Genomic DNA, 115,343 nt, shown 5'->3' on the forward strand with positions numbered 1-115,343 from the left:
AAACGAATAAATCGGGTAGAACGTGATAACCTCATGTAGGACAAGCGCCTGCAGTAGGCGAGGCTATTAATTAAAACTCATTCTCTTATGAAGGAGTTCCTTTTTTTATTAATTGTTTTCGGTCACTTGATTGAGGAGGTTCTTCTAGCCAGTTGTTTTTTAACATAATATCTAATCCGTCTTTTGCATAAGCAGCAACTTCAACAGATAGTTTTTGGTAAAGGCCGATTAAGTCATATCTCATACTCGCTGTTGAAGCAGTTGAATAGGTTGTAGTTCCAAGTGAAAAATTGTTCCTATCTCACTTTCCACGTTTTCAGTTACCATTAAGCTTTTTTCAACGAGGAATTTAATATCCTTGTCCTGAACTGTTGACTGGAAATGTTTCATGATCTGGATAGTCATGCTATTTTGTATGTATTGTGTCCAAAGCATTCCGATTTCTGAAGCTGTTAAGATGGGTTTGTCCATACCCTAGGTCACCTCTTTTGGAAAATAAATAATCTACTCATAACCTTTCCAACAAAAAGAAGAATTATGAGAGTGTAAAAATATAATTGACGTATAGAACAAATTGTTTTATTCTTGAGAAAATAATTAAATACGAATCCTTAAAGGGGAGTAGCTTTTACAGCAAAGTCGTCATCACAGAGTTATTACTCTCGGCTTTGCTGGCAACGGAAGTTGTTAGCAAGACCTTTACTTGTAGTTGGTAAAGGTCCTTTCATGTCAAAAAACCTTTACTTCATACAGTAAAGGTTTTTTTGTTATATATCTTTGCGTCATAAAAGGAGGAGAAAGCAGTTATGGAAAAGTGGGAGCATACGGTAAAGTCATTAAGTGAAGTTGCGGTACATTCAAATGTGAATAACCAACTGGTGTCTGTTAAAGGGATCCCTAATAATTATGACTGTATCGGTATCGGGACCGATGCTGCTGTATTTAGATCAAAAGTAGTTCCTACTTATGCCTTTAAAGTATTCAGTGATGATAAGCTATTGAAATTAGAGGCTGAAAGAACTGTTTATGAAAGGTTAGGTAAATCACCTTTCTTTCCAATGTATCACGGAAGTGGCGCCAATTTTCTAGTGCTTAGCTTCATAAAAGGGGTGACATTTTATGAATGTCTAGCAAATGGAATTGAAATCCCGAAACTAGCAATCAATGATATCGAAAAAGCAAGAATGTATGCATTGGATTGTGGATTAAACCCTCGAGATATTCATTTGAAAAATATGATACTTACAGAAGGCAGAGCAAAATTAATTGATGTATCTGAATATTTACATCCTGGAAGTGACCATAGGTGGGAGCTTATAAAAAAAGGCTATCACAAATATTATGAAGTCATTGCTGGAAAGAAAATTCCGCATTCCATTTTAGAAATGGCTAAAAGGACATATAATCAGTCTGATCCAGCTCACTTTAACACGGATAAATTAATAAAAACGCTGTCGAAATGGCTACAAATGGGAGCATAGTGCTGTAACCTTTTAAAGAATAGTTTCGTTTTTATAAAAACGAGATTTTTGAGAGGAGAAAGGTGAGATGGTGAAACAGGTATATCATTACGCAGTTGCCTTTATTACGTTAATTATGGTGATAAGTGGAGGGGTGTTTGCCTTCATGTCTGTGGCTGATTATATATCTCCAAATATATATATAGAAACATTTGAAGACTACAAAAGCATGAGGGAGCATAAAAATGAAACAGATCACGAGGCCTCCATAAGTGAAAGTGACCTGATAGCTCAGTACGATGCAATGCTGAAACAGAAGATAGAATATCAAAAACAATCAGCTCTTAATGGTTTAATTAAAAGTTTAGGCTGGATTTTCATTCCTCTTCCAATTTTTGTCTTTTTCCAGCGGAAAATTAACAGAGAAAAGAATATCACTAAGTAACGAAAGAAATGCAGGAGCAACCATTCATCCGCTCCTGCAACTACAATTTAGACCTCTTGATCCCAAGTAATTGTTTGGGAATATCCCCCTCTCGATCCATAGCTATTTGCCTTACTTGATCCCCTTCAATAATGTTAATGATTATATCCTTTTCGTTGCCAACAAAATATATTTTTTTATCCTGTTCGTTAACTAATTCAAATACTTGTAGGCAATGAGTAGGGTTTGATTTCGTAGGGGCTTTACGATGACACAGTCCGCTGTTTACAGTATGGCGAAACCCGTTCTGAGTAAGATGATGCAATATTTCATTAATAAAAGGGTCAAAGACAATGAAGTTATGTTCGTCTGCAGGGTGGTTAAAAAAATTAATATTCAATTCAGTGTGTATGTGAACCTTTTGATCACAAAAGGTAATGGGAGTAAAGTGAGGCAAAGTAAAAGAAAATGGAATTACTTTTTCTTCGTTAGGCTTGATAAGGAGGGGATCAATAATTTTCACTTCATGAATGGGTTCGGTCATTTCGTGAATTTCTGTCATGTCATCATCGTTTCTTTGAAACTCAGTATCGACATGAATATTTACCTCTGAAATACTTTGTATTACCTTTCCTCCAAATATATGAACCTCTCCCGTTACTTCCTTGCCACGTTCAATTTCCCTATGAAATAACACCGTATTCACTTTTGCAGAACCTATTCCTATTGACGATAGCAGTTTCTTTAGCATGTAAATCACTCCCTATTTCACTATCAATCAGTTTTTGCTAATTTGAAGTATTGGCTCTATAACATATGCAGAAAGTGATGGAAGTTCTTGTGCTCAAGATGATTAAAGTTCGTATGTACTTTACACTTTTATAAGTGCTCTGTATAAAATCGTAGGAACTGCGCATTAGACGCTTCTTTCCATCATACTTATCAAGACAAGCATGAATAGGAAGGAGTACGAAAGTGTCCTATATACATGAAAATGGTTGGTTTTTATTTGTAGTGTCTGAGGGGATTACATGGGTTTTAGTTTTTCTGTTTTTGCTTAGCAGATATTGGCTACGTTTTGATCGATTAAGTCAGATGTGGTTAGTGTTTATAGTGGGAATTAATATTTTTCAAATTCTGCTTGGAGGAATTGATTTTTACTTTACGGGAGAGATTTCTTTTTTTCAAATTGTTATTGTCCTTTTTATTACATATGCTTGTACGTTAGGGAGTTCAGATTTTGCTCGGTTAGATCAATTTATAAAGCGGAAATTTGATCGAGGGCGAAATACAGATCATCGAACTTCTGAAGGACATGCAGATGTTAAGAAACATATAACCTATCGCTGTTCGCTGTTTTTCTATCATACAATTGCATTTTGTCTCATTCATATTATTTGGTATATGTCAGATCGTTCTTATTTTAATCATTTTCAAGAATATGTGTATTTCATTACAAATAGTTGGTTTGGTGTTGTTGATTACAACTTGTTAACAAGTCCAGCTTATTTCTTACTATCTTATTTATGGAGCATGATCTATGTCTTTGAAGCAGTTGTTATCCTCACGTATGCTATAGTAACAATTTTAGGAAAAGGGCAAAAACCAGTTTCATAGCTTCATTGACAGTAATAGAACTTTTCCCATATAATGAGTTAAGAATGATTTTTCGACAATTATTAAGGTAGCTTTGATCAATGTTCACGAGAAGAACAAGGGTATGAGAAATCTATAGTAATTTGCTTAGAATTGTTTGTTAGAAACGTAATATATATATATTTGGTTGCTAAAGTAAACACAATGTGAGTACTGAAGAGACCAACGATGATAATTTATCACCGTTGGTCTCTTTTATTTTGTTTTCAAACAATTCTAATAATGAGGATTCTTGCTAGGGAGGATATGAGATGAATAGATGGTTCGTCGTATTAGGAGCAATTATTATTCAAATTAATTTAGGAGCTGTGTACGCGTGGAGCTTATTTAACCAACCATTAATGAATAAGTTTGGTTGGGCAAGGGAAGATGTTGTTGTGACATTCTCCATAACAATTGCAACGTTTGCGTTAGCAACGATCTTTGCTGGAAGGTTACAAGATAAAATTGGTCCAAGATGGGTTGCGACGATTGGTGGGGTATTACTTGGGCTTGGGTTAATCCTAGCTAGTCAAGCAACAACTTTATTCCAATTATATTTCTTTTATGGCGTAATTGGTGGAATTGGAATTGGAATGACTTATGTATGTCCCTTATCAGCCTGTGTGAAGTGGTTTCCTGATAAGAGAGGTTTAATTAGTGGGGTCGCCGTAGCTGGCTTTGGATTAGGTGGATTAATTTTTAAACCTATTATTGAATGGCTAATTGAGGGGATGGGTGTTTCGTCAACATTCTTGTATCTAGGTTTTATTTATTTGATTTTAGTTGTTGCAGGTGCGCAGTTACTTAAAAATCCACCTGTTGAAGAGTTTACGAGAACTTCTTCTAAAGCAATACCAGAATTAAGTAACAATTTTTCACCGAAACAAATGCTAGGGACATATCAATTTTACTTATTATGGTTTATGTTCTTGTTTGGAAGTATGTCCGGGTTAATGGTCATAAGTTTTGCTGTTGATATTGGCGTTGATATTGTTAACTTGGATATCGAAAAAGCTGCAAATGCTGTTATGGTGATTGCGTTATTTAACGCAGCCGGACGAATTGTATTAGGAAGAGTATCAGATACACTTGGCCGTATGAATACGTTAATGATCATTTATGGTGTAACGGCCCTCATTATGTTCTATATGAGTACAGAAATGATGAACTATACAACCTTTTTACTTTCAGTTTCATTAATTGGTTTTTGCTTTGGGGGCTTTTTGGCACTGTTTCCTTCGGTTACAGCTGATTATTATGGGACAAGAAATATGGGAAGTAATTATGGGCTTATGTATCAAGCGTACGGAATTTCTGCTTTTGCAGGACCGATTATTGTAAAAACAATTCCGTTGACACAAGCATTTTTACTTTCAGCCTTGTTTTGTGCGTTAGCTCTTGTTATGGCAAAGTTAGTATCTGTTCCGAAAAAGAAAGTTGTAAGTGAAATCGTTAAGCAAGCATCTTAATTTAGAAAGAGGCAAGGGCGTTTCGCCCTTGCCTCTTATTATTCTTAATATACGTATGAAGAACCTACAATAACTAATAAAATGAACAATACAACGATTAATGTGAAGCTGCTTCCTGTAACGTGACTCATAAGTGAATTCCTCCTTTTGAGTTGGTACACTCCTACCTTATGTAGTGAAGATCAAAATGGGTGGGCGGATATCATGCATTTGAATAGAATAGGCTATAACCTCGTAATGCGATTGAAATGAGACCATGTTTGAGGTTCATGGAAGGATTTTGTAAAATTAAATATATGTAGAAAAACAGAGAAAAGGTGTAGTAGATGAAAACATTTATTGTAGTTGGAGCGGGAATTTTAGGTGCTGCGACCGCTTATCATCTTGTGAAGGCGGGAGCTAATGTAACAATTGTTGATAGACATGACAAAGGCAAAGGAACAGATGCTGCTGCTGGAATTGTTTGTCCATGGTTATCTCAGCGTCGCAATCAAGCATGGTACCAGTTAGCAAAAGGTGGGGCAAAATATTATCCGGAGCTAATTAAACAATTAGAAGAAGATGGTGAAACAGAGACAGGTTATGCAAAAGTTGGTGCAATCAGCCTTCATACAGATGAACATAAATTAGATAAGATGGAAGAAAGGGTTAGAAAACGTCGTGAAGATGCACCTGAAATTGGTGAGATTACACGCTTGACTCCTACTGAAACGAAATCACTCTTTCCACCTCTATCAGGTGAATATGGATCTGTTCATGTGAGTGGTGCAGCTCGTGTAAACGGGAAAGCACTATGTGATGCATTAATTCATGCTGCCAAAAAACGAGGAGCTACATATATAAAGGGTGATGCAAAGCTAACACGAAATGGAACTCAAGTGACAGGTGTTCAGGTTGAGGACAAGATACATTTGGCCGACCAAGTTATTATCACAACGGGTGCTTGGGTAAAAGAACTATGTAAGCCGTTAGGGATAGACTTCTTAATCAAACCCCAGAAAGCACAAATTGTTCATTTAGAATTACCTGAAACAAATACGGATTCGTGGCCCGTTGTCATGCCACCAACGAATCAGTACTTATTAGCTTTTGAAGGCAGTCGAGTGGTTGTGGGAGCGACGCATGAAGATGACGTCGGTTATGATACACGTGTGACGGTTGCCGGAATGCATGAAATTTTTGAAAAGGCACTGATGGTTGCACCAGGGTTAGCAAATAGTACGGTACTTGAAACAAAGGTAGGTTTCAGACCGGTAGCACCAGGGTTCCTTCCTGTCATTGGACCAATCCCAAATTTCCAAGGGATTTTGGTTGCGAACGGATTAGGAGCTTCTGGGTTAACAGTTGGTCCGTATGTTGGTGCCGAGCTTGCGAAGGCAGCACTTGGTAAAGAAACAAGCATTGATTTTGAGTTGTATGATGTTGCTGGAGCAATCAAAATATAAAAAGGTTGTTATATCGTATTAGAGAACCGAGACAAACTCGGTTCTTTTATTCGTATTGATTCAAGCGAATATGGTACTCACTAAAAAAATCACGAAAACATGTGCGTAAATAAACAAATAGGAACAGAGAATTATCTAGTGATCTCGCAAAAGTTGTAAAAGTGTTCTTTATAAATGAAAAAGCAGTGGATTGACTATACAGATACTTGCAAAGGGTCTAAGATAGGCATTGTAACAAAAACAAGTAATTCGCAGGAGGTTTTTCAAAATGAAAAAAAAGGTATTCCTTACAGCAGCTTCAGCGATCTTAACAGTAGGTATTCTAGCAGCTTGTGGTGATGCAGAGGTTGATGAACCTACATTAGGAGAAGAAACAGAATTTGAAACAGAAACAGATATGGATGGCTTTGATGATGCGCCAGCCGATGAAGGTGTAGAGGAGCTTCCAGAGGTTGATGAAGAAACTGAGGAGTTTGATACAGAGTTTGAAACTGAAGACAGTGAAGCAGAAGATTTTGATACAGAAGTAGAAATGGAATTTGATGAATCTGATGAAAGTGATTTTTAGAAACTAGGTATTTAGGTACCTTTGTTATAGATTGATTTATGCTGCCCCATCATTTTAAGTCTTTCATGACTGAGATTGATGGGGTTTTATATTTTTGTAGTACGATTATAGTATGACCTCAGCATCTTGATGGCTTTTTCATTGTCTCACTATAATTAAGAGGAAAATAAGAGATTAATGGAGGAACTATGAACAAATTCGCATATATGTTAGTTGGAGCAATATTTACAGTTATCATTTCAATCGGTTATTTAACATTTGCAGATACAACAGATTCTAGTCAATCTGAACAAATCACTCAAGAAGCACTAACCGTAAACAAGACTTTAGTAAGTGAGACCGAAGAAGTAGAAGTAATTGAAGAGTTTAAGGAGGTTGAAGAAATTCAACCGTCAATTGCTGAGGAAAGTCCTATTTTGTTATCAACAGGTCGTAAAGAAGTAACTGAGATAACAACGGTTGATACTGAGAAAACAGATGAAAACAGCCAAACAGAGGAGAACACTCAAGCAGCAAAAGGTCTTGCGAAAGCAGAAGGCCTCGCTAAAGCGAAGGGCAATAGTCAAGCGATGAACAATAATCAAAGAGCTGTGTCCTTTTTAGAGCAACTCAAAAAATTAGAAATAGAACTAGAAGATGAACAATTTGAAATAGAGATTAAACAAGAACGTAAGAAGAATCGCGTGAAATCAGAAGTTGAAATTGAATGGAAAAATGAAAAAATAAAGTTGAAAAATAAGCAAGCTGATGATTTTATTGAGGAACTTTTTGCATTAACAGAAGTATATTCTGCCGAAGATCTACCTACCCTTGCTAACAAAATTCTTGCACAATACGAAGTGGAATGGGATTCAGCCGAAGTTAAGATAAAAGTTGAAAAAGCAGACGGAAAAAAATATGAATATGAAAACAAATAAGAGACCGCTGAAAAATGTAACGGTTTTTTATCTTTTTTCAGTGGTCTTTAAACAATGAGCTTAAGCCTGCTATGAGTGGGTTTCTCATAGCAGGCGCGCAACGTGTGGAGCCATTGCCGCTTCCTTGAATATGCTAAAAGAGGCTGTAAGAAAAGGTCCGTTCAATGACCTTTTCTTACAGTTTTTGTGCTTTTACATTAATCAATCTTGGTTACGTACGATCATTACATCGCATTTTGCACGTCTAGCAATACTTTCAGAGACGCTCCCTATAAGGAATCTTTCTACCGCATTTACTCCAGTTGCTCCAGCAATGATTAGATCAACATGATATTTCTCGGCTACTTCTTTTGGTATCCGGACTTTTGGTGAGCCATAGCCAAGGTCTGTTGTCACCTCTTCTATTCCAGCTTCTAGTGCAATGGTTTTATATCCTTCAAGGAGGTCAACACCGTAACCCTCTGCATGCTCTGCATAGGTGCGGTCATAGTGTTCAATCGTGCCTGTTGTGCGATTATCAATTACATAAGAGATTACAAGTTTTGCTCCATCTTTTTTCGATAAATCAATGGCTTTCTCTAAAGCTAGTTTTGCTTCCTTCGACCCATCCACAGCAACAAGAATTGTCTTATAGTTTCCCGCCATCACGAATCACGCTCCTTATTATGATGCTAATAATGTTTTCTTCTTAATTAAAGCATAATAGAAATTCATCCTTTCTAAAGTGATGTTCATCACATTTACAGAATATTTCATGAGAATGTTGATGATTTTTTTCACTCAATTTTACGATATAATTGGGGGAATATTGGGTGTGAAACATTTCTGCTTAAATTTTGTAATCACAGTTGAAAAGGAATGCGAAACTTAAAAGAATGAGAGGGGATGTAACAATGTTTGATCCGACTATATTTGAAAATTTAAAAGTTGGGCTAGAAAATTACGTGTATGATCTTGATACGATTGATCGCGTTGTACAAGTAATAAATCGTAAAGACCAATTAGACATGTCAATTATGTCTAGAACATTCGCTCTTGAGTTTCATTTAGCTAATCAGCAGAAGACAACTGCTGAAATTGAGCTGCAAGCTTCTTTAAAAGATTTAGCTGATGAGATTTTGGAAATTCCTGGTGAAAGCCCGGGATGTAATTTGCTTATTCACTTTACTATAGAAATTGAAGATATTAAAACTCAATGTGAGCAAATTCAAGATATCCTGTTATCAATTTGGGATCCAGTTTTATCACCAGAACAAACGGTTAGCTTTGTTTACGGAAAAGATAAGAAGAAGTACCTGAATTCTACTAAGCTGATGTTCGACCATAAGATTAATGAGGAACATATGGCGGATGTTCCTGAATTTGTAGATCATGTGGTAGAGACCCTACGTGAGCTGAATAACGTATAATAAATCAGTTTCCTTTATGAAAGCTCCCCCTACTCTTCATCTGTATGAGAATAACTCATGTAGAGAAAGCTAGGAAGCAGGAGGAACTATGAATGGAATTTCATTATATAACTACGAACCGAGTAACCTTACATACAGCTGTAGCAGGACCAAGTGATGGTCCTCTCGTGATTCTTTTACATGGGTTTCCCGAGTTTTGGTATGGTTGGAAAAAACAAATAACCCCTTTAGTAAAAGCTGGGTACCGTATCGTCATTCCTGACCAACGAGGCTATAATTTAAGTGATAAACCACAAGAGATTAGTCAATATACACTTGATTTATTGCGTGATGATATTATTGGACTCATTAAGCATTTTAAAAGGGAAAAAGCCAGTGTAATTGGACATGATTGGGGAGGGGCAGTAGCTTGGCATATAGCTTCAACTAGGCCTAGTTATGTTGATACTCTTATCCCAATTAACATGCCTCACCCCGCTGTTTTTGGAAAAATGATCTTTCGATGTCCTACGCAGTTAGTGAGAAGTTTATATATATTGTTTTTTCAACTTCCTTTGATTCCTGAAGAAGCGTTATGTGTAAATGAATATAAATTGATGAAAAATATTCTTCTTTGTTCGTGCCAGGCCAATACATTTAAGAAAGAGGAAATTCGAAAGTATCAAGCTTCTTGGTCCCAAACAGGTGCACTTAGGGCAATGCTGCATTGGTACAGAGCAATTAGACTTGGGAGTTTGAAAATGGTTCCTAACTCAAAAGTGGTAATACCGGTGAGGATGATTTGGGGTAAAAATGACCCTTTTCTCTCATTAGATTTAGCTAAGGAAAGCATGAACATGTGTATGGATGGGCGACTGACTTTAATAGATGATGCAACTCACTGGGTCCAGCATGAACAGCATGAGCTTGTTAATTTATTTCTTCTTAAATATTTGAAAGGCTAAAAAAAAGGGTTGTAAGTTTCCCTTTTTTTGAAATTAACTATTGAAAGCGTTGTCATTTTTGTGTAATATACTTATAGAAGCTGCATTGTACGCAAATAATGGTTTCAACCTGTATACTTAATTAGGGAGTTTTAATCGAAATAGGAATGTCAAGCCTTCAATGTGTAGAGGACGACTGAACTATTTCTGCAAACACCCACTTCGAGAAGTGGTGGTTTGAAACTCGGTTAGTAGCGGCAATTGCGGCCCACCCATACTCACACAAAAAACCAGTTCCAAATGAGGAACTGGTTTTTTCGTTTAATCATAGTTACAATAAACTGTAATATTTTGTTTACTAATAGGTGTTAGCGCTAATGATAATTCAGAAAATATAAAGGAGAGAGCACATGTCAAATCATAAAATTTTGTTTCTAGATATTGATGGGACAATTTTAAAACCAGATGATTCAATTGAACAATCGACAAAAGAAGCAGTGAGTCAGGTACAGCAAAAAGGGTTAGAAGTATTTCTTGCGACCGGACGACCATTACATGAGATTAAAGAAATTGGTGAAGAATTAAACATCGACTCTTTTATTGGCTATAATGGTGCTTATGCTGTACATAAGGGTTCTGACATTTTGTTAGAGAAAATGGATTCGAACACAATTCAATTTTTTTTAGAAATAGCAAAAGAAAAAGGACACGAGGCAATTATGTATACGAATGAGAAAAATGTTCTTACTTCCTGTGATTCTCCCGTTTTAGATGAATTTATTCGTCATTTTCATTTGAGACATAATGTTCTCTATGCTCAGGAATTCTTGAATAATATTTTAGGGGTGACGCTAATTAATTTAGGTGAAAACGAGTCTTCTTTGTATGAAAAAGTGGGTAACGTCCATTTAGCTCCTGTAAATGTTGGAGAATTCAAAGAGCACGCTTATGATGTCATTCGTGATCAAGTGAATAAAGGTTTTGCTGTAAAGAAGGTGCTGGAAGTTCTTGATATTAAAAAAGACGAAGCGATTGCCTTTGGTGATGGAATGAACGACAAAGAAATGCTCTCATCTGTTGGAGACGGGTTTGCGATGGGAAACGCCCATCAAGAGTTATTTTCGTATGCTAAACATAAAACAACGGAAGTGACCAATTCAGGTGTCTTTAATGGATTGAAAAAATTAGGATTGATTAAATAAATAATGTTAATGCATTTGTTTTCAATGAGACAGATGCATTTTTTTGTACAGTTTTATACAAAGTAAGTTAAATAAGCAATTGACATGAAACCAATTAGTTGCGTAATATGAATATGAAACCAATTAGTTTCGTATTTGATATTTGGGGGAATGAAAATGAAATTGACCACACCAGAAATTCGTAAAAATACAGTTTTTCAAGCAAAGATAGACAAAGTCTGGCAGGCAGTTGCTACTGCAGAAGGAATTGAATCATGGTTTATGCCGAATGATTTTAAACAAGAACTAGGCTCTGAATTTACCATTCAGTCCCCTTTTGGACCGACCGCTTGTAAAGTAACCGAGCTAGACCCACCAAACCGCTTAGTCTTTACATGGGGAGAAGATGGCTGGGTTATCACGTTTGAATTAACAGATTTAGGAGATAAGACTGAATTTACCCTGATTCATTCAGGATGGGGAGAACCTCAAGAAATCGTTCCAGGTCCAGGTCCGGATCAATCGAATTCCGAAATTAGAAATCGAATGAATAATGGTTGGGATTCAATTGTTTACGATGATCTAAGAAAAGTAGTGGAGGAATAATGTCTGCTGCTTCAAAGTACGATATCTTTCAAGCTATTGCTGATCCTACGCGTCGTAAAATGTTACGATTACTAGCAGATGATGAAATGCCTGTAACCGTAATTAGCAACCATTTTCCAATGAGTAGAACGGCTGTATCCAAGCACTTACGAATTCTCTCGGAATCAAACCTTGTAAGTGTCGAGAAGGTAGGGAGAGAAAAGAGATATAAATTACAAGCTGAAGCTCTTCTTGAATTAAAACAATGGCTTTCGTTTTATGAACAATTTTGGGATAATAAAATGACCAAGCTTAAATATATTGTTGAACATGATGAATCTGAAACGGTTCAAATTCAGGATGTAAATAAAAAGAGTTAGACCCTAGGTGACTGCTGATAGCGGAGATTATCCTCCAACTCAGCAGTCTCATTTTTTATATAAGCTTCATAAAATATTTTTGACTGTACCTGATAATAGACAACTATTTATCGAAATATTTAAAAATTGACTGGTAACATGTATAATAGCAAAAAAAGGATTTTAGAGTTTAGAAATGAAAAACAAGTTTGACTTAAAAATGCAGGGAGAGTTATTTATGGATAATACAGTAAAGGTTAAAGGTGTGACAATCGGAGAAGGCATGCCGAAAATTTGTGTACCAATGGTAGGAAAAACTTTATCGGATTTACTTGAAGAAGCAATTTATTTAAACACCTTAGATGCGGATGTTATTGAGTGGAGAGTTGATTTCTTTGAAGACGTTTTAGAACTTGTTAAAGTAAAAGAAGCACTTAACAAGATACATGCTCTCTTACATAACAAACCTCTTGTTTTCACGTTTCGAAGTGCTAAAGAAGGTGGAGAAAGGGAAGTCAGTTCAGAATTTTACGTATCGCTAAACATAGAAGCGGTAAAAACAGGATTAGTTGATATGATTGATGTTGAGTTATTTAGTAATGAAAATGATGTAAAGACTCTTGTTGAAAAAGCACATCAACATGGAGTATATGTGATCATATCGAATCATGACTTTGATCAAACACCGCCAAAAGAAGAAATCGTATCTCGCTTGCGAAAAGCTCAAGAGCTAAGTGGAGACATACCTAAAATCGCTGTTATGCCTAGGAATACAGCAGACGTACTAACGTTACTTGATGCAACAAATACGATGAAAGAGCAATATGCGACGCGACCAATTATTACGATGTCGATGGCAGGGGAGGGGGTTATTAGTCGTTTAGCTGGGGAGGTATTTGGTTCGGCTCTTACATTTGGGGCTGCTAAGAAAGCCTCAGCACCTGGACAAGTTGCTGTGGATGAATTGCGTCAAGTTTTGAACCTTTTACATAAGAGTCTTTAAGTCATTTAACATAGCCAAGAATCCAAGCATATATACGATTTAGGATTCTTGGCTGTAACCTTTTTACTGGCCACCTTGTGGACGTACATCTTTCTCTTCTTGTCCAATTCCTTCTATTCCAATTTCCTCTTGTACATTCAATTGAATTTTCTTATTGGCAAGTTCTTCATTTTTAAAGCTTAGATCTGGTTGAATGTTATTGTTTTGACTTGCTTGCTTGTTCCAGTCACCCATAATACTCACCTCCAAAACGTGTTATATAGTATGTGACTAAAAAAGTCGTTTTATCAATTTCTTATATTTTGTAATAGAAAGATGAAAGGTGAAAAGATTGTTGAAGAGCAATAAAAGAAGGTCAGTTGTCTATACTGGTTTAAGCTATGATAAAGGAACGATGACAATTATTAATGCGCGAAATAAAGAAGCAGGAAGAGGGGAGCTCTTATGGAAAGAATCATTGTATTAAAAGCTTTAGTAGGGTCAGAAAACTATAACCTTTCAACTCCAGAGTCGGACAAGGATTATAAGTTCTTCGTCATACCAACTTTTGATGATTTGTACCACAGTAAGCTACCTACTTCAAGTAAAGTAGGAGAAGGGGTAGACGAAGAATTCCACGATATTAGGAAGGTCTTAAGTCTTTGGTGGAAGTCAAACGTTAATTTTATGGAGGTCCTTTTTTCCGTTGATTATACGATTAACGATATAGATTGGATCAATAAGAAAATAACTTGTCTATTATTAATGAGAGATGAGATTGCAAAAATGAACTTACCTTATTTATATAAAGCGTGCAGTGGGATGTACATTAGTAAGTCAAAGTCCATCGAAACGGGGAATAGCAATACGAAACATCTTGTAAAACAGTTTGGTTATGATACTAAGTCGGCGATGCATGCATATAGAATTCTTGATTTCATTGAGAGATTCGCTAAGTATAATTTTACTAATTTTAAGGGTGCGATTCAGTACGATGATGCTGGGAGAAAATTTATGCTTTCCATTAAGAATGGTGACTATACATTAGAACAATTTAAAGAATTAGTAAATGACAAGCTCGTCTCTTTTAAGCAGTTGGAGGATGTATACATGACCCAACCTATACTAGAAGAAGTGAAAAGTGAAGTTGAAAATATAATCTATCAACTTGTATTAGACAGTACCCTAAATGAACTGCGCATGAAAACAAAATTTCATTTACCTTAATATTTTTTCTCAAATGCCGTTTGACTGTATAGGTTGATAAAGTCAAAAAGGAGGTGTCCAAAATCTTTTAATCTTTGGACACCTCCGAAGCAATGTGCGGAGTAGCTACATCTTTTAAAAGCCTTGAGAGGAATGGTTTACACACTCACAGCGAGTAGCGAACGGAGCCATTGCTACCTCTGTTCAGGGCTTTTGAAACACCCCCTTTTCTTATACTTTGGATATTACCGACTAGTCAGTTTGTGGAGCGAATAGTAAAAAAGTTTATTATGAAACGGCATGTTCACGTTGTTGCGCTTCCTTCTCACTCTTCTTAATATCCATACGAAGCAAGATTGAAATGACAAAAGCAAAAAGTATTAAAGTAGCAAAAACATAGAAGACAGGAATATAACTGTCTGTTCTTTCCCTAATTTGAGTGACGAGAACGGGACCAAAGACCCCACCTAATGACCAAGTTGTTAATAAATAACCGTGAATGGAACCTAGTTGCTTTGTACCGAAAAGGTCCCCAATGAAGGCTGGAAGGTTTGAGAATCCCCCACCATAACAACTAACAACTAACAATATCATGATTGTAAATAAGATTGCATTTGTTGTAAAAGGAAGTGTAAAAAAGGCAACGATCTGGATTGAGAAGAAAATAATAAACACAGTTGGACGACCAATATAATCAGAAGCAGCAGCCCAGCCGAGTCTTCCTCCGCCATTAAAAATCCCCATTATCCCAACCATTGTTGCTGCCGCTGCTGCACTTAACCCAACAACTTCTTGCGCCATCGGGGAGGCGACCGAAATCATCATAATCCCAGCTGTTGTATTAATAAGCATCATCGACCAGAGCATCCAAAACCGTTTTGTTTTCACCGCTTCTTTAGATGTTAATTGTGCTAAATCCTTTTTGATAATTTTCTTTCCAGAAGCCATGTTCCTCTTCATTGACTCTGGCATCCAGCCTTCCGGAGGAGGAGCGATATATAAGGCACCAAGGACCATAAAAGTAAAATAACAAACACCTAAGAGATAAAAAGTTGATGTGATCCCAATTGAATTAATTAAGCTCGCTGCAACAGGTGCTGTAATTAGAGCCCCTGTTCCAAATCCAAGAACAGCCATGCCGGTTGCTAAACCTCTTCGATCTGGGAACCATTTAATTAATGTAGAAACCGGAGAAATGTACCCTATCCCAAGTCCTAATCCACTAAAGAGGCCATAGGTAAGCAAAAAAAGCGGAAGGGATTCAAGAGCAATAGCTACTCCAGAACCAGCTTGCCCAATCCCAAATAAAACAGCAGCAACAATTGCTGATTTTCTTGGACCGCTTCGTTCAACAAATTTCCCGAAAAATGCGGCAGACGTCCCTGCAAGTGCCATCATAATGGTAAAAGCGATAGCAACCTGTGATCCAGCCCAGCCAAGTTGTGAACTAATTGGGTTCTGGTAAACGCTATAAGCGTACGCGGCCCCAATTGAGAGGTGGATGGCAATAGCTGATAAGGCAATTAGCCATCTGTTTTTCGTTGTCTTCATATTAATTCCTCCTCCTACCCACTTTTGTAAACACTTACATATATAGTATAGTCCATTGTAGGAAAAAATCAAATAAATTGGAAAATTAATAAGATTTTGGAAGTGTTTTTTATTTTTTGTTCAGGTAGATTAACGATTATCTCTCTATAGCTATTTAGCGTTAAGTTCTATATTATTGTTAGTGAATTGTTGTATTAGTTGAAGATGACGGGGGAAGAAATATGTATCATGCAAAGACCTGGAAAGAAAAGGTCACTTTATTTTTTGCGATCCTATGGCCAATTATGGTTACGCAAATAAGTTTTTATGCTATGAACCTTGTAGATACGATGATGTCAGGGCGGGTAGGAACAAATGACTTAGCGGGTGTCGCAATAGGTTCCAGCTTATGGTTGCCGATCTTTACAGGTATTAATGGAATACTACTAGCCGTAACTCCAATTGTTGCACAATATATGGGCAGTGGGAGACGTGAAAAGATTTCGGAATCGGTTATACAGGCGCTTTACTTATCAGTTTTTCTAGCCATTCTAGTTGTTATTGGTGGAATTTTCTTACTTGATCCGGTATTAATGCTAATGAACTTAGATTTTGCTGTCTATCACATTTCGTTCCATTATTTAGTTGGGTTATCAATAGGAATTATTCCATTGTTCGCAGCAAATGTTCTTCGTAATTTCTTTGATGCACAAGGATTTACACGCATAACGATGATCATTACCATTTTGGCAGTACCATTTAATGTTCTGTTAAATTACGGATTTATTTTTGGGAAATTTGGCTTGCCGGCATTAGGTGGTATTGGAGCTGGATACGCAACAGCGATTACGTACTGGATTATTTTCTTTTTCAGTATTTGGATGACATTTAAGGTAGAAGTAGTTAGACATTATCGGCTTTTTATTAAGTGGGTTATTCCGTCTTGGAAAGCTTGGAAAGAGCAGCTAGCAATCGGAATTCCGATTGGCCTTTCTATCTTTTTTGAGTCGAGTATTTTTGCTGTCGTAACTTTAATGATTGGGATGATGTTTACGACTGTCACGGTTGCCGCACACCAAATCGCACTTAGTTTTACTTCTCTTATCTTTATGATTCCTTTAAGCATCTCTATGGCTTTAACCATTGTTGTTGGTTTTTCTGTTGGAGGGAAGAAATATCAATCAGCCAAACAATATAGCCATCTTGGCGTATGGGGTGGAATTGGGATTTTAGCAGTAGGTGCCATTTTTCTCTATTTTTTCAGAGAGCAAATTGCCTATTTGTATACACAAGATCCTCAAGTCGTTCAACTTGCAGGACAGTTTTTTATTATCGCGATTGTTTATCAGATTTCTGATGCTGCCCAATCGGGCTTACAAGGAGTACTGCGTGGGTACAAAGATGTGAAAATTCCTTTTATTACAGCATTTATTTCGTATTGGTTGATTGGAATTCCATCAGGATATGCTCTCGCATCCTATACGTACCTAGGACCATTTGGATTTTGGATTGGAATTACATTAGGTTTAACGTGTGCTGCAATTGGATTTTTCGTACGCCTGCGTATAGTTCTAAGAAGAATTTCCAATGAACCTGTTGAAGTGAATTAGTTCCTCTAGGAGAAGTCGAGTAGGAAAACGGGTTTGTAAAAGAGGAAGAAAAAATAAAAATTCTACATTTTTGAGACGGAAATCATACTGGTTTTCGTCTCTTCTTATTTGCTTTTTAGTAACTGAGGAAAGGTCGTTCATAAGGATGTTCTCCAGCATCAAATCACTTAATTCAAAAAATAGGCACTTATCGACACGGGTCAACATAGACTAAGCATAACAGGGTTAAAAAGGAGTGGGGAAAGTTGAGTTATTCAAATGAGCGGACAGAGCCTAAGGTTTTTTTGCAAAGACCAACGGGGAAAATCAACCAGCAAGTTTTTTACTCTAATAAAGTGATGGAGAGTATTAGGTCACAATTTAGCGAGCTAGAATATATTCTAGGAACCCATGGTCAAGTACATGAAAGCATATTTAAACAATTGAATGAACAAGAAGCAGAAAATAAACAAGTACACGAAAGTTTGTCTATTCAATTGGATGAACAAGAGACGATGAACAAACAAGTACATGAAAACATATCAAAACAATTGAATGAACAAGAGACAATGAACTTAGAATTACAGTCAATGCACGAAAATTTACAAAGAGAGGTAGAAGAGAAAGGGGAGGTTCAAAATCGTCTACAGCAAAGAATGGATGAAAATGAAGTTGAAAGAAAGAATCTAGAAAAGAAATTAGTCGAGCTTGTTGAGGAAAAAAACAATTTATTAGGCCAGTTACACACCCTAGAACAATCAAAAAGTGATTTGCGTGCGGAAGTCGATGATCATAACAATCGCTTACGTAAGCAAGAGGTTCATTATGAGACAATGCAAGAAGAGCAAGCTAATCAAATGCAAAATCACGATGAATTGGTTCTACAAGTGAATCTGCAAAAGCTAGATCATGAAGAGCTAATGAAAAAAGTTAAAGACAATGAACAAGAACAAAAGCAAATTCAAGATAGACTTTACGAGTTAGTTGAACAAATGAATCTACTATCATTACAACAATATGAACAAGAAAGTATGCATTTAGATTTGTTCACGCAGTTAATTCAGCTGAAGTCGATTCATTCAGAGACCTCACAATATATGAAGGAATCCATAGAAAAATTAAGTACAGAAATCAAAAAGCTAGAGAAAAGAAAAACCTATACTACAGAAGAGTAGGAACTAAAAGGAAGAGGCGTATTCATACGTACACCTCTTCCTCTTTTTTTAGTATAGTGTTACTCCAAATTAGCATGTCTTCCATACATCGTATTAGAAGTTAAGCTTTTTTTCTCCATAAATCTCAAAATGATAGCATCATATAATAATAGAAGACTTTGTTCAAATAAGGAACCCATCGGTTGGATCGTCTCATTGCCAGCCTTTTCACCGGATTTTGCTTGAGCAGGAATTTGTATTGTTATATCAGCCAAGCTACCAATAGTTGAATTAGGAGAAATCGTTACGGCAGCAATTGTTGCTCCGAGACTTTTAGCTTTCTCTGTCATAGAGACAAGACTTTTCGTTTCCCCAGAGCCAGAGCCGACAATAAATAGATCTCCTTCTTCAAGATTAGGAGTTACTGTTTCACCAACGACATAAGGATCCAGTCCAATATGCATCATTCTCATAGCAAAGGATTTGGCCATAAAACCAGATCTCCCTGCACCAGCAACAAAGATTTTGTTTGCTTCGAGAATACCGTCAACTAGCATCTCCACTTTCACCTCATTGATGAGGTTCGCTGTACGTTGTAATTCCTTAATAATTTCTAAAGTATAATCAGTTGTCTGCATAAGGGTCACCTATGCTGTCACTTCTTCTTTAATTAGCTTTTGCATCTGAGATGCAGCAGCTTTTTTGTCCTCTTTTCCAGTTATCCCACCGCCAACTATGATTAGGTCTGGTTGTGCTTTGATTACTTCAGGCAATGAATCTAGTTTTATTCCCCCAGCGATGGCTGTTTTCGCATTCTTTACTACGCTTTTAATTGTTCGTAAATCCTCGAAAGAATTTTGGCCAACGGCTTGTAGGTCATATCCTGTGTGAACGCAAATATAATCAACACCCAATTCATCTAACTCAATGGCACGGGCTCTTTTATCTTTTACTGCAATCATATCAACAAGAATTTGTTTGCCTTGTTTTTTTGCTTCTTCAACAGCACCTTTAATAGATTCGTCCTCAGCTGCAGCGAGGATGGTAATAATGTCTGCTCCTGCTTCTGATGCTTTCATGACCTCATAGCCGGCTGCATCCATAATTTTCAAGTCTGCTAAGACGGTTAGTTGAGGAAACGCTTCTTTCACTTCTTTGACTGCTTTTAGCCCTTCATTGATTACAACCGGTGTTCCGATTTCTATTACATCGACAAAATCTTGCACCTCAGCTACCAGCTCAATCGCTTCAGGAATATTTACTAAATCTAATGCTAATTGTAATTTCATATTCATCGCTCCTCACTCATTTTTTTTCTACAGCTTCATTCTAATTTCAAATATTTAAAAAAAGAAGTACGCACTTTTTTTTCATATAGTAACAAAAAGGATACTATGGGCGAGGATGGAAAGGATTAGATAAAAGAAAAAACCATGTACGAGGCAGGTCTCGTACATGGTTTTTAGTCAATTGAACTAGTTTGAGGTTCAAAGTCATTTACATTTTCTTGGAGAAATTGTTTGTAATCTTTTCCCCATGCATACATTGTTTCAAGGATTGGCATAAGTGTTTTTCCTTGTTCCGTTAATGAATATTCTACTTTGGGAGGGACTACTGGATATACTTCACGGTGGATGATAAAGTCTGACTCTAATTCACGTAACTGGTTTACTAATATTCGTTGGGTAATTCCAGGCATGAGTGATTTTAGTTCGCTAAATCGTTTTGTTCCTTCTTTTCCAAGGTACCATAGAATAAGCATTTTCCATTTTCCACCTATGACAGCAAGGGTTAATTCCTTTTCACAATTAAATTCCTTTTTACAAACATGACCCATCGATTCCCCTCCATTCTATTTATTGACACACTATCGTAATGGAGACTAGGTAAACAAAAGTGTCTACATATAGTTAGTGACATTATAAACGTTCTCGTAAGCTATATACAAAACATTTAACTTTTTACTTAAGGAAAGAATAACAAGTAGGAATATATCTCTTTTTGATTTGGAGTGAATTTCCTGTTGAGGGGAATAGTATTCATAACTACATTGGATGGAGGAAATAAAATGAAACTAAGGATACTGACTGCTGTTTGTGCAATTGCCATGATCATTTTTATTGGATTAGGGTTAGGGAGAGTGGAAGCTTCTCCAACCATTATTGATTTTGAATTAGAAATTGAGATGAAAGACGGACAAGAATATGAGATAGAGTATGAAATGAAAAAGAATCAAATTGAAGCTAAGTATGCCGTTCCTAGAAGCGTAACGGTGTATGGACAAGAAGCTTTACCAAAAATTGAATTATTTCTAAAGCAAATTAGTTTAGTACCGGAAGTGGATAAAGAGGAACTTATGAATCAAATCTTTACCGCTTTTAAAATCGATAAAAAAGATATTGAAGAAATTGAAGTTGATGTGAAATTTGATGGTGGGAAAAGATTGAAGTTTGAACAAACATTTTCCTAAGCAAAAAATTCTTGTTGTAAATTTGGAACCTATTATCCAATTGACTTGGAGTTTAGGTTCTTTTTGATTTTAGTAGAGTTCTTCAGTCTAGAGACTGAAGATTTTTAAGGGAAAGTAATATCAGTTTAATTGAGCATATAAAAATTAAGATGTGGAAAGGGTGATTTGCATGGAAAAGAGAAAACTTGCTATTGAAGCGACCGGTTTAGTGAAACGTTTTGGGCAGCATCGTGCTGTAGATGGAGTTGATTTAGCGGTTCCTGCTGGGACGGTGTATGGCTTCTTAGGTCCAAATGGTGCAGGCAAAACAACGACCATACGTATGCTGGCAACTTTACTTAAACCTGACGAAGGTTGTGCTAAAATACTTGGTCATGACCTAGTTGATGCAGCAGAAGCTGTCCGCATGAGAGTAAGTTTAACCGGTCAATTTGCTTCCATTGACGAAGATTTATCGGGAATGGAAAATTTAGTTTTTATTGCTCGGTTATTAGGGTTTTCAAGAAGCGCGGCCAAAGAGAGGGCAACGGAGCTTCTTGATGCATTTGGACTTTTGGATGCCTCTGGACGCCAGGTGAAAAAATATTCTGGTGGAATGAGAAGGAGGATTGATATTGCTGCAAGTATCGTCGTAACTCCAGACCTTTTATTTTTGGATGAACCGACAACAGGCTTAGATCCTAGAAGCAGAAACCAAGTATGGGATATCGTGCGAGCCCTTGTTAGCTCTGGTACGACTGTCCTGTTAACGACACAATATCTTGAAGAAGCAGACCAGTTGGCGGATCGGATTGCTGTCATTGACCAAGGGAAAATCATTGCAGAAGGAACAAGTGGAGAGCTGAAATCATCCGTAGGAACAGGTGGAGAGCTGAAATCATCCGTAGGAACAGGTGCATTGCACGTTCGCTTATTAGAAGAAGAAAAACGAGAAAAGGCAGAAAAAATAGTAGCAAACATTCTCGAGACAAATATTCATTTGGAGTCTGATCAGCTTTCTCTTACAGCAAGAGTAACAAATACAGACTTGGTGGTTGATGCACTAAATGAATTAAGAAAAGCTGGGATTAAAGTTAGTGATTTTTCATTAGGTCAACCGAGTCTAGATGAAGTCTTTCTTACTTTGACAGGACGTCCTACCGAGGACGAGAAAATTAGTAAGGAGGTACAGTCATGCAGAAAAGCGTGAAGATGATAAGAAATTGCGCGTAGCATTAAGGAGCCGGACTCGTCCGAAAAAACCAAGTGGCGTCACCAATACATTTACCTTTGCTTGGCGCGCTCTATTAAAGTTGAAATATGTGCCCGAACAACTTTTGGATGTTACTGTTTTTCCGATTATGTTTCTCTTAATGTTCACGTACCTATTTGGTGGAGCGATTGCTGGCTCCACAGGAGACTACCTTCAGTTTCTCTTGCCTGGTATATTAGCAATGACTGTTGTTACCATTACGATGTATACAGGAATGGAGCTGAACAATGACATCACAAAAGGTATCTTTGATCGTTTTCGTTCTTTGCCAATTTGGCGCCCGGCCGTCTTAGTTGGGGCACTTCTTATGGATGCAGTTCGATACACCATTGCCTCAACGATTATGATCGTACTTGGATTAATTATGGGATTTCGACCAGAAGGTGGCGCTGTAGGTGTGCTATTAGCTGTGGCATTATTAGTTGTTTTCTCATTTAGTTTGTCGTGGATATGGACTACTCTCGGTCTAATCCTTCGTACGGAGAAATCGCTAATGGGTGTGAGCATGATGGTACTCTTTCCTTTGACATTTGTCAGCAATGTATTTGTTGATCCTAGTACATTACCAAGATGGCTTGAAGCATTTGTTGATGTTAATCCAATCTCCCTTTTGGTAACAGCTGTACGTGGGTTGATGCATGGAACCGTTACTTTTGAACAAGTTGGATGGGTGCTTTTAGCATCTATTTTACTAACTGCTATTTTCGCTCCATTAACGATGTACCTTTATCGAAACAAGAGCTGATAAGTTATCCGAACTTCTTCGCTTGCTTGTAAGTAAGAGCGCCAACATAGAGCTTTTTTAAAATACGACAATAATCAGTCGTAATGTCAAAGGAGTCAGGTGTCATAATCTCGTTATAATACGAGAAAACCCTTGAATCAAAAGTTTGAAACCAATCTTTATGATTCGCAAATGTGTGAGGTGTGTCTTGCCAAGCATCTGTTAAATATGGACTGTATATAGTTTGTGTAAATCCACAAGGGGACGTTCTTTTCGTCCACTTCTTTTTTTGCGCAGTAAAAGTAGTTGACCAATAATCAGAACGTGAACCGGTATGTGGCGTTTCGGTAGCAAACCAATTAATGTTCTCATGAAGAGGGGTAAGCCCAAAAAGCATAGCATAAAGCTGTTTGCCGACCAGAATTCGCTCTGAAACAGATGCAAAGTTGGCGACAGAAATACCGGCCAATCTTGTCTTTTTATTAGAGTATTTATATGGAAAGAGTACCTGAGTGAACTGAAATAATTCTTGTGCTTGAAACAGAAGTGTATTTAAGACGTTGTTCTGAAAGTATTGGTTTTGAATCACTCTCATCTCAATGTAATGTTGTTCGTTTATGATTAGTGAGACGGTAAGGAATTTGGAATCTTTCTTCTTATAAAAGTACTTCCACACAGGGATCATAAACCTAGATACATGAAAATAAGGCAACAAGTGAAAGAGGTTTTTGTTTTGTTTTTTGCTCTCTTCATACAGTAAAAGCTGTGGGTACGCATCATAAAAAATCAGGGCATTAGCTGACTCTAAAAATTGAAAAAAGTGTTTCTTTCTATCGTTGCTAATAGCCTCAGTTAATTCCCCTTTAAGATCTGTCATATTCCAGCCACCGTTTCTAGAAACGAGGTGAGCTAAAAGAGCCCATTGAACTTCAGGATGTTGAATATAGAAGTCTAAGTAAGCTTTTGTTCGCGTGATGTTGTTTCGATTATGGGTGATCATTTTTTGCTTAAGTTGTCGAATGAGAGTTTGTTCAGTTGGTGGGAGTGAGGAAACAGACTTATTGACGTTAACAGACTGTTCTTTTAATGCTTTCTTGAGGGTTCTTATGGCTGAAGGGTTGTTAGTTAACGTTTCCCAGTTACGTGTAATTCTTGACTCGGATTTATACTTATCAAGAGTATTAATCGCGTATTGTCCAATGGCAGTTGGAAATTGAATGATTTTTGATAGAATATTCACGATCACAACCTCCTCTTTGCTATTGTATGTGTAAGAAGGTCTATTCGTTTGGAAAATAGTTAAATACCTAAAAATATACAAAAATAGTAAGTTTGAACAATGGAATAAAAAGTCATAATCGTGTACTCTGTATAAGTACTTGTTACGACAACTAACTTGTACGAGAATTGAATAATACTATATTTGTAGTTTAGAGATGAGGGAACAAAAATGGGAGTACCGAGTTATAAGAGATCAACGATTGTTGCATTGTTACTTGCAGGATCTTTTATTGCAATTTTGAATCAAACTCTCATGATCACGGCGATCCCGCCTATCATGAAGGAAATGAATGTTACGGCCAATAGTGCCCAGTGGCTTACGACTGTATTTATGCTTGTGAATGGAATTATGATTCCGGTAAGTGCCTTTTTACTAGAACGATTCACAACGAGGCAACTCTTTATTTCAGCGATGAGTATCTTTGCGTTTGGAACATTGATTGCTGGAATTGCTCCTAACTTTGAAGTGTTATTAGTTGGAAGAATGATTCAATCAGCAGGAGCAGGAGTGATGCTTCCTTTAATGACGACAGTATTCTTAATGATTTTTCCAATCAATAAACGCGGAGCAGCAATGGGATTGATTGGTCTTGTTATTTCTTTTGCACCAGCAATAGGGCCGGCTTTATCTGGATGGGTTACATCCAATTATTCGTGGAGACTATTGTTTTTTATCATTTTGCCAATTGCTATAATTGATATTATTATTGCGGTATTTGTCTTAAAAAATGTGACAGAAGTGACAAAGCCAAAAATCGATGTTATTTCGATTATGTTCTCTTCATTTGGGTTTGGAGGGCTACTCTATGGTTTTACGGCTGCAGGCAACTATGGCTGGTCAGACCCGATTACAATTATTTCGTTAGCAGTTGGTGGATTAGCACTAATCCTTTTTATAACAAGGCAGCTGCGATTAAAGCATCCAATGCTCGAGTTTCGGGTGTTCACGTTTTCCATTTTCCCTTATGCGGTTATTATCGGTATGGTCGCTTTCATGGGCTTAATTGGAGTAGAAACTTTAGTTCCATTATATATGCAAAATATGAGAGAGTTCACAGCATTTGAAGCAGGCCTTGCTCTTTTACCAGGAGCGTTAGTAAGTGGGATCATGTCACCGATTATTGGACGTATTTTTGATAAAATAGGGGCACGTTTTCTTGTGATGGTTGGATTAGCGATTATGACAGCAGCTTCCTTCGCTTTTATTAATTTAGGTCCAGAGACTTCATTTGCCTTTCTTACGATTATGTATGCAGTACGGATGTTAGGGCTTGTAATGGTTTTGATGCCGATCCAAACAGCCGCATTAAACCAGCTACCGAAACGATTAATTCCACACGGAGCAGCAATGGACAATACGATGAGAATGATTGCAGCGTCAGTTGGTACCGCTATACTTGTAACAGTTATGACAACGACATCGATGAATGCTGAAGCTCGACCTGACATCGCATATCCTGATATCCATGGGGCAAATGTGGCCTTTATAGTCGTTGCTGTTCTTTCTTTACTAGCCTTATTTGCTTCGTTCTTTGTTAAATACTCAAACAATGATGATGAGATAAAAGAAAAAGAGGATCAATTTGAGAAAGTAAGTGTTAACTAAAAAATATAAAACTCAAGAATAGACTTGTATTAATACATCGTTGAAAATCCTCACTGGACCCGAAGCTACTGAAGAAGGAAAGACCAAACCTTTCAGTAGCGTTTTCGAATACTAGTGGGGATTTGGTCGTTTTATTAAGAATGGGGGACTGCATATTGAAAGTTGGATTAATACGTCATTTTAAAGTAGAACGAGGATATCCAAATAAGTGGGTAACGTCGAAAGACTTAATCAAATGGATAAGTGAATATGATCAGTCAGAAGTCATCGAAAACGAAATTGATTTAGGTGATGTTAAATGGCAGCGATGTTATTGTAGTGATTTAAGCCGAGCCGTCAAAACAGCAAAGAAAGTGTATAAGGATGACATTGTATATTTAAAGGAACTACGTGAAGTGAAACTTTCACCTGTTATACGCTGGAATGTTCGTCTGCCATTACTAGTACATCTCATTTTCATTAGAGGAGCTTGGCTATTAGAACATAAATCACAGATCGATCGAAAAAGGGATGTTATCAAGCGAATAAACGTTATATTAGATAAAATTCTTCAAACGGAAGAAAATGTACTTATTGTAGGTCACGGTGGGATTATGCTATTTATGAGTAGAGAGTTGAAAAAACGGGAATTTAAGGGACCTACATTAAAGAGACCAGCTAATGGAAAACTTTATATTTATGAAAAGTGAACTTTTTTAAAGTGTGTAAGAAGCAGTGATAGTCAGGGTTATCACTTATATATGGGTATAATTTGGATTGTTACAAAATAAAAAATTTCTTATTGCGAGGCGTTAAAAATGGCAAAAGTAATCTTATTTGATTTAGATGGAACATTACTTCCAATGGATACACAACAATTCATTACTAACTACATAAAAGAATTAGCGCCACGTGTTGGACATATTATTGACCCAAATGAATTTGTAAAAGCTTTATTGGCTGGCACAGATGCAATGATTAAAAACTTAGAACCAGTAAAAACGAATGAGCAAGTATTTGAAGAAACATTTTTATCACTAACTTCGTTAAGTCGTGAAGACATTTGGCCGACATTAGATCAATTTTATGAAAATGTCTTCCCGACATTTTCTCATATGACAAGTCCGTCAATAAAGGCAAAAGCAGTTGTGGAGGAAGCACTGAAACAAGGTTTTCGTGTAGCGATTGCTACGAATCCAGTTTTTCCAAAATCAGCTATCTACCATCGTTTAAACTGGGCAGGAATTGATGATCAGCCGTTCGAGTTAGTTACAGTGTATGAAGAAATTTCATTTACTAAACCAAATATTGAGTATTACCAAGATATATGCGCCCGTTTACATGTAGAGCCTTCGGAGTGCATTATGGTAGGAAATGATGTTCAAGAAGATATGGTTACTAGTACGTTAGGGATGAAAACTTTCTTAGTTGAAGGGAATGTTATCGATCGTGGGAAACCACGCTATCAAATTGATGACAGAGGGACATTAGGAGAGTTGTACGAAAAGATATCGAAGAGGCAAGGAATTTTTAAATAAATCGATTTTTAAAGGTATAAATATATGAAAGCTAACAAACACGCCAAGAACAAGGCGTGTTTGTTAGCTTTCGTGTTCTTATAGTTAGAAACTATATAGAATCGTTTTGCGTTGATCTTTATTGAGATAGTAAGGCAATAGGAGCAGTCTTTTCCCATATGGTGGCCGAAAGTTTTTTCAGCGATTTCTCCTATATGTGTTGTGGTAGATCAAGTCTATTCATATTACTTACCTATTGTATCAAAATTAGGTATGGTATGGATGAAAGTTAATTTAATGCTATCTTTGCATGATATTTCAATTATAGGATAATGCTAAAAATGCATTTATATAGAAATAACACTGTATCATGAAAATCAATTACTTTATTGAAATTCATTCTTTTAAGGGAGTAGCTTCAATAATGAGACAGATAAAGACAAGCTTAAAAAAAATAAAAGGAAAAACTTCTAAAGTACCTAAACAAACTTATGGTGAAGAACAAGACCTTTCTTTAAAGCTGATATCTACATATATTGGTGAAAATAAAAAACAAGTAGAAGAAATTTTTTTAAACAGTTCCGATATTAAAGTCCATGACTATCGATTTGGACCTGATTTAACAAATACCGCATTTACAGTTTACTGCAGTACACTTATTCAAGATGAAAAGCTTAATTATTTAAAAACTCTATTACAAGATTTAGTCATGCATGAAGTTGGTCCTGCAAATGATATAACTGTTGAAAACATAAAAGATTTTATCTTTCAAAAAGGTGTATCGGCTCAAACAGTTGAAACAATTGAAGACTATGAACAAGTAGCCAAAAAAATTTTAGCAGGAAATGTTATTATTTTTTTTGATAAATGGAATAAGGCTCTCGTCTTTGACGCTCTTTCTGTAGAAAGTAGAGCGGTATCAGAACCGACAAGTGAGGGAGTCGTTCAAGGCCCTCATGAAGGAACCGTTGAAAACCTTAAGAAAAATATTGGGCTAATCCGCTCACGGCTTCAATCAAGAAAGCTAAAAGTAATTACATTTCATGTGGGGAAAGAAACCAATACTGAAATTGCGTATAGTTATTTGGAAGGTTCAGTCGACCCGGAAGTGTTAAAAGAATTTGAAAATAGAATTGGGAAAATAAAAGAGAAGGATGTATTAGAAACATCATACATTGAAGAGCTTATTGAGGATTCTACGTTCTCACCCTTTCCTCAATTTCGCTATACTGAGAGGCCAGATGTTACTGTTGCTGCTCTATTAGACGGGAAAATTGTTGTGATGGTACATGGAACAAGTTCTGTTTTAATATGTCCGGCTTTATACCTGGAGTTATTCCAATCTGTTGAGGACTATTATCAACGAACCATTATTACTACAATGATCCGATTAATGCGATTTTTGGCTGTTATCATTGCACTAACGTTACCAAGTATTTACATTGCTTTATCTACGTTTCATCCTGAAATGATTCCTACTGTATTGTTGTTAGCAGTTATAAACACGCGGGAAGGGATTCCGTTTCCTGCTTTGCTTGAAGCTTTTATTATGGTTTTCTTTTTTGAGTTAATGCGTGAAGCGGGGGTCAGAATGCCAAAACCAATCGGACAAGCCGTTAGTATTGTCGGAGCTCTTATCATTGGGGAAGCTGCTATTCAAGCTGGAATAGCCTCTCCGATCATGGTCGTCGTTGTTGCATTAACGGGGATTTCATCATTTGCGATTCCTCAATACAATCTAGGCATTGCTTATCGTATTCTTCAGTACCCTCTTATGATATTAGCGGCTACATTAGGAGGGTTTGGTGTCATGATTGGACTACTGCTGATTCTTTTGCATCTTTGTTCTCTCCGACCTTTGGGAGTACCTTATTTAGCCCCATTCGCTCCATTGAGACCAAAACGATTAGGTGATGCGTTCATTCGTGTTCCGTTAAAAAAACTTTTAAAATCACCTCGGAATCAACATATGCATCGACTTCCTTAAAATTAAACGTTCACAGCGGAAAGGGGAAAGTTTTTTTGAAAAAGCTTGTTATCATTATTTTATCAGTCTTTCTGTTGGTTTTATCAGGTTGTTGGGATCAACGTGAATTGATAGAGCGAGCTTTTGCACTAGGAGCTGCGATCGATCAGCATGAAGATCAGCTCGAGTTAACCGTTCAATTTTACCGACCAAAACCCGAAGAGGGAGGTGGGGGTGATGGCGGTGATCCGGTCAGTTTTGGTATATATGCGCAAACCATTTCTGAAGGAGCACGCAACCTTGTGAATCATATCGGTAGAAGAGCAAACTGGAGTCACATGCAAGTGATTGTTATCGGAGAAGAGACTGCAAGAACAAGACCGCTTAGTGAACTGCTTGGATTTTTTTATCGTGAACAAGAACCACGTTCCACAACCCATATTTTAATTGGGCAAGGAAAAGGGAGCGATTATTTAAATTTTGACCCATTATTTGAAGATTCGTCAGGGAGACAACTTCGAGAAGTTCAAAGATTCGCAAGAGAGGTAACAGGACATACTAGAGAGACAACTATACATGATCTAAGCTTACAATTAAAAAGTGAGCTCGGTATCGCCATTGTACCCTATGTAACAAAAAGTGAAAAACAAGTAACAACCGCCCCTATTATCGGGGTCGCAATTGTTAAAGACGATAGAATGGTCAGTGAACTTTCAGGAAAAGAGACACAAAGCCTGTTAATCCTCCGTGAACAATTTGATAGAGCAAATTGGAAACTGCCATGTAAAGAGGGAGACAATGGAGATAGATTCGATAATATTGAGGTGTTCTTAACAAGTTCAAACATATCTCCTAGGGTAAATGGCAATCAAGTGACTGTGGATGCGGCATTTCAATTTGAGGTTACTTTTAAAGAGTTAATGTGTGAGACAGTACTCGAAACGGGCGAGGATGCTAATGAGTTTGCTCAATATATAGAGGAGCAACTAGAAATGAATTTAATGAATACTATTGAGAAACTCCAGAAGGAAAAAATTGATGCAAGTGAATTAGGGAATAAAATTTACAGAGATAACCCAGAACTATGGAAGTCTGTAAAGGATAATTGGGATGAACTGTTTGCTGCAGCTCAATTTAATTTTAGTATTTCTGTTGATATTGATGGTTCAGGAACAGTAGAGTATACGCCATTTCCTTAAAGAGGATGAATAGTTTGGGGGAGGCATGGAATGTGTTTGAAAGAATTATTATTGTATTGATTTTGTACACGGTGTTGCTTTCTTTTGACTATTTAAGATTGAAAGAAAGTGAAAAGAAGGTAACATATATTTATTCATTCTTGATTGTAATATCCTTATTTTTAAGTACAAATTACATATTAGACGCGAACTGGCCAAATTTGAAAGATCTTATCCATGCTGTTCTTTTGAAACCAGCTGAACAGATTGTTGAGTATATGACAATTGAGTGAAAGGAGGATGACAATGAAAGATAAAGAGACTATCAGTGATGGACAAATGGCTTTTATTTTTTTAAGTTTCTTGCTGGGATCTGCTATTGTGAACATTCCATCGCCGTTAATTGCTAGTTCTGGTAATGCCGCATGGCTATCTTTATTGATCGCCTTTGGAATAGGTCTTCTCCTTTTATGTTGTATTCTTTTTTTAAATCGTCAATACGCGGGGAAAATACTTATGGATTACTCTCAAAAGATTTTTGGGAAATGGGGCATGGTTCTTTTTATGATTCCTTTTGTTCTTATGCTCATTTTAATGCTTTCAAACATCTTACTTGATGTCGGTTTTTTTTTACATAATACAATGATGAGATCGACACCGGTGGAAATATTTCATCTATTTATGATTATTGTAGCTGCCACAACAGTATATGAAGGAATCGAAGTGATAGGTAGAATGTTTACAATGCTTATCCTTTTTGTATTAGCGGTATTTTTTATTTTTGTACTGTTAATCATTCCATTGCTTCATCCTGAATACCTACTGCCATTGCTTCCGGATGGGTGGAAACCCGTATTTCACGGGACTTATTTAGCCTTGGGCTTTCCCTATGCAGAAGTGATTCTTTTTGCATTTCTGCTCCCGTTTGCCAAAAATAAAAATGATGGAAAGTTAGAAAAAAAGATGTTTATAGCAATGTTCTTTAATGGGTTTTTATTGTTGGTTGCTATTCTTGTATCAATTATGGTATTAGGGCCTTCTGGTGTAGATATAAAATATGCTTTGTTTTATATAGCTACCTTAATTGATATTCAAGATGTTTTAACAAGAATTGAAGCAGTCGTTGCTATGAGTTGGATTATCGGTTCATATATGAAAGCAACAATAGTGTTATTTGTCATTAATTTCATCATTTCGCAACTGTTTAATCTTAAAGATGACAGGATCTTAATTTTCCCAGTTGCACTTCTGACTTTTCTTTTCTCTGTCACTTTATATAATCATGAATTGGAGTTTGTAGAGACCGTAGGGACGGTATGGCCTTTATTAATAACGATTGTTGGTGTATTCCCAATTCTTATAATAACTCTTGTAACTTTTTTGAAACAGAAAATGAAGAAAGAAAATCAATTGGGTTCATAAATGAACTTTTACATTTAATACGCTAATCATGTGTAGGGAGCTTAACTTAAAAACAAGTAAGAGAGACAAGCCAACTATCATATCAAAATGTAATGTTTATGTAACGAATTCTCATTCTTAATCTATAGAAACACAAGAAGCTACTGAAAAGGAGTTTGTTCTTTTCAGTAGCTTCTTAAATATTTACCTATATACCAATTATTGGGATTCTGATTTATCGAGTCCGTTTCTTTTAAAAAGAGCTACAAATGTGACAAATAGGAAAGGGAGAACGACAATTGTAATCATAAATAACGGCCACGTTACAAATACAGCATCCACAAATTCTGTTTCGTGATCAAAGATCGTCAGCGAAAGTAACAAAATGAGAAAGGAAATAGGAAAGATGATTATCTGTTTATCCTGTAATTTCAAAACATTGGATAAAAATTCTTTAAGAATAAACAGCATAATGCTTGTTTTCATATAAGAGCCGACGATTAAGACGAGGCCGATTCCGGATTCGATTCGTTCAATAGCATCTCTAATATTAACCAATCGAGAAAGGTTAAAAATAGAATATTGGACTTTTCCAGCAATTGGACCATATGCCATTGTGACAAGAACAATAGGAATTATCATCAAAAGCCCATGTACGATTAGAGTGAAAAACATGATTTTTTTAAAAGGCTTTCTGTCTCCTTTGTTTAGGAAGGGAAGCAACAAAGAAAAAAGAATAAGCTCCGAATAGGGAAAGCTAAAAGCACGGTAGCTTCCAAGAAGAATGGGCATTATCCCATCAGGCATGACCGGAAGAAGGTGCTCGACTCGATATTCACGAAAAACTAATGCTAACACACCCAATGATAAAACAACCATGATGATTAAAAGCCACACGAACATTCTCGCCATTGGTTCAATTCCACTTCTTGCCGTCATAGCAGCCACTAGCAAAATAAGAGTATGGAACACATAGGTAGGTGTTTCTCTCATTAAGGCATTTGCAAAAAAACCTCCAATATCAATGATAATAAAAGCAATAATTAAAATAAGCAAAATGATGAGTGGTATGGCAATACATAAGGTAATCCACTTTCCTAAGACTTTTTCACTATAATCGATAAAGGAATGTCCAGGGGCCTGTTGATCGATGTAGAAAACACAGGCTAGTAGCACCATGCCAAGAGCATTCGCTATTAAAAGTGATAGCCACGCCCCATTTGCAGCAGCTTCAACCATAGGGGTTGGGATATTAATAATTGCAGAACCGGTCATATAAGCGAGAAATAGACTTGCTAGCTGCCAAGAACTTATCGTCTCTATTTGTCTCATCCCATCCCCCTAATGGTCACAAGAAACATAATAAAATCGACTTCTAGTGATTTTACAATTTGTTGACCTGGTTCATGAAAGATGAAATCTACAAACGTATAAAGGGTTGGCCAAGGTAGATCAAACACGTAAATAACACTATGATACAAGACAGGTACCATTGCTATTCCATAAACGGTGCGAATCTGCTTGTTTCTAATTAATTCAGCCCCATCATAGAAAAGTACGCTCATGTATAAAATAACGAGTAAGATGATTTTCTCAAGCATAATTATTCCTCCGTTAGGTCATCGCCAGTTGTCATACCTGTGCTAATAATGTTGACTTCAACATCAATTTCGAAATTGATTTCAGAAAAGATTTGCTCCCAATTATCTTCATGCTGTTTCCATTGTTTCGGGTCTTTTCTATAAAGGATATTTCCAATTCCGATTACATCGAGTTTTTCATCCTGTAGGTATTTAATAAAAGCTCCTAATTGTGTTTTTATTGAGTTTTCAATATGCACTTGAAGCTCCTGTCTCTCTTCATCAGTTGCCATCGTCCAGCATTGTAACTCACCGAGATGTCCCTGTACCTTTGTTGAAAAATGAATGGTAGGTGGGGTCTTAGAAAAATTGGAAGAAACCTTTGTTTTTAGTCGGGTAACTTCAAGAGAATCCTTTCTATTTTTCTGCTTATATTCTTCACCTTCACAAGGATATTCGATCGTTCCACTGAGATATTCATCTGTTAATATAAGCAGATTATGAACATCAGCCGTTGAGAGACGATCGATCATCTTTCCATTAGGAAGAATAGCCAAACCAGTATTTACGACACTTTCTGGAGTTTGATCACTTCGTTCGATATAGGGAACCGTTGCTATTTTCACCGGGTAATTTAGTTGCAAAGCTAAATCAAGCATTCTCGTTTCTCTTGCTTTCGCTGAAAAGGCGGTGCCACTTTCTTGTATCATTCGTATTTGTTGTGCTGTTGTTCTCTCAATAAAAGGTTTAATCCCCCAATATTCACTAGCCCTTCCTTGTGTAATAACGACATACGTTTTGAAGCGAGGTTCATGGTCACGATAGAAAAAATCAAGAACATCTGATATGTCATGTTCTCTAGCAAACTCTTCTCCGATAAGGATAACCCGCATATGGCTCCATTGAGCTTTTCGACCAACATGAAGAGGAATATCTCGGATTGCTTCAAAGACGCTGTCGTCTGTCGTTTTAACTGAGAAGTACTCGCCCTCAGTAGTGACACCACCACCTTGAGCTCCGATCGTTGGTGTAGGTGAATACATATGTGTTGTTAATTCAATCTCTCCTTCTTTCGTTTGATCAATACTTAGCCCCATCACGTAGGCTAGATCAGTCAATTCCATACTGTTCCAACACCCTGATAAAAAAATGAGAAAACTTACTGCGATGACTATTTTTATACGAAAAAATTTACTAGTTGTAACATTCATAGTTAATCAAGCTTTCTTTTCGGATTTTGGTTTGAGGATTCCATCCATTTCTGTGGTTTCCGCATGAAAACATCTATAAGTTGCTTCGGCTTGAGTGGAGCTAATGGACTTAAATATGGTTGCCCTAATGATCGTAAATTTGTTAAATGTAAAAAGATGATCAGCAAAAAAATCATGATGCCAAACCCACCTAAAGTTGCAGCGAAGATCATCATTGGCAGTTGGAGAATCCGAATGGCAATCGCAATGTCATATTGTGGAATTGCAAAAGAAGCAATACCGGTAAGTGCTACTACTATGACCATCAACGGAGAGGTAATATGGGCTGATATGGCAGCATCACCAATAATCAACGCTCCAACGATGCTAATCGCTGATCCAATTGGCTGTGGCAAGCGAATACCAGCTTCTCGAAGCAGCTCGAAAAAAAACACCATGATAACGGCTTCTAAAAAGGCAGGTAATGGCAGACCTTCACGAGTATCAATAATTGACATTAAGAGATTGGTTGGAATTAATTCACTATGAAACGTAGTCAAGGCAATATATAAGCTAGGTAATGTAAACGCAATATAAAAAGATATGATTCTTATCAAACGTACGAGAGATGAAAATATCGAGCGTTGATAATAATCTTCACTTGCTTGAAAGAACTCAGTAAAAAGGCCCGGACAAATTAAGATTGATCCTGTTCCTTGAACGAGAACGACAATTTTCCCTTGTAATATGGCTGCAATAGCAACATCTGGCCGTTCTGTATAACGATATTGTGGAAAAGGAGAAGCTTTAGAGTCTTCGATCAGCTGTTCAATGTACCCCGTTTCTAAAATTTCCGATTCCTTGACATAATTTATTCGCCTTTTGAACTCACTTAGTGTTTCTTGATCTACTTTTCCCTCAAGATAGCCAAATGCAATCTCGGTTTGCGTTTCTCCTCCTGTTTTCAATTTCTCAATTTTAAAGCGAGGATTTTGTAAGCGAACGCGTAATAACCCAATATTTATATCTAACTGTTCAATTGTACTTTCGCGAGGTCCTTTAACGACCGATTCAGTCGCTGGTTCAGTTACTTGTCGTTTATTAACACTTAAATCATTATAGGCTAATGCTTTTTCCCATTGGTCAAAAAAGATTACAATGTGTCCGCTCATAATTTTTGTCACAGCATTATCAAAATTTTCAACTAGAAGCGCATTTTGGTCAGAAACACCGTGATGTTCAAAAAAATTTATGACATCTTCAACAGTCATGTCAGTTGCTGGACCTACTTCGTGTGTGACTAAATCTTGCATGGACGCTTTCATATAATTTGTTTGTTTATTTTGAACAAGTGATTCAAGATAAACAGAGAAAGCGCGATATTTAAGCTCTGGACCATACTGCCATGAATAAATACGTAAATCATGACAATTGGAAAGAGTTGCTTCGATTTTTTTTTGGTTTTCCGATAAGCTTTGAGAAATGTTAATAGATTTCTTCATAAATTACCCTCTAATTCAATATTTAGTAGTAGTATTTTTTAGAAAAAGGATTTTATTCATATGAGATGTTTTTAACCGTTGAATAAATAACAAAAAACGTCGTTTATCATACGATAACGACGTTTTGTCTAAAAAAAAGAAAAGACTTTTTCATGAGCTCCATTGTTTCCCCGCTAATATTAGCCGGTTATTCCTCCTCTTTTCCTACAATATAATCAGCAGTACGCATGGCCACGGCTATAGTCGTTAACGTTGGATTCGCTCCTCCCATAAACGGCTGAACGCTGTTGTCAGCAACAAACAAGCCAGACACGCCATGGACTTGACCGAATTCATTCGTAACCGATGTAGCTGGATCATTCCCCATCCGGCAAGTGCCCGCAGCATGATAATCAAACCCTGGAGGATGAAGACATGGGAGAGTGATGTTATTCAATTGTATACTATCCATGACTTGAATCATGTCATCTACCATTTGTTGAATAATAACCAAGTCTTGTTCGCTATAAGAGAAATGAACATTTAGTTTTGGAACCCCGTACGAATCTAAGTCAGTTGGATCAAGAACGACTCGATTATCCGGCCTTGGCTCAACAATGCCAAAACCCCAAAGGCCGATTTCTAGTTCTTCCATTAATGGCTTCGTTTGATAGGAATAAAATTCATAAGGAAACGGTCCCTGAACAGATAGTTGATATGGCCGAATGTCCGTACTTGGAAGCTGAATGTTTGTAATACCCAACACTTCTTCAAATTCCTCTCGTGAGATATAACCTCTAGCATTAGTAAAGGAATGACTAATTAAATATCTCCCAATTGCTTCTCCAGGTATGTCAGAATGAAGCAAGAGGCGAGGGGATTCAAACGTACTCCCAGATACGATCACGTTTTTCCCGTGTAGTGTATAACATTTTTTATCAGGGGTCATCACGTTAACTCCTGTTGCTTTGCCGCTTTCATGTAGAATCTTAACAACATTCGCATTGACGGCAAAATCAACTCCATTCCAGTTTAAGGCCCAAGCGATAAACTCAAGAGAACTAAATAAGACATTGGAACGAATTTGTCCATAATAGCTAGCGTCTAAATCAAACGCACGAGGTAAAGTTTTCGCATCATGGTAGCCGCTATCTCTTAATCTTTGTAAAAGCGTTTGGTGAAGATTAGAGTCCTTTACAAACGCCGTAGTCACCTTCATTACTTCTTCAGCAATGTTGTAATATTCAATTAGGTCATCATAGCTGATCGGCCATTCGTTAAAATCACTTGGATGAAAACGGGGGCTCACGGCTCCCCAAAGAAGCGTTTGACCTCCAAGGCCATAAAGTTGCTTGGCTCCAGGGAATTCAGGCCATTGCTCTCCACTTCGAATATTAAATGCCGGGTTTTGTAGAAATTTTCTAGCGGCGCTAGCTGTCGGTAAATTAGCAACATGTGTTGGGATAAGTAAACCACCTTTTTCCAAGACAGCAATTCGTTTCCCTTGTTCGCGCCATTGTTCACACAATCTCCAAAGAGCGGCGCCTCCTCCTGCACCAGTTCCAACAATGATTGCATCATACTCGATCTTTTCCATTTCTTCTAAAGGGGTGAGAGGGAACCACTGATCTAAATACTCTACAACTGGGGCAGGAGGGCAGTCTTCATATGTTGGAACGATTTCGTCATTGTCATCCGTTATTTGACGGCTTCTTTTTAGAGTAACTGGTTTAGGAGAAGTTGGTACTTTTATTTTCTGCCCGGCAATGTTTTCATCTGGATGTGCAATATGTGGGTTATGAACCCTAAGTTGATTCAAATCGATGTTATGATTATGAGCCAATTTCCGCAGTGTTGTTCCCATTTTTGCGGTGAATATCTTCAATGGTATCACCTCGATTTCTCATCTTTTGTATAAGTATATGTGCCTGCAACTAGAACTTGATAATTATTCCTAATTATTTCTACTATAATTGTTCTTAGTTCACTTATTACGTAATAATGGTGTATTGTCCCAATACCAATTATTACTTCTAAATTTTATAAACAATCTTTGATTTTTTTGAGGGCGAGTTCATATAGTTAGATATGGTGTGCAAGTGGGGGGAAGTGAGCCGAACATGTAACTGATAATTGAGGAGGACGATATGATCAAAATAACTATTGGATCAAAAACGTTCGAAATGAAAGAGGTCAATGTGACGATTTGGAATGAATTTATTCATGAACAGACCACCCCAGAGGTAGCAGAAATTTACCCTGAAGGAATGCATCGGACGATTGCTCAAGGCTTGGAGCCATACGGATTCAACATTCGAACAGCTACACTTGAGCAACCTGAGCATGGTTTGACGAAAAAAGTATTGGATCAAACGGATGTACTCATCTGGTGGGGGCACGTAGCTCACGAAGAAGTAGCTGATGAAATTGTCGAGCGTGTGTATCAAAGAGTACTTAATGGTATGGGGTTGATCGTGTTACATTCAGGACATTTTTCTAAAATATTTATTAAGTTAATGGGCACAACCTGTAACCTAAAATGGAGAATAGCAGATGAAACGTCAAGGTTATGGGTCGTTGATCCAGCTCATCCGATAGCAGAGGGTATTGGGGAATACATTGAGCTTGAAGAAGAAGAAATGTACGGAGAATTTTTTGATATTCCCTCTCCTGAACAACTAATATTTATTAGCTGGTTCGAGGGGGGAGAGGTGTTTCGAAGCGGCTGTGCCTATCATCGCAGGCAAGGAAAAGTCTTTTACTTTCAGCCCGGAGATGAAAGATACCCAACTTATCACAATAAAGAGATTATAAGAGTAATTGCGAATGCAGTGAAGTGGGCTGCATCACCGCATGGACCAACACCAACTTTTGGGCATGCAGAGCCTCTTGAAGATATAGATTAAAATTTAAATAGGATGACAAAAGCCCTTACTTTGTCATCCTATTTTCATTCTTTTGTAGAATCTTTAGGTACAATCATCTATTCTAATACAAATTTTTTATACATTCTCATTTTTTATAATATAATCAGCAGTTCGCATAGCTACGGCTACGGTCGTTAGTGTAGGATTTGCCCCTCCCATAAAAGGTAAGATACTGTTATCAGCGACAAACAGATTTGTTATGCCGTGCACTTGACCAAACTCATTTGTCACAGATGTAGCTGGATCATCCCCCATCCGGCAAGTGCCAGCAGCATGAAAATCGATCCCTGGAGGAAGCAGACATGGATTCGTTTCGATATTTAATTGCATACTATCAATAACTTTAAACATATCACCCGACAGCTGTTGAATAATGGCTAGATCTTGTTCGCTATAAGAAAAATGAACATTCAGTTTTGGAACCCCATACCAATCCAAGTTAGCCGCATCTAGGACGACACGGTTATCACGGTTAGGCTCAACAATTCCGAATCCCAAAAGGTTAATTTCCAGTTCTTTCATCAAGGGCTTCGTTTCATAGGCATAAAATTCATAAGGATGAGGTCCTGTAACTGCTATTTGGTATGGCCGCTTATCAGTACTTGGAAGTAGAATATTCGCGAGCCCTAATACCTCTTCAAATTCCTCACGTAAGACAAGAGTAGAAGAAGAAATAAAAGAATGGCTAATTAAATATCTACCGATCGCATCTCCGGGAATGCCAGAATGAAGCAATAGGCGAGGCGTTTCAAACGTACTAGCAGAAACCACCACGATTTTACCGTGAATTGTATATGATTTTCGGTTCGGGGTCATCACCTGTACTCCAGTTACTTTGTTATGTTCATGTAAAAGCTTCACCACATTTGCTTTAACAGCAAAATCAACCCCATTCCAGTTAAGTGCCCAAGCCATAAATTCGAGGGAACTAAAAAAGACATTTGAATGTATTTGTCCATAATAGCTAGCGTTTAAGTCAAACGTTCGAGGAATGTTTGTTGCATCATGATAACCGCTCTCCCTCAATCTTTTTAAGAGAGTTTCTTGAAGGTTAGAACCATTCGTGTATGCTGTAGTGACCTTCATGACTTGTTCAGCAATGTTGTAGTATTCAATGAGATCATCAAGTGTTAGCGGCCATCCTTTAAAATCACTACTATGAAAACGGGGGCTCATGCCTCCCCAAAGCAACGTTTGGCCTCCTAAACCGAAAAGTTGTTTGGCTCCTGGAAATTCAGGCCATTCCTTTTCTCGTCTAATGTTGAATGCGGGGTTTCGCAGAAATTTTCCTGCAGTTTTAGCGGTTGGTAAATTAGCTACGTGAGTCGGTACGAGTAAATCACCTTTCTCTAAAACCGCAATTCGTTTCCCTTGATTTCGCCACTGTTCACTTAATCTCCAAAGTGTAGCTCCTCCCCCTGCTCCGCTTCCAACGATAATAACATCGTAGTTTGTTTGTTCCATCTCTTCTAAAGAAGTTAGAGGGAACCAGTGATCTGAAAAATCTATTTCTGGACTAGGAGGGCAATCTTCATAAGGTGGAACAATTTCTTCATTGTCATTTGTCATTTGACGGTTTTTCTTGAACGTTATATGTTTCGGAGGTGAGGGGATTTTTACTTTTTGACCGGAAATATCTTTATCTGGATGAGGGAGATGTGGATTATGGACGATAAGTTTGTTCAAATCAATGTTATGATAACGGGCCAGGTTTCGTAATCTTTCTCCCTTTTTAGCGATTATAATCTTCAGTGCGACCACCCTCATTCGTTGAATATTTATGTAAGTATATGGTGATAACATGGTTAATTTGACAATTATTTCATCTCGTATGGCGTGGTCTAAGGAGAGAATATCTAAACACACATTCTTTGAAAAGACAGTTCATTTATTTAACACCCTTCTATCTTAATTGACATATAGTATGGTGATAGGAAAGGAAGGTTATATCATGCTGAATAATCCTTTCAATGGCTTAAACGGAAGAGAACGGGAACTATTGATTATGGCTTTAATATTGAAGAAAAAGTTAAGCTTCCATAATGTGGTTTTAGAGCATGACGGGACATACTATGTTGGTTTAAGGGGAAGAATTAATATTCAAGAAAATCCAAATAAAAATGTAAACGATCTAGCTGCTTTTATAGATAGTCATCCTGATTTAACGTTATCTGAAGTTATGGAAGTAATAAAGCGGAAAACAAGGGAGTGAGTTTATGGATTTTACAGCTACAGAGGAGAATTTCACTTTAGCTATATTGGCTATCCTATTTTTTATTTTATTATTTGGAGAGACAGCTAATAACAATGCTGAACCTGAACCTGAAGATAACGATGTTGTGATCCCGCCAATATCATTTTAGCACCCCGATAACTTTATTCAAACCTATATGGCTAAAGGTGGAATAAAAAGGAGGTAAACCATAATTGCGCTGGAAGCAACGGTTGGTTAGAGAGGATATAATACCTATGTAGTTAAAATCTTTCCACACTACGGAGTAAGTGTAGGAAGGATTTTTTTTCATTTTATGTATTACAAACTTCTAACTCGGTTAGGCGGCGTTGCTCTTATGGAAGGACAGTATTGTGGGTCGTTGATCCTGCCCATCCAATAACAAAAGGCATAAATAAATACGTTGAATTTGAAGAAGTAATGTACGGAGAATTCTTTTGATGTTCCTGTACCTGTTCGGTTTATTATTAGTAGGTGGTTCCAAGGTGGTAAAGTTAATACGTTTTTTCTAACACTCGTATCATATTAAAAAGCATATCATTTACGGGTGTTGGAATATGATGTTCTTTACCTAATCTACAAACGGTACCTGATAAATATTCTACCTCCGTTTTTCGGCCGGCCTCTACATCTTGCAGCATGGACGTCTTTCCTTCAGGTGATAACCCTTCTTTTAAGATATTATCAAACTTAAGAAAGTCACTTTCGGTTAAGTTGATCCCTTTCGCTTTAGCTAATTCCATCACTTCTATCATCGCTGACTTCATAAAAGCATGAGCTTCAGGTATTTCTTGAAAGACTTTGTACGGGGCCTTCAATACGGCCGAAGTTTGATTGATTCCTACATTTATCATAAACTTCCACCACATTGTATGAAGCATATCTTCTGGAATCTCATAAGGAATACTTGCTCGATCGAACAATTGCTTCACTTTTTTTACATTTGAAGACAAAGTCAGGTTATTGTTTTCACCAAAACATATTCTGCCAATATTTGAAAAGGTAACCGACGTTCCTTCACGTATGGCATCAATCGCTACACACATAGCTGGAAGAACCGGGTTATTTGGATAGATACTTTCTAATATTTCTTCGCTCGTAATACCATTCAAAAGTGACATGATGATGGTGTCTGGTCCAATATGATGTCGTAAATCCTTTATCGCTTGATCAAGTCCTTCATATTTGACAGCAATTAATACAAGGTCAGCTGGTTCTACGACCACTTCTGGTTGTATGTATTGAAAGTCATAGCGCATTCCATTAATTGAAATCCCTTCGGCTTGATATCGCTTTATTCGTTCCTTACTTGCAATGACTTTTATATCTTCAGGTGCCATATCATGCAATTTACTAGCATAGGCGGCACCAATTCCTCCAAGTCCAATTAGCGATATATTCGTAATCATTTGAGCTCCTCCTATTAACAAGTACAAGTATCTAAAGATTTACATTTAGCTTTTTTATTTCTACTATACACCGACATATATTCTGAATCTATAAGAAATAAGCCTTCTTAAATTAAATATTAGAATAATTAGAATAATTAGTGTTTGTTACATATAAAAGAACGGTGGTCTTGTATAGTAACTAAAGCTACTTTATGATGGGTACAAATAAATAATAAAAAACCTATCATCTTTTAGAAGGGAGAGGCTAATAATGGCAAAATATACGATTGTAGACAAAGATACTTGCATTGCATGTGGAGCGTGCGGTGCTGCAGCGCCTGATATTTATGACTATGACGATGAAGGAATTGCTTTTGTTTTATTAGATAATAATCAAGGAACAACCTATGTCCAAGAGGATTTAATGGAAGGTATGGAAGATGCTCATGATGGTTGTCCAACAGAATCTATTAAAATAGCAGATGAACCATTTGATGGTGATCCTATGAAATATGATTAATAGAAAAGCAACTTGTTGAAAACGCTTTATATCAGATGAGAAACCTTTAGGGGGAGTGAAACATATGAGAGAGCAATTATCATGGAAAGTAGGAGGGCAACAAGGAGAGGGGATTGAAAGTACTGGTGAAATTTTTGCAACAGCCCTAAATCGCCTTGGGTACTATTTGTATGGATACCGTCATTTCTCTTCGCGAATCAAAGGTGGTCATACAAATAATAAGATTCGAGTTAGTACAAAACCACTTAATTCAATTTCAGATGATTTAAACATTCTCGTCGCTTTTGATCAAGAAACAATTGATGTAAATTTTCATGAATTGAAGGAAGAGGGTTTGATTTTAGCTGATGCTAAGTTCAATCCAACTATACCTGATGGATGCAAGGCAAACTTGTGTGTTGTACCATTTACAGATATAGCCTCCGAGTTAGGAACTTCTTTAATGAAAAACATGGTTGCAGTAGGGGCAACGAGTACGATTTTAAATCTTTCTCCTGAAACGTTCAGAGTTGTTGTAGAGGATATCTTTATGAAGAAAGGAGAAAAAATCGTAGAGAATAATATGAAAGCAATTTATGCAGGAGCCGATTATTTGAAAAATGATCCTAATATTGAAAACTCTGTTCTTACTTTAGCTCAAGCAGATGGAAAACAGAGAATGTTCATGATTGGAAATGATGCAATTGGCATGGGAGCTGTAGCAGCAGGAAGTCGGTTCATGGCTGCCTACCCGATTACACCAGCATCGGAAATTATGGAGTATATGATCGAAAAACTTCCTGAACTCGGCGGAGCAGTCATTCAAACTGAGGATGAAATTGCGGCATGCACGATGGCAATTGGGGCAAATTATGCAGGTGTCCGTTCATTCACAGCCTCTGCAGGTCCTGGGTTGTCATTAATGGCAGAAGCCATTGGTTTATCAGGTATGACCGAAACTCCTCTTGTTGTCATAGATACACAGCGCGGAGGACCTAGCACGGGATTGCCTACAAAACAAGAGCAATCTGATCTTATGGCTATGATTTATAGCACTCATGGAGACATCCCTAAAATTGTTATGGCACCAAGTACAGTAGAGGAGGCATTTTATGACACCGTTGAAGCGTTTAACTTAGCGGAAGAATATCAATGTCCTGTCATTATAGTGACTGATTTAGCTCTTTCACTTGGAAAGCAAACAGTTGAACCACTAGATTTTTCAAAAGTTGAAATTCGACGTGGAATGTTAGATATAAATGCTCAATTACCAGAACGGGTGGATGGAGCTTATTATAAACGTTATGAACTAACGGATAGTGGTGTATCGAGTCGCGTGATCCCAGGAATGAAAAATGGAATTCATCATGTAACCGGGGTGGAACATGATGAAACAGGTAAACCATCTGAAATTCCCGTAAATAGAAAGAAGCAAATGGATAAACGACTGAGAAAGCTTTCTGGTTTATGTAATCGCTTTAACGACCCCGTTCATGTTCATGCAGATCATGAGGAAGCTGATTTATTAATTGTTGGGGTGAATTCGACTCGAGGGACAATTGAAGAAGCGATGCCTAGACTTGAAGCGGACGGAATTAAAGTCAATCACGCTCAAATCCGCCTGCTGCATCCATTTCCAGTTGATTCATTAAAGTCGCTTATGGCTAAGGCAAAAAAAGTCGTAGTTGTGGAGAATAATGCGACAGCACAGTTAGCAAATATTATAAAAATGAATGTTGGTGGTAGTAACATCGAAAGTGTTCTTAAGTATGATGGAAACCCATTTTTGCCAACGGAAATTCATGAATTATGTTCTACACTTATTCAAAAAAGTAAGGAGTTGGCATAAAATGGCTACATTTAAAGACTTTCGTAATAAAGTGAAGCCGAACTGGTGCCCAGGATGTGGAGATTTTTCTGTTCAAGCTGCGATACAGCGTGCTGCTGCAAATGTTGGAGTTGAACCAGATAATCTTGCTGTTGTATCAGGTATAGGCTGTTCTGGTCGTATTTCAGGTTATATTAATTCCTATGGTTTGCATGGAATTCATGGGCGTGCGCTGCCAATCGCTCAAGGAGTAAAGATGGCAAATAAAGATTTGACTGTAATCGCATCTGGTGGAGATGGTGATGGATTTGCAATCGGAATAGGACATACGGTTCATGCAATCAGGCGAAACATTGATATTACCTATATCGTCATGGATAACCAAATTTATGGGTTAACAAAAGGGCAAACGTCACCACGAAGTGATGTGGGTTTTAAAACAAAAAGTACTCCAACGGGATCTGTAGAATCTTCATTAAATGTGATGGAAATGGCATTAACAGCTGGTGCAACATTTGTAGCACAAAGTTTCTCAAGTGACTTGAAGGAATTAACAGCGTTAATTGAGAAAGGGATTGAACATAAAGGATTCTCACTTATTAATGTATTTAGTCCTTGTGTCACGTTTAATAAAGTTAATACGTACGATTGGTTTAAGACGAATATTACAAAATTAGCAGATGTTCCAGACTATAATGAAGAAAATCGGATGCAGGCAATGCAAACATTAATGGAACATAACGGTCTTGTTACAGGTTTAATCTATCAAAACAAACAACAACCTTCGTATCAAGAAATGCTTACTAGTTATTCGGAAAAACCACTTGCACATGAAAACTTGCAGTTAGATGAAGAACAGTTTAATAAGATGATGGTGGAGTTTATGTAATTCCTAAACTAGTAACCCCTAAGTCAATCAGCTTAGGGGTTATTAATATTTAACAAATTACGACAAACGATAGTACATAGAGGAATTAATTAGCAGAACAAAGAAGTATTGAGAGAATTATTTGATATTATGAAATAGTTCTTTTATTTCAAAAAAAAAATAAATTCGTTGCTCATAACAGAACAGACTAGTTGTTCTGTTTTTGAAAGGGCTTTACAATGAAACTAACAACAAGTAAATAACAAATATTTTATTAAGTAATTAAAAATATATAGTAGATTTATTTTAATAAAGGAGGGAATTTATAAAGTTATTTATGTAAGCGGTTAAAATGGGGAGTTGCTTAATTGTATCTTAAAAAACTAATTTGGGGGTAGATTTTTATGAAAAGGTTTACAAAGAGATTCTCTTTTTTTAGTTTAATGATCGCATTCTTGCTATTAATTTCAGCATGTGGTTCTAGTGATAGTTCAACTGACTCAACCAATGATGCTGATAGTTCAGATTCAGAAACTAGTCAGTCCGGTGAATCGATTACATTTAGTATGGGACATATGAACTCTACTGAGCATGTTCAAGATTCAATGGCAATGAGACCATTTGGTGAAGAAGTAGCAGCAGCAACAGACGGACGTATTAATTTTCAAATCTACCCTGGTGGAGCATTAGGAACACCAGCTGAAACATATGACAATATCGTAACCGGTATTATGGATTCCGGTTGGGGGTTACAAGGATACAATGCAGGTAAATTTGAAGTACACTCAGTTATGTTATTACCGTTCTTAGCAAATGGAGATGGAGCAAAGTTAAGTGTCATTGCTCAAAAACTATATGATCAATTTCCTGAAATTCAAGCAGAATATGATGATGTAAAATTAATGTGGGTTCATGCAGCAGACCCTTACGCAATTGTTACTTCTGGTAAACAAGTAACTAGTTTAGAAGATTTACGTGGTCTTAGATTAAGAACTCCATCAGTTGAGGGAGGTAAGATGATCGAATCATGGGGGGCAACTCCAGTATCTATGCCTGCTCCAGAAATTTATGATTCTATGCAGCGTGGGGTTATTGATGGAGGGATTTTACCGGTAGCAGCTTTAGCAGATTTCAATTTATTTGATGTTGTTGATTATGTAACAATTGGTAACTTTAGTACTGGTTTATTCTACACAGCGATGAATAAGAATAGTTGGGACCGTATACCTTCTGATGACCAAACGATTATTGAAGAGTTAATGGGTGAACCGATGGCTCGTACTGCAGGAGAAGCGTTTGATGCTCAAGAAGAAAAAGCAAGAGCTAAGGCAGAGGAAGAAGGTATTGAATTCTTAGAGTTAGACGATGCAGAACTTGATAGATTCAAAGAAGCTGCGCAAGTAGTAACAGATGAGTGGCTTGCAAACATGGAATCTAAAGGAATTGACGGTCAAGCGATTTTAGATGAAGCTTTACGTTTAATGGAAGAAAATTAATAGCAAGCTATTCCTACTGAGGTGATTTTATGAGCTCGAACGCAAAGGAAGTTCAAAAGGAAATGTTGGGATCTGAGTATCCCAACAAATCCTCTTTGCAAGAACAAACGACGAAATTTGAGAAATTTGTTCATTCTCTTAATAATGCTACACATCGAGTGTCGATGCTCGTCCTCTTTCTAATGATGTTTCTTACTACGGGAGATGTTATTGGACGGTATTTTTTTTACAAACCAATAACAGGTACGTATGAATTAACTGGTTTGGCAATGGTCATTGTTATTTTCTTAAGTTTGGGAAGGACTCAATTAAAGAAAGAGCACATTTCTATTGATTTCTTAACTAGCAAATTACCTGTGAAAATTCGTGAATCAATTAATGTTGTTACGTCTGTTATTATGCTTGCTTTACTAGGTACAACATCATGGCAGTTATTTGCCTATGCTCAAAGATTTGGAGCACAGACAAGTGGAGATTTAGGGATTCCAATGAAGTTCTTTGCTATATTAGCTGCTATTGGGGTTTTGTTTTACGCTCTAACAATTGTACTCAATATCTGGCAATCTATTCGTAAGGTGGTGCAAAAGAATGAGTCCTGAAATGATTGGTATGTTAGGTATAGCTTTATTATTAGTTCTTATTCTTTTGAATGTATCCGTAGGACTTTCATTATTTCTAGTAGGGTTTCTAGGGGTGTCTTTGCTAACGGATTGGAGCGTTGGGTTGGCACAGTTGGGTACGGCTGCATTTGGAACGGCAAACGCTTATAGCTTAAGTGTAATTCCCTTATTCATTTTGATGGGGATGTTTATGTCAAATACGGGTTTGGGTCAAGATCTTTTCAAAGCTGTTGATAAATGGTTAGGTCATACTAGAGGCGGTTTGGCCATTGCAACTATTGGAGCAAGTTCCATTTTCGCCGCTATTTCGGGTTCAACAAATGCAACAACGGCAACGATGGCAAGAATTGCGATACCTGAAATGAATAAATATAAGTATTTACCGTCGATGTCAACGGCAGCTGTTGCTGCTGGTGGAACATTAGGAATATTAATTCCTCCTAGTGTTATTTTGATCTTGTATGGGGCTCTTACTCAAGTTCCAATAGGTCCTTTATTAATTGGTGGGATTGTTCCCGGTCTATTATTAGCAATAATCTTTATGATTACAATTAATATTCAAGTGCGCTTAAAGCCAGAGTTAGCTCCGAGATCTTTAGAATCATCATCTTTCAATGAAAAATTGCGTTCGCTTTCAACGGTATGGCCGTTTTTAATTATTTTTATGGTCAGTATTGGTGGGATCTATTTTGGGGTGTTTACTCCAACGGAAGCAGGTGGAATTGGGGCGATTGGAGCGTTTTTAGTCACCCTATTCACAAAAAAATTAACATGGGATAAGTTAAAATCTTCTTTAGATGATACAATCCGCTTATCTGTGATGATTTTCTTAATTTTAATTGGTGCAAGTATCTTTGGGCGCTTTTTAGCTCTTAGTCAGATTCCAATGAAATTAACATCGATGGTAGGCTCAGCTGATGTATCACCTTATGTAATCTTACTGTTAATATTACTAGTTTATTTAATCTTGGGTATGTTCATGGAAGGGATTGCAATTATGGTTTTAACACTTCCAATTGTTTATCCAATGGTTACGCAACTTGGTTTTGATGGACTTTGGTTTGGAATTATTATGGTAATGGTTCTTAACATTGGTGTACTAACTCCACCACTTGGACTAAGTGTGTATATTATTAGTGGTGTTGTAAAAAATGTACCAATCACAAAAATTTTCCGAGGCGTAACACCAATGGTTCTTGTCATGGTTGCATTTACTATTTTATTAATCATTTTCCCGGAAATTGTAACTTTCTTACCAGATATATCTAGGTCCTGACGACTCAAAAAACCTTCTTATTATATAGTGAGTATGGCAAAGGGAAAACGACCTTTCTCAGTACTCTCTATAGTAGGGAGGTTTTTTGAAATTGAAATATTGTTCGGTAGGTGTTTAAATAAAAATAATAATGAACAGAGAAACTGGAGATTAAAAATGAGAGAACTTAATTTAGAGCCAATTCAATCAGTAGAGCGTGCTATTCATATATTAAATTGTTTCAGTTACGAAAAGTCTGAACTAACAATAGAAGAAATTATGAGCAAAACAAAGCTAGCGAAAACAACGACATATCGACTACTTTGGACGTTAGAGCGCAACTATCTAGTTCAATACAATCAAATGACGAACCGCTATCGACTTGGCACGGGTTTGCTTGAATATAGTGGTGTTGTACTTGAAAACTTAGATATTCGGAGAGAAGCAGACCCATATTTAGTAAAGCTTCATGAAGACACAGGTCATTCAGTGATCCTTGCCCAACCTCAATCTGATACCATTCAATATCTAGTTAGGTATGATAGTGAAGATGGTCTGCAGCCTAACAACTTTGTAGGAAGAAGGCGTGTCCTTCATAATGGAGCGTTTGGAATTGTTTTGTTAGCGCATATGGAGACGAGTTTTGTTGAACAGCTTCTTGAAGAGTATCCACTTGAATCAAGGACGCCAAAGACTTTGACAGATAAAAAAGAATTTATTGAGCGACTTGGGGAAATTAGAGCAAAAGGGTATTTCGTTGACGTTGATGAAACGTTTATAGGTTACACGGCTATTTCAGCACCTATTTTTAACGATAGAAATCAAGTAATTGCAGCTGTTGGCATTTCTGGCCCTAGCTATAAAATGGAAGGCGAGAGGAGAGAGGAATTAATATTCACCATTAAGAGTGTAGCATCTGCTATTTCTCTTAAAATGGGGAAAATAAAATCATAAAATCTAATATAATGTGAAATAGATTGAACAATGGTTTGATCATTCAAAGCCCCTCGGCTAGTCCAAGGGGTTTTTGTTATGCAACATTAATTAATAGAAAATTCATTTTATATTGACATACTTCTATTTCTTGGGTATATTTGACCTATAAATTCATTATAGGAATCATCAGTTCACAATGTGGATTGTAAGCACTTAATTATATTACCTTTTACAAGGAGGAAGTTTCAATGATTAAAAGAGAGCTAGATGAAAAACTTATTCAGCAGTTAAAGGAGAAAATGGACGAAGGCTTGTTACCACAGTGGGTTATTACTGATCCTGATATTTATGAACTTGAAAAAGAGAAAGTCTTTAGTAAGACATGGCAATTTTTAGCTCATGAAACAGAATTAAAGGAACCAGGAAACTATGTAACAAGATGGATGGTCAATGATCCAATCTTACTTGTAAAAGATAGCAAAGGTGAAATTAAGGCTTATTTAAATTCCTGTACTCATCGTGGTACACAATTATGTACAGCAGACCGCGGTAAAAAGAAAACATTTTCTTGTCCGTATCATGGTTGGAGCTACAATCTAGATGGAAAATTAATTGGGATTGTTGCTGGGAATAAAGTATATGGCGAAGAAATGTGTAAAGATAAATGGGGGCTTCGGAAAGTTCCTAGGCTTGAAAGTTATCAAGGAATGATTTTTGGCTGTCTTGATCCAGAAGCTGAATCGTTAGAAGATTATTTGGGAGAAATGAAGTGGTATTTTGATATGATGCTAGGTCGAAGTGATGGGGGAATGGAAGTAATTGGCCTCCCACAACGCTGGGTAGCAAAAGCAAACTGGAAATCAACAGCGGAAAATTTTGCTGCGGACCCTTATCACGTTCAAACAACTCACAGATCGACGGTTGAGATGGGGATAAGCCCAGAGGATCCACTTTACGCTGGTTATGGACACCAAGTCGTGATGAAAAATGCACATGGCATAAATGTTATTACTTCAAAAACAGGTCGCTCTAGAACTGAATTCCAAGGCATGCCAAAAGAAATGTGGCCAATGTTCCAACGTAATTTATCACCTGAACAAGCAGACATTTTAGAAAGAGTGACTGTCTTTGTTGGTGGTGTGTATCCCAACCTTTCATTTGTGAGTCCGGTACATGGAACAGAAGGACATTTGCATAATTACTTGAATTTCCGCGTTTGGAGACCGCTTGGACCTGATAAAGTCGAAGTTTGGTGCTGGTTCATGATTGATAAGGCTGCTCCTGAAGAATATAAAGCGGATGCATACAGAGGCTATCTTGGTTCGTTTGGTCCAACTGGAACGTTGGAACAAGATGATACGGAAACATGGGCAAGAATTGTAGAAGTAAGTGGTGCGTCCATGATGCGTGATAAAGAGCTAAATTATAATAATTTAAGTAATTATTTAATGGGATTTAGTCACGTAAAGCAAGATGAGTCATTCCCTGGACCAGGTGTAGCGTATCCGACAACATATTGTGATGCATTAGCAAGAAGGATGCATGAGCATTGGCTGGAGTTACTTACTGTAGAGACTTCTGTAAAGGAGGAAACGAAATGAGTAATGAAGTAAAAGCTCACGTATCACTAGAAGTAAAAGATCAAATTACGAATCTTCTTTATCAAGAAGCTTATTTTCTGGACAACCGCATGTATAAAGAATGGTTGGAACTATTAACAGATGACATTAAATATAAAATGCCTTTACGTGAAACGGTAGAAGGGGTAAATATTGATAATATCTCTGTCGATTCAGCTTTTTACGAAGAAACAAAAGCCTCCCTACGAACAAGGGTAAATAGACTTTATACGAAATCAGCTTGGGTTGAAAATCCAGCTACAAGGCAACGCCACTTTATCACAAATGTTGTTGTAGAAGCAGGGGATCATGAAGATGAGTATAAAGTGCGTAGCTATTTTCTATATAAACGAAGCCGTGGCTCAACTACAGACCTTGAAGAAATGTTTGGTCAAAGAAACGATGTAGTTAGAAACGTAGATGGTGAGTGGAAAGTGTGTTCACGTACGATTATTCCAGATCAAGCAGTCATTACAACAATGAATATGAGTATGTTCTTGTAATTTGAAATAACTAGCATTTGTTGCATCTATAAGAACGCCACTCTTTTATAAAAGCTAGAATATTACTATAATAAATGTAAGCGTTTGCTGTTAAGTGGTAACATAAACAAATTGGTAAGGGAGTGGCTTAGATGCAAAACTATGAACAATTAAACAAAAGTTTCATTAATGGTGAGTGGGTAGATGGAGGCAGTGAACGTTCGTATGATATTACAAATCCTTACGATGGCTCCTTAATCACTTCTATTAAATTAGCTACATCTAAGCAAGTAGAAGAAGCATTTGAAATTGCCAAAGTTGCTCAAAAACAATGGGCGAAAAGCACAGTAGATGAGCGGAGAGAAGTCTTACATAAGGCTGCAGACTACTTGAAGGCCAACCGCGATGAGATTGTGAATGTCATAGGTCGTGAAACAGGTGGAAGTGTGTTAAAAGCGAACGTCGAGTTGCATTTAACGCTTGAATTTTTAGAAGAAGCGATTAAATATGCCGACGAGGTGAACCAAGTACGAGAAGTACCTGGACATGTGGAAGGAAAATTAAATCATATTCACCGTGTACCACTAGGGGTGATTGCGTCGATCTCGCCATTTAACTTCCCTATGAATTTATCAATGAGAACGATCGCTCCTGCGATTGCGCTAGGTAATAGCGTGGTGCATAAGCCAGATATCCAAGTAGGGTTAAGCGGTGGTGCGATTTTAGCGAAAGCATATGAAGAAGCAGGCCTTCCTAAAGGTGTCTTAAATGTGATTCAAACAGATGTTGAAGAAATTGGTGATGACATGTTGACGAACCCCAATTATCAATTGGTGAGCTTCACGGGTTCAACAGCGGTAGGTCGCCATATTGGCGAAATTGCCGGTAGAAACTTAAAGCGGGTTGCGCTTGAACTTGGTGGAAACAGTCCAATGATCGTCTTATCTGATGCCGATGTCGATCGAGCGGTGGAAGCAGCGATTTTTGGGAAGTTCATTCACCAAGGTCAAATATGTATGATCATCAACCGAATCATCGTGCATCAAGATAAGCATGATGAATTCGTTCAAAAGTTTGTTGAAAAAGCTGCGGCACTCCCGTACGGAGATACGAGTGATCCGAAAACAGTCATTGGACCTCTAGTAAATGATAGACAAATGGAGAAGGCACTGAACTTCATTGAGGAAGCAAAACGCGAGGGCGCAACGGTTGCCTTAGAAGGGGAGCGTATTGGCAATGTGCTAACGCCGTTTGTCTTTACGAATGTTGATAATTCCAGTCAACTAGCGCAAAGTGAATTATTCGCGCCAATTGCGACAATTATTAAAGCTGAGTCCGATGAGCAGGCGATTGAATTTGCGAATGATACCGAGCATGGATTAAGCTCTGCGATCTTCACAAGTGATTTGGAGCGTGGAGAAGAGCTTGCATTGCAAGTCGAAGCAGGGATGACACATATTAACGACCAAACGGTAAATGATGCGCCGCATATTCCATTTGGAGGAAACAAAGCGAGTGGATTAGGCCGTTTTGGAAATCCGTGGGTTGTGGATGAATTCACGACGATGAAGTGGGTGTCGGTGCAGACGAAGTATCGTCAGTTTGCGTTTTAATTATAATCATTACCCAGAGTGCTTGTAGGGTGTCCTAAAAGCACTCTCTTTCTGTCCTAACTAGTAGGTAGATCATCTTCGGTAAATAGTTCAATGAAGCGTCTAGCTGCTTTTGAAAGGTATCTATCCTTTTGCCAAATGATAGATGTGGTTGTTTCAGCAGAACTATCTTCTATTTCAAACACTTTAAGGTTTTCTTTCGTAAAATTAAACAATACCGACCTAGGTAACAATACCCCACCTATCCCTGCTTTAACCATAGATAAAAGAATGGTAGCATCAGGAGATTCACAAACATAATTAGGTTCTAATCCACGCCTTTGAAATTCTTCTAAGACAACTTCGTATACGCCAACTCCATTAACTCTATGTAAAGCAATTAAAGGAAGATGAGAAACCTCTTTCATTGTAATTTGGGGCAGTGAGGGTAATTGATCCCAGTTTGCTGGTGCAATAAAAACAAATGGGTCAACATCAAGTTCAATTGTATTAAAGTTTTCTGTGTTTATTGGTGAGCGAACGATTGCAGCTTCAATACTTCTTTCATGAATGTAATCAGTTAACCGATAAGGATCACCAGATAGAATTTTTAATTTAACATTAGGATAACTTTCATTAAAATGTTGAATTCGATCAGGCAGGTAGTGAATACAGGACATGACACAACCTATAGACAATGTACCACTTAATCCTTCTCCTGTTTCTTTTACTGCAGTGATCGTTTCATCAAAATTTGCAAGTAGCTTAAGCCCTTTTTGATAGAGAAGGTGCCCAGCTTCTGTTAATTCAAGCTTTCGTCCATTTCTTTCCAGTAACTTCGCTCCGATCTCTATCTCCATGTTTTTTAGTTGCTGGCTTAAAGGTGGTTGTGCCATGTTTAATTTTTTGGCTGCAAGTGTAATTTGTCCCTCTTGTACAACAGTAATGAAGTATCGAAGTTGACGAATATCCATAAAATAATCCCCTTTCATATTAAAAAAGTATGTAAAATAGACTTTTTTAATATTATTCATATACTATATCATGTGCTACACTATAAAAAAAGCAACTATTGCAAATAAATTGAATATTACATTTATTTATTTCGGAATTTGAAAACGTTTTATTTATTTGTGGATTTACAAGTGGTATAAAAATTGGTTGTTAATTGTTGGGGGGAATAATTAGTGAAGTTACAAGATGCCAAAAGCAATGTTTCTGTTGAGAAAAGGGTGTACACGACTGCAGACCAAATGTTAGAAGCTTTTCAAGAGTTAGGTGTTTCATATATATTTGCTAATTTAGGGAGCGACCATCCGGCTCTTCTTGAGAGCTTTGCAAGGTTTCAAAAAGAAGGCAGGGGGATGCCGGAAGTTATTATCTGTCAACATGAAATGGTAGCACTAAGTGCAGCTCATGGGTATGCACAAATAACTGGCAAGCCACAAGTTGTCATTGTTCATGTTGATTGTGGTACCCAAAATCTTGGAGGGGCTGTACATAACGCTGCGAAAGGAAGAATTCCTGTATTAATCTTTGCAGGCACTTCACCTTCTACCCAAGATGGTGAAATGCTAGGAAGTCGTAATGAGTTCATCCATTGGATTCAAGATGTGTATGATCAGCCTGGAATAGTAAGAGAGTATGCAAAATATACAAATGAAATTCGAACAGGAAAAAATGTAAAACAATTGCTTCATAGAGCAATGCAAGTGGCACAAAGTGATCCAAAAGGACCAGCGTATTTAATAGCCGCACGTGAAGTATTGGAAGAAAAAGTAGAAGAAGTATCACTTGACCTGACAAAATGGGGACCATTATCACCATCTGCAATTCCACCACAAAAAATTGAAGAGATAGTAGATGCATTAATAAAAGCGGAAAATCCTTTAATTGTAACGTCTTACTTAGGCCGTAATCATGAAAGTGTAGAAGAGCTAATTACCTTGTCAGAAAGGCTAGCAATTCCAGTTTTAGAATCAGTTCCGAGTTATTTTAATTTTCCTTCAGATCATCCATTGCATGTGGGGTATAGATGGAACGAACCGGTTCAGCATGAACAGTTAGCTAAAGCAGATTTAGTTCTTGTACTAGACAGTGATGTTCCGTGGATTCCTCTACACAATAAGCCTGCAGAAGATTGCAAGATTTATTTTGTAGATACTGATCCTTTAAAAGAAAAAACACCACTTTGGTACATTCCATCTGAGAGTTTCTATAAAGCTGACACATATGTTGTTTTACAGCAGCTAAATGCCTTTTTGAATCAGGTAGAATTAAACAAAGATAAAATTGCAAAGCGTTTTAAAAACATATCTAAATTTCACCATGAGCAGCAATTGGAATTGTCTTTACTTGAAGAGCCAAGTCAGGAAGGGAGAATTACTCCTGAATTATTAACATCATGCATTAGAGAAGTCATTGAAGACGATACGATTGTCATGAGTGAAACGATAACAAATTTTTCAACTGTGAATAACCATTTACCTAGGTCGAAACCAGGTACGTATTTTACAATGGGTGGTGGTTCTCTCGGTTGGAATGGAGGAGCAGCTGTTGGTGCTAAGTTAGCTTCACCAGATAAAGTGGTTGTTAGTTTATGTGGGGACGGGTGTTTCGTCTTTAGTAATCCAACACCAGTTCACTGGATGTCTAGAAAGTACGATGCTCCATTCTTAACGGTTATCTATAATAATGAGCAATGGAATGCTCCGAAATTCTCTGCTTTAGGGGTTCATCCAGAAGGATTGGCAAAACAAACAGATGAGTTCTATACGAAATTTGGACCATCTTCTGATTTAGCGAATGTTGCAGAAGCGGCTGGCGGAGCTTATGCGCAAACTGTAGAAGATCCAAAGGAGCTGAAGGAAGCTTTACGGAAAGCTTATAAAGTGGTTAAAGATGGTAGATCAGCTGTTGTAGATGTTCGTATTACAGGTAAATAAAATGTTGCAGTAAAAAGGTGGAGGATACTCCACCAATTAAAATATTGTATTTATTTTTCTAAAGGGGTGTAACCATGAAAAAACAACAAAAGTGGAAGCGTTTTCTATGGTCTGGGGTTATGAGTACAATGCTTGTTGGATTAGCAGCTTGTGGAGGAGCAGAGTCAACAGGAAGCGAGGAAGCAAGTGGGGAATCAGACAGTCCTGCTCCATCAGGTGAGGTAGTAAACTTAACCATTTCTACTTTTATGCCAGGACCTCACCCTCAGCATACAGAGTTAATCGAACCATTTATTGCAGAAATGGAAGAGGCAACGGATGGTAGAGTGACAGGAACATTGTATCCAGCTAATGCTTTAGGCGAGGCAAATGCGCAGTATGATTTAGTTGTTAATGGGGTAGCGGACATGTCGATGTCCCTGCATGGATATACCCCGGGGAGATTTCCTCTCACTGGTGTAACGGAGTTGCCTTTTATGGGGGAAGATGCTACTGATGCGACCAGAATCTTCTGGGGACTTCATGAGACGTTCCCTGATATCGCAGAGGAGCATGAAGGAACAAAGATAGGGTGGTTATTTAAAAATGATCCAGCACAACTTTTAACAGTAAATAAACCAATTCACTCTCCTGAAGACTTACAAGGTCTGAGAATACGAACTCCTTCTCCATCTGCTAATGGAATCTTAGAATCATATGGGGCAATCCCAGTTTCTATGCCAATGGGGGATGTGTATGAAGCGATGCAAAGAGGAGTTGTTGATGGTGCACTCGCTCCTGCTTCGGTTATTACTAACTTCCAACTTGCTGATGTAACGAACTATATTACAAAAGGCAATTTCTATACAAGTAGTATCTTTGTTGTCATTAATCCAGCTACTTGGTCAAAGATTTCAGAGGAAGATCAAACTGTAATAGAAGAAATTATTGGTGAAAACATGGCGAACAAAGCAGCAGAGCTTTATAACGTAGATGCTGATGGTGGATGGGAATCTGCGAGTCAAGCTGGGATTGAAATTTATGAAATTCCTGAAGGAGAACTCTCTAGTTGGCAAACTCCATTAGAACACCTATATGAAAAATGGGTGAATGAAATGGATGCAGAGGGATTGCCAGGATCAGAAATCTATGAGGAAGCCGTTCGCCTACGCGATCTAGGAGAATAGCCATATGTTTATGAGATTCTTGGCGAATTTTGAGAAGTTTGTAGGTTTCTTGAATAACATCTCAGCTAAAGTTTCGGCAATCCTCTTATTTTTAATGATGGTTTTAACATTTAGTGATGTAACAGGACGCTTTCTATGGCGTCCTGTTACAGGCACATATGAGTTAACCTATTTGTGGTTAGCATTAATTGTTTTTCTAAGTTTAGGATATACCCAACAGAAAAAAGGACATATTGCAGTTGGGGTTCTAATTGATAAATTGTCAGTACGAGCGCAGGCCGTTTTTGATGTGATTACCTATTTAATTATGATGATTCTACTTGGATTAATGGCTAGGCAAACAGTCTTGTACGCTAACCAAGTTTCAAATAATGTTACAGGTGACTTGAACCTGCCTGTTAGTATGTTTGTTCTTGTTTGTGCTATCGGGATTTTGTTTTATACGCTAACTGTGCTCGTTGATTTCTTTAAAGCGATACGAAAGGTGGTGCATCCAAATGAGTCCTGAAGTAGTAGGAATTATAGGGATTTTCGCTTTATTTGTTCTAATCTTGCTTCGTGTTCAAGTTGGGATTGCTCTCCTATTAGTTGGCTTTACAGGATATATGTATTTATCGGGTACAAATGTTGCCTTGGCGCAGCTAGGAATGAGTGCCTTTGGAACAGCAAGTAAATATAGCTTAAGTGTTATGCCAATGTTTATTTTAATGGGGATGTTTCTTTCTTATAGTGGATTAGCAAAAGACTTGTTTAAAGCTGTTGATCACTGGGTTGGACACGTTCGCGGAGGTATTGGAATGGCAACGATTGGTGCATCTGCGATCTTTTCTTCCATTTCGGGATCGGTCAATGCTACGACAGCAACGTTAGCAAAGGTTGCTTTACCAGAAATGAAAGATTACAAATATCATCCAGGTTTATCTTCTTCTTGTGTGGCTGCAGGTGGGACTCTTGGCGTGTTGATTCCTCCAAGTGTCATTTTAATTCTGTACGGGGTATTAACCATGGAACCTGTAGGGGCGTTGTTAATTGCTGGTCTTGTTCCAGGTATCTTACTAGCATTCCTCTTTATGTTAACTGTATATATTCAAGTGAGAAGAAAGCCATCACTTGCGCCTAATCAACAAAGTCCGTCATCGTTTCAAGATCGAATGAAATCACTAAGCAAAATTTGGCCATTTGGTTTAATCTTCTTACTCAGTATTGGTGGGATTTATTTTGGTTTTTTCACACCGACTGAAGCAGGGGGAGTAGGGGCTCTAGGTGCATTGTTGTTTTCTGTTTTAACGAAACGATTAGGATGGAAAGGGTTTTTCGCTTCATTAGAGGAGACGATCCGCTTAACATCGATGATTTTTATTATTTTAATTGGAGCGACTTTATTTGGTCAGTTTTTAGCAATGAGTCGAGTTCCTACTGCGGTCACATCGATGGTGATCGGTTTAGATGTATCACCATTTGTCATTGTGGCTATCATTCTAATTATCTATTTCTTATTAGGCTTGTTTTTGGAAGGAATAGCAATCCTAGTACTAACACTTCCAATTGTTTATCCACTTATTATTCAACTTGGATTTGATGGTATTTGGTTTGGGATTATTATGGTTATGGTGTTTAACATGGGGGTTATCACTCCACCTCTTGGAATAAGCGTTTATGTAATAAATGGGGTTGCAAAAGATATCCCGATACAAACCATATTTAGAGGGGTTACACCAATGCTACTAACTATGATTCTATTCACAATTTTACTAGTTATTTTCCCTGAAATTGTTATGACCTTGCCTAATTTCATGCGAGGCGGAGGTTAATCCATCTAGGGTATAATTTACAACCAAAAATATTAGCAAAGAGGAGTGTTATGAATGCAAAACTATGAACAATTAAACAAAAGTTTCATTAATGGTGAGTGGGTAGATGGAGGCAGTGAACGTTCGTATGATATTACAAATCCTTACGATGGCTCCTTAATCACTTCTATTAAATTAGCTACATCTAAGCAAGTAGAAGAAGCATTTGAAATTGCCAAAGCTGCTCAAAAACAATGGGCGAAAAGCACAGTAGATGAGCGGAGAGAAGTCTTACATAAGGCTGCAGACTACTTGAAGGCCAACCGCGATGAGATTGTGAATGTCATAGGTCGTGAAACAGGTGGAAGTGTGTTAAAAGCGAACGTCGAGTTGCATTTAACGCTTGAATTTTTAGAAGAAGCGATTAAATATGCCGACGAGGTGAACCAAGTACGAGAAGTACCTGGACATGTGGAAGGAAAATTAAATCATATTCACCGTGTACCACTAGGGGTGATTGCGTCGATCTCGCCATTTAACTTCCCTATGAATCTATCAATGAGAACGATCGCTCCTGCAATTGCGCTAGGAAATAGCGTGGTGCATAAGCCAGATATCCAAGTGGGGTTAAGTGGTGGTGCGATTTTAGCGAAAGCATTTGAAGAAGCTGGACTTCCTAAAGGTGTGCTAAATGTGATTCAAACGGATGTTGAGGAAATTGGCGATGACATGCTTACGAATCCAAATTACCAATTAGTGAGTTTCACGGGATCCACAGCAGTAGGTCGTCATATTGGCGAAATTGCCGGTAGAAACTTAAAGCGTGTCGCGCTTGAACTTGGTGGAAACAGTCCAATGATCGTCTTATCCGATGCCGATGTCGATCGTGCGGTGGAAGCAGCGATTTTTGGGAAGTTCATTCACCAAGGTCAAATTTGTATGATCATTAACCGGATTATCGTTCATCAAGATAAACATGATGAATTCGTACAAAAATTTGTTGAGAAAGCCTCGGCACTCCCATACGGAGATACAAGTGATCCGAAAACGGTTATTGGACCTCTAGTAAATGATAGACAAATGGAGAAGGCGCTAAACTTCATTGAGGAAGCAAAACGCGAGGGCGCTACTGTTGCCTTAGAAGGGGAACGTATTGGCAATGTGCTAACGCCGTTTGTCTTTACGAATGTTGATAATTCAAGTCAACTAGCGCAAAGTGAATTATTCGCCCCAATTGCGACGATTATTAAAGCGGAGTCAGATGAGCAAGCGATTGAATTTGCGAATGATACCGAGCATGGATTAAGCTCTGCGATCTTCACAAGTGATTTGGAGCGCGGGGAAGAGCTTGCATTGCAAGTCGAAGCAGGGATGACACATATTAACGACCAAACGGTAAATGATGCGCCGCATATTCCATTTGGAGGAAACAAAGCAAGTGGATTAGGCCGTTTTGGAAATCCGTGGGTTGTGGATGAGTTTACGACGACGAAGTGGGTGTCGGTTCAGACGAAGTATCGTCAGTTTGCGTTTTAATAAATGGTAAAGGGTCTGTTCTTCCCGGTTGGGATAAAACAGACCCTTTCTTTTATGCTCTTAATTTCTCAGGCTCTGATTGGAAAAGGAATTGATCGCGCCCTGCATGGACCCCAGAGATTCCCATCGCAAATATCATCACAAAAAATAACAAAAATGCTGGGGACCATGAATGGAAGAGGTCAAAGAAAAGCCCCATCAGAAGAGGTCCTAATGCAGCAAGTAAATAACCTGCTGATTGTGCCATGCCAGATAGGTTTGCTGCATCATATGCGTTTTGCGAGCGTAAGCCAAATAAACTTAATGAAAGACTAATACCAGCTCCTTGTGCAACCCCTAAACACATCATATAAACAGACATCAAACCTAAAGAACCGCCAAGGTAGATTCCGAGAAAGCCAACCGTATATAGGAGTGCGATACCTAAAACAATCCCTTTTTGATTCGACAGACGCCCTGCTAGAATAGGCACGAGTAAAGTTGCAGGAAGACCGACGATTTGGGTTAAAGTTAATAACCAACCGGCAGTTGGAATATCGATGCCACGACTTACGAGAATTTCAGGAATCCAAGCGATAATACAGTAAAAAATACAAGATTGAAATCCCATAAAAAACGTTACTTGCCATGCAAGTTTAGAAGACCAAATGGAACTGTTTGGAGACTGTGAAACTTGAGTCGGACTCTTTTGTTTTCGAAGCTGGGGACTCCAAGCAAGAACGGCGACTCCTGCTAAGATAGCCCAAACAGCTAAGGATTTCTCCCAGCCTAGGTTAAACCCCTGAGCAAGAGGAATACTCACACCAGAAGCGAACGCTGCCATTAAAGCCATAGACGTCGTATAAATTCCAGTCATAAGACCCATTTTTTCAGGGAACCTACCTTTAACGATCCCTGGAATTAACACGTTACAGATCGCAATCCCTAATCCAAGCATAGCTGTTCCAAAAAATAACGCAAACACCATCCCTGTTGAACGGAAGAGAATTCCCATCGTGAGGATTAATAGAGCAATAAAAACCGTTGTTTCGTTTCCCCACTTTCGGCCAATTTTAGGTGCAAGTATGGAAAAGACACCGAAGGCAAGTAAAGGTAGTGTTGTAAGCAACCCTATCACACTGTTTGAGAGATTAGTATCTATTCGGATTGTACTGATTAAAGGTCCAACAGCTGTTATAGAAGATCGTAAATTAAATGCTACAAGCATTAAGCCAATAAGAAATACTAGGCCTTGAAAGGTAAAAATCGAACGTTTACTCATGTACACCTCTTTCTGAGTAGGAAGCTCTCAAGTTTTGAAATACTTACTAGAATTTTTAAAATTATAGTACTAGGCAAACCTTATAACCTAGAACGTTGTAGTTAAGAATTTACTTCAAAACTTCATTGGAACTCTCCGTAATCTTTATTGCTGCTAATTTAACTAATTTAATCATAGAATCAATTTTTAACTTGTTTATTCTTGTAGTTGGACCAGCAATGCTAACAGATGCTACAACGTGTCCTTTATGATAGATTGGTGCTGCAATGGACGTAACTCCTATGTGCATTTCCTCTTTACTAATCGCAAATCCTTGCTGATGAATCTTAGATAGAGCTTGTAAAAATACTCTTGATGAAGTAATTGTTTGAGGTGTGTATTCCGGCAAGCCTGCTTGGATAACTTCTTGAATTTTATTTTCTGGCTGGTAAGCTAGAATTACCTGTCCAGAGCTTGTGCAGTGTATTGGATTTTGTCTGCCTGCATGAGATAGAAGATGAACAGGATGAGAACTATCAACTTTATAAAGGTAAACAACTTTTGTCCCTTTTAAAATCGATATGTGCGTTGTTTCTCCTGTTTTCTTTGTTAAATCTTCTAATATAGGTATGGAGACTTGGCATAATTTATATTTGCTTAAAAAGGTATTGCCCATTGATAAAATAGATGACGCGGGACGATATGTTTTGGTATTAGGTTCTTTCACAATAAGATTTGAGTGGATGAGCGTTACTGTGAGTCGGTGAGCTGTACTATGGGCAATCTGTAATTTCTCTGCAATCTCACTTAAAGTTAATTCTGGTTCTTCAATTGTAAACAAGTTTAATAGTCTGAGGGCATTTCGCATGGAAGAAAAAGATTCATTGTTAATGGCTGGATATCTCATTTTGGTCTCCTTTCAAAAGTACAGATTCTTTAACCAACGAACCCAAGTTTCTCTGAAATTTCCTGACCTGCTTTGATAACCTCTTCTACATATTGAGGAAAGGAATCTTCTCTCATACGCGAAGTAGGCCCAACGATGCTTACTGCTGCAATGACTTCCCCTGTATAGTCTCTGACAGGTGCTGCAATGCTTACAACTCCATCATGTAATTCATTCACACAAATCGAATAACCTTGCTGACGGATCACTTGTAAATCATTCAACAATAAATCTTGATCGACAACACTAGTAGGTCCGCATTTAGGAAGGCCACCATTTATAACATTTTTCACAACAGTATCAGACTGAAAAGCTAATAACAGTTTTCCTGAACTAGTACACGTTGCTGGATTGTTTTTCCCAATATACGATAACAATTGAACAGGGTGCTGACATTCTACTTTATGTAGGTACGTAATGTTGGATTCTTCTAGGATTGCAACATGTGCCGTTTCTTCTACTTTAGTTACTAGTGCTTGTAAAGGAGATTTTGCTTCACGATAAATTTCTAAATGAGTTGTAATAACGCCACTTAAGCATAGGACAGAAATACCTAGCTGATACTTAGATCCTGTTTTTTCCAAGAAACCTTCCACTACTAACTCTTTTACAAGTCGACTGACTGTACTTTTGTTTAAGCCGAGAACATTTGCTATCTCTGTGACTCCCCAGGTAGACTTTTTATTTGTGAATAAATGTAGAATGGCAAGCCCGTTTGATACTGATTTTAGAACTCCTTGCATTTCCATACAGTAAATCCTCCTAAAAAAGTTAAATGTTTCGCATAAAAGAAATAGAGTCTTTTATTCTGAACATTTCCATATTATTATTTTAAATGAGAGTAGTAAGCGTTTTCAATAATTATTTGTAAAAACGAAAGGGGTATTTTCATGAAAACACAAGTAGGTATCATTGGTGCTGGTCCAGCTGGTCTAATGCTTTCACATCTATTACACCTTGGAGGTATTAAGTCTGTTATTCTTGAAAACCGTTCAAGGGAGGAGATAGAAGGTACCATTCGTGCAGGTGTGCTTGAGCAAGGAACGGTTGACCTTTTGAATGCTACTGGGGTAGGAGAGCGGATGATGCGTGAAGGTCATACACATCATGGAATTGAGCTTCAGTATAATGGAATTAGACATCGAGTCAATATGCATGAACTTACTGAAGGAAAGAGTGTTATGGTGTACCCACAGCATGAAGTAATTAAGGATTTGGTAGCGGAACGATTAGGCGCAGGTGGCAAGATTTACTTTAGCGTTAGTGATGTAACTCTTCATGACATTGAGACAGACTCACCAAAGATCCGTTTTAAACACGATGAAGGAGAGGAAGAACTTGTCTGTGATTTCATAGCTGGTTGTGATGGTTTCCATGGACCAAGTCGTAAAATGATTCCAAATCGTACGGAAAATCAAAAGATTTATCCTTTTGGTTGGCTAGGAATTCTTGCAGAAACCCCAATTGCAAACCCGGAATTAATCTATTCTAATCATGAAAGAGGGTTTGCACTTATTAGTCAGCGAACACCTGAAATTCAACGTCATTATATTCAAGTAGATCCGAATGACGATATTGCAAATTGGTCAGATGACCGTATCTGGACTGAACTAAAAGCACGAGTGGAAACAGATGGATGGACGTTACCAGACGGACCAATTATTCAAAAGAATATTGTATCTATGCGAAGTTTTGTGTGTGAACCTATGCAGCACGGTCGATTATTTATTGCAGGAGATGCAGCGCATATTGTACCACCTACTGGAGCAAAAGGCTTGAATTTGGCGATGTCTGATGTTCAAGTTCTTAGCAAAGGTATTGAAAGGTTCTTTAAATCAGGGAGCAATGATCTGCTAGAAAGTTATTCAGAGATCGCTTTACGTCGCATTTGGAAAGCACAAAGGTTCTCTTGGTGGATGACAACGATGCTTCATCGCGATTTTAGTCATACGTCATTTGAGAGAGGGATTCAAATTAGTGAGTTAGACTATGTAACTTCCTCCCGTGCTGCGTTAACAAGCTTATCTGAAAACTATGTTGGCTTGCCTTTAGAATGGGAGAGTGCAAAGGCGTTACAAGTATAAAATGTCTAAGAGGCTGTCCAAAAAAATCCGGAACAGAGGAGGCAATGGGCTCCGTTCGCTACGCGCCTTGAGAGGAGAAACCCAATCCTCTCAAGGCTTTTAACAGATGTAGCGACTTCGCTCATTGCTTCGGGGGTTTTTCGAAAGGTCAAAAACAGACCTTTTGAGAAACCCCCTACTAACCTTATTATTTTCCTTGTAATAGAGAATGAGAACCTTTTGAAAAATCAATAGAAGGAGGCCATGCACAGAGGTCGAATGGATAATCAGAACCAGGAACAATACGTTCTTCACCTACAGATTTAGCTAAGAATTCTAATGTGTTTTGATTCCATAAGACCGTGTCATACCAAAAATCTTTTAAGTATTCGGTCGGTTCTTTTTGTAAGGCCTTTGAAACAAGTGGCCACATCTCATTCCCTTTGTTCATTCTGCCAATTTGATAAGGGAGAAATCCGCCTCCGTGTGCTAATAGAATCCTTGCGTCATTATACGTATCTAGCATACCGCTTAGTAGAATATCAGTTGCCGAGATTGTTGTTTCCCAAGGGACACCAATCAAATTTGGCATCATTCTCTGCTTTAAACGTGGGTCTTCACATAACAAAGGATGAATGAAGACGATCGCTTTTTGCTTGTTTGCTTCTTCCCAGAACGGAGTGAAAGAAGGATCGGATAGTAACTTCCCATCTAGTCCTGGCCCGATAATCGCGCCTTTTAGTCCTCCATCCATTGCATCTCTTAAATCACGAGCGGCTAGTTCAGGGTGATTAAGAGATACAGTTGCTAAGGCAGATAAATGCTGGCTATTAGAGTGACTCCATTTAGCTAGAGACTGATTGTAAACCGTTGCTAGTTCACTTGTAATCTCGGAAGGGAAGTCATATAAAAATAGTTGGGGAATCGGTGAAACGATGGCATGTGTTACACCAACTCTTTCCTTGTCAGTTAAATACAAATCGGCATCAATGAATTCTTTTTTTAACTCAAATGCCCATTTGTTATTAATTGAAAGGAACTCTTCTTTGTCAGGGCTTTTCTTAATCCAACTTGCGTTTACTTGTTCTTTGTTGTCCTTAATCCAAGTCATCACTTCTTCAGGGATAAAATGAGTATGAAAATCGTGCATATCTGTCAGCTCCTTTTTAATTATGGGTTGATTGGAATCGCTTTCAGTTCACCTGACAATTAAACAGATTTTATAGCCTAGGTTCAGTTTAGTTATACTAGAATGCTCGATACCCTAACCTTGCTGAAATTTGTTTACCTGCTTCAATTACTTTTTTTGTATGGATCGGAATGGAACGTTCTGTAAGTCTTTGCATTGGGCCCACGATGTTAACGGATGCAATGACCTGACCTGTATAATCTCTCACAGGGGACGCAATTGATACAACACCTTCAAAGATTTCTTCAATACTCAAGGCATAGCCTTTTGTGCGAATTTCTTTAAGGGCTTGATATAATTGATCTCGGTCTGTAATGGTATTGTCTGTGAAGTGTTCAAAGCCCCTAGCAATAGTTCTTTCAACATAGTGCTCCTCGTTATAAGCGAGCAGTACTTTACCTGAACTAGTTGCATAAGCTGGATTTCTTTTACCAATGTGCGTAAATGCTCTGACATGGTGTTTGCTCTCCACCTTGTGGAGGTAAATGACATCTAGTCCATCAAGGATAGCTAAGTGGGCCGTTTCACCAGTTTTTTCAACTAACTGATGCAAAACAGGCATCGCTTCTTTATGAATTTCAAAGTTTGACGTACACACACTTGCAAGAGAAAGGATCGATAATCCTAGGCGGTATCGTTGGTTTTCCGGGTTTTTCTCTACAAATCCTTCACTAGCCAGTGTAGACATTAATCGACTTACTGTACTTTTTCCTAGATCTAGGTCTTTTGCTAAATCAGTAATCTTTAACTCTGACTCTTCCATAGAAAACCTTCTCAAAATTCGGAGTGCATTTTTCACTGATGATAACGTGTAATCCTTTTTCTTTTCTGTTGGCACATAAAAAACCTCCTATTCTGTTGTGTATAGAGGAACGATGTTCTTTTATAGAAGTTGAATTCACTATATCATAATAAATGAGAAAAATGAATAATCAAAAAATTATTTAAAAAAGTTTTTAAATGTTGCGTATAAAAGAACAACGGTCTTTTATGAGGTACAAATATTGATTATTCTATACGTAAGAACAGATTATAACTTCAATTTTCAGAATGGGGGAATTTATAATGAAAACGGTTACTACTGCAACAGGAATTGATTGTAGACATTTTATTAATGGACAGTATAGGGATTCTGAAAATAATAAAGCATTCATTAACACAAATCCGGCAAATGAAGAGGTACTTGGTTCAGTTGCTGAAGGTGGCAAGGAGGAAATTGACTTAGCTGTAGCAGCAGCCAAAAGAGCACTAAACGGTCGCTGGAAGACGATGCCTCTTACAGAGCGCTCTAAAATTTTACGTAAAATTGGTGATTTAATCTTAGAAAGAAAAGATGAACTTGCTCGTTTAGAATCTTTAGATACAGGGAAGCCAATCTGGTTATCAAGCACAATTGACATTCCAAGAGCGGCATACAATTTCCACTTCTTTGCTGATTATATGACAACAATGGGAACTGAAGCGTATCAGCACGATGATGTAGCGATTAACTATGCAGTACGTAAACCAGTTGGAGTTGTTGGGTTAATCAACCCTTGGAATCTACCAATGCTTCTCTTAACTTGGAAGTTGGCTCCTTGTTTAGCAGCTGGTAATACAGCGGTTATGAAGCCTGCAGAGTGGACACCTATGACAGCAACGGTACTCGCTGAAATTTGTAAAGAAGCAGGAGTACCAGACGGCGTTGTAAACGTCGTGCACGGATTTGGTCCTGACTCAGCCGGTGCAGCACTTACTGAGCACCCAGATGTAGATGCCATAACATTCACAGGGGAAACATCAACTGGGACAGCGATTATGAAAGCAGCAGCGAATTCGCTTAAAAAACTTTCCTATGAGTTAGGTGGAAAGAATCCAAATATCATCTTTGCTGATTCGGATCTTGATGAAGTATTAGAAACAACCATTAAATCAAGTTTCATCAACCAAGGGGAAGTTTGCTTGTGCGGATCAAGAATTTATGTTGAGCGTGCAGCGTATGATGAATTCGTTGAAAAATTTGTCGCTAAAACGAAGGAATTAGTTGTTGGAGACCCATTTGATGAGAAAACAAAAATTGGTGCAATGATTGGGAAAGAGCACTACGAGCGAGTACTTGGGTACCTTGAACTAGCTAGAGAAGAAGGGGGCACAATCCGCACAGGTGGTGGCCGTCCGGAAGGCTTTGAAAAAGGGTATTATATTGAGCCGACCATCATTACTGATCTTGATCGCAATGCGCGTTGTGTTCGCGAAGAAATCTTCGGACCAGTTGTTACAGTCATTCCTTTTGATCTAGAAGATGAAGTGATTGCTCAAGTAAATGACTCTCACTATGGATTAAGTGCTTCAATTTGGACGAATGACCTTCGTCGTGCTCACCGTGTAGCAAACGAAGTAGAAGCGGGAATCATTTGGGTTAACACATGGTTCTTACGTGACTTACGTACTCCGTTTGGTGGAATGAAGCAAAGTGGAATTGGACGTGAAGGCGGAATGCATAGCTTCGAATTCTACAGTGAACTAAAAAATATTTGCATTAAGCTTTAATTTAATGAGGAGTGGAGCATGGAGCATACTCCAGAGCTCCTTCCCCTTTTTTCACATATATAAGGAGGGAAAACGATGAGCACACCAGAATCGTTTGCAAATCAGCTCTTACAAGCAGAACAAGATCGAGTGGGTACAGTGGCATTAACAGACCAAAGCCCTTCGTTTACAGTTCAAGATGCATATGCTGTTCAATTAGAAATTATTAAGCAGAAGGTAGCACAAGGACAGACGATCGTTGGAAAAAAAATCGGCCTAACATCTGTTGCGATGCAAAAATTATTAGGTGTTGATGAACCGGATTACGGACATCTACTAGATGGAATGGTTGTTGAAAATGGAACAGAGCTTTCTTATAACGAAGTCATGCAACCAAAAGTAGAAGGAGAAGTTGCCTTTGTATTTAAAAAAGATTTAAAAGGACCTAATGTAACAGCGTTAGATGTGATTCAAGCAACCGATTATCTATTGCCGTCATTAGAGATTGTTGATAGTCGAGTAAAAGACTGGAAAATTAAATTGCCAGATACGATTGCTGATAACGCATCAAGCAGCCATTACGTACTTGGCGGCAAGCCAGTCAGTGTCGATAAAGTCGATCTTTCTCAGGTTGGAATGGTCCTCTTGAGGAATGGTGAGATTGTCAATACAGGAGTGGGGGCAGCAGTAATGGGTCATCCAGCTAACTGCGTTGCATGGCTGGCAAACAAATTAAGCGAGTTTGATATTACGTTAAAAGCAGGAGAAGTCATTTTATCAGGGGCACTTTCAGCTGCAGTTGATGCAGAGCCTGGTGATGTTTTCACAGCAAAAATTGCTCATCTAGGTGAGGTTTCAGTTCGTTTTTCATCATAAATAATGTTCGGAAGGAGATTCACATGGATAAAATTAAAGTAGCGATTATAGGAACAGGTAATATCGGTACAGATTTAATGTTGAAAATTGAAAGATCCAAGATGCTAGAATTGACGTCACTTATTGGTATTGACCCACATTCTGATGGAGTAAAACGTGCGAAAGAAAGAGGCTATCAAACGTTCACTAATGGGCTTGAAGAATTTTTGGAGGCGAATAGTGAATTAGCAGATATTTTCTTTGATGCGACATCAGCAAAAGCCCATGTCCGTCATGCGAAATTGTTAAAAGAAGCAGGCAAACAAGTTCTCGATTTAACTCCTGCAGCAAGAGGACCATTTGTTGTACCACCTGTAAATCTAGATTCAAACCTAGATGTACCAAATATTAACTTAATTACTTGTGGTGGTCAGGCGACGATTCCGATGGTTCATGCCGTGAACCGAGTAGCACCAGTTGAGTATGCAGAGATTGTTGCTACAATTTCGAGTAAAAGTGCTGGTCCTGGTACAAGAGCAAATATTGATGAGTTCACGCAAACGACAAAGCGTGGAATTGAAGAGATTGGTGGGGCGAAACGAGGGAAAGCGATCATTATTCTAAACCCAGCAGAGCCTCCTATTCTAATGAGAGACACAGTATACGCTGTGGTGGAACCTGGGAAAATGGATGAAGCCGCAATTACTAAGTCAATCCAAGAAATGGCTGATAGCGTTCAATCGTATGTACCTGGATACCGTTTGAGAACAGAACCTATTTTTGTTGGAAACCGTGTCACGATTTTCATAGAAGTAGAAGGAGCAGGTGATTACTTACCTTCTTATTCTGGAAACTTAGACATTATGACAGCTGCATCCGTGAAGGTAGCAGAAGAACTTGCAAAAAACAAGCTAAACTCTGCAATCATCTAAAATTGAACTTGCCATAGAAAGGGATGGAGAAAATGAGCGATAATCGAGATATTTTACTTACAGAAGTTGCCTTGCGTGATGGAAGTCATGCAATCGGTCATCAATATACAGTTGAACAAGTAACAGAAGTGGCTCGTGCATTAAATGATGCAGGTGTTCCATACATTGAAGTAGCTCATGGTGATGGCTTAGCTGGATCATCCGAACAATATGGACGTTCGTTAACGGATGAAATGAAATTAATCGAAGCAGCTGTATCTGTTTGTGACCAAACGAAAGTAGCTGTCCTTTTGATTCCAGGAATTGGAACGATGAATGAGTTGAAACAAGCAGCGGAGCTTGGTGCTAAAATGGCACGTATTGCTACACATGTTACAGAAGCGGATGTATCTCCTCAGCATATTAATCTAGCAAAAGAGCTAGGAATGGAAACGGTCGGTTTCCTGATGATGTCACACATGGCTCCTGTCGACAAGCTTGTTGAACAAGCGAAGTTAATGGAAAGTTACGGGGCAGATACAGTTTACGTTGTAGACTCAGCGGGAGCGTTACTTCCAAACGAAGTACGTGAGCGAATTCGAGCGCTTCGTCAAAGTTTAACAATTAACATAGGATTCCATGCACATAACAATTTGTCTCTAGCGATGGCGAATACATTAGCTGCGATAGAAGAAGGAGCAACAAGAATTGATGGTAGTGTACGTTGCTTAGGAGCAGGTGCTGGTAATACACAAACAGAAGTATTAGTCGCTGTACTTGAGAGAATGGGATTAAATAGTGGAGTAGATTTATATAAAATGATGGATTTGGCTGAAAACATTGTTGCGCCAATTTTAACTCAACCACAAGAGATTACGAGAGATAGTCTTGTCATGGGCTACGCTGGGGTGTACTCAAGCTTTTTGCTTCACTCCCAAAGAGCAGCGAAACAATTTAATGTAGACTCTCGTGATATTTTAATTGAATTAGGAAAGAGAAAAGTAGTCGGCGGACAAGAAGACATGATTATCGATGTAGCAGCTGAAATTGCAAACAAACAAAACAGTTTGAAAGTGTAGTGGGGGGATATTATGAGTAGCATGTCGAATAAAGAGATTGCAAAGTTTTTACTAGATGCTGAATTACAAAGAAAAGAAGTTGTTCGTATAACTTCAGATAAAGTTCCTAACTTAACGGTAGAGGAAGCATATGATATTCAAGAAGAATTAGTGAAAATGAAGCTTGAACAAGGTCATAACATCGTTGGTCCAAAAATGGGCTTAACAAGTCGCGCGAAAATGAAACAAATGAATGTAGAGGAACCGATTTACGGATATGTTTTTGATAATATGATTGTCCAAGATGGTGGGAAAATTTCATTAGCTGATTTTATTCATCCAAAAGTAGAAGCGGAAGTAGCTTTTATCCTAGGAAAAGATATTGAAGGTCCCGGTGTATCGGGTGCTCAAGTTTTGGCTGCGACAGACTATGTTTGCCCAGCACTCGAAATCATTGACAGCCGCTATGAAAACTTTAACTTTACATTACCAGATGTGGTTGCTGATAACGCTTCAACTTCTCAAGTTGTATTTGGAAGCAAAGTACGTAAACCTGAAGAGTTGGACTTAGAGTTAATCGGAACGGTATTATCAATCAATGGTGAGATTAAAGACCTAGGTGCTGGTGCAGCTGTATTAGGTCATCCTGCAAACTCCGTAGCAATGCTTGCGAACATGCTTCACCGTAAAGGAGAAAAGCTAAAAGCAGGTCAAATCATTCTAACTGGTGGAATTACTGGAGCAGTACACCTCTCTTATGGCGACTATGTAACAGGCAAATTCGACGGCCTAGGCGAAGTGAGCTTTAGTGTAGGAGAGTAATAGAAAAAGGGCGATCTTCCCTTTTTCTATTACTCGAAGCAATGAGCGAAGCCGCCGTAGTGTTTTAAGCTTTTTGAGCGATCTTCTCAAAAAGCGCACGGCGAGAGGAGTCATCGCAACCATGTTCGCACTATTGAGGGTAAAAGGGCAGGTTTTCCCTATTTTATTACTCGTAAACAAGCATAAAAAGAATTCATTCATAAATCTGGATTGGATTTCAAGATGTAACAGTAGCGTCTTGAGAACATTAAAAAGGAGGGAAAGTATTATGCCGATTGTAAACGTTAACATGATGGAAGGCCGACCGAAGGAGAAAATCGAGAAGGTAATTGCTGATGTTACTGAGACGATCTCCTCAACATTAGAGGTTCCAAAAGAGAGTGTTCGAGTTTTGGTTACTGAGGTACCCAAATCTCATTGGGGAATTGCTGGTGAGTCAGTAGAGAAACGTAACGCTTCTAAGTAGAGATGAATTGTTGCAAGCTCTATATTTATTTGGGGAGATTTTAATTTTTATAGGGGGAATGAAAAATGACGATTGAATTAGGTATTTTAGCTGCTCACGTTCCTAGTATTTGTCATCGTGAAAATGTTCCTGACTTTCAACAAGATATCGTGGCAAAGATGGATGAAATCTCTAAGCAAATCGAAGAGATCAAACCAGATGCGGTTATTTTAATTTCTTGCCACTGGCAATCAACGTTCCATCATTATGTAGATGTGTCGCCAAGACATAAAGGAATTTTAACTGCATTTGAATGTCCGGATATTATTTCGGATGTTGCCTATGATTATCCTGGAGACCAAGCACTGGGAGAGGAGCTTGTTTTAGCTGGAAAACATGCACGTCTTCCTGTTATCGCGGTGAATGATCCAACGTATGTATGGGATTATGGAACAGTCGTCCCTTTACGCTACCTTGTCCCAAATGCAGATATTCCTGTTGTTAACTTGTCAATTACAATGGCAGCTGGTTTAGAAGAAACGTATAAATGGGGGCAAGCGATTGGGGAAGTGTTAAACAATAGCGATAAAAAATACGTTTTTGTTTATAGTGGTGCACTTGCTCATAATTTAGTACGAGGCCGTCATCATATGCCAACTGTCTCAGAGCAGGCTTTAGATAAACAGTTCATCGATTATATAATGAATCGAAACTGGGATTTAGCTAAGGAAATGCTTCCTCAATACGCAAATGTTGCTGGTGTAGAAGGTGGAGGACGTCACTTAGCTATGTTACTTGGAACATTAGAAGATAGCTATAAACCATCATTCCATACTTATGCCCAGTCATCTGGAAGTGGAAATGCGATTATGACATTTGAACCTGAGAAAACATTACAAGGGAGTAAGTAGCAAAGCGTCGTGTTTTGAGAAGGCATTCTAGTTGTTAGAATGTCTTTTCATGTATTAGCCGAACTAATTTTTGATATTTTAAGGTAGAGGCGTTCTTAAAACAAACTACTTAGTCTGATTACAGGAATATTTTGTACTATGTAAAGAAAGTGTATTACTTTCATTTGATAATCTTGTGCCTCTTGAACGATTTATTGAGGTTTTTTTAATAATCTTGAACGAAGAACAATAAAGAGAAGAGGAACATTTATGAACATTAAAAAGATATTAGTAGCGAATCGTGGGGAAATTGCTATCCGAATTTTCCGTGCGTGTACCGAATTAAACATCCGAACAGTTGCGATTTATTCGAATGAAGATTCAGGAGCATTTCACCGTTATAAAGCTGATGAGGCTTATCTTGTTGGTGAAGGGAAAAAGCCAATTGAAGCGTATTTGGATATTGAAGGAATTATTGAACTAGCAAAACGGAACGAGGTTGATGCGATCCATCCTGGATATGGGTTTTTGTCAGAAAATATTGATTTCGCGAAGCGATGTTTTGAAGAAGGAATTATATTTATTGGACCAGAACTGGACCACCTAGATATGTTTGGCGATAAAGTTCAGGCAAGAGAACAAGCGTTGAAGGCTGGACTGCCTGTTATTCCAGGTAGTGATGGACCAGTTGAGAATGTGGAAGAAGTTGAAGCATTTGCAGGAAAGCATGGATTCCCGTTTATCATTAAAGCTTCACTTGGTGGTGGTGGGCGAGGGATGCGTATCGTTCGCTCTGCTAGTGAACTGCGTGAATCTTATGATCGTGCCAAATCTGAAGCCAAATCTGCATGTGGTAATGATGAAGTGTATGTTGAGAAATTTATTGAGAATCCGAAGCATATTGAAGTGCAAATATTGGCTGATAAACATGGAAATATTGTTCATTTATATGAACGAGATTGTTCTGTTCAACGACGCCATCAAAAAGTCGTTGAGATAGCTCCGAGTGTTTCTTTAAGTGAAGACGTTCGTCAACAGATTTGTGATGCTGCTGTACAGTTGGCTGAAAATATAAAGTATGTTAATGCTGGTACAGTTGAATTCTTAGCTACAGATGACGGGAAGTTCTACTTCATCGAAGTGAATCCGCGTGTCCAAGTAGAGCATACGATTACCGAAATGGTGACGGGGATTGACATTGTTCAATCACAAATCATGATTGCTGACGGAGAACAGTTACATGGACGTAAGCTAGGAATTCCAAGTCAAGAAAACATTGTTTGTAATGGATTTGCAATTCAATCTCGAGTAACGACAGAAGATCCAAGTAACGGTTTCTTGCCGGATACCGGACGAATTAATGCGTATCGTTCCGGTGGTGGATTTGGAGTTAGATTGGATGCCGGGAATGGATTTCAAGGGTCAGTTATTACCCCTTATTATGATTCATTACTTGTAAAAGTATCGACATGGGCGCTTACATTTGACGGAGCTGCATCGAAAATGTTACGTAATTTACGTGAGTTTCGAATTCGTGGGATTAAAACGAATATTGCTTTTTTAGAAAACGTCGTTCAACATCCGAAGTTTTTATCGGGAGAATACAATACATCGTTTATTGATCAATCTCCAGAGTTGTTTGTATTTCCAAAGCGGAAAGACCGAGGAACGAAGATGCTTTCGTTTATTGGTGAAACCATTGTTAATGGGTACCCTGGGTTGGAACAGATCAAAAAACCAATTTTTGAAAAACCTCCTGTTCCTAAAGTAAAGTATATAGATCCGATTCCAAATGGAACGAAACAAATTTTGGATCAGCATGGACCAGAAGGACTAGCGAAGTGGGTAAAGGAACAAAATGAGGTGTTATTAACTGATACAACATTCCGAGATGCCCACCAATCCTTGCTTGCAACTAGAATTCGGACACATGACTTAAAGAAAATTGCAGAACCGACAGCTAGACTACTTCCTAATCTTTTTTCAATGGAAATGTGGGGTGGAGCAACGTACGATGTAACGATGCGTTTTCTACATGAGGATCCATGGGAGCGTTTGTTGACATTACGCAAGCAATCACCGAATGTCTTATTTCAAATGTTACTACGTGCATCCAACGCGGTCGGATATACGAACTATCCGGATAATGTTATTGAACAATTTGTTAAGAAGTCTGCTGAAGCAGGGATTGATGTCTTTCGAATTTTCGACAGCTTAAACTGGGTAGAAGGAATGAGGCTGGCAATTGATTCTGTTCGTGATAATGGAAAAGTTGCTGAAGCATCAATGTGCTATACAGGTGATATTTTGGATTCAAGCCGCACGAAATACGATATAACCTATTACAAATCATTAGCTAAAGAATTAGAGCAGGCAGGCGCTCACATACTTGGGATAAAAGATATGGCAGGTTTGTTAAAACCTGAGGCGGCTTATCAGTTAATTACCGAGTTAAAGGACAGCATTACAATTCCAATTCATTTGCATACACATGATACTAGTGGAAACGGTTTATTCACATATGCACGAGCAATTGAAGCAGGAGTAGATATTGTCGATGTCGCAGTTAGTTCAATGGCAGGGCTAACGTCTCAGCCGAGTGCAAACAGTTTGTATTATGCGTTAAGCGGGTCTAAGCGACAACCAAATGTCGATATCCAAGCATTTGAACAATTAGCTGAGTTCTGGGATGCAACTCGTAAGTATTATGCTGGATTTGAAAGTGGGATGAATGCTCCGCATACAGAAGTATACGAACATGAAATGCCTGGTGGACAATATAGTAACCTTCAGCAACAGGCGAAAGCAGTTGGCTTAACAGATCGCTGGAATGAAGTAAAGAAGATGTATCGATCTGTTAACGATATGTTCGGTGATGTTGTAAAGGTAACACCGTCATCAAAAGTCGTTGGTGATATGGCACTGTACATGATACAAAATGACCTGACAGAACAAGATATTTTTGAGCGAGGACAGCAATTAGATTTTCCGGATTCAGTTGTTGAATTTTTCCAAGGGCAGCTCGGCAAACCATATCAAGGGTTCCCGAAGGAGCTGCAAACCATCATTTTAAAAGGAAAACAACCGCTTGTAGGACGACCAGGGGAAACGATGGAATCAGTTGATTTCCAAGAAATGAAGGAAACACTCTTTCATAAATTAGAAAGACAAGTAACTAGTCATGATTTGCTTTCATATACCCTTTATCCGAAGGTGTTTTTAGAATTTGAGCAATTCCGTAAGCAATTTGGAGATGTATCGGTGCTAGATACACCTACTTTCTTTTATGGACTAAGATTAGGTGAAGAAATTGATGTAGAAATTGAAAAAGGAAAAACATTAATTGTGAAACTCGTTTCGATTTCTAAACCGCAAAGCGATGGCAATCGGATAGTCTATTTTGAACTAAATGGTCAACCTCGTGAAGTAGTAATTAAAGATGAAAATGTAAAATCCATCGTCACAGCCAAAGTAAAAGCTGACAAAGGAAACCCAAGTCATATTGGTGCTTCGATGCCTGGTACGGTTTTAAAAGCATTAGTTGTTAAAGAAGATCAGGTGAAAAAAGGTGATCACCTTATGATTACAGAAGCAATGAAGATGGAAACCACAGTACAAGCTCCATTTGACGGTGTCGTGAAAGAAGTGCATGTGAGTAATGGGGAAGCGATACAGACAGGGGATCTGCTGTTGGAGTTGGAGTAGAATGCTCAAGTACTCTTTTGTAGAAAATGTTATAGTTTTACTACCTAAAGGCCACTTACTATTAGAGTGGCCTTTTCTTTAAATAGCACACTTAAGTCAAAATCAAAAAATAGAATTTCGTTACACGAAATTCTAAATAATAATATACCCCTCATCCTCAACAGCTTTTACCAAATGCGGTACATCAGTCATTGATTCATCATACTTAATACTTACTGTCTTGTCTTTTAGAGACGCTTTTGCTTCAGTAACTCCACTAACTTCTTTTAAAGCATTTTCTACTGTTTCGAGGCAATTTCCACAGCTTATTTTTTCAACTTGCAGCGATATGTTCTTCATAAAATTTCCCTTTTCCTGTTTAAAACTATTCTTTGAAGAAAGGTTTCATTATGCAAGAGATAAAGGAAAATGACAGTGGATTTTAAAAATTATTTTAAGACTTTATCAATTTCCCCCTTAAATGCCTGAAGTACTTTTTCTTTGCTTAGTTCAATTGCAATCATACCTTTTAACCGTTGCAGGTGCTTTTTTTCAGTCCATTCCCTTTCAGTGTTTCCGTAATATTTTTTTACTTGACCATAAAATAGGTGGGGAAATAAACAATCAGCTATTAATACAAAATATTGCTCTTTTGAAAATGGGTTTGTTTTCTGATAGTAAGAAAGCATCTCAATCATTAATGTAAGATCCCAGCTTTGCTTTTTCATTACTTTGTTTAAAATTTTTCTAATATCTCTAATAGGAAGATCAATGGTAAGGGAGTCCATATCAAATACATGTAATTTTCCTTTTTTGTCAAGTGCAAGGTTTCCAGCTGCAAAGTCTTGATGACATAATGTTTTGTTTCTTTGAGTATTTCCAACCCATGGCTCATAACAAGAAGCATCTAAAATCGATATGGCTTCGTTGCATTGGGATAAGAAAGAATCCACATGGAGAAGAAATTGTTCGTCAAATTTATTCTTATTACTAGCTAGTATTCGTTCTTTTCTCCAAATTTCAAGTTGTTTGTATCTTCTTTGAAACTCATCCTTCCACGTTCCTAATAGAAAGGACGGCTCAGTATTTTTAGGTATTTCAATCCCTGTAGAGGCTTTATGGAATTGTCCTAATCCACTCATGATTTTCGCTAGCTCTTTTTTTTGGTTATATTTAGGCTTCTTTCCATAAACCTTTTCAAACAAAACATAATACTCCCCATTCTTAGCGACAAACTCTCTTCCATTGGTTGTTCTCATAACACTAGGGGTCATCACACCATTTGAAGTTAAAAAAGAAATAGAATGGATCATAAATTTGAGTCGGCCTTCACTCATAGGAATTTTCTTTAAAATAAAATCTCCCGAGGCTGCATTAATTAGCCAAACGGCTTTCCTCCCCTTATCGGATAATAAGGAGACATTTTTGACGTTAAGTGAATAATTCACCATCACTTTAGCAATATTCACTGATAAAAATCCTTTCATTTTTTAGTAGTGTATGAATGAATTAGTTTTTTCGTATGGACCGATATATTTAGTTAAAAAATGTCAGCTAATAAAAATAAAAAGAATTCGGTGCCATTTCTTTTTCATATTGGGTATCTAAGCGCAAATCACATCCAACTAGGCAAATGAATAGAATATTCTTAAATGAAGGTAAGGGAGGGCTTATTATTTATTACTATAATAATTTTAATTGGACCGATATTAGGCAACGCCTGAGCTGCTCATTTGATCAACAATATTACGTTCAACCTGGTGATACGCTATATCAATTAGCACAGCACTATAATATAGCTGAACTAAGCCTTGAACAAGCGAATCCAGGAATTCAGCCAAATAATTTACTTGTTGGACAGCGAATTTGTATTCCTTTGCCGCCGTGCGAAAATGGATTTCAGTATATTGTTAAACCAAATGACACTCTAATCCAGATTGCCCAAATGTATAATGTGACGGTTGAAGACATTTTAAACAACAATCCAGCCGTTAATCCTTATAATCTTTTATTAGGGCACGCGCTCTGTATCCCACCAAGTATTGATGTTGACTGTCCTATGGAGCGGTTTCATATTGTACGACCTGGAGAAACATTATATGAGTTGGCAAGCCGCTTCAATATTCCATTAGAGGCCTTGATTGCTGCCAATAATCATGTTGAAAATCCTGACCAGGTTGTAGTTGGAACAAAGCTATGTGTACCTAGTCCAATGGTCACCCCTGAAAGAATTTGGCATGAATACAATTATTTAAAATAGTTACAGTTGGCAAGAAAAAGTTGATTTTCTTGCCAACGTTTTTTGTTAACCAAATAATACCTCTGTTATTGTTCTGACATGAACGAAGCTAAAAAGGAATTATTTATCGTGATGAAATTGTTCTTTATAAGAACCGTGTGAAAAATACAAAGAGCTGATGGCATCTCCTGAGACGTTAGATGAAAGTTTGTTAGCGGGAGCTGAAAAGGCAAGGGCGATAAGTGTTCCGTTTTTGAAGGAGATAAAGAGAAAAATGGGGTTTCGTTTTAGGTGGCTAGGTTCTTATGTAGCGGGGCATTTTTAGATTTAATATCGGGGTTTGTTCTTAGAAGCCGCAAAACCCCTATTAAGATACCGTACAGATTTGTTTATCAACCACTAGACAATATAGGTTGATCAGAAGGATAGTGAAAATATTGCCGAACTGTAAGTGAAATGCTACGTGCGATAGTTGAGGCCATTGTATAAATAAGATGAAGATTGGTATAAAAAAGAGCAGATTCAAGTGCGGGATTATCTTCTAATACAACACCCATAACACTGCAGTCTCCAATGGGAGGGAGGTTTTGACCTAAGCCTTCTCCTGGAAGCAAAGAACCTTCTTGTATGACAATTGAATTTACATGTTTTTTGGGGCCAAGAACGCTGTCAATTGCAATAACAAAGCTGTTGGCTGGCAGGCTAAAGCCTGATAGTGTTGGGACGAAGTTTTGGGCATCTAATGGGAACTGAAGGCTTCCAAAGACAGTTAAGTGATTTGGATACATGTCATGAAGAAGTGTTCCTACAAAAGGGCCAAGGCTGTCTCCATTGATTAAGCTAGATCCTATTCCTGCAACATAAATATGCTCTATACCGTCTGGAATAAGCGAAAATAAGTTATTGCGAATGATTAATGGTGCTAATTTATGATCGTATGGAATGATGCATTTAGAAAACGTCGATGCACTATGTAATACCTGTTGCTGAAACATATCCATTCACCTCATTCAAAATCGTTCATCTCATAACTGGATTGAAAAAACTGTTAAGATATAATTCTTCGCAACATAATAAATCCCCTTTAATTATCTGAAATAATTAAAGGGGAGCCTTTAAGTTGGATTGAAAAGAAAGTACTCTGTCTAAGGTTGTTATATGGTCCATTAAGCTTTGCATAGCGTTTCGTTAGCGTATAATTTCTCCATTTTTTCTCTTATTAAAATTAACTTTGCTTTGGTCTCTTTTATTTTGGACTTATCATTTGCTTGTATGTACTCATGAAGCTCCATTAGATGATAGTCCATTTCTAAATAGAGGGTATTGAATGTTTTTTCTTCACTGTTTTCTAGCGGGATACCTAGTACTTCTTCAAAAACAGAAATCACTTTTGGATTTGTTGAATCTAAGTGCTTGAAAACGAGCTGGTCTCCATTTGTGAAAGTCGCCACACTGATTTGCTTTGATTTATAGTCATAAATAGATAAGATACTGTCGTCATCTTCATGATTCCAATTTAATTTAAAATCTTTATCAGGCAATGAGCGGACCACATAACGAAGTGCTGGTTTGCTGACGATTTTATTTTTACCAGTTGTCTTTTTCATATGAAATCACCTCATGTGTTATTTTCCCTTATCTGTATTATAAACGGAAAATCAATTAATTTAAAGCGCTTTCATGTACGAAAATAATGCATAATACGCTTTTATTAGACAAATAAAAAAAGAGTTACTAATGCAAAGTTGCCACAAATGGTTTAAGAAGCACCAATCATGCATTGACAGGAAAAGAGAATCCATGATATATTTATCTCGAATTAAAGATAATTAAATCTGAGATAAATAGTAATATAAATAAAAAAGGTGCAGAACAATTAATATTTAGAGGCCATTTAACTGGTCAATTATTTTTAATGATTATGTATACTGGAGGATAAAAGATGAATGAATTAAAAGGAATTCACCACGTAACAGCTATTACAAGCAGTGCTGAAAAGAATTATGAATTTTTTACGTACGTATTAGGGATGCGTCTAGTGAAGAAAACAGTAAATCAAGACGATATCCAAACGTATCATTTATTTTTTGCAGATGACACAGGCAGTCCAGGAACAGACATGACCTTCTTTGATTTTCCTGGAATCCCGAAAGGATCTCATGGGACAAATGAAATTTCAAAAACTTCATTCCGTGTACCTAGTGATGCAGCGCTAGATTACTGGGTCAAACGGTTTGATCGTCTTGATGTAAAGCATTCAGGCATTAAAGAACAATTTAGCAAAAAGACTCTTTCTTTCGTTGATTTTGATGATCAACAATATCAATTAATATCAGATGAGCATAATAAAGGCGTTGAACCAGGGACACCGTGGCAAAAAGGGCCAATCCCATTGGAGTATACAATAACGGGTTTAGGGCCTATTTTTATTACAGTTGCACAGTTTGATTATTTCAAAGAAATGCTCGAAATAGTACTCTTATTTAAGGAAATTGCCAAAGAGGGATCATTTCATTTATTTGAAGTAGGTGAAGGGGGAAATGGGGCACAAGTAGTCGTTGAACATAATGTTATGCTTCCACAAGCTCAACAAGGCTTCGGGACGGTTCACCACGTAGCTTTCCGTGTGGAAGATCGTGCTGTGTTAAATGAATGGATCGATCGTTTACCTAAGTTCGGCTTGCAAACTTCAGGGTATGTGGATCGATACTTCTTTGAGTCGCTTTACGCGAGAGTTGCTCCGCAAATTTTATTCGAGTTTGCAACAGATGGTCCAGGTTTTATGGGGGATGAACCTTATGAAACACTTGGAGAAAAGTTATCGTTACCTCCGTTTTTAGAATCTAAGCGTGAGGCAATTGAAAAAGCGGTTCGACCAATTGATACAGTGAGAAGTACGAAAGATTTTGTGAAGGAATAAGAAATGGCATCAAAACCATTGAAAGCATTGAAAAAGGCAAAAATCATCCTTTTTCAATGCCTTGATAAGTAGCTCTGCACATTGCATAGAGGGTACTGAAGAGGTGAAAGACAACCTTTCTCAGTGCCCTCATTTCCGTTATTATTGTCCCTGCCCTAACGAATACCCTAACTCGTCATTAAAGCGATATAAATTTTCCGTCTTGATAAAATCAAGCTCAGCTTTCTCAATTCGACTTAGTAATGAAATAATATCGTTATGATCTATCCTACTTTGCTCGTCCGCTATTTGAAAACGACAACGCCAGTGATCGGTTGTAAATGTTTCTGGGAACCCGTTTGGATATACTTTTACACCTCGATTGGTAATGACGGCTAAGGAGAACTCAGGTCCAGCCACCTTTTCTAATGCTTGACCAATTTCTTCAGGTGTTTGTTCGTTGTTAAAAAGAAATACATCCACCCCATCTAATTGACGAACGATATCTGGCTTCGGGCGATCTTTGACCGCTGGAGAAAGAGTAAAGGAACCCTCTTCACTTTCCTCTGTACTTTTGTATTCCACTGGAGTCACGGTAGTTGGTAAATGTCCAAGCCTTGCAATGACTGCTTCAGCAAATTCATTTGTTCCAACAGACGCCCCACCTTTTGCGATATCACCTGTATGAACCCCGTCTTCTAATGTTTTAAACCATGCGTTATGAATACGAGCTGCCACATCAGGTTGGCCAATATGAACAAGCATCATAATTGCCCCATGTAGCAAACCAGACGGATTAGCGATGCCTTTCCCAGCTATGTCTGGTGCACTGCCGTGAATAGCTTCAAATAAAGCAAATTGATCACCAATGTTCGCTGAACCTGCTAGGCCAACACTTCCCGTAATTTGAGCAGCAACATCAGATGCGATATCTCCATAAAGGTTTGGCATGACAATTACATCGAAGTCTTGGGGAGTGTCTGCAATTTTGGCCATTCCAATATCAATGATCCAGTGTTCTGTTTCGATATCAGGGTACTCTTTAGCTACTTCTTTAAATACTTTATGGAAAAGCCCATCGGTTAATTTCATGATGTTATCTTTAGTAAAACAAGTTACTTTTTTGCGATTATTTTTTTTAGCATATTCAAATGCATAACGAATAATCTTCTCTGAACCAGGACGAGTAATTAGTTTTAAACACTGTACGACCTCAGGGGTTTGTTGATGCTCAATTCCAGCGTATAAATCTTCTTCGTTTTCGCGAATGATGACAAGGTCCATATTCGGATGCTTTGTCTTAATAAATTGCGCATATGAAATATTTGGTCGTACGTTTGCAAATAAACCTAATGTTTTACGAATCGTAACATTTAAACTTTTGTAGCCTCCTCCTTGAGGGGTAGTGATTGGCCCTTTTAGGAATACTTTGTTACGTCTAAGCGATTCCCAGGCGTCATCAGGAATCCCGGAAGTGTTTCCACTTAAATAAACTTGTTCACCGATATCAATAAATTCAGGTTCAATTGCTGCTCCTGCATGTTCTAATATTTTCAGTGTCGCGTCCATTATTTCTGGACCGATTCCGTCTCCTCGTGCAATCGTAACGGTACGCTTGTTTGTCATAGATGCTCTCTCCCTTCAAAGCTGTCTTTAGTTTATTACGTTATAGTTTGAACCAAAGTTGTTTATTTATTGATATAAGGTTATTTGCTATTTGAACGGAATTTGGTAATATTAAAAATTGACTTATACGGATAGAAAGTAAAGAAAGAGTGGTGCTTTAGTGAGTTCAAAAAAATCATTTGAACAGTTTGTTCAGGATATGATTCATACAATTGGGGATTTTGATTCGGGAAACCATAATCAAATAAAAGAAATCATTCGAAAAGCAATTGACTACTATGATTTAAGAACGGTAGAAAGAGTTGAGGAAGTAGGTAATAAGAGGATTGAAACGTTATATTTGGAATCAATGGCAGAAGAAAATATGCTATTGAAATTAGCTAGATTCGCTAGTGGAAACGAGGGTGAAATCGGTCTTGAGGTTATTTACGATAGCTGTGTAGTTAGAAGGCATTAAAAAGCCTAAAGAGGAGTGATTTTCTCCTCTCTAGACTAGTTATGGCGCTATTTCCACTTTTTTTCGGTTGTTGGCGCAGTCCTTATCAGCTTACTTTTTGTTGATCGTTTTTAACTTCTACGTCCCAACTTTCCGTATTTTTGATGCCTAACTTAATTGGATTAAAGGTAGGGTTTAATCCTTGTTTACGTTGGGTTTCATAATCATTCAACACTTTAAAAGCAATACCACTTAATAACCCAATGGCAGTAAGGTTAATGATAGTGGTCATAGCCATAAATAAATCAGCTACTTCCCAAACAGCTCCTAGTCCAACAATAGAACCGATCATCACGAATACCATTGTTGCGAATCGATAAACATGCAAGGTCTGTTTGCCTTTTTTTATTAATTGCAAGTTTGTTTCACCATAGTAGTAGCTTCCAATAATCGAACTAAAAGCGAATAAGAAGATTGCAATAGCAATGAAAATATTTGCCCATTCACCTATTTGTGAGCTTAATGCAGCTTGCAATAAATTAATTCCTTCATAGTTGCCTGAGGTATAAACATCTGTTGAGATAAGAATGATGAACGCAGTAGCGGTACAGACAATTAACGTATCAAAGTAGACACCTAATGTTTGCATAAACCCTTGTTTAGCAGGATGTGAAACGTGAGCAGTTGCTGCAGCATTTGGTGTACTTCCCATACCAGCTTCATTTGAAAATAAGCCGCGTCTTACCCCGTGCATAATGGCAGCACCGATTCCCCCGCCAATTGCTTGTTCCAATCCAAGTGCACTACCTACAATTAACGAAATGACAGCAGGAAAGTGATGGATGTTTGTTATCAAAACATATAAAGCTATAATAATATAGGAAAGAGCCATAAAAGGAACGATAACGCTAGTTACATTTGCAATTCGGTGAACACCACCATAAATAATGATACCTGTTAATAAGACTAATATAATTCCGGCAATCACTGTATTTAACCCGAATGCTGTTTCAAACGCAGCAGAGATTGTATTGCTTTGAACTGAATTAAAAACAAGACCAAAAGTGAACGTAGATAAAATGGCAACAATCGCACCTAGCCACCTATTATTTAACCCTTTAGTAATGTAGTAAGCAGGACCTCCACGGTATGTTCCTGGCTTGTCTTGATCTTTTGCTTTGTAAATTTGGGCTAATGTACTTTCGATAAAGCTTGTTGCTCCTCCTAGTAATGCAACTATCCACATCCAAAAAACAGCACCTGGACCACCTAATGTAACGGCAACTGCTACCCCAGCTAAGTTTCCTGTACCGATTCGAGTTGCAGAACCTATACAAAATGATTTGAAAGCTGAAATTGGTTTTTCTCCTGGTTGTTGTATGGGCGTTTTTTCAAAAGCTACTCGTACCATTTCTCTAACATATCTGAATTGAACAAAGCCTGTTTGAATGGTGAAATAAATGCCAACACCTAGCAGGCCCAAAATAACGACATAAGACCAAAGTATATTATTAAGAAAATCAACAACGAACATGAACAGAAACTCCTCTTATTGTAGTTATATTTAGAAAATTATTATTAGAGGATAATTATAAAGGTATCTCAAGAAAAATCAACAGGATCCGAAAAAAAAAGTTTTTTGCTTTAACGGGTTGAAACGTTGGTGCGATATAGTGGAGTAGGCGAAACGACTGTTGCTATGCTAGATTTGTTATTTTAGTTAAAGAAGAATTATGATAAAAGATTTTAATGTTTTAATTCGAGTCTAACGTAAATTTAGGCTCGTCGTATTGCAACCTTAGTAGCTACCTCAACGTTACATATTTGAACACATCAAGAAATACAAAATAAAAGAGGTGCCAAAAATGGGGATGAGTAAGAAGAGAGTATTAAAGATAACGGCAATGTCGTTAGGCCTAGCAGCAATGTTAGGATTTGCTCAAAGTGCAGGTGCAGCAACTTATGAAGTAAGGAGCGGTGATACGTTGTACCGGATTGCTACAGAAAATAACATAACCGTAAATGAATTAAAGCAAATGAATAAGTTGACAAGTAATATCATTTATCCTGGTCAGAGATTGCAAGTAAAAGATGGGATGCTTGTGTCTTATCAAGTGAAAAAAGGTGATACGCTTTATAGCATATCTAGAACCTATAACATGACGGTCGAGGAGTTAAAAAAGATAAATAACCTAGAAAACATTATCATTTATCCTGCTCAAACTTTAAAGGTAAAAGACGCCAATGCAGTGAAGTATGAGGTCAAAAAAGGAGATACACTTTATAGCATTTCAATAGCTAACAACATGACGGTTGCAGAATTGAAGCAAATGAACAATTTAACTTCTAATCTTATTTTTCCAGGACAACAACTCGCCGTTTCTAAAAGTTCAACTATAAATAAAGAAATAAAATTGAATGTACAAAGTGGATTTCAATTTGTGAAAGAAGAGCCAGGTATTTATCAACTTTTCTCAAACCGAGATAATGGCTTCTTTGCAAGAGTCCAACTTGTCGAAAATCAGGCAACACTTTCAAGTATGAAGAACGAAGCGAAGCAATATTTACAAGTTACTGGCTCGGTTCGTGAAGTTAAAAATGTTTCACAATTGCACTCTTTTTATAAGAACAATGAGCTATATATGACAAGTGAGAATGGAAAGGTAAGGCAAAGTGTTGTCGTTAAAAAGATCAATGGACAATATATAAAAATAACTCTTCATTTGCCTGATAAGGAGGAAGCTGAGGATATTACCCCTCGTTTGTTAAGTCAGCTACAAACGATTACGTTTTAATATTGAAGCGAACAGTCTTAAGGTGCTGTTCGCTTTTTAGATCTTTTCCACAAAAAAACTGAATTTCTAGCCAAAGGTTTTCTTACTATTGCCGTGAGATGGTGTCTTTCGTTTAAATCGCCATAAAAGCGGAAATCGTATTAAGGTTTTATAATTTTTTTGGGGGGAAGAAGAGAGGGAGGAAAATGTAGATGAAAGCTCGATCCGAAGTAGAAACAATTGTAGAACTAGCAAAGGATGATAGAAGAGTTTTAGTTCGTGGAATGCAAATGAAATCACGGGAATGGATGTTTCGAATTGAATCGCCTGAGCTAGAGAGTGAAGTGAAATGGCAAGGCACATTAGAAAAGGCATTGAATAATGTTGATAAAAACTGGACTGAGTTTATTCCTGCCTATGTTCATCCAGTGTTTGGAGAAGAAATTTGGAATGTGATCAGTCAGAAAAAGATCAACCGAAACCAAGCTCTCCTTTGGGCTACGCTATGTGTTCCTAAATGGGTAAATTTAGTGCAAGGTTTACGAGCTTCTTCCCATACGGTTGTGTTTACAGGTGCGGGGATGTCAACGGAAAGTGGAATTCCGGACTTCCGTTCCAAGTCAGGATGGTGGAGGAAAGTTGATCCACGTACAGTTGCGACTGTCGAAGCTTTAGAAAATCAATATTCCCTGTTTCATCAGTTTTATTGTGCACGATTGCATGCACTTGAAGCGATTAAACCACACGAAGGACATAAGATTTTGGCTGACTGGGAGAAGAGGGGCTTTGTTCATCTGACAGTTACACAAAATGTCGATGGACTACATCAACAAGCTGGAAGCAAGAATGTCGCAGAACTTCATGGTTCTATTTCCAATGTATGGTGCCAAGCATGCGGAAAAGAAGGCACTAAGCAACAATTCATTGAAGGTGAATGCAAAAACTGCAACGGGAAACTAAGACCAAATGTCGTCTTATTTGGGGAAGCATTGCCGCAAGCTGCATGGAAAAGGTCTTTCCAACATATCAGAAAAGCGGATGTAGTTATTGTGATTGGAACGAGTTTAGAAGTTTATCCTGCTAATGAGCTCCCTTTTTTAACAAATGGGCAAACGGTTCTTATTAATATGGAAAAAGTCGACAGTAATTTTGATATCACGATTCAGGGGAAGACGAAAGATACACTTGAAGGTGTAAATGACTTGTTACAGTTACATTGAAAACGAGGTGTAATAGACACAGTGCTCTGATGACACAATTAGCAAAGGAATAACGGAGCTTTGAGTGACAGAAACCGCTGAGGAGAGCCGCGAAAAGTCCTTCAACAGAGCTCTGAGTGACAGAAACCGCTGAGGAAAGCCGGGAAAAGGTCTTCAACAGAGCTCTAAAGATAGGGAACCTCTTAACAAAAGATTCTATTTGACTGATATCTTTCGCTCAACCAATGTAAGCTCATCTGTCTCTTCTTTTGATTGGTTAACATAATGATAGAACACTCCCATTAACAAACTGCCACCGATCATGTTTCCAAGAGTAACTGGGACAAGATTATGGATCACCCCATTAAAAGTAATAGTATCTGGGTGATTTAGTACTAAGGAAATAGCAAACGTACACATGTTAGCAATGCTGTGCTCGTAACCAGAAATAAAGAAGCAAAAAACTAGTAAGACCATTGTGAAGATTTTCGCACCTTCACTTTTAAGAGTCATAGGGATAAAGAAAGCTAAACACACAAGCCAATTACATAATATCCCTCGGAAGAATAACTCTAGCCAAGGTGTATTCATTTTTTGGTCAACGACACTAAATAAAAAGCTATTCACGGAATGATCATCAAAAAGACCTGTAAAATAAATAAGGACGGCAAACAATATCGCGCCAAGGATGTTGCCAATGTAACTCATACTTAATAGTTTAGCAACGATTGCCCATTCCAATTTCTTTTGTAATGCTGTGTACGTAAAATAAAACGTGTTTCCTGTAAATAAATCAGCTCCCCCATAGGCAATGAGGATAATTGCTGCTCCGAATGTAATGGCTGCCATTGGATAAGTTAAGGGAGACTCTACTAAATAAAAGAGATTTCCTGTCTTAAAGGCAACAATCACGCCAAACCCAATAAATAAACTTGCTAAAATAGATCGCAGTAAGTAACGAAACTTACTCTGTTTGTAAACATTTTGTTTCTTCAAAGCTAATCTCTCCACTTGTGATAGCGCAGTATGTTCCATTTTGTTCACCTTTCTATTTTTATCTTCAAGTAGATTCTAGAGGTGCTTTGGATTAAGAATATCGATAATGTATCATAAAAAAAGAGGGATAATTTAAATGGAATATCAATGTCAAAATTCAGACAATTAGAGGGCGTTTACATTGTTAAGGTTTTGTGAATATATTCACAAATTGTGGTGTGAGCATATAATATGGAAAGGATCGTACCCATGAAAAATTTAAAAGATGTGTATAATTTTGATTTTGTTGAGTCACTCACAAAGGCAATAAAAACGGAATATCCCAATTATGATCGTGCTGTATGCCATCAGCTCATTTTTCAAAGAGACTGGCAAAACCTTGCTTTAAAAAAACGGATGCGACGTATTACAGAAGCACTGTATGAGACGTTACCGAAAGATTATACGGAAGCGTTACGTATCTTAACACTAGTCGATCCATCATTAAAAGAAGGCCTTAGTGGTTTAATTTTCCCTGATTATGTTGAACAGTACGGAATGAATCACTGGAACCAATCAATGCAAGCATTAAAAGAGTTTACTCAATATTCTACATCAGAATTTGCGGTTAGACCGTTTCTCCTTGCCAATCAGGAAAAAATGATCGCACAGTTAGTAACGTGGTCGACTGATACGAACGAACATGTAAGAAGGTTGGCAAGTGAAGGGGCTAGACCACGTCTCCCGTGGGGAATGACCGTGCCAAAATTGAAAGAGAACCCTTATATAGTTTTACCTATCTTAGAAAACTTAAAAAAGGATCAATCGTTGTATGTTCGAAAAAGTGTCGCGAATAATTTAAACGACATCTCCAAAACACATCCAGACCTCGTACGAGAGATTGCGAGTAAGTGGTATGGGGATCATGAACACACAAATTGGATTGTGAAACATGCATGTCGTACATTATTAAAGAAAGGTGATAAACAAGTGTTAGCGATCTTCGGTTATGAAAATGACGAAGCGGTTAAGCTGGACCATTTTACGTGTTCAAATCAAGTAGCGATTGGTGAGGCCATTCAGTTTTCGTTTCGCATTCAAGCTACTGAAGATACAAAAGTAAGAATAGAGTACGCAATTGATTATGTGAAGGCAAGAGGTAATCGGAATCAAAAGGTGTTTAAAATTACAGAGATGAAACTTCTTTATGATCAAACAAAGGAGTATTCAAAAACGCATTCCTTTAAAAATTTATCGACAAGGAAGCATTATCAAGGCAAGCATACAATTACAATTATTATTAATGGTACACCAAAAGCTTCATTGGATTTTGAAGTTGTTTAAGTCTTAATAAAAGAGACACTTGCCCTTTTGCAAGTATGTTGCAGAGCAAGTGTCTTTTTTATCTTTCATTTACTAATGTAAGCATCCGTGATTTAATGAGTTCGTAATACAGACCCGTTATCGTTTGGACGATAAGAAAAACGACAAATGAGTACGGGAGTATATACCCACTGTGGAAATGAATGATTTCGAGTTGGGTATAAAGCCAGTTGGCTCCAACCCCTAAGGTACTCCAGCCAATGATGTACCAAACAAATGTTTTTTTATTGATCTCTAATCTTTCATAAAAGTAGATGAAGAAATAACTGATTGGAGCAAATAAAATGTAATAGAGAAGATCGAATAATTCATATCTAGGTGAATCATTCACTTGATAAAAGTCAAATAACCCTCCACCAATGGTGAAATCAAAAAACATTGCACTAGCAAATCCCCATAATAAACTAAATAATGTGATATAACGAGGCAACCTTCTTGAAAGAAGCCCAAATACAGTAAAAACCACGATAAGCATCATTAAAATTGAGAGTTCATTAATTCCTAATTGTTCCCATAAAATCATAAGTAGTTTACCTCGCGATAAGCAAATTTAATTAAAAAACGATACGTATAAAAAGCAATCAAATGAAGAAGGGCAAAGTAGATGGCATCATACCCAATATTCCAATTAACGTACGTGAGAATCTGAAAGAAGATCGAGACTCCAACAAGTAAGAGCATAGTCCCTAACGATAAAATGGTAAGGTAAATACGACGAGACTTATTCTTAAATGTATGAAATAAGTTAACATAGACAACTAAAATCATAGGTATTATCAAACTTCGATTAAGTAAAAAGGCAATATAACTTAGTGTTTCTTCGGCCACAGTCACAAACCTTAACTCTTCAAAAAGGATCCACGAAAAATTAATGTTAATCACGAGAATCAACAAAAAGATAAAGGTATTTTCGAAAATGTTTAGTTTTTTTTTCATCACGATAAATAGTGATGAAATAAGGTATGTTAGTAAGAAAAAAAGTGCAAACCCCAAATTTATCCACTCCATTTTTTTTTAGCTGTTGCTATTGTTTACTATCTATTTGGAAATATACAGAACCAATAATCCAAAAAAATTTAAGTTGTTCCAACAGTTATTCAAAAAAATAGCTTCAAACATCAAAATAGTTTTGTCAGTGAACCGTATGAAAAAGGTGGAAGAAGTTTACACTACTTTATGATTATTGATAACCGTAAACCATGTTTTAGTGTGGAAGATGGACTTATACATATGCCAGTTTGATTTATGGTGAAAGGGGATGTTGTCATGAGTAGGAAAGGGTATCCAGTTGCACAAGGCTTGTATGATCCAGTTAATGAACATGAAGCTTGTGGAATTGGAATGGTCGCAAATATTGATGGAACGAAAACGCATGAAATTGTAGAAAATGCAATTACGATTTTGTGTAATTTGGAGCATCGAGGAGGACAGTCGGCCGATACGAGCACGGGGGATGGGGCAGGAATCCTGACGCAAATCCCGCATTCCTTCTTTGAGAAGCAATGCGAAAAAGAAAACATCATTCTTCCAAGTGAGGGCGGTTACGGGATTGGGATGGTTTTTTTGCCTCAGGATCCTAGTATAAGAAAACAAGTTCAAAAACAGATTAAAGCTGTAGTTGAAGAGGAAGGGCAAACATTTCTTGGCTGGCGGACTGTTCCTGTCAATGACTCCTTTGTTGGAGATATGGCGAAAAAGTCAAAGCCATTTATCCGCCAAATGTTCATCACACCGTCAAGTGAAATAACTGATCAAGATGTTTTTGAAAGAAAATTGTATGTCATTCGAAAACGGTTGGAAAAAGAAGTTCCAGCGACTGATAAAGAGCATCAGGAAGGCTTCTATATTTGCAGTTTATCAACGAGAACAATCGTTTATAAAGGGATGTTAATTCCTGAGCAATTAGACTCGTTTTATATTGATTTAAATCACCCTTATTTTAAGTCAGCGTTAGCGCTCGTCCACTCCCGCTTTAGTACAAATACATTTCCAAGCTGGGAGCGTTCACATCCAAATCGGATGACGATTCATAATGGAGAATTTAATACGATCAAAGGAAATGTGAAGTGGATGCAAGCGCGAGAGGCCCAGTGTAAATCAGATCAATTTGACGCAAATGATCACCAAAAGCTCTTTCCGGTGATAGATACGGATGGTAGTGATTCATCGATGTTTGATAATTGTTTTGAATTTCTGCATTTGTCAGGACGCTCGTTAGCTCACACAGCAATGATGATGATTCCTGAGCCTTGGGCAAATGATGATCTAATTAATCCATTGAAAAAATCATTTTATGAATATCATAGCTGTCTAATGGAACCGTGGGATGGTCCAGCAGCAGTCGTATATACGGATGGTAAACAAATTGGTGCTTGTCTTGATCGAAATGGACTTAGGCCGGCAAGATATTACGTCACAAAAGATGGAATGATTGTTTTAGGGTCAGAAGTGGGCGCGCTTGATATTTTTGCAGAGGATATCGAATATAAGGATCGCTTGCATCCAGGAAAGATGCTGCTTGTTGATTTAGAGAAAGGCCGAATTATTCCTGATGAAGAAATTAAAGAAGAAATTTCTTCTGAATTCCCATATCAAGACTGGTTGAATGAACATTTAGTTAGCTTTAATGATTTGTCTGAATTAAAAAGCGAAAGTATTTCGTTTAACGCAGAAGAACGAACAATACAACAGCTTGCTTTTGGTTATACAAATGAAGAGCTGAATAAAATGTTAAAACCAATGGTGACAGATGGGAAAGATCCTGTTGGTTCAATGGGATATGATTCACCTCTCGCTGTTTTATCAAAAAAGCCACAGCTTTTATACAACTATTTTAAACAGCTTTTCGCCCAAGTGACGAATCCACCAATTGATGCTATCCGTGAAGAAGTAATTACATCAGTCCTTACAACAATTGGACCAGAAAGAAACTTATTGAACCCTGAACCTGAGAGTTGTAGGCAACTTCAATTAGAAAGCCCTATTTTGAGCGGTGAGCAGTTAGAGAAGCTTAGTTCATCTTCATTCAAGGTCGAGACACTTTCTACATTATTTTCTATAGATAACGGTGTTCCGAATTTTAAAGAACAGTTAGAAATGCTCTTTAATAAGGCAGACCAAGCAATTGAAGGTGGAGCAATATTACTCCTTTTATCAGATCGTGGAGTGGACAAGACTCATGCGGCATTACCTATGTTATTATCTGTCTCAGGTTTACACCATCATCTCATTCGTAGTGGAGCACGCTCAAAAGTAAGTATTTTAGTCGATTCAGCCGAACCAAGAGAAGTTCACCATTTCGCAGCGTTACTTGGGTTTGGTGCAGAGGCTATTCACCCGTATTTGGCGTATGATTCATTACGTGGGCTGATTGAAAATGGCGACATAAGAGATATGGAGATTGAAAACGCAATAGATGTTTATCGACAAGCGGCAACAGATGGGATTTTAAAAGTTTTATCAAAAATGGGGATTTCAACGATACAAAGTTATCGAGGAGCTCAAATTTTTGAAGCAATTGGAATCGATCAAAGTGTGATTGATAAGTACTTTACACAAACAGCATCCCGCATTGGTGGAATTGGCCTTGATATCATTGCACAGGAAGTAATGATGCGACATAAACATGCTTTTGCAGAAGTGCGTGGAACGGAAAAAACACTCGATTCAGGGGATGATTTTCAGTGGCGTCAAGACGGAGAAGATCATCAATACAATCCAAAGACGATTCATCTTTTGCAACAAGCTTGTCGCTCTAACAGTTACAAATTATTTAAAGAGTATTCAAAAATGCTAACAGATACGAACCACAATTTGCAGTCTATTCGCGGCTTGCTTTCCTTTAAAAAGCGTGAACCAATTCCAATTGATGAAGTAGAATCTGTTGAGCAAATATGCAAAAGGTTCAAAACAGGTGCGATGTCATACGGGTCGATTAGTAAAGAAGCGCATGAAGCTCTGGCAATTGCGATGAATCGAATCGGTGGAAGGAGCAACTCTGGTGAGGGAGGGGAAGATCCAGAAAGATTTACTCCCGATCCGAATGGAGACTTACGTCGAAGTGCTATCAAGCAAGTCGCTTCAGGTCGTTTTGGGGTAAATAGCTATTACCTTATGAATGCAGATGAAATTCAAATAAAAGTTGCGCAAGGAGCGAAGCCAGGAGAAGGCGGGCACCTTCCAGGTAAGAAGGTGTATCCGTGGATTGCCGAAGTGAGAGGTTCCACACCTGGTGTTGGTCTCATCTCGCCGCCTCCACATCATGATATTTATTCAATTGAGGATTTGGCTGAATTAATCCATAATTTAAAAAACGCCAATCCGTCTGCTCGAATTAGTGTCAAGTTAGTATCCGAAGTTGGCGTCGGTACAGTTGCAGCCGGTGTTGCCAAAGGACGAGCCGATCTTGTTCTTATTAGCGGGTACGACGGCGGCACTGGGGCAGCACCAAGGACGAGCTTAAAGCATGCGGGTTTGCCTTGGGAAATCGGACTTGCCGAGACACACCAAACGTTGTTATTAAATCGGTTGCGTGACCGAATTGTCGTTGAAACCGATGGGAAGATGATGACGGGGAGAGACGTTGTCATTGCTTCACTTCTAGGAGCAGAAGAATTCGGATTTTCAACCGCACCATTAGTCGTGTTAGGCTGCATCTTAATGCGCGTTTGTCATCTTGACACATGTCCAGTAGGAGTGGCAACTCAGAATCCGGATCTAAGAAAGAAATTTCCTGGAGAAGCAGAGCATGTCGCAAATTTTATGAGATTTATCGCTAGAGAAGTACGAGAATTGATGGCTGAACTAGGATTTAGAACAATGAATGAGATGATTGGTCGAACGGACGTATTGGAGGCTAATCAGGCGATTACGCATTGGAAAACAAAAGGAATTGACCTTAGTGAATTGCTTTATCAGCCGGACGTACCTGAAAAAGTTAGCAGATATGCCACGGTGGAGCAAGCTCATGGACTCGATAAGACATTAGATGCTCAGGAGTTAATCCCACTGTGTACGGAGGCAATTGAAAATCAAGAAAAGGTCAAAGCGACTTTTTCAATTCGTAACATCAACCGTGTTGCAGGAACGATGCTTGGAAGTGAAATTACGAAGCGTTACGGAGCAATGGGCTTGCCAGAAGACACAATTGACCTGACTTGCAAAGGATCAGCCGGGCAAAGCTTTGCTGCCTTTATTCCACGAGGACTCACAATGAGACTTATTGGTGATGCGAACGACTTCTTAGGAAAAGGCTTATCAGGTGGTAAGATTATTGTTCACCCTTCACGAAAAAGTACTTTTGTACCAGAAGAAAACATCATAGTCGGAAACGTCTCTTTTTACGGAGCAACGGCTGGTGAAGCTTATATCAATGGCATTGCAGGGGAACGATTCTGTGTGAGGAATAGTGGTGCTCATGTTGTAGTAGAAGGGGTAGGCGATCATGGTTGTGAGTACATGACCGGTGGGAAAGTCGTTGTTCTTGGAAAAACAGGAAAGAACTTTGCAGCTGGAATGTCAGGCGGAGTCGCATATGTATTCGATGAATCAGATGATTTTAGTAGAAAATGCAATCAGGAGCAAGTAATTTTGGGGCAAGTAAGCGACGAGGCTGAGATTCAAATGGTGTACCAATTGGTAGAAAAACATGTACAGTATACGAATAGTCCACTTGGAAAAAGATTGCTTGAAGATTGGTCAAGGATGAAAGATAAGTTTGTTCGAGTCATACCAAAAGACTATTTAGAAATGCAAGAGCGAATCCTGCGTTATGAAGCTACCGGATTAAGCAAATATAAAGCCGCACTTGCGGCATTTGAAGATAGTAAAAAAGCAGTGAATCAAATAAAAGATGGAGGGTGAGCGATGGGAAAGCCAACTGGTTTTATCGATTATCAAAGGCAGTCTAGACCCGAACGTGACCCTAAAAAACGGATTGAGGATTGGGACGATTACACGTTACGACTTGATGAAAAAGAACTAAAGCAACAGGGTGCTCGCTGCATGGACTGCGGAATCCCAACCTGTCATACAGGAACGATGTTAAATGGGATGACCTCTGGTTGTCCTGTTCATCACTTGATTCCTGAATGGAACGATCTAGTTTATCAAGGACAATGGCAAGAAGCATTGCGTCGCGAGCATAAAATGAATAATTTTCCTGAATTCACTGGAATGGCTTGTCCGGCCCCTTGTGAAGGCGCCTGTGTTCTTGGAATTAACGAACCGCCAGTTGCGATTCGTTCCATTGAGCTAGAGATTGTTGAAAAAGGTTTTAACGAAGGCTGGGTCAAGCCAGAACCTCCAGAAGTTAGAACAGATAAAAAAGTGGCCGTAATTGGATCGGGGCCTGCTGGTTTGGCTTGTGCAGCACAGTTAAATAAAGCCGGTCACAATGTAACGGTATTTGAGCGTCATGACCGAATTGGTGGACTGTTAACGTATGGAATTCCAGAGATGAAGCTTCCGTATGCAGTCGTGGAGCGGAGGGTAAATCTTTTAAAAGAAGAAGGGATTACATTTATTACGAATACCAATGTCGGCAAGGATTACCCGATTTCTAAACTTCAGGAAGAATTTGATTCAGTCGTGTTATGCGGTGGGGCAACAAAACATCGTGACATTGAAGTGGAAGGGAGTAAGCTCAAAGGAATTCATTATGCAATGGATTTTCTCCACTCTAATACGAAAAGCTTGCTAGACTCAAACCTTGAAGACGGAGAGTACATTTCAGCGAAAGACAAAGATGTCGTTGTCATCGGTGGGGGTGATACCGGAACGGATTGTTTAGCGACATCCGTCCGCCACGGATGTAAAAGCCTGACCCAATTTGATATTTATGAGAAAAAGGGTGACGTTAGGCCAGATGACAACCCATGGCCGCAATGGCCAGTGATTCACCGAGTTGAGTATGGCCATAAAGAAGCTGCAGCAGTATTTGGATCAGACCCACGTGCTTATATGGTGATGACGAAGAAATTCGTTGGAGATGAAAACGGGCATGTGAAAGAGATTCATACAATTGGTGTTGAAACAACGAAAGATGAGTATGGCAGAAAGGTTCGTAAAGAAATTCCAGGAACAGAGAAAGTGTGGCCAGCTCAGCTTGTCTTACTAGCAATCGGATTTAGTGGTCCTGAACAAAGCCTTATTCAAAAGTTGAATGTTGAAACAGACGAACGCTCTAATGTGAAAGCAGAATATGGGAAGTATACGACCAATATTGAAGGGGTTTTTGCTGCGGGGGATATGCGCAGAGGGCAAAGTTTGATTGTTTGGGCAATTAATGAAGGTAGAGAAGCAGCAAGAGAGTGTGATCGATATTTAATGGGCGAGACTAGTTTGCCATAGGTATTAGGAATCCTGCTCCTTTTGGGGCAGGAATTATTTTAGTTAGGGATATGGCTGAAATGGCGGGCGAGTAAACTACCAACAGACCCAATTTACACCAAAAAATAATAGACAATGATAATCATTATCATTATCATATATAATGTTACTATAATCCAGTGATGGGAGAGTTGAGATGTTTATTCAATTGAGGAAAATACAAGTAACTGAGGGCAATGCAAATCAAGTAGTAGAACGTTTTAGTAAACCTGGAATTATCGAAGAACAGGAAGGATTTATTGATTCAACCGTTATGACTAAGAAGGTAAGACGAGGTGATGAAGAAGTCATTGTCCAAATTCGTTGGGAATCTGAAGAGCATTGGAAGAAGTGGGAGAAGAGTGAAGCACATATCGCCGGTCACAAAGCAAATTTAGGAAAGCCAAAGCCAGAATACATTATTCAATCTGAGGGCGGGTTGTATAATGTACATGCTGTTAAGACAGCAAAGAAATAATTTGAACAAGAGGCTTGTGCAACCTCTTGTTTTTAATTATATAGAGAAACTAATCCCGCCATCTTCACTAATTTCGATCGTTGAGTAACTTTCAAACGGCTCCATGCTGGTAATTTCAGGGCCTGCATCATTTGATAGGGTTTCCATATATTCTTCATAAACTTCCGGGTTTTTCACGAGATGATAATAATACACTCGATCTCCTTCGAATTCATCACTATTTCTTAATAAAAATCGATCCCCGAATTGTTCTTTAAACCAAGATCTTGCTTCAGAGTGACTTTGGAAATCTGGCATGTTGTTATAAATCGATGTAATATCAAAATTCATTAATTTCACCCCTTTCATACATGCTTAGTGTTGTGCATTTCTGGCATTTTATCCATAAAGGAGCGCTTACCATTATTGAAAATCGTTCATATTAGAGCGATTACAGAAAATGTATAGGTTATCAAAAAAGGATTTAGACATTTTGGACATTGATGCGAAATAATCTTATGATAGCTTTAACATAAATAAGAATGAAGAAGGATGGCGATTATGGAAGAAAAAGTCCTCATTGTAGAAGGTACAAGTGATCGAAAGAGGGTAAAGAAAGTTCTTGATGAGAATGTCAATGTTATTTGCACATATGGAACATTAAGTGAAGAGAAGCTTGAGACGTTGATTATCCCAATTGAAGATTTAGATGTTTATATTCTTGTTGATGCCGATGAAGCAGGAGAGAGTTTACGAAAACAATTAAAACGAGAATTGCCGAATGCAACTCATTTGTATACGCAAAAAGGCTATCGGCAAGTAGAAACGACGCCTTTTGATTATCTTGCTGAAGTGTTACGAGGTTATTTTAAGGTGAAGGAAATGTATTGAAATGCGTAATCGAGCCAGTATTAATTGCCGGCTCGATTAGTGCTTTCTTATTCTTCACGCCCCACTTCGGGCAGGTAAACGTTTGCTACAAATTCATTGAGTACATTTGGCAGAACTTTATACTTTCGATGCTTTAATGTTTTAACAATCGCTTTTCTTTCTTCCTTTGTAAGCATCCAGCATTCAGGAATAAATGACAGGACTTCATCAATTAAAAGCATTGGTATTGCCTGAATAATCTCAAGTTGCTCTTTAAATTTCACTTCATTCGTAATAAAACGAGCCATCATTTGATGAGTTGAGCTTTGCAGGATTCCTTCTGGCAAGTTTTCTAAGTCTGATACAGTCCAAGAGGTAGAGTCAAAACATTTAGCTTGATCAATAATTGAAAGGTGGTATTGGTTTTGGCTTATTTCTTTTAACAGTATATTATTCCGAGTTCTGTCTGTATTACATAACCAATAGTCTAGCGCGATGATCCCAGCTAGTTGTTCATTGTTTACAATTTCATTTACCGTACTCGCGCTATGCCCGTTTACTCGGTTCATTTTGTATTGTAGGGCAATGTGGTGCTTAACATAAGGTAGATCGTGAAGTTCAGGGATTGTCAGATAAACATCCCGTGGTATTTCAACTATTTTTGACGATGGAATCGGTAATTGAAGATACTTGGCTAAGCAATAGGCTAACCATTCATTTACTAATGCTTTTCTATGATGCAACAAATGAAATTTAACGACATATTCCATTTGATCATTAAATGTTAGAACATGTACGTTATTCGTATTATTTTCAAGCCTTTTTACATGTTGTATAGGGGTGATCATGATTTTCCCTCTTTCACAACTGAATGGAGCAGTTGAATGTATTGGTCTGCGCATTTGGAAATTGAAAAGTGACTGAGTACTTTGTCACGAGCGCTATTAGACATGAAAGAGTACTTTTCGTTGCTATCGATAATTTTAGTAATTGCTTTAACTGCATTCTTTTCATTGTTCTCTTTAAATAAATAGCCATTTTTTTTATGATCTACAATTTCTGGGATAGAAGAAATGTTTGGTGCAACGATAGGAACTCCGCAAGCCATTGCTTCGATAAAGGTATTCCCAAAAGACTCGCCTTTTGTTGTTGCTAGAGTGCAGCCTCCTGATTTCCTAATTTTTGAATAAACTAGTGGCATTTGCTGGTATGGAATAACTGGAAACCATTTAATAAGGTCTGTTAGTTTTTGTGCTTGCCACTCAACTGTAAATTTCTCCTTTTGAACGCTTTTTGCCCCACCAATAACCCAAAATTCCACATCATCGCGTGTGTCTTTCATGATTTGTGCGATTTTTAATAGTAGCCTCCAATTTTTTCTTTTATCAACTCGACCAATCCAGCCAATTATTTTTTTATTTTCTTGAAGAAAAGGGGCAATATCATTTGAAAAGTCATGTAATGGTTTAAAAAAAGAAACGTTAATTCCATTGTAAATAACTTGTATAGGTACATTATCATGTAGGATGGAAGTGACTCTTTTTTGATGATGGGAAGGAACGACGATGACTTCAGGATTAGTATGTTGGAAATCTAGATGAGGTGCTAGCTTGATAATTTCAGGTGTGCGCGCCTCTGTGATGATAGGACCATTATAATTAGCTTCTTGAAGCCATTTATAAGCTTCGGCTGTATCAACAACGATGATCGCATCATAATGGTTCATTCTAATAATATGAATGATTTCATTTTTATCTTTTGTTAAATAGACTTTTGAGACATCCTTCATCATGTGTATGCCGCCGAGATCTTTTGTATAAAGGAATTCAGTGTCGATTCCGTAGTTTTTAAAGTAAACCGCACGATTTCGCCAGCCAGCATTGACCCCACCAACCGTTAGAAGACGCCAGATTACTAATATCTTCATAATTCCCTCCTGTTGTAACGTTTTTACTCTACTAGTAGATGTGAGAGGTTGGGGAATTGTACGTATTAAATTCGTTAAGATTATGTGTTGTTTGTAAAGATACCCTCAAAGAGTTAATTCGAATTTTTACATTTGTTTTAATATATCTTTATACTAGATTAATATTTGCACTTTACACTAAAGGTATCTACAACAAGGAAGTGTGGCAATGAAGGAGAATCTAGTTGCTCTTATTGACCTTGGGTCTAATTCAATCCGTTTAGTTGTGTACAAAATGAATCATCAAGGCAATTTCAAGGAAGTAGAAAAGGTGAAAGTTCCAGCACGTCTAATTAATTATATAGACATACAAGAAAAGCTAGCTGATGATGGCCTGAATCTTATCATAAATACATTATTAGAATTTAAAAAGATAATTCGTGCTTATCAGATAAGTCGAGTCATCGGATTTGCTACGGCGGTCATTAGACAATCTACTAATAAGAGAAATATTCTTGAGGAAATTAACAAACAAACTGGTTTTTCATTTCGTGTTTTTAGCGAATATGAAGAAGCGTATTACGGTTATGTTGGTGTTGTCCATTCCATGGATATAAAAAATGGCATTACGATCGATACCGGTGGTGGAAGTACGGAAATCACACTGTTTCAAGATCAGAAGCTTGTCCATTATTATAGCTTTCCGTTTGGGGCAATAACATTAGACCGTGATTTCACAAAGGGTGAGCATTTGAGTGATAAACAACTTGCTCGATTGAAATATTATTTGACCACTCAGTTTGAAAGTCTTTCATGGTTGAATCAAGCAAGGTATCCTGTGATTGGTATTGGCGGCAGTGCACGTAGCTTAGCACGAGTGTTTCAAAAACAGAGAGGGAATAAAACTAAGATGAAAGCTTACGATATTCAGAAGGTCTTTGCTACGATTGCTTCCTTGCCAACTAGTAAGCGTTCGAAAATAAAAGGACTCTCTAAAAAGCGGCAAGATATTATCATTCCAAGTGTACAAACGATTTTAACATTAATGGAAGTTGTTGAAGCTCCTTATTTTGTTTATAGTGAGAAAACGATACGTGATGGAGTAGTGTATGAAGAAGTTGTCAGAAAGACCGTTAAAAATTAAAAATGTCTCAGTGGCTCTAACGATGCTTAATTAATAGATTAAATTTAAGATAACAAATAAATTTGAAATTGCTGTTTCTATATGGAATTTTCCCAAAACAAAACCCACTGCCTTAACCTAATTAAATAGACTATACTAATTAAGAGGATAATATGTTCAATATATGAGCATATATCCTCTTTTCTTTTGATGCGCCTAACGCATAATGGTGGCGTGAGCAATACACAAACCTCGTTCCTCCATCATTTCCACCAAATAGGACCATCTTACTTTTATTAAGATAATATCAGGTTGATAGTGATTCTGTTTGGATAATTTTTTCTCTTTATACCGATCACACACCTTTTTTAGAGTAATAGTACCAATATGTCCAAGATTTATAGATTGCTTGCAATTGCCCTGAAGTTTTTGTACCAGAACCGATTAAGCCAATGTTTGCAAATAAAAGTTACATAATTGTAAATAACGTGTGCTTTAAATTGCAGGACAATTTTTTCATAATTGGTTTAGGTGGTGTTCCATACAAGAGATTAATTAGGATGTATAAAGAAAACGAGATAAGAAAGGTAAAATATTATGGATTATTTAATTTATGAATTAGCAGATTACGTAGCAAATCTTAGATATGAAGACTTATCAGAAAGAGCAATTGAGGTAGGAAAACAGGTGATTTTAGACTCATATGGGAACATGGTGTTCGGGCGCTACTGTGAAGCAAGTGACCGCATTATGGAGTATGCAAAATTAGCAGATACCGTAGTGAAGAACGAGGATTTAGTACCTTTGATAGGCAAAGAAGAGATCTTAACCGGTTCTGACACTGCTGTTTTTGTACACACTATGATGGCACGCTGTGCTGATTTGGATGATGGTTATCGGCATGCTATGGGGCATCCTGGTTCAGGATTGGTACCACTGTTACTCAGCATGGCTCATCTATACAAAAATGAAGGTAAAGAGATGATCACAGCTATTGTAGCAGCTTATGATGTATATGCTCGTTTAGGCGAGGCAATAAATCCTTTTATGTACCGCGAAAGAGGTTTTGATGCTACTGGCGTTTGTGGTGCAGTTGCAGCAGCAGCGTTAATTTCTAAGATTACTGGTGCGGATGCTACAAAAACAAAGAATGCTATGGGAATTGCTTCTTTGTTTACAGGAGGATTAATTGAATATCAAAATGACGGAACTTCTGGAAAGATTATGTGCAGTGGTTGGGGTGCATTAACTGGTATGAGAGCAGTAAGACTTGCTTCGTGTGGCTTTACCGGGCCCGATGCAGCTCTTGAAGGAAAATATGGATTTTTTCAAGCGTTTAAAGGCACTAGTGGTCATTGTGATATGAGTCACGTATTGAGCAACCTGGGCAAAGATTTTAAAGTTACTAGCATATATTTTAAACGCCATGCTTGTCAGCGAGGGCTTCATGCAACGTTAGATGCGATGTTAGACTTAAGGGAAAGTTATACTCTTACACCAGCATTGATTAAATCTGTCGAAGTGAAAACATCTTCGTTTGTACATCGACTATCAAATCCTAAGCCTAAAACTGCAATTGGTGCGCAAGCAAGCACTCAGTTTACTTCAGCAGTGGCATTAAAATATGGTCGTATGGATTCAGAAGAGTTAATATTTAAGAGCTTCAATGATCCTGAAATTCAAGAATTGGTTCAAAAAATTACAGTTACGAAAGATGAAAAAATTGAAGAATACTTAGCAAAGAACCCTACGCATTTTTGTGCAGCTAAAGTTATCTTAGTAACTTTTGAGGGACAAGTTTATGAAAGGTGGGCTTCAGTTCCTTTAGGAGATAAGGAAACACCATTTGGATGGGATATACTGAAATTAAAATTTGATAATTTGATTGCAGGAACCCCTTTTGAAAAAACAAAAGATGAGAGATTTGATCTTCTGAAGAATCTGGAGAGTATTGATAATATCTCAATGTTGTTTCGATTATAAAAAAAACGTCGTAGCGAATGATCTTTAATCATTCGCTACGACGTTTTTTATTTTTCAATAAGTATGGAATATGGATTACAGTATCGTTTAATAAGTACTTTCAAATCTTGAACATACTGTGGGAATTTTTTGTTTTTATGATAAATCAATCCAAGAGGATTAACTGATTTAAAGTCCGCAATTGGGAATACATTCAGATAAGAGTGAGTGTAATTAAACTTATTCAGTTGGTTGATTCCAGACAAGAACATGGTTAAAACAAAACTAGCAGCATAGTCTTCTGCACATAATAGATGATGTGTATCAGGCTGAGTCAACTCATTAATGCAATTCAAAGATATTCCCTTTTCAGATAGATGCTTATCTAGAAGTATACGAGAATTGAAACTTTTCTTATTAAGAACGAAAGGGACTTGCTGAAATAACTGTAAGTCTGCACCTTTGGCAAAAGTCTCTTTACACTCTGGGTAGCTATTTGGAAAATACTGTTTCAGTAAGTTGTCAGAAATTACAATGTACATATGCTCATTTAAGACTATCTCGTATTTTAGGTCATGTGTAACTAAATTAGTTATGCCGGAGAGGCATAAATCAAGGGAATTATTGAGTACCATTTCCTGCATCTGTGGTGAGGTTGTACGATGAATATCTAACTTAACTCTAGGGTAAAGGCTGTGAAATTCTTTTAATAGTTTAGGAACTAAGATTGGATAACGACTTTCAGTAATACCAATACGAATAATACCTGATTTAGCCTCTTTTATGTCCACTAGTTGATTTTCTAAATTTTGTTCCGAAAGTTCTATTTGACGTAGAGTGTCTAACATGATTTTACCTGCAGGAGTTAATACAAATTTTGGCTTCCTTTCAAAAAAAGTAACGCCATATTTTTCTTCTAACCCTTTAAGATATTTACTCAAGTTTTGATGAGTGATAAAAAGCCGCTTTGCTGCTCTAGATATATTCAATTCTTCAGCAAGAACAAGAAAATACTTGTAATTGTTTAACATAAAGTCCTCCGGAATTTTTATTATGCCAATTTAACATAGAGAGTAGCTACTGTAAAGTCCTATCTAAACTGAAAAGAACCAAATAGATTTGTTAAATTTGAGTGTAGATCTGCAACTTATTATTACATATATGAAATTATTATGTGCTTTCTCGTTGAGTTCATGCTTGTTAAACTATGGGTATGTTAAGGCTTGTTTTGCTCAAACTAACAGTTTTCAATGTACTGAGGAATATGACAAAGTACAGAATGGAAGAGTAGAAACAGCCAACACTTTAAAACAAGTAGGAGGATGGTGAACATGAGTAAAGTTGCAGTTATTTTAGCAGAAGGATTTGAAGAAGGTGAGACATTAACTATAGTGGATATCTTAAGAAGAGCCAATATTGAGTGCCACATGATAGGTACAGGAGGTGATATGGTTCGTGGTGGTCATGACATCGTAGTAAAAGCGGATGCAATCATTAGTGATGATGTAAAAGAGTACGATATGATTGTACTTCCTGGCGGTTTACCAGGGGCGAAAAATCTACGAGATGATGATAGAGTGATTAAGCTGTTACAGGAGATGGATCATGCTGGTAAATTTGTATGTGCCATGTGTGCTGCACCAATTGTCTTAGAAAAAGCAGGTATATTAGAAGGCAAAAATTTTACAGCGTATGTAGGATATGATCAAAAGATAGAAACAACAGGGACTTTTAAAGAGGATATTGTTGTGGTAGATGGTAATTTAGTTACTAGTCGCGGGCCTGCAACCGCTTACGCATTTGCGTATAAGTTGGTAGATGTACTTGGCGGAGATAGTTTAGCAGTGAAAAATCGCATGGTTTATTTTAATGCATTTGATGCTGAAAAGGAGGAGAATCATGGTTAAGATAGCGGTGTTGATGGCAGAAGGTTATGAAGAAGGCGAGACATTAACTATAGTAGATATCTTAAGAAGAGCAGAGCTTACATGTGATACATTTTATTTTGGCGAAAAGCTCGTAAAAGGAATGCACGGTATGTATGTTGAGGGGGATAAAGCTTTTGGCGAAGAAGTAAAAGAATATGACATGATCGTTTTGCCAGGTGGACGTCCTGGGGGGCAGAACTTGAGAGAAAATCCAGAAGTCATAAGAATGGTGCAATATTTTAATGATCAAAATAAATATATAGGTGCTATGTGTTCTGGTACTACAGTTCTATCTGATGCCAAAGTAATTGAAGGAAAAAGAGTAACAGGGTATACGGGTTATGCAGAAAAGCTGATTGGGGGCATTTTTAAAGAAGAAGTTGTTGTAGCTGATCAGAATCTTGTTACAAGTCAGGGACCAGCAACACCTTATCCATTTGCATATAAGATTGCAGAAATATTTGGTAAAGATACAACAGTCCTTCGTGAAAGAATGTTATACAATTTTGCCGGGGGCAAATAAGGAAAATAGATAAAAGAGGATGAGCATTAATTATCTTAAAAATGGCTTTATTATAGTTAAAGTTGAAAATTGCATTTTTAAACCTAGGTATATTCAGGATTTAGAATGCTTCTGTACGTAATCGTAAGGAGTCTGCTGTTTCCCAAGTGCCTATTACAGACTAAATCGAGCATCAGTTTCTTTTTGCTCAAATCTGCTTCCACTTCACGGTCCTTTGTTAACTGGAAATATGAGGTTGAGTAGAGAAATTATGCGAAAACCAAGCGCCTTCTACTCGTGAAATATCCAAGGTACTTTAGAAACGTTTCGTAAATTAGGGTCGGAACGCCCCGAATTTACGCCTATGGAACTTCATAAGACTTACTTTTGTAAGCAATAGTTGTAGAAGCAGGAAGCCCTCACTTCAAGCTTGCTAAGTAGTGGGAGTTCACTCAAAAAACAAGGGGGATTTGTATTGAAAAAAGTAATGGCTTTACTCATTAGTTTTTCCATGCTTTTATTAGCTGCTTGTAGCGGGGGAAGTAATCAAGAAATATCATCTGGTGGTTCAGAGTCTAGTAACAATGACAGTAGTTCTGTAGATGAAAAAGTCATTGAGTTTTGGCACTTTGCAACTGGAGAAAGAGAAGCTCTTCTTGAAGAAGCTACACAAAAGTTTGAAGAAGAAAATCCCGGGGTTAAAGTGAACGTTCTCCGAATGCCAAATGATGCTTACAAACAAAAACTATCGGTAGCCATGGCAGGGGGGAACCCTCCGGATGTATTTCAAAGCTGGGGCGGCGGTTGGTTAAGACACTTTGTAGATCAAGGCAATGTTCTAGATATTACGGATAAAGTTGATAAAGATCATTATTTAGAATTGGCATTAAATAACGGAACATTTGATGAAAAAGTTTATGGGGTCCCATTAGGGCTGGCATTAGATGTTGTGTTTTATAATAATGAAATCTTTGAAGAGCATGGACTCGAGGAGCCAAAAACATATGAGGAATTTACTGAAGTCATTAAGACATTAAAAGAGAATAATGTCATTCCAATTGCTTTAACAAACCAATCGAAATGGCCGGGTTCCTATTATTTAATGAATTTCGCTAGTCGTATTGCAGGTCCTGATTTATTTGACAGCGCTTTTCATAGAAAAGGCAGAGGTTTTGACGATCCTGCATATGTGGAAGCTGGGAGGTATATACAGGATTTGGTGAAAATGGAAGCGTTTAACCCAGGGTTTAATGGCATTCCGTATGATGAAGGACGCGGCCGTCAATTATTGTATTCGGGACAAGCCGCAATGATAAATATACAGAGTTCTTTCTTAAATAATGTAAGGTTAGAAGCACCTGAATTTGAGGAAAAACTTGATTTCTTCTTATTCCCTTCAGTACCAGAGGGTAAAGGAGATCAAACTCAAGTTGGCGGTTCTACTGGTCCAGTATGGTCGGTCTATTCAAAATCAGAACACCCAGACTTAGCTGCCGAGTTTATTAAGGCCCTAACAAGTAAGGAGCTAGCACAAAAATACACAGAGACAGGTGCTCTAACGGGGATTAAAGGCGTTGTACCCAATGATGAATTTGTAAAGAAATTCTATGATGTTGCGCAACATGCGTCACATATTCAAATGCCATACGATCAAACACTTCCTCCAGAGCTTGCTGAATTACACAAAGATACAACACAAGCACTCTTTGGCTTATCGATGACACCGGAAGAAGCCGCAGAGAAAATGGAAGAAAGGGCGAAAGAATTTCTAGATTAAAAAGTAAAGGGGGGAGAAGTACCCCCTTCTTAAAATCATCTATGGAGGAGCGAATCAATGAATACGCAGGATGTCGAAATGAATAGAAGCAAAGCAGTAACAAAGGTTGCGCAGCAAGCAAACTATAAAAATTTTAAGAAAGCAATGACGATTGTTCTTTTTATAGCCCCGGCCCTTTTGGTTTATGTCGTCTATGTACTGTATCCGATTCTAGCAACATCAATTTATAGCTTTTATAGTTGGGATGGAACGAGTAATAAAACATTTATTGGGCTTCAAAATTATATTCAACTGTTTAACGATGCTATCTTTTGGACATCATTAACCAATAATTTTTGGGTTGTTTTTACATCTGTTTTTGTACAAATCCCTCTTGGTTTAATTATGGCTTTGATGCTTTTTGCACCGATTAAGGGACTTCGTTTTTTTAACAGTGTTTATTTTCTTCCTTTTTTAATGTCAACAGTAGCTGTTGGGTTGTTATGGGTATTTTTGTTCGATCCGATTGATGGGATCATCAATCAGTTGATTACCTTTTTTGGATTTCAAAATGTCGAATGGTTAAGTAATGAAAATACGGCAATGTTTGCGATTTTATTAGTTGTTGTATGGCAGTTTGCCCCGTTTTACATGATTTTATTTAAGGCAGCAATCGTTGGCATTTCAGATGATTTATATGAAGCAGCTCAAATTGATGGAGCAAATGCTTTGCACAAATTCTTTCATATTACACTGCCATTACTTGTCCCGACTATTGTTACCTCATCGATTTTAGCGATTGTCGGTTCATTAAAAGCATTTGATATTTTCTATATTATGACCGGCGGCGGGCCAAACCACGCAACAGAGCTGATGGGAACGTACATGTTTAAACAAGCATTTATTAATTTCAATATGGGGTATGCAAGTGCGATTGCCTTTGTGATGTTCCTTATTGCATTAATTGTCACGGTGATTATTCAAGTAATCGATTATAGTCGGAAAAAGAAAGGAGCCTATTCATGATTCGAACGTTAAAGAAGATTCCGTTATATGGGCTTGCTCTATTGCTTCTTGTTTTTACAGGTTATCCATTTGTTTATATGATCTCGACTTCTTTAAAAGATCAAAGTACGTTCTATGAAAAGCCATTTGCCATTTTTGCGTCTCTTGAACTTGGAAACTATGCTGCTGTTTTTGAAATGGGACTGACAAGATATTTCCTGAACAGCATACTTGTTTCAATCGTCGCGGTTTTTACTGTGATGTTCATTGCGGCTTTAGCGAGCTATCCGCTAAGCAGAATGAACTTCCGATTTAATCGTCCGCTGTTTCTACTGTTTATTTCAGGAATGATGCTGCCAATTCACGCAACGTTAATTCCGGTATTTAAGCTGTCACAAAACATGGGATTGTACGACAATTTATGGGCATTGTTAGGACCGTATATCGCATTCAGCTTACCTATTTCAATTTTTATTTTGACTCAGTTTATGCAGGAAATACCGAAATCATTAGAAGAAGCAGCAAAGATTGATGGTTGTTCTCACTTTGGCATATTTTGGAGGGTAATGCTGCCAATGCTTACCCCTGCTTTAATGGCAGTGTTTATTTACAACTTTATTAATCTGTGGAATGAGTTTATCTTTGCATTAGTGTTAGTTTCTAGTCCGGAGAATATGACATTGCCGCTCGGCTTGCAGAACTTTTATGGTGAATTTTCAGTTAATGTTCCTGGATTAATGGCGGCTCTAACATTAGCGAGTCTACCGTTGCTTGTTGTGTACTTGTTCACACAAGAAAAGGTTGTTAAAGGCTTAACAGGAGGGGCTGTAAAAGGATAATGATCGTTTAGAACGAAGGCGCGGAAGGCTGAGAGAAAATGGAGAGAGTGAAGGTTGGAGTGATCGGCTGCGGCAATATTAGCGATATTTATTTAACGAATTGTCAAACATTTCGAAATCTTGAGTGACAGCTGTTGCCGATCTGGTTCTGGTGCAAGAAATGTATGTTTCCGATCCTAAATGATCTTGTAAGAGGAGTGAATTAAGTATGAAAAGTAATAAAATCAATTTGGGAATTGATGGACCTATAGCGACAATAACAATAAATCGCCCTGAAAAAAAGAATGCTTTAACAGATGAAATGTTTTTAGAAATTATTGAAAGTATTGAAAGAGTTAAGGAATATAAAGATTGCAAAATTGTTGTGATAAGGGGAGTTGAGGGAGTCTTTTGTGCAGGAAGAGATATATCTAGTTTTCAAAGGATCCAAAAACTTTCAACTTCATATGAAATAAGAGATGAATATGACCTACCGGCGAAGTTAAATTTTGCACTTCGTAATTGTCATCTACCAACAGTAGCAGTAGTGCAAGGTTATGCGATGGGAGTTGGAGCTGGTCTTGTTTCATGGTGTGATGTTGCGTTAGTAGATAAATCCGCAAAATTTAGTTACTCGGAGATAAAACTTGGACTCGCACCATCTATGGTTTGTGTTGAGCTGTTAAGAAATGTACCTAAAAAGAAGGCTGTTGATTTATTACTTACAGGAAAAGTAATTGATGCAATAGAGGCGTTAAGCATTGGATTAATTACAAGCTATTATTCTAGTGAAATATTTGAACAAAAGGTAAGAGAATACATTGAGGATTTAGTTTCTAAAAGTAAAACAGCACTAATAATGGAAAAAAGTTACCTGAGAAGTATAGAAGATATGGATTATCAAAATGCTGTGAATTATGGAATTGAAATATCTTCAATTTGTACAGCAAGTGAGGAAGCTAAGGAAAAAATTGATGCATTTTTGTCACGATAATTTAAACAAATTACAGGGTAGCAGCTTACTAAAAAATAGATATAAGACTTAGAATATTTTACACAAGGAGATAGAGTAGAATGAATGGAATTCTTGATGGAATTACTGTCATTGATTTAAGCAAAGTTATTGCCGGCCCACTGTGTGGTCAAATGCTTGGTGACATGGGAGCTGAAGTAATAAAAATCGAGCGCCCAGGTAAAGGCGATGAAAATAGAAATTGGGCTGCTTATATAAATGGAGAAAGCTGTAATTATATGAGCGTAAACAGAAATAAAAAGGATATTACTTTGGACTTACAAAACGAAAAAGGAATTGAGATATTATATGAATTAGTAAAAAAAGCAGATGTATTAATTGAAAGTTTTAGACCAGGAGTTACAGAGAAATTAAAGATCGATTATGAAACACTTCATTCAATAAATCCAGATCTTATTTATTGTACAATTTCTGGTTATGGTACTAAAGGTGATTTAAGTTCTAGACCAGGATATGATTTAATGGTTCAAGCCTATAGTGGGATGATGTCAATGACAGGCGAGGAAGGACAAGACCCTATTAGAGTAGGATCTTCTTATATAGATATTGGGACTGGTTTATTAGCCTATAATGGAGTTTTAACTGCCTTGTTAGGATTAAATAGGAGGAAAAGTACAGGTCAACATATAAATGTTTCTCTTTTAGAAACTGCTATCACATTTTTGGGTTATCATGCAGTTAATCATTTAAATGCAGGGATTAATCCTCCGAGATTCGGATCAGGCCTTTGGCATCTTGTACCTTATCAAGCTTTTCATACTCAAAATGGATTTATAATTACTGGCGCTACAAATGATAAAGCATGGAAGAATTTTTGTTTAGCAATAGACCAACCTTATCTTTATGAAGATGAAAGATTTAAAACTAACAAATTGAGAATTGAAAACAGAGATGTACTAATCCCTTTGCTGCAAAAGGTGTTTGAAACAAATACCAGAGAACATTGGACGGGAAAATTGGACCAATTTAAACTTCCTGTTTCCCCGGTGCATGAATTAGAAGAAGTGATGAAAGATCCACAAGTTTTAGCAAACGAAATGGTTATTGAAGTTGACCATAAAAAAATAGGGAATTTAAAGCTGTTGGGTTTTCCTGTTAATTTCTCTGAGACACCTTACTCGGTAAGAATGGCCCCTCCACTGTTATCTGAACATACTGAAGAAATATTAATTAACAAATTGGGTTACACAGACGATATAATTGAAAATTTACAAAACGAGGGAGTAATTTAGATAATTGAGTCAATTTCATAAATGATAAGGGACTACCTGGGTATTTATACAGGAATAATCGAATCTAATTATGCATTAGACAGAAGTAGCTGAAGGGAGTATAAATTGATGATTAGGAAAATTGCCGTTATTGGTAGTGGCGTGATGGGAAGAGGTATTGCCTATGCAGCCGCTATCTCTGGATATCATGTGGCCTTGCAGGATATCTCGTCCGAGTCTCTGAAAAAGGCAAAAGTTTATATATATGAAGAATTGGGAAAAAGTGTGGAAAAAGGATACCTACAGTACGCACAAAAGGAACAAGCAATAGCACATTTAACGTTTACTTCAAGTCTGGCAGAAGCTAGCTCCTCTGCAGACCTGGTGATTGAAGCGGTTCTTGAGTTAATGGAGTTGAAAATTGAAGTATTCAAACAATTGGATGAACATTCACCACGTCATGCTATCTTAGCTACCAATACATCAACGATGAGTCCGACAGAAATTGGGGCACAAACTTCTAGGCCAGGCCAATGTTTAGCTATGCATTTCTTCAATCCTGTTCATAAGATGAAACTGATCGAGTTGGTTCGGGGATTAGAGACAACAGATGAAACAGTTGCTAGTGTTAAAGAAGTAGCTAAGAGCATGAATAAAGAAACCGTAGAAGTAAACGAATTTCCTGGCTTTGTCACGAGCAGGATGAACTGCTTAATCGGTAACGAAGCCATGAATATGCTTATGGAAGGAGTAGCCTCTGCGGAAGATATCGACAAAGCTCTGAAGTTAGGCCTTAATCATCCCTTGGGTCCTTTAGCATTAGCTGACTTAGTAGGGTTAGACACACGGTTGCGAAACATGGAGTACCTTCAGAGAACGTTAGGTGAAAAATATCGTCCTTGCCCTCTGTTAGTAAAGTATGTGAAGGCAGGAAGACTAGGGAGAAAGACGGGAGCTGGCTTCTATGTTTACAACAAATAATTCAAAAAATCGGTTTCAATATCTTCTTTTTGAAGTAAACGAAGGGATTGGATTTATTAAAATTAATCGTCCTGAACAGAGAAACGCTCTTAATTGGGAAACACTGTTAGAATTGGAAGAAGCGATTAACCTATGCGAACAACTCAGTGAAGTAAAGGTCATAGTCATTACAGGGGAAGGAAAAAAGTCTTTTGCAGCCGGAGCGGATATCAAGCAACTTCAGGAAAGAAGCATACTAGAAGCCCTTCTACCAGGAATGCAAGCCACATACAAGAGAATTGAAAACTGTTCTAAAGGAACCATAGCAGTAATTAATGGATATGCCTTGGGAGGTGGTTGTGAGCTGGCTTTAGCTTGTGATATTAGAATAGCTGCAGACCATAGTCTTATGGGACTCCCTGAATTGAACCTCTCCATCATTCCAGCTGCAGGAGGAACCCAGCGTTTGGGACGTATCATTGGCAAGGGAAGAGCAATGGACATGATTCTGACCGGCAAGCTCGTTGGGGGAAAGGAAGCAGAAGTTATTGGGTTAGTTTCACGTTCTGTCCCTTATGAACAATTATGGGACGCAGTAAAGGAAACGACATCCCAAATTATGAAAAAGGGTCCTGTTGCTGTTCAATTAGCTAAA

111 protein-coding genes, 1 other RNA gene and 1 pseudogene (2 of these 113 cut by a window edge) are annotated in these 115,343 nt (G+C 37.8%); 77 read left to right on the forward strand and 36 right to left on the reverse strand.

Annotated elements, in window-relative coordinates:
- Positions 1-10, forward strand: the 3' portion of a protein-coding gene (locus SAY88_RS03925; protein WP_250097170.1) for a hypothetical protein. The gene continues 179 nt to the left of window position 1, outside the view; 10 of the gene's 189 nt are visible here — the last part of the coding sequence; its start codon lies off the left edge, out of view; the stop codon is at positions 8-10.
- A gap of 75 nt (positions 11-85) precedes the next feature.
- Here SAY88_RS03925 and SAY88_RS03930 read toward each other — a convergent pair.
- Positions 86-471 (reverse strand): annotated as a pseudogene (locus SAY88_RS03930) (DUF3231 family protein).
- Positions 472-806: 335 nt separating this feature from the next.
- Here SAY88_RS03930 and SAY88_RS03935 point away from each other — a divergent pair.
- Together SAY88_RS03935 and SAY88_RS03940 are read left to right on the forward strand one after the other, a co-directional pair.
- Positions 807-1,481 carry a BUD32 family EKC/KEOPS complex subunit gene (locus SAY88_RS03935; protein ID WP_332629458.1) on the forward strand — a complete coding sequence of 225 codons (675 nt, stop codon included), beginning with the start codon at positions 807-809 and terminating at the stop codon, positions 1,479-1,481.
- A gap of 67 nt (positions 1,482-1,548) precedes the next feature.
- On the forward strand, positions 1,549-1,905 hold the full coding sequence (locus SAY88_RS03940) for a hypothetical protein (protein WP_332629459.1): 357 nt from the start codon (positions 1,549-1,551) through the stop codon (positions 1,903-1,905).
- Between the two features lie 40 nt (positions 1,906-1,945).
- Here the strand turns inward: SAY88_RS03940 and SAY88_RS03945 are convergent, their stop codons facing one another.
- Entirely contained in the window at positions 1,946-2,635 is a 690-nt protein-coding gene (locus SAY88_RS03945) for a sporulation protein (RefSeq protein WP_332629460.1), read from the reverse strand.
- Positions 2,636-2,859: 224 nt separating this feature from the next.
- On the opposite strand from SAY88_RS03945, the gene SAY88_RS03950 reads away from it, so the two are divergent.
- Positions 2,860-3,501 (forward strand): hypothetical protein, encoded by a 642-nt coding sequence (locus SAY88_RS03950; protein WP_332629461.1) that lies wholly within the window; start codon positions 2,860-2,862, stop codon positions 3,499-3,501.
- A 290-nt stretch (positions 3,502-3,791) separates the two neighbouring features.
- The gene (locus SAY88_RS03955; protein ID WP_332629462.1) at positions 3,792-4,991 is read left to right on the forward strand and encodes an L-lactate MFS transporter; all 1,200 of its coding nucleotides are present in this window, start codon (positions 3,792-3,794) and stop codon (positions 4,989-4,991) included.
- Positions 4,992-5,035: 44 nt separating this feature from the next.
- Here the strand turns inward: SAY88_RS03955 and SAY88_RS03960 are convergent, their stop codons facing one another.
- Positions 5,036-5,122, reverse strand: a complete 87-nt coding sequence (locus SAY88_RS03960; protein ID WP_332629735.1) for a YjcZ family sporulation protein — start codon at positions 5,120-5,122, stop codon at positions 5,036-5,038.
- Between the two features lie 195 nt (positions 5,123-5,317).
- Here SAY88_RS03960 and SAY88_RS03965 point away from each other — a divergent pair, with 195 nt between their 5' ends.
- The 3 genes from SAY88_RS03965 (at position 5,318) to SAY88_RS03975 (ending at position 7,921) form a co-directional block, all read left to right on the forward strand.
- Positions 5,318-6,436: an NAD(P)/FAD-dependent oxidoreductase gene (locus SAY88_RS03965; RefSeq protein WP_332629463.1), complete on the forward strand. Its 1,119-nt coding sequence runs from the start codon at positions 5,318-5,320 to the stop codon at positions 6,434-6,436.
- A gap of 268 nt (positions 6,437-6,704) precedes the next feature.
- Positions 6,705-7,004, forward strand: coding sequence for a hypothetical protein (locus tag SAY88_RS03970; RefSeq protein ID WP_332629464.1), 300 nt, complete (start codon positions 6,705-6,707; stop codon positions 7,002-7,004).
- A 188-nt stretch (positions 7,005-7,192) separates the two neighbouring features.
- Positions 7,193-7,921, forward strand: coding sequence for a hypothetical protein (locus SAY88_RS03975; protein WP_332629465.1), 729 nt, complete (start codon positions 7,193-7,195; stop codon positions 7,919-7,921).
- A 201-nt stretch (positions 7,922-8,122) separates the two neighbouring features.
- Here SAY88_RS03975 and SAY88_RS03980 read toward each other — a convergent pair whose 3' ends face one another.
- Positions 8,123-8,566: a universal stress protein gene (locus SAY88_RS03980; RefSeq protein WP_332629737.1), complete on the reverse strand. Its 444-nt coding sequence runs from the start codon at positions 8,564-8,566 to the stop codon at positions 8,123-8,125.
- 248 nt (positions 8,567-8,814) lie between these two features.
- On the opposite strand from SAY88_RS03980, the gene SAY88_RS03985 reads away from it, so the two are divergent.
- The 7 genes from SAY88_RS03985 to aroD all read left to right on the forward strand — a co-directional run bounded on the left by SAY88_RS03985 (position 8,815) and on the right by aroD (position 13,381).
- Complete coding sequence (locus tag SAY88_RS03985) at positions 8,815-9,330, forward strand: hypothetical protein (protein WP_332629466.1); 516 nt, start codon at positions 8,815-8,817, stop codon at positions 9,328-9,330.
- A gap of 92 nt (positions 9,331-9,422) precedes the next feature.
- Entirely contained in the window at positions 9,423-10,274 is an 852-nt protein-coding gene (locus tag SAY88_RS03990; protein WP_332629467.1) for an alpha/beta fold hydrolase, read from the forward strand.
- Positions 10,275-10,348: 74 nt separating this feature from the next.
- Positions 10,349-10,527: non-coding RNA, 6S RNA (gene ssrS / locus SAY88_RS03995), on the forward strand.
- Positions 10,528-10,663: 136 nt separating this feature from the next.
- A complete protein-coding gene (locus SAY88_RS04000) occupies positions 10,664-11,455 on the forward strand; it encodes an HAD family hydrolase (protein ID WP_332629469.1) in 792 nt (263 codons plus the stop codon).
- Between the two features lie 150 nt (positions 11,456-11,605).
- A complete protein-coding gene (locus SAY88_RS04005; protein WP_332629471.1) occupies positions 11,606-12,040 on the forward strand; it encodes an SRPBCC family protein in 435 nt (144 codons plus the stop codon).
- Entirely contained in the window at positions 12,037-12,399 is a 363-nt protein-coding gene (locus SAY88_RS04010) for an ArsR/SmtB family transcription factor (protein WP_332629739.1), read from the forward strand. The genes SAY88_RS04005 and SAY88_RS04010 overlap by 4 nt, the downstream gene beginning before the upstream one ends.
- A gap of 217 nt (positions 12,400-12,616) precedes the next feature.
- Positions 12,617-13,381 carry a type I 3-dehydroquinate dehydratase gene (gene aroD, locus SAY88_RS04015; protein WP_332629473.1) on the forward strand — a complete coding sequence of 255 codons (765 nt, stop codon included), beginning with the start codon at positions 12,617-12,619 and terminating at the stop codon, positions 13,379-13,381.
- A gap of 63 nt (positions 13,382-13,444) precedes the next feature.
- On the opposite strand, the gene SAY88_RS04020 is transcribed toward aroD, so the two are convergent.
- Positions 13,445-13,615, reverse strand: coding sequence for a hypothetical protein (locus SAY88_RS04020; RefSeq protein ID WP_332629475.1), 171 nt, complete (start codon positions 13,613-13,615; stop codon positions 13,445-13,447).
- 100 nt (positions 13,616-13,715) lie between these two features.
- On the opposite strand from SAY88_RS04020, the gene SAY88_RS04025 reads away from it, so the two are divergent.
- On the forward strand, positions 13,716-13,847 hold the full coding sequence (locus tag SAY88_RS04025) for a hypothetical protein (RefSeq protein ID WP_332629477.1): 132 nt from the start codon (positions 13,716-13,718) through the stop codon (positions 13,845-13,847).
- Positions 13,826-14,587: a DNA polymerase beta superfamily protein gene (locus SAY88_RS04030; RefSeq protein ID WP_332629479.1), complete on the forward strand. Its 762-nt coding sequence runs from the start codon at positions 13,826-13,828 to the stop codon at positions 14,585-14,587. The genes SAY88_RS04025 and SAY88_RS04030 overlap by 22 nt, the downstream gene beginning before the upstream one ends.
- Before the next feature lie 267 nt (positions 14,588-14,854).
- On the opposite strand, the gene SAY88_RS04035 is transcribed toward SAY88_RS04030, so the two are convergent.
- On the reverse strand, positions 14,855-16,117 hold the full coding sequence (locus SAY88_RS04035) for an L-lactate MFS transporter (protein ID WP_332629480.1): 1,263 nt from the start codon (positions 16,115-16,117) through the stop codon (positions 14,855-14,857).
- Between the two features lie 221 nt (positions 16,118-16,338).
- Here SAY88_RS04035 and SAY88_RS04040 point away from each other — a divergent pair, with 221 nt between their 5' ends.
- Together SAY88_RS04040 and SAY88_RS04045 are read left to right on the forward strand one after the other, a co-directional pair.
- A complete protein-coding gene (locus SAY88_RS04040) occupies positions 16,339-17,706 on the forward strand; it encodes an MATE family efflux transporter (RefSeq protein ID WP_332629482.1) in 1,368 nt (455 codons plus the stop codon).
- 245 nt (positions 17,707-17,951) lie between these two features.
- Positions 17,952-18,860, forward strand: coding sequence for a coiled-coil domain-containing protein (locus tag SAY88_RS04045; RefSeq protein WP_332629484.1), 909 nt, complete (start codon positions 17,952-17,954; stop codon positions 18,858-18,860).
- A 59-nt stretch (positions 18,861-18,919) separates the two neighbouring features.
- Here SAY88_RS04045 and hxlB read toward each other — a convergent pair whose 3' ends face one another.
- From hxlB to hxlR, 3 genes are all read right to left on the reverse strand, one after another.
- Positions 18,920-19,477, reverse strand: a complete 558-nt coding sequence (gene hxlB, locus SAY88_RS04050) for a 6-phospho-3-hexuloisomerase (RefSeq protein WP_332629486.1) — start codon at positions 19,475-19,477, stop codon at positions 18,920-18,922.
- A gap of 9 nt (positions 19,478-19,486) precedes the next feature.
- On the reverse strand, positions 19,487-20,128 hold the full coding sequence (hxlA, locus tag SAY88_RS04055) for a 3-hexulose-6-phosphate synthase (RefSeq protein WP_332629490.1): 642 nt from the start codon (positions 20,126-20,128) through the stop codon (positions 19,487-19,489).
- Positions 20,129-20,301: 173 nt separating this feature from the next.
- A complete protein-coding gene (gene hxlR / locus SAY88_RS04060; RefSeq protein ID WP_332629491.1) occupies positions 20,302-20,676 on the reverse strand; it encodes a transcriptional activator HxlR in 375 nt (124 codons plus the stop codon).
- Positions 20,677-20,907: 231 nt separating this feature from the next.
- Here hxlR and SAY88_RS04065 point away from each other — a divergent pair, with 231 nt between their 5' ends.
- The 3 genes from SAY88_RS04065 (at position 20,908) to SAY88_RS04075 (ending at position 23,306) form a co-directional block, all read left to right on the forward strand.
- Positions 20,908-21,309, forward strand: coding sequence for a YusW family protein (locus SAY88_RS04065; RefSeq protein WP_332629493.1), 402 nt, complete (start codon positions 20,908-20,910; stop codon positions 21,307-21,309).
- A gap of 169 nt (positions 21,310-21,478) precedes the next feature.
- The gene (locus SAY88_RS04070) at positions 21,479-22,498 is read left to right on the forward strand and encodes an ATP-binding cassette domain-containing protein (protein WP_332629495.1); all 1,020 of its coding nucleotides are present in this window, start codon (positions 21,479-21,481) and stop codon (positions 22,496-22,498) included.
- Positions 22,499-22,511: 13 nt separating this feature from the next.
- A complete protein-coding gene (locus tag SAY88_RS04075; protein WP_332629497.1) occupies positions 22,512-23,306 on the forward strand; it encodes an ABC transporter permease in 795 nt (264 codons plus the stop codon).
- 4 nt (positions 23,307-23,310) lie between these two features.
- Here the strand turns inward: SAY88_RS04075 and SAY88_RS04080 are convergent, their stop codons facing one another.
- Positions 23,311-24,525 carry a DUF2515 family protein gene (locus tag SAY88_RS04080; protein WP_332629498.1) on the reverse strand — a complete coding sequence of 405 codons (1,215 nt, stop codon included), beginning with the start codon at positions 24,523-24,525 and terminating at the stop codon, positions 23,311-23,313.
- A gap of 210 nt (positions 24,526-24,735) precedes the next feature.
- Here SAY88_RS04080 and SAY88_RS04085 point away from each other — a divergent pair, with 210 nt between their 5' ends.
- The 7 genes from SAY88_RS04085 to SAY88_RS04115 all read left to right on the forward strand — a co-directional run bounded on the left by SAY88_RS04085 (position 24,736) and on the right by SAY88_RS04115 (position 32,234).
- Positions 24,736-26,172 carry a DHA2 family efflux MFS transporter permease subunit gene (locus SAY88_RS04085; protein ID WP_332629500.1) on the forward strand — a complete coding sequence of 479 codons (1,437 nt, stop codon included), beginning with the start codon at positions 24,736-24,738 and terminating at the stop codon, positions 26,170-26,172.
- A gap of 155 nt (positions 26,173-26,327) precedes the next feature.
- The gene (locus tag SAY88_RS04090) at positions 26,328-26,861 is read left to right on the forward strand and encodes a histidine phosphatase family protein (RefSeq protein WP_332629502.1); all 534 of its coding nucleotides are present in this window, start codon (positions 26,328-26,330) and stop codon (positions 26,859-26,861) included.
- A gap of 108 nt (positions 26,862-26,969) precedes the next feature.
- On the forward strand, positions 26,970-27,689 hold the full coding sequence (locus tag SAY88_RS04095; RefSeq protein WP_332629504.1) for an HAD family hydrolase: 720 nt from the start codon (positions 26,970-26,972) through the stop codon (positions 27,687-27,689).
- Positions 27,690-28,092: 403 nt separating this feature from the next.
- The gene (locus SAY88_RS04100; RefSeq protein WP_332629506.1) at positions 28,093-29,655 is read left to right on the forward strand and encodes a spore germination protein; all 1,563 of its coding nucleotides are present in this window, start codon (positions 28,093-28,095) and stop codon (positions 29,653-29,655) included.
- 35 nt (positions 29,656-29,690) lie between these two features.
- Positions 29,691-30,833 (forward strand): Ger(x)C family spore germination protein, encoded by a 1,143-nt coding sequence (locus SAY88_RS04105; RefSeq protein WP_332629508.1) that lies wholly within the window; start codon positions 29,691-29,693, stop codon positions 30,831-30,833.
- 32 nt (positions 30,834-30,865) lie between these two features.
- The gene (locus tag SAY88_RS04110) at positions 30,866-31,105 is read left to right on the forward strand and encodes a hypothetical protein (RefSeq protein ID WP_332629509.1); all 240 of its coding nucleotides are present in this window, start codon (positions 30,866-30,868) and stop codon (positions 31,103-31,105) included.
- 13 nt (positions 31,106-31,118) lie between these two features.
- Positions 31,119-32,234 carry a GerAB/ArcD/ProY family transporter gene (locus SAY88_RS04115; protein WP_332629512.1) on the forward strand — a complete coding sequence of 372 codons (1,116 nt, stop codon included), beginning with the start codon at positions 31,119-31,121 and terminating at the stop codon, positions 32,232-32,234.
- Positions 32,235-32,432: 198 nt separating this feature from the next.
- Here the strand turns inward: SAY88_RS04115 and SAY88_RS04120 are convergent, their stop codons facing one another.
- From SAY88_RS04120 to SAY88_RS04140, 5 genes are all read right to left on the reverse strand, one after another.
- On the reverse strand, positions 32,433-33,545 hold the full coding sequence (locus SAY88_RS04120) for a GerAB/ArcD/ProY family transporter (protein ID WP_332629514.1): 1,113 nt from the start codon (positions 33,543-33,545) through the stop codon (positions 32,433-32,435).
- Complete coding sequence (locus SAY88_RS04125) at positions 33,542-33,814, reverse strand: hypothetical protein (protein WP_332629516.1); 273 nt, start codon at positions 33,812-33,814, stop codon at positions 33,542-33,544. Before SAY88_RS04125 ends, SAY88_RS04120 begins: the two co-directional genes overlap by 4 nt.
- Positions 33,815-33,816: 2 nt before the next feature.
- Positions 33,817-35,004, reverse strand: coding sequence for a Ger(x)C family spore germination protein (locus SAY88_RS04130; protein ID WP_332629518.1), 1,188 nt, complete (start codon positions 35,002-35,004; stop codon positions 33,817-33,819).
- A gap of 2 nt (positions 35,005-35,006) precedes the next feature.
- A complete protein-coding gene (locus SAY88_RS04135) occupies positions 35,007-36,485 on the reverse strand; it encodes a spore germination protein (protein ID WP_332629521.1) in 1,479 nt (492 codons plus the stop codon).
- A gap of 187 nt (positions 36,486-36,672) precedes the next feature.
- Entirely contained in the window at positions 36,673-38,349 is a 1,677-nt protein-coding gene (locus tag SAY88_RS04140) for a GMC family oxidoreductase (protein ID WP_332629522.1), read from the reverse strand.
- A gap of 262 nt (positions 38,350-38,611) precedes the next feature.
- On the opposite strand from SAY88_RS04140, the gene SAY88_RS04145 reads away from it, so the two are divergent.
- Positions 38,612-39,370: a ThuA domain-containing protein gene (locus SAY88_RS04145; protein WP_332629524.1), complete on the forward strand. Its 759-nt coding sequence runs from the start codon at positions 38,612-38,614 to the stop codon at positions 39,368-39,370.
- 96 nt (positions 39,371-39,466) lie between these two features.
- On the opposite strand, the gene SAY88_RS04150 is transcribed toward SAY88_RS04145, so the two are convergent.
- The gene (locus SAY88_RS04150; RefSeq protein ID WP_332629526.1) at positions 39,467-41,152 is read right to left on the reverse strand and encodes a GMC family oxidoreductase; all 1,686 of its coding nucleotides are present in this window, start codon (positions 41,150-41,152) and stop codon (positions 39,467-39,469) included.
- 190 nt (positions 41,153-41,342) lie between these two features.
- Here SAY88_RS04150 and SAY88_RS04155 point away from each other — a divergent pair, with 190 nt between their 5' ends.
- Positions 41,343-41,603: a hypothetical protein gene (locus tag SAY88_RS04155; protein WP_332629527.1), complete on the forward strand. Its 261-nt coding sequence runs from the start codon at positions 41,343-41,345 to the stop codon at positions 41,601-41,603.
- Positions 41,604-41,607: 4 nt separating this feature from the next.
- Positions 41,608-41,754, forward strand: a complete 147-nt coding sequence (locus SAY88_RS04160; RefSeq protein WP_332629529.1) for a hypothetical protein — start codon at positions 41,608-41,610, stop codon at positions 41,752-41,754.
- A 364-nt stretch (positions 41,755-42,118) separates the two neighbouring features.
- Here SAY88_RS04160 and SAY88_RS04165 read toward each other — a convergent pair whose 3' ends face one another.
- On the reverse strand, positions 42,119-43,033 hold the full coding sequence (locus tag SAY88_RS04165; RefSeq protein ID WP_332629531.1) for a ketopantoate reductase family protein: 915 nt from the start codon (positions 43,031-43,033) through the stop codon (positions 42,119-42,121).
- A gap of 253 nt (positions 43,034-43,286) precedes the next feature.
- On the opposite strand from SAY88_RS04165, the gene SAY88_RS04170 reads away from it, so the two are divergent.
- The 10 genes from SAY88_RS04170 (at position 43,287) to SAY88_RS04215 (ending at position 54,231) form a co-directional block, all read left to right on the forward strand.
- A complete protein-coding gene (locus SAY88_RS04170; RefSeq protein WP_332629533.1) occupies positions 43,287-43,535 on the forward strand; it encodes a ferredoxin in 249 nt (82 codons plus the stop codon).
- A gap of 64 nt (positions 43,536-43,599) precedes the next feature.
- Positions 43,600-45,363, forward strand: coding sequence for a 2-oxoacid:acceptor oxidoreductase subunit alpha (locus tag SAY88_RS04175; RefSeq protein ID WP_332629535.1), 1,764 nt, complete (start codon positions 43,600-43,602; stop codon positions 45,361-45,363).
- Between the two features lies 1 nt (position 45,364).
- Positions 45,365-46,231, forward strand: a complete 867-nt coding sequence (locus tag SAY88_RS04180; RefSeq protein WP_332629539.1) for a 2-oxoacid:ferredoxin oxidoreductase subunit beta — start codon at positions 45,365-45,367, stop codon at positions 46,229-46,231.
- Between the two features lie 383 nt (positions 46,232-46,614).
- Positions 46,615-47,706, forward strand: a complete 1,092-nt coding sequence (locus SAY88_RS04185) for a TRAP transporter substrate-binding protein (RefSeq protein WP_332629541.1) — start codon at positions 46,615-46,617, stop codon at positions 47,704-47,706.
- A 29-nt stretch (positions 47,707-47,735) separates the two neighbouring features.
- The gene (locus tag SAY88_RS04190) at positions 47,736-48,305 is read left to right on the forward strand and encodes a TRAP transporter small permease (protein WP_332629543.1); all 570 of its coding nucleotides are present in this window, start codon (positions 47,736-47,738) and stop codon (positions 48,303-48,305) included.
- Positions 48,295-49,602, forward strand: a complete 1,308-nt coding sequence (locus tag SAY88_RS04195) for a TRAP transporter large permease (RefSeq protein ID WP_332629545.1) — start codon at positions 48,295-48,297, stop codon at positions 49,600-49,602. Before SAY88_RS04190 ends, SAY88_RS04195 begins: the two co-directional genes overlap by 11 nt.
- Before the next feature lie 156 nt (positions 49,603-49,758).
- Positions 49,759-50,535 (forward strand): IclR family transcriptional regulator, encoded by a 777-nt coding sequence (locus SAY88_RS04200; RefSeq protein ID WP_332629547.1) that lies wholly within the window; start codon positions 49,759-49,761, stop codon positions 50,533-50,535.
- 230 nt (positions 50,536-50,765) lie between these two features.
- Positions 50,766-52,118, forward strand: a complete 1,353-nt coding sequence (locus tag SAY88_RS04205) for an aromatic ring-hydroxylating oxygenase subunit alpha (protein WP_332629549.1) — start codon at positions 50,766-50,768, stop codon at positions 52,116-52,118.
- On the forward strand, positions 52,115-52,639 hold the full coding sequence (locus SAY88_RS04210) for a 3-phenylpropionate/cinnamic acid dioxygenase subunit beta (protein ID WP_250097222.1): 525 nt from the start codon (positions 52,115-52,117) through the stop codon (positions 52,637-52,639). The genes SAY88_RS04205 and SAY88_RS04210 overlap by 4 nt, the downstream gene beginning before the upstream one ends.
- Before the next feature lie 131 nt (positions 52,640-52,770).
- A complete protein-coding gene (locus SAY88_RS04215; RefSeq protein WP_332629552.1) occupies positions 52,771-54,231 on the forward strand; it encodes an aldehyde dehydrogenase family protein in 1,461 nt (486 codons plus the stop codon).
- A gap of 56 nt (positions 54,232-54,287) precedes the next feature.
- Here the strand turns inward: SAY88_RS04215 and SAY88_RS04220 are convergent, their stop codons facing one another.
- Positions 54,288-55,184: a LysR family transcriptional regulator gene (locus tag SAY88_RS04220; RefSeq protein ID WP_332629554.1), complete on the reverse strand. Its 897-nt coding sequence runs from the start codon at positions 55,182-55,184 to the stop codon at positions 54,288-54,290.
- Positions 55,185-55,397: 213 nt separating this feature from the next.
- Between SAY88_RS04220 and SAY88_RS04225 the strand changes: the two genes are divergently transcribed.
- The 5 genes from SAY88_RS04225 to SAY88_RS04245 all read left to right on the forward strand — a co-directional run bounded on the left by SAY88_RS04225 (position 55,398) and on the right by SAY88_RS04245 (position 61,647).
- Positions 55,398-57,155, forward strand: coding sequence for a thiamine pyrophosphate-requiring protein (locus SAY88_RS04225; RefSeq protein WP_332629556.1), 1,758 nt, complete (start codon positions 55,398-55,400; stop codon positions 57,153-57,155).
- A gap of 74 nt (positions 57,156-57,229) precedes the next feature.
- Positions 57,230-58,321, forward strand: coding sequence for a TRAP transporter substrate-binding protein (locus SAY88_RS04230; protein ID WP_332629558.1), 1,092 nt, complete (start codon positions 57,230-57,232; stop codon positions 58,319-58,321).
- Positions 58,322-58,325: 4 nt separating this feature from the next.
- Positions 58,326-58,829, forward strand: coding sequence for a TRAP transporter small permease subunit (locus tag SAY88_RS04235; RefSeq protein ID WP_332629560.1), 504 nt, complete (start codon positions 58,326-58,328; stop codon positions 58,827-58,829).
- Positions 58,819-60,132, forward strand: coding sequence for a TRAP transporter large permease (locus tag SAY88_RS04240; protein ID WP_332629563.1), 1,314 nt, complete (start codon positions 58,819-58,821; stop codon positions 60,130-60,132). The genes SAY88_RS04235 and SAY88_RS04240 overlap by 11 nt, the downstream gene beginning before the upstream one ends.
- 54 nt (positions 60,133-60,186) lie before the next feature.
- A complete protein-coding gene (locus SAY88_RS04245) occupies positions 60,187-61,647 on the forward strand; it encodes an aldehyde dehydrogenase family protein (RefSeq protein ID WP_332629565.1) in 1,461 nt (486 codons plus the stop codon).
- Between the two features lie 52 nt (positions 61,648-61,699).
- Here SAY88_RS04245 and SAY88_RS04250 read toward each other — a convergent pair whose 3' ends face one another.
- From SAY88_RS04250 to SAY88_RS04260, 3 genes are all read right to left on the reverse strand, one after another.
- On the reverse strand, positions 61,700-62,908 hold the full coding sequence (locus SAY88_RS04250) for a CynX/NimT family MFS transporter (RefSeq protein ID WP_332629568.1): 1,209 nt from the start codon (positions 62,906-62,908) through the stop codon (positions 61,700-61,702).
- 109 nt (positions 62,909-63,017) lie between these two features.
- Positions 63,018-63,794: an IclR family transcriptional regulator gene (locus SAY88_RS04255; RefSeq protein ID WP_332629571.1), complete on the reverse strand. Its 777-nt coding sequence runs from the start codon at positions 63,792-63,794 to the stop codon at positions 63,018-63,020.
- 29 nt (positions 63,795-63,823) lie between these two features.
- Positions 63,824-64,582, reverse strand: a complete 759-nt coding sequence (locus tag SAY88_RS04260; protein WP_332629574.1) for an IclR family transcriptional regulator — start codon at positions 64,580-64,582, stop codon at positions 63,824-63,826.
- A gap of 141 nt (positions 64,583-64,723) precedes the next feature.
- Between SAY88_RS04260 and SAY88_RS04265 the strand changes: the two genes are divergently transcribed.
- A complete protein-coding gene (locus SAY88_RS04265; RefSeq protein ID WP_332629577.1) occupies positions 64,724-65,917 on the forward strand; it encodes a 4-hydroxybenzoate 3-monooxygenase in 1,194 nt (397 codons plus the stop codon).
- A gap of 187 nt (positions 65,918-66,104) precedes the next feature.
- On the opposite strand, the gene SAY88_RS04270 is transcribed toward SAY88_RS04265, so the two are convergent.
- Both SAY88_RS04270 and SAY88_RS04275 read right to left on the reverse strand, forming a co-directional pair.
- Complete coding sequence (locus SAY88_RS04270; protein ID WP_332629580.1) at positions 66,105-67,046, reverse strand: amidohydrolase family protein; 942 nt, start codon at positions 67,044-67,046, stop codon at positions 66,105-66,107.
- Between the two features lie 97 nt (positions 67,047-67,143).
- Entirely contained in the window at positions 67,144-67,923 is a 780-nt protein-coding gene (locus SAY88_RS04275) for an IclR family transcriptional regulator (RefSeq protein WP_332629583.1), read from the reverse strand.
- Between the two features lie 227 nt (positions 67,924-68,150).
- On the opposite strand from SAY88_RS04275, the gene SAY88_RS04280 reads away from it, so the two are divergent.
- The 8 genes from SAY88_RS04280 (at position 68,151) to pyc (ending at position 78,279) form a co-directional block, all read left to right on the forward strand.
- Entirely contained in the window at positions 68,151-69,614 is a 1,464-nt protein-coding gene (locus SAY88_RS04280) for an aldehyde dehydrogenase (protein WP_332629586.1), read from the forward strand.
- Positions 69,615-69,689: 75 nt separating this feature from the next.
- Complete coding sequence (locus SAY88_RS04285) at positions 69,690-70,469, forward strand: 2-keto-4-pentenoate hydratase (RefSeq protein WP_332629589.1); 780 nt, start codon at positions 69,690-69,692, stop codon at positions 70,467-70,469.
- 23 nt (positions 70,470-70,492) lie between these two features.
- Positions 70,493-71,380, forward strand: a complete 888-nt coding sequence (locus SAY88_RS04290; RefSeq protein ID WP_332629592.1) for an acetaldehyde dehydrogenase (acetylating) — start codon at positions 70,493-70,495, stop codon at positions 71,378-71,380.
- Between the two features lie 32 nt (positions 71,381-71,412).
- Entirely contained in the window at positions 71,413-72,438 is a 1,026-nt protein-coding gene (gene dmpG, locus SAY88_RS04295; RefSeq protein WP_332629594.1) for a 4-hydroxy-2-oxovalerate aldolase, read from the forward strand.
- A 12-nt stretch (positions 72,439-72,450) separates the two neighbouring features.
- On the forward strand, positions 72,451-73,239 hold the full coding sequence (locus SAY88_RS04300; protein ID WP_332629596.1) for a 2-keto-4-pentenoate hydratase: 789 nt from the start codon (positions 72,451-72,453) through the stop codon (positions 73,237-73,239).
- A gap of 121 nt (positions 73,240-73,360) precedes the next feature.
- Entirely contained in the window at positions 73,361-73,705 is a 345-nt protein-coding gene (locus SAY88_RS04305; RefSeq protein ID WP_332629598.1) for a 4-oxalocrotonate tautomerase, read from the forward strand.
- 65 nt (positions 73,706-73,770) lie between these two features.
- Positions 73,771-74,595 carry a DODA-type extradiol aromatic ring-opening family dioxygenase gene (locus tag SAY88_RS04310; RefSeq protein WP_250097529.1) on the forward strand — a complete coding sequence of 275 codons (825 nt, stop codon included), beginning with the start codon at positions 73,771-73,773 and terminating at the stop codon, positions 74,593-74,595.
- 249 nt (positions 74,596-74,844) lie between these two features.
- The gene (gene pyc, locus SAY88_RS04315) at positions 74,845-78,279 is read left to right on the forward strand and encodes a pyruvate carboxylase (RefSeq protein WP_332629601.1); all 3,435 of its coding nucleotides are present in this window, start codon (positions 74,845-74,847) and stop codon (positions 78,277-78,279) included.
- Positions 78,280-78,411: 132 nt separating this feature from the next.
- Here pyc and SAY88_RS04320 read toward each other — a convergent pair whose 3' ends face one another.
- Together SAY88_RS04320 and SAY88_RS04325 are read right to left on the reverse strand one after the other, a co-directional pair.
- Positions 78,412-78,618, reverse strand: a complete 207-nt coding sequence (locus SAY88_RS04320) for a heavy-metal-associated domain-containing protein (RefSeq protein ID WP_332629604.1) — start codon at positions 78,616-78,618, stop codon at positions 78,412-78,414.
- Positions 78,619-78,707: 89 nt separating this feature from the next.
- On the reverse strand, positions 78,708-79,727 hold the full coding sequence (locus SAY88_RS04325; RefSeq protein ID WP_332629606.1) for a CotS family spore coat protein: 1,020 nt from the start codon (positions 79,725-79,727) through the stop codon (positions 78,708-78,710).
- A 164-nt stretch (positions 79,728-79,891) separates the two neighbouring features.
- Here SAY88_RS04325 and SAY88_RS04330 point away from each other — a divergent pair, with 164 nt between their 5' ends.
- The gene (locus tag SAY88_RS04330; RefSeq protein ID WP_332629608.1) at positions 79,892-80,518 is read left to right on the forward strand and encodes a LysM peptidoglycan-binding domain-containing protein; all 627 of its coding nucleotides are present in this window, start codon (positions 79,892-79,894) and stop codon (positions 80,516-80,518) included.
- Positions 80,519-80,889: 371 nt separating this feature from the next.
- Here SAY88_RS04330 and yyaC read toward each other — a convergent pair whose 3' ends face one another.
- Complete coding sequence (gene yyaC, locus SAY88_RS04335) at positions 80,890-81,492, reverse strand: spore protease YyaC (protein WP_332629611.1); 603 nt, start codon at positions 81,490-81,492, stop codon at positions 80,890-80,892.
- Between the two features lie 171 nt (positions 81,493-81,663).
- Positions 81,664-82,104 (reverse strand): hypothetical protein, encoded by a 441-nt coding sequence (locus SAY88_RS04340; RefSeq protein ID WP_332629614.1) that lies wholly within the window; start codon positions 82,102-82,104, stop codon positions 81,664-81,666.
- 335 nt (positions 82,105-82,439) lie between these two features.
- Here SAY88_RS04340 and SAY88_RS04345 point away from each other — a divergent pair, with 335 nt between their 5' ends.
- Entirely contained in the window at positions 82,440-83,417 is a 978-nt protein-coding gene (locus tag SAY88_RS04345; RefSeq protein ID WP_332629617.1) for a ring-cleaving dioxygenase, read from the forward strand.
- A 141-nt stretch (positions 83,418-83,558) separates the two neighbouring features.
- Here SAY88_RS04345 and SAY88_RS04350 read toward each other — a convergent pair whose 3' ends face one another.
- On the reverse strand, positions 83,559-85,022 hold the full coding sequence (locus tag SAY88_RS04350; RefSeq protein ID WP_332629620.1) for an NADP-dependent isocitrate dehydrogenase: 1,464 nt from the start codon (positions 85,020-85,022) through the stop codon (positions 83,559-83,561).
- Positions 85,023-85,182: 160 nt separating this feature from the next.
- On the opposite strand from SAY88_RS04350, the gene SAY88_RS04355 reads away from it, so the two are divergent.
- Positions 85,183-85,479 carry a DUF6407 family protein gene (locus SAY88_RS04355; RefSeq protein ID WP_332629624.1) on the forward strand — a complete coding sequence of 99 codons (297 nt, stop codon included), beginning with the start codon at positions 85,183-85,185 and terminating at the stop codon, positions 85,477-85,479.
- Between the two features lie 85 nt (positions 85,480-85,564).
- Here the strand turns inward: SAY88_RS04355 and SAY88_RS04360 are convergent, their stop codons facing one another.
- Positions 85,565-86,992 (reverse strand): alanine/glycine:cation symporter family protein, encoded by a 1,428-nt coding sequence (locus tag SAY88_RS04360; protein WP_332629627.1) that lies wholly within the window; start codon positions 86,990-86,992, stop codon positions 85,565-85,567.
- A 331-nt stretch (positions 86,993-87,323) separates the two neighbouring features.
- On the opposite strand from SAY88_RS04360, the gene SAY88_RS04365 reads away from it, so the two are divergent.
- The gene (locus SAY88_RS04365; protein WP_332629630.1) at positions 87,324-88,253 is read left to right on the forward strand and encodes a LysM peptidoglycan-binding domain-containing protein; all 930 of its coding nucleotides are present in this window, start codon (positions 87,324-87,326) and stop codon (positions 88,251-88,253) included.
- 191 nt (positions 88,254-88,444) lie between these two features.
- Positions 88,445-89,452: an SIR2 family NAD-dependent protein deacylase gene (locus SAY88_RS04370; RefSeq protein WP_332629632.1), complete on the forward strand. Its 1,008-nt coding sequence runs from the start codon at positions 88,445-88,447 to the stop codon at positions 89,450-89,452.
- A gap of 195 nt (positions 89,453-89,647) precedes the next feature.
- Here SAY88_RS04370 and SAY88_RS04375 read toward each other — a convergent pair whose 3' ends face one another.
- Entirely contained in the window at positions 89,648-90,466 is an 819-nt protein-coding gene (locus SAY88_RS04375; RefSeq protein WP_332629635.1) for a formate/nitrite transporter family protein, read from the reverse strand.
- A gap of 210 nt (positions 90,467-90,676) precedes the next feature.
- Between SAY88_RS04375 and SAY88_RS04380 the strand changes: the two genes are divergently transcribed.
- Positions 90,677-91,750, forward strand: coding sequence for a DNA alkylation repair protein (locus SAY88_RS04380; protein ID WP_332629637.1), 1,074 nt, complete (start codon positions 90,677-90,679; stop codon positions 91,748-91,750).
- Positions 91,751-91,808: 58 nt separating this feature from the next.
- Here SAY88_RS04380 and SAY88_RS04385 read toward each other — a convergent pair whose 3' ends face one another.
- On the reverse strand, positions 91,809-92,312 hold the full coding sequence (locus SAY88_RS04385; protein ID WP_332629640.1) for a hypothetical protein: 504 nt from the start codon (positions 92,310-92,312) through the stop codon (positions 91,809-91,811).
- Positions 92,309-92,782: a hypothetical protein gene (locus SAY88_RS04390; protein ID WP_332629642.1), complete on the reverse strand. Its 474-nt coding sequence runs from the start codon at positions 92,780-92,782 to the stop codon at positions 92,309-92,311. The genes SAY88_RS04385 and SAY88_RS04390 overlap by 4 nt, the downstream gene beginning before the upstream one ends.
- A gap of 273 nt (positions 92,783-93,055) precedes the next feature.
- Between SAY88_RS04390 and gltB the strand changes: the two genes are divergently transcribed.
- The 3 genes from gltB to SAY88_RS04405 all read left to right on the forward strand — a co-directional run bounded on the left by gltB (position 93,056) and on the right by SAY88_RS04405 (position 99,635).
- Positions 93,056-97,651, forward strand: a complete 4,596-nt coding sequence (gltB, locus tag SAY88_RS04395) for a glutamate synthase large subunit (protein ID WP_332629645.1) — start codon at positions 93,056-93,058, stop codon at positions 97,649-97,651.
- Positions 97,652-97,654: 3 nt separating this feature from the next.
- The gene (locus tag SAY88_RS04400; RefSeq protein WP_332629648.1) at positions 97,655-99,139 is read left to right on the forward strand and encodes a glutamate synthase subunit beta; all 1,485 of its coding nucleotides are present in this window, start codon (positions 97,655-97,657) and stop codon (positions 99,137-99,139) included.
- Positions 99,140-99,314: 175 nt separating this feature from the next.
- Positions 99,315-99,635, forward strand: a complete 321-nt coding sequence (locus SAY88_RS04405; protein WP_332629650.1) for an antibiotic biosynthesis monooxygenase — start codon at positions 99,315-99,317, stop codon at positions 99,633-99,635.
- Positions 99,636-99,671: 36 nt separating this feature from the next.
- Here the strand turns inward: SAY88_RS04405 and SAY88_RS04410 are convergent, their stop codons facing one another.
- Positions 99,672-99,965, reverse strand: a complete 294-nt coding sequence (locus tag SAY88_RS04410; RefSeq protein WP_332629652.1) for a hypothetical protein — start codon at positions 99,963-99,965, stop codon at positions 99,672-99,674.
- Between the two features lie 210 nt (positions 99,966-100,175).
- Here SAY88_RS04410 and SAY88_RS04415 point away from each other — a divergent pair, with 210 nt between their 5' ends.
- The gene (locus tag SAY88_RS04415; protein ID WP_332629655.1) at positions 100,176-100,505 is read left to right on the forward strand and encodes a toprim domain-containing protein; all 330 of its coding nucleotides are present in this window, start codon (positions 100,176-100,178) and stop codon (positions 100,503-100,505) included.
- A 47-nt stretch (positions 100,506-100,552) separates the two neighbouring features.
- Here SAY88_RS04415 and SAY88_RS04420 read toward each other — a convergent pair whose 3' ends face one another.
- Together SAY88_RS04420 and SAY88_RS04425 are read right to left on the reverse strand one after the other, a co-directional pair.
- A complete protein-coding gene (locus SAY88_RS04420; protein WP_332629658.1) occupies positions 100,553-101,332 on the reverse strand; it encodes a HipA family kinase in 780 nt (259 codons plus the stop codon).
- Positions 101,329-102,411: a glycosyltransferase family 4 protein gene (locus tag SAY88_RS04425; RefSeq protein WP_332629660.1), complete on the reverse strand. Its 1,083-nt coding sequence runs from the start codon at positions 102,409-102,411 to the stop codon at positions 101,329-101,331. Before SAY88_RS04425 ends, SAY88_RS04420 begins: the two co-directional genes overlap by 4 nt.
- Before the next feature lie 208 nt (positions 102,412-102,619).
- Here SAY88_RS04425 and SAY88_RS04430 point away from each other — a divergent pair, with 208 nt between their 5' ends.
- Positions 102,620-103,534 (forward strand): Ppx/GppA family phosphatase, encoded by a 915-nt coding sequence (locus SAY88_RS04430; protein WP_332629663.1) that lies wholly within the window; start codon positions 102,620-102,622, stop codon positions 103,532-103,534.
- Between the two features lie 576 nt (positions 103,535-104,110).
- Positions 104,111-105,496, forward strand: coding sequence for an MmgE/PrpD family protein (locus SAY88_RS04435; protein ID WP_332629666.1), 1,386 nt, complete (start codon positions 104,111-104,113; stop codon positions 105,494-105,496).
- A 47-nt stretch (positions 105,497-105,543) separates the two neighbouring features.
- Here SAY88_RS04435 and SAY88_RS04440 read toward each other — a convergent pair whose 3' ends face one another.
- Positions 105,544-106,506: a LysR family transcriptional regulator gene (locus SAY88_RS04440; RefSeq protein ID WP_332629668.1), complete on the reverse strand. Its 963-nt coding sequence runs from the start codon at positions 106,504-106,506 to the stop codon at positions 105,544-105,546.
- A 300-nt stretch (positions 106,507-106,806) separates the two neighbouring features.
- On the opposite strand from SAY88_RS04440, the gene SAY88_RS04445 reads away from it, so the two are divergent.
- From SAY88_RS04445 to SAY88_RS04485, 9 genes are all read left to right on the forward strand, one after another.
- A complete protein-coding gene (locus SAY88_RS04445; RefSeq protein ID WP_332629671.1) occupies positions 106,807-107,382 on the forward strand; it encodes a DJ-1 family glyoxalase III in 576 nt (191 codons plus the stop codon).
- A complete protein-coding gene (locus SAY88_RS04450) occupies positions 107,375-107,926 on the forward strand; it encodes a DJ-1 family glyoxalase III (RefSeq protein WP_332629674.1) in 552 nt (183 codons plus the stop codon). Before SAY88_RS04445 ends, SAY88_RS04450 begins: the two co-directional genes overlap by 8 nt.
- Positions 107,927-108,380: 454 nt before the next feature.
- Entirely contained in the window at positions 108,381-109,682 is a 1,302-nt protein-coding gene (locus SAY88_RS04455; RefSeq protein ID WP_332629676.1) for an extracellular solute-binding protein, read from the forward strand.
- A gap of 57 nt (positions 109,683-109,739) precedes the next feature.
- Positions 109,740-110,687 (forward strand): carbohydrate ABC transporter permease, encoded by a 948-nt coding sequence (locus tag SAY88_RS04460; RefSeq protein ID WP_332629678.1) that lies wholly within the window; start codon positions 109,740-109,742, stop codon positions 110,685-110,687.
- Complete coding sequence (locus tag SAY88_RS04465; RefSeq protein WP_332629680.1) at positions 110,684-111,505, forward strand: carbohydrate ABC transporter permease; 822 nt, start codon at positions 110,684-110,686, stop codon at positions 111,503-111,505. Before SAY88_RS04460 ends, SAY88_RS04465 begins: the two co-directional genes overlap by 4 nt.
- 208 nt (positions 111,506-111,713) lie before the next feature.
- Positions 111,714-112,478: an enoyl-CoA hydratase/isomerase family protein gene (locus tag SAY88_RS04470; protein WP_332629682.1), complete on the forward strand. Its 765-nt coding sequence runs from the start codon at positions 111,714-111,716 to the stop codon at positions 112,476-112,478.
- 80 nt (positions 112,479-112,558) lie between these two features.
- On the forward strand, positions 112,559-113,749 hold the full coding sequence (locus tag SAY88_RS04475; protein ID WP_332629683.1) for a CaiB/BaiF CoA transferase family protein: 1,191 nt from the start codon (positions 112,559-112,561) through the stop codon (positions 113,747-113,749).
- Between the two features lie 111 nt (positions 113,750-113,860).
- Complete coding sequence (locus tag SAY88_RS04480) at positions 113,861-114,709, forward strand: 3-hydroxyacyl-CoA dehydrogenase (RefSeq protein ID WP_332629740.1); 849 nt, start codon at positions 113,861-113,863, stop codon at positions 114,707-114,709.
- Positions 114,693-115,343: the 5' portion of an enoyl-CoA hydratase/isomerase family protein gene (locus SAY88_RS04485; RefSeq protein WP_332629684.1), read on the forward strand. It continues 150 nt past the right edge of the window; the window shows 651 of its 801 coding nt (coding positions 1-651); its start codon is at positions 114,693-114,695; the stop codon falls past the right edge of the window. Before SAY88_RS04480 ends, SAY88_RS04485 begins: the two co-directional genes overlap by 17 nt.

The sequence above is a fragment of the Halalkalibacter flavus genome, assembly GCF_036663575.1.
GTDB classification, from domain to species: domain Bacteria; phylum Bacillota; class Bacilli; order Bacillales; family Bacillaceae_D; genus Halalkalibacter; species Halalkalibacter flavus.

What these genes read in the sequence shown, in the direction of transcription:
- hxlR (WP_332629491.1), bottom strand. Translation starts at nt 20,676, where the DNA reads ATGGGTCATGTTTGTAAAAAGGAATTTAATTGTGAAAAGGAATTAACC.
- SAY88_RS04200 (WP_332629547.1), top strand. Translation starts at nt 49,759, where the DNA reads ATGAGAGAACTTAATTTAGAGCCAATTCAATCAGTAGAGCGTGCTATT.
- SAY88_RS04340 (WP_332629614.1), bottom strand. Translation starts at nt 82,104, where the DNA reads ATGAAAAAGACAACTGGTAAAAATAAAATCGTCAGCAAACCAGCACTT.
- SAY88_RS04260 (WP_332629574.1), bottom strand. Translation starts at nt 64,582, where the DNA reads ATGGAAATGCAAGGAGTTCTAAAATCAGTATCAAACGGGCTTGCCATT.
- SAY88_RS04290 (WP_332629592.1), top strand. Translation starts at nt 70,493, where the DNA reads ATGGATAAAATTAAAGTAGCGATTATAGGAACAGGTAATATCGGTACA.
- SAY88_RS04270 (WP_332629580.1), bottom strand. Translation starts at nt 67,046, where the DNA reads ATGCACGATTTTCATACTCATTTTATCCCTGAAGAAGTGATGACTTGG.
- SAY88_RS04255 (WP_332629571.1), bottom strand. Translation starts at nt 63,794, where the DNA reads ATGAGATATCCAGCCATTAACAATGAATCTTTTTCTTCCATGCGAAAT.
- SAY88_RS04420 (WP_332629658.1), bottom strand. Translation starts at nt 101,332, where the DNA reads ATGATCACCCCTATACAACATGTAAAAAGGCTTGAAAATAATACGAAT.
- SAY88_RS04265 (WP_332629577.1), top strand. Translation starts at nt 64,724, where the DNA reads ATGAAAACACAAGTAGGTATCATTGGTGCTGGTCCAGCTGGTCTAATG.
- SAY88_RS04245 (WP_332629565.1), top strand. Translation starts at nt 60,187, where the DNA reads ATGCAAAACTATGAACAATTAAACAAAAGTTTCATTAATGGTGAGTGG.
- SAY88_RS04350 (WP_332629620.1), bottom strand. Translation starts at nt 85,022, where the DNA reads ATGACAAACAAGCGTACCGTTACGATTGCACGAGGAGACGGAATCGGT.
- SAY88_RS04235 (WP_332629560.1), top strand. Translation starts at nt 58,326, where the DNA reads ATGTTTATGAGATTCTTGGCGAATTTTGAGAAGTTTGTAGGTTTCTTG.
- SAY88_RS03945 (WP_332629460.1), bottom strand. Translation starts at nt 2,635, where the DNA reads ATGCTAAAGAAACTGCTATCGTCAATAGGAATAGGTTCTGCAAAAGTG.
- SAY88_RS04020 (WP_332629475.1), bottom strand. Translation starts at nt 13,615, where the DNA reads ATGGGTGACTGGAACAAGCAAGCAAGTCAAAACAATAACATTCAACCA.
- SAY88_RS04445 (WP_332629671.1), top strand. Translation starts at nt 106,807, where the DNA reads ATGAGTAAAGTTGCAGTTATTTTAGCAGAAGGATTTGAAGAAGGTGAG.
- SAY88_RS04210 (WP_250097222.1), top strand. Translation starts at nt 52,115, where the DNA reads ATGAGTAATGAAGTAAAAGCTCACGTATCACTAGAAGTAAAAGATCAA.
- SAY88_RS04285 (WP_332629589.1), top strand. Translation starts at nt 69,690, where the DNA reads ATGAGCACACCAGAATCGTTTGCAAATCAGCTCTTACAAGCAGAACAA.
- SAY88_RS04470 (WP_332629682.1), top strand. Translation starts at nt 111,714, where the DNA reads ATGAAAAGTAATAAAATCAATTTGGGAATTGATGGACCTATAGCGACA.
- SAY88_RS04380 (WP_332629637.1), top strand. Translation starts at nt 90,677, where the DNA reads ATGAAAAATTTAAAAGATGTGTATAATTTTGATTTTGTTGAGTCACTC.
- SAY88_RS04430 (WP_332629663.1), top strand. Translation starts at nt 102,620, where the DNA reads ATGAAGGAGAATCTAGTTGCTCTTATTGACCTTGGGTCTAATTCAATC.
- yyaC (WP_332629611.1), bottom strand. Translation starts at nt 81,492, where the DNA reads ATGTTTCAGCAACAGGTATTACATAGTGCATCGACGTTTTCTAAATGC.
- SAY88_RS04125 (WP_332629516.1), bottom strand. Translation starts at nt 33,814, where the DNA reads ATGCTTGAGAAAATCATCTTACTCGTTATTTTATACATGAGCGTACTT.
- SAY88_RS04115 (WP_332629512.1), top strand. Translation starts at nt 31,119, where the DNA reads ATGAAAGATAAAGAGACTATCAGTGATGGACAAATGGCTTTTATTTTT.
- hxlB (WP_332629486.1), bottom strand. Translation starts at nt 19,477, where the DNA reads ATGCAGACAACTGATTATACTTTAGAAATTATTAAGGAATTACAACGT.
- SAY88_RS03965 (WP_332629463.1), top strand. Translation starts at nt 5,318, where the DNA reads ATGAAAACATTTATTGTAGTTGGAGCGGGAATTTTAGGTGCTGCGACC.
- SAY88_RS03980 (WP_332629737.1), bottom strand. Translation starts at nt 8,566, where the DNA reads ATGGCGGGAAACTATAAGACAATTCTTGTTGCTGTGGATGGGTCGAAG.
- SAY88_RS04085 (WP_332629500.1), top strand. Translation starts at nt 24,736, where the DNA reads ATGGGAGTACCGAGTTATAAGAGATCAACGATTGTTGCATTGTTACTT.
- SAY88_RS04435 (WP_332629666.1), top strand. Translation starts at nt 104,111, where the DNA reads ATGGATTATTTAATTTATGAATTAGCAGATTACGTAGCAAATCTTAGA.
- SAY88_RS03960 (WP_332629735.1), bottom strand. Translation starts at nt 5,122, where the DNA reads ATGAGTCACGTTACAGGAAGCAGCTTCACATTAATCGTTGTATTGTTC.
- SAY88_RS03940 (WP_332629459.1), top strand. Translation starts at nt 1,549, where the DNA reads ATGGTGAAACAGGTATATCATTACGCAGTTGCCTTTATTACGTTAATT.
- SAY88_RS04370 (WP_332629632.1), top strand. Translation starts at nt 88,445, where the DNA reads ATGAAAGCTCGATCCGAAGTAGAAACAATTGTAGAACTAGCAAAGGAT.
- hxlA (WP_332629490.1), bottom strand. Translation starts at nt 20,128, where the DNA reads ATGAAATTACAATTAGCATTAGATTTAGTAAATATTCCTGAAGCGATT.
- SAY88_RS04165 (WP_332629531.1), bottom strand. Translation starts at nt 43,033, where the DNA reads ATGATTACGAATATATCGCTAATTGGACTTGGAGGAATTGGTGCCGCC.
- SAY88_RS04145 (WP_332629524.1), top strand. Translation starts at nt 38,612, where the DNA reads ATGATCAAAATAACTATTGGATCAAAAACGTTCGAAATGAAAGAGGTC.
- SAY88_RS04330 (WP_332629608.1), top strand. Translation starts at nt 79,892, where the DNA reads ATGAATAGAATATTCTTAAATGAAGGTAAGGGAGGGCTTATTATTTAT.
- SAY88_RS04100 (WP_332629506.1), top strand. Translation starts at nt 28,093, where the DNA reads ATGAGACAGATAAAGACAAGCTTAAAAAAAATAAAAGGAAAAACTTCT.
- SAY88_RS04310 (WP_250097529.1), top strand. Translation starts at nt 73,771, where the DNA reads ATGACGATTGAATTAGGTATTTTAGCTGCTCACGTTCCTAGTATTTGT.
- SAY88_RS04320 (WP_332629604.1), bottom strand. Translation starts at nt 78,618, where the DNA reads ATGAAGAACATATCGCTGCAAGTTGAAAAAATAAGCTGTGGAAATTGC.
- SAY88_RS04475 (WP_332629683.1), top strand. Translation starts at nt 112,559, where the DNA reads ATGAATGGAATTCTTGATGGAATTACTGTCATTGATTTAAGCAAAGTT.
- SAY88_RS04300 (WP_332629596.1), top strand. Translation starts at nt 72,451, where the DNA reads ATGAGTAGCATGTCGAATAAAGAGATTGCAAAGTTTTTACTAGATGCT.
- SAY88_RS04170 (WP_332629533.1), top strand. Translation starts at nt 43,287, where the DNA reads ATGGCAAAATATACGATTGTAGACAAAGATACTTGCATTGCATGTGGA.
- SAY88_RS04065 (WP_332629493.1), top strand. Translation starts at nt 20,908, where the DNA reads ATGAAACTAAGGATACTGACTGCTGTTTGTGCAATTGCCATGATCATT.
- dmpG (WP_332629594.1), top strand. Translation starts at nt 71,413, where the DNA reads ATGAGCGATAATCGAGATATTTTACTTACAGAAGTTGCCTTGCGTGAT.
- SAY88_RS04040 (WP_332629482.1), top strand. Translation starts at nt 16,339, where the DNA reads ATGTATCATGCAAAGACCTGGAAAGAAAAGGTCACTTTATTTTTTGCG.
- SAY88_RS04160 (WP_332629529.1), top strand. Translation starts at nt 41,608, where the DNA reads ATGGATTTTACAGCTACAGAGGAGAATTTCACTTTAGCTATATTGGCT.
- SAY88_RS04135 (WP_332629521.1), bottom strand. Translation starts at nt 36,485, where the DNA reads ATGAAGAAATCTATTAACATTTCTCAAAGCTTATCGGAAAACCAAAAA.
- SAY88_RS03970 (WP_332629464.1), top strand. Translation starts at nt 6,705, where the DNA reads ATGAAAAAAAAGGTATTCCTTACAGCAGCTTCAGCGATCTTAACAGTA.
- SAY88_RS04450 (WP_332629674.1), top strand. Translation starts at nt 107,375, where the DNA reads ATGGTTAAGATAGCGGTGTTGATGGCAGAAGGTTATGAAGAAGGCGAG.
- SAY88_RS04365 (WP_332629630.1), top strand. Translation starts at nt 87,324, where the DNA reads ATGGGGATGAGTAAGAAGAGAGTATTAAAGATAACGGCAATGTCGTTA.
- aroD (WP_332629473.1), top strand. Translation starts at nt 12,617, where the DNA reads ATGGATAATACAGTAAAGGTTAAAGGTGTGACAATCGGAGAAGGCATG.
- pyc (WP_332629601.1), top strand. Translation starts at nt 74,845, where the DNA reads ATGAACATTAAAAAGATATTAGTAGCGAATCGTGGGGAAATTGCTATC.
- SAY88_RS03935 (WP_332629458.1), top strand. Translation starts at nt 807, where the DNA reads ATGGAAAAGTGGGAGCATACGGTAAAGTCATTAAGTGAAGTTGCGGTA.
- SAY88_RS04095 (WP_332629504.1), top strand. Translation starts at nt 26,970, where the DNA reads ATGGCAAAAGTAATCTTATTTGATTTAGATGGAACATTACTTCCAATG.
- SAY88_RS04400 (WP_332629648.1), top strand. Translation starts at nt 97,655, where the DNA reads ATGGGAAAGCCAACTGGTTTTATCGATTATCAAAGGCAGTCTAGACCC.
- SAY88_RS04120 (WP_332629514.1), bottom strand. Translation starts at nt 33,545, where the DNA reads ATGAGACAAATAGAGACGATAAGTTCTTGGCAGCTAGCAAGTCTATTT.
- SAY88_RS04410 (WP_332629652.1), bottom strand. Translation starts at nt 99,965, where the DNA reads ATGAATTTTGATATTACATCGATTTATAACAACATGCCAGATTTCCAA.
- SAY88_RS04070 (WP_332629495.1), top strand. Translation starts at nt 21,479, where the DNA reads ATGGAAAAGAGAAAACTTGCTATTGAAGCGACCGGTTTAGTGAAACGT.
- SAY88_RS04250 (WP_332629568.1), bottom strand. Translation starts at nt 62,908, where the DNA reads ATGAGTAAACGTTCGATTTTTACCTTTCAAGGCCTAGTATTTCTTATT.
- SAY88_RS04375 (WP_332629635.1), bottom strand. Translation starts at nt 90,466, where the DNA reads ATGGAACATACTGCGCTATCACAAGTGGAGAGATTAGCTTTGAAGAAA.
- SAY88_RS04030 (WP_332629479.1), top strand. Translation starts at nt 13,826, where the DNA reads ATGGAAAGAATCATTGTATTAAAAGCTTTAGTAGGGTCAGAAAACTAT.
- SAY88_RS04460 (WP_332629678.1), top strand. Translation starts at nt 109,740, where the DNA reads ATGAATACGCAGGATGTCGAAATGAATAGAAGCAAAGCAGTAACAAAG.
- SAY88_RS03955 (WP_332629462.1), top strand. Translation starts at nt 3,792, where the DNA reads ATGAATAGATGGTTCGTCGTATTAGGAGCAATTATTATTCAAATTAAT.
- SAY88_RS04035 (WP_332629480.1), bottom strand. Translation starts at nt 16,117, where the DNA reads ATGAAGACAACGAAAAACAGATGGCTAATTGCCTTATCAGCTATTGCC.
- SAY88_RS04175 (WP_332629535.1), top strand. Translation starts at nt 43,600, where the DNA reads ATGAGAGAGCAATTATCATGGAAAGTAGGAGGGCAACAAGGAGAGGGG.
- SAY88_RS04465 (WP_332629680.1), top strand. Translation starts at nt 110,684, where the DNA reads ATGATTCGAACGTTAAAGAAGATTCCGTTATATGGGCTTGCTCTATTG.
- SAY88_RS04305 (WP_332629598.1), top strand. Translation starts at nt 73,361, where the DNA reads ATGTTCGCACTATTGAGGGTAAAAGGGCAGGTTTTCCCTATTTTATTA.
- SAY88_RS04230 (WP_332629558.1), top strand. Translation starts at nt 57,230, where the DNA reads ATGAAAAAACAACAAAAGTGGAAGCGTTTTCTATGGTCTGGGGTTATG.
- SAY88_RS04220 (WP_332629554.1), bottom strand. Translation starts at nt 55,184, where the DNA reads ATGGATATTCGTCAACTTCGATACTTCATTACTGTTGTACAAGAGGGA.
- SAY88_RS04000 (WP_332629469.1), top strand. Translation starts at nt 10,664, where the DNA reads ATGTCAAATCATAAAATTTTGTTTCTAGATATTGATGGGACAATTTTA.
- SAY88_RS04405 (WP_332629650.1), top strand. Translation starts at nt 99,315, where the DNA reads ATGTTTATTCAATTGAGGAAAATACAAGTAACTGAGGGCAATGCAAAT.
- SAY88_RS04205 (WP_332629549.1), top strand. Translation starts at nt 50,766, where the DNA reads ATGATTAAAAGAGAGCTAGATGAAAAACTTATTCAGCAGTTAAAGGAG.
- SAY88_RS04130 (WP_332629518.1), bottom strand. Translation starts at nt 35,004, where the DNA reads ATGAATGTTACAACTAGTAAATTTTTTCGTATAAAAATAGTCATCGCA.
- SAY88_RS04240 (WP_332629563.1), top strand. Translation starts at nt 58,819, where the DNA reads ATGAGTCCTGAAGTAGTAGGAATTATAGGGATTTTCGCTTTATTTGTT.
- SAY88_RS04195 (WP_332629545.1), top strand. Translation starts at nt 48,295, where the DNA reads ATGAGTCCTGAAATGATTGGTATGTTAGGTATAGCTTTATTATTAGTT.
- SAY88_RS04415 (WP_332629655.1), top strand. Translation starts at nt 100,176, where the DNA reads ATGGAAGAAAAAGTCCTCATTGTAGAAGGTACAAGTGATCGAAAGAGG.
- SAY88_RS04185 (WP_332629541.1), top strand. Translation starts at nt 46,615, where the DNA reads ATGAAAAGGTTTACAAAGAGATTCTCTTTTTTTAGTTTAATGATCGCA.
- SAY88_RS04280 (WP_332629586.1), top strand. Translation starts at nt 68,151, where the DNA reads ATGAAAACGGTTACTACTGCAACAGGAATTGATTGTAGACATTTTATT.
- SAY88_RS04360 (WP_332629627.1), bottom strand. Translation starts at nt 86,992, where the DNA reads ATGTTCGTTGTTGATTTTCTTAATAATATACTTTGGTCTTATGTCGTT.
- SAY88_RS04155 (WP_332629527.1), top strand. Translation starts at nt 41,343, where the DNA reads ATGCTGAATAATCCTTTCAATGGCTTAAACGGAAGAGAACGGGAACTA.
- SAY88_RS04440 (WP_332629668.1), bottom strand. Translation starts at nt 106,506, where the DNA reads ATGTTAAACAATTACAAGTATTTTCTTGTTCTTGCTGAAGAATTGAAT.
- SAY88_RS03975 (WP_332629465.1), top strand. Translation starts at nt 7,193, where the DNA reads ATGAACAAATTCGCATATATGTTAGTTGGAGCAATATTTACAGTTATC.
- SAY88_RS04180 (WP_332629539.1), top strand. Translation starts at nt 45,365, where the DNA reads ATGGCTACATTTAAAGACTTTCGTAATAAAGTGAAGCCGAACTGGTGC.
- SAY88_RS04345 (WP_332629617.1), top strand. Translation starts at nt 82,440, where the DNA reads ATGAATGAATTAAAAGGAATTCACCACGTAACAGCTATTACAAGCAGT.
- SAY88_RS04190 (WP_332629543.1), top strand. Translation starts at nt 47,736, where the DNA reads ATGAGCTCGAACGCAAAGGAAGTTCAAAAGGAAATGTTGGGATCTGAG.
- gltB (WP_332629645.1), top strand. Translation starts at nt 93,056, where the DNA reads ATGAGTAGGAAAGGGTATCCAGTTGCACAAGGCTTGTATGATCCAGTT.
- SAY88_RS03990 (WP_332629467.1), top strand. Translation starts at nt 9,423, where the DNA reads ATGGAATTTCATTATATAACTACGAACCGAGTAACCTTACATACAGCT.
- SAY88_RS04215 (WP_332629552.1), top strand. Translation starts at nt 52,771, where the DNA reads ATGCAAAACTATGAACAATTAAACAAAAGTTTCATTAATGGTGAGTGG.
- SAY88_RS04385 (WP_332629640.1), bottom strand. Translation starts at nt 92,312, where the DNA reads ATGATTTTATGGGAACAATTAGGAATTAATGAACTCTCAATTTTAATG.
- SAY88_RS04005 (WP_332629471.1), top strand. Translation starts at nt 11,606, where the DNA reads ATGAAAATGAAATTGACCACACCAGAAATTCGTAAAAATACAGTTTTT.
- SAY88_RS04425 (WP_332629660.1), bottom strand. Translation starts at nt 102,411, where the DNA reads ATGAAGATATTAGTAATCTGGCGTCTTCTAACGGTTGGTGGGGTCAAT.
- SAY88_RS03985 (WP_332629466.1), top strand. Translation starts at nt 8,815, where the DNA reads ATGTTTGATCCGACTATATTTGAAAATTTAAAAGTTGGGCTAGAAAAT.